General features: G+C 71.7%; 77 protein-coding genes and 5 pseudogenes. 36 read left to right on the top strand and 46 right to left on the bottom strand.

The genetic code is table 11. The features are described from left to right. Positions 1–85: 85 nt before the first annotated feature. From ABZV94_RS07685 to ABZV94_RS07675, 3 genes are read right to left on the bottom strand one after another with little or no spacing between them, the layout of a single operon-like run. Positions 86–1,327, bottom strand: coding sequence for a phosphatase PAP2 family protein (locus tag ABZV94_RS07685; protein ID WP_356338254.1), 1,242 nt, complete (start codon positions 1,325–1,327; stop codon positions 86–88). Positions 1,328–1,364: 37 nt separating this feature from the next. Further along, positions 1,365–2,810, bottom strand: a complete 1,446-nt coding sequence (locus tag ABZV94_RS07680; protein WP_356338252.1) for an MFS transporter — start codon at positions 2,808–2,810, stop codon at positions 1,365–1,367. 48 nt (positions 2,811–2,858) lie between these two features. Further along, the gene (locus ABZV94_RS07675) at positions 2,859–3,302 is read right to left on the bottom strand and encodes a hypothetical protein (RefSeq protein ID WP_356338250.1); all 444 of its coding nucleotides are present in this window, start codon (positions 3,300–3,302) and stop codon (positions 2,859–2,861) included. A gap of 558 nt (positions 3,303–3,860) precedes the next feature. Here ABZV94_RS07675 and ABZV94_RS07670 point away from each other — a divergent pair. The 4 genes from ABZV94_RS07670 (at position 3,861) to ABZV94_RS07655 (ending at position 8,260) form a co-directional block, all read left to right on the top strand. Beyond that, positions 3,861–4,967 (top strand): LLM class flavin-dependent oxidoreductase, encoded by a 1,107-nt coding sequence (locus ABZV94_RS07670; RefSeq protein ID WP_356338248.1) that lies wholly within the window; start codon positions 3,861–3,863, stop codon positions 4,965–4,967. After that, positions 4,964–6,391: an NtaA/DmoA family FMN-dependent monooxygenase gene (locus ABZV94_RS07665; protein WP_356338246.1), complete on the top strand. Its 1,428-nt coding sequence runs from the start codon at positions 4,964–4,966 to the stop codon at positions 6,389–6,391. Before ABZV94_RS07670 ends, ABZV94_RS07665 begins: the two co-directional genes overlap by 4 nt. A 63-nt stretch (positions 6,392–6,454) precedes the next feature. Then, positions 6,455–7,378, top strand: a complete 924-nt coding sequence (locus ABZV94_RS07660) for an LLM class F420-dependent oxidoreductase (RefSeq protein ID WP_356338244.1) — start codon at positions 6,455–6,457, stop codon at positions 7,376–7,378. Positions 7,379–7,435: 57 nt separating this feature from the next. Continuing rightward, positions 7,436–8,260, top strand: a complete 825-nt coding sequence (locus ABZV94_RS07655; protein WP_356338242.1) for a DUF1684 domain-containing protein — start codon at positions 7,436–7,438, stop codon at positions 8,258–8,260. A gap of 182 nt (positions 8,261–8,442) precedes the next feature. On the opposite strand, the pseudogene ABZV94_RS07650 reads toward ABZV94_RS07655, so the two are convergent. Beyond that, positions 8,443–8,571: pseudogene (locus ABZV94_RS07650) on the bottom strand (helix-turn-helix domain-containing protein); the annotation flags it as partial. Positions 8,572–8,712: 141 nt separating this feature from the next. Continuing rightward, positions 8,713–9,561: a helix-turn-helix domain-containing protein gene (locus ABZV94_RS07645; RefSeq protein ID WP_356338240.1), complete on the bottom strand. Its 849-nt coding sequence runs from the start codon at positions 9,559–9,561 to the stop codon at positions 8,713–8,715. Between the two features lie 147 nt (positions 9,562–9,708). On the opposite strand from ABZV94_RS07645, the gene ABZV94_RS07640 reads away from it, so the two are divergent. Further along, a complete protein-coding gene (locus tag ABZV94_RS07640; protein ID WP_356338238.1) occupies positions 9,709–10,314 on the top strand; it encodes an NAD(P)H-dependent oxidoreductase in 606 nt (201 codons plus the stop codon). Between the two features lie 169 nt (positions 10,315–10,483). Here ABZV94_RS07640 and ABZV94_RS07635 read toward each other — a convergent pair whose 3' ends face one another. Beyond that, entirely contained in the window at positions 10,484–10,942 is a 459-nt protein-coding gene (locus ABZV94_RS07635) for an SMI1/KNR4 family protein (protein ID WP_356338260.1), read from the bottom strand. 125 nt (positions 10,943–11,067) lie between these two features. Next, positions 11,068–11,200: pseudogene (locus ABZV94_RS07630) on the bottom strand (IS5/IS1182 family transposase); the annotation flags it as partial. A gap of 42 nt (positions 11,201–11,242) precedes the next feature. Between ABZV94_RS07630 and ABZV94_RS07625 the strand changes: the two are divergent. Beyond that, positions 11,243–11,788: a GNAT family N-acetyltransferase gene (locus ABZV94_RS07625; RefSeq protein WP_356338237.1), complete on the top strand. Its 546-nt coding sequence runs from the start codon at positions 11,243–11,245 to the stop codon at positions 11,786–11,788. A gap of 273 nt (positions 11,789–12,061) precedes the next feature. Here the strand turns inward: ABZV94_RS07625 and ABZV94_RS07620 are convergent, their stop codons facing one another. Next, complete coding sequence (locus tag ABZV94_RS07620) at positions 12,062–12,391, bottom strand: WhiB family transcriptional regulator (protein ID WP_356338235.1); 330 nt, start codon at positions 12,389–12,391, stop codon at positions 12,062–12,064. 278 nt (positions 12,392–12,669) lie between these two features. Further along, positions 12,670–13,572 carry a DMT family transporter gene (locus ABZV94_RS07615; RefSeq protein ID WP_356338233.1) on the bottom strand — a complete coding sequence of 301 codons (903 nt, stop codon included), beginning with the start codon at positions 13,570–13,572 and terminating at the stop codon, positions 12,670–12,672. An 82-nt stretch (positions 13,573–13,654) separates the two neighbouring features. Between ABZV94_RS07615 and ABZV94_RS07610 the strand changes: the two genes are divergently transcribed. Continuing rightward, positions 13,655–14,548: a LysR family transcriptional regulator gene (locus ABZV94_RS07610; RefSeq protein ID WP_356338231.1), complete on the top strand. Its 894-nt coding sequence runs from the start codon at positions 13,655–13,657 to the stop codon at positions 14,546–14,548. A 195-nt stretch (positions 14,549–14,743) separates the two neighbouring features. Here ABZV94_RS07610 and ABZV94_RS07605 read toward each other — a convergent pair whose 3' ends face one another. The 3 genes from ABZV94_RS07605 to ABZV94_RS07595 all read right to left on the bottom strand — a co-directional run bounded on the left by ABZV94_RS07605 (position 14,744) and on the right by ABZV94_RS07595 (position 17,707). Further along, the gene (locus tag ABZV94_RS07605) at positions 14,744–14,947 is read right to left on the bottom strand and encodes a cold-shock protein (protein WP_037864303.1); all 204 of its coding nucleotides are present in this window, start codon (positions 14,945–14,947) and stop codon (positions 14,744–14,746) included. Positions 14,948–15,442: 495 nt separating this feature from the next. Continuing rightward, entirely contained in the window at positions 15,443–16,342 is a 900-nt protein-coding gene (locus tag ABZV94_RS07600; protein WP_356338229.1) for an aminoglycoside phosphotransferase family protein, read from the bottom strand. Positions 16,343–16,480: 138 nt separating this feature from the next. Further along, positions 16,481–17,707 (bottom strand): PP2C family protein-serine/threonine phosphatase, encoded by a 1,227-nt coding sequence (locus ABZV94_RS07595; protein ID WP_356338227.1) that lies wholly within the window; start codon positions 17,705–17,707, stop codon positions 16,481–16,483. Positions 17,708–18,333: 626 nt separating this feature from the next. Here ABZV94_RS07595 and ABZV94_RS07590 point away from each other — a divergent pair. The 3 genes from ABZV94_RS07590 (at position 18,334) to ABZV94_RS07580 (ending at position 24,563) form a co-directional block, all read left to right on the top strand. Continuing rightward, on the top strand, positions 18,334–19,536 hold the full coding sequence (locus ABZV94_RS07590) for a cysteine desulfurase-like protein (RefSeq protein WP_356338225.1): 1,203 nt from the start codon (positions 18,334–18,336) through the stop codon (positions 19,534–19,536). A gap of 905 nt (positions 19,537–20,441) precedes the next feature. Beyond that, positions 20,442–23,195, top strand: coding sequence for a BREX system ATP-binding domain-containing protein (locus tag ABZV94_RS07585; protein WP_356338223.1), 2,754 nt, complete (start codon positions 20,442–20,444; stop codon positions 23,193–23,195). Between the two features lie 624 nt (positions 23,196–23,819). Further along, the gene (locus ABZV94_RS07580) at positions 23,820–24,563 is read left to right on the top strand and encodes an SOS response-associated peptidase (RefSeq protein ID WP_356338221.1); all 744 of its coding nucleotides are present in this window, start codon (positions 23,820–23,822) and stop codon (positions 24,561–24,563) included. 144 nt (positions 24,564–24,707) lie between these two features. On the opposite strand, the gene ABZV94_RS07575 is transcribed toward ABZV94_RS07580, so the two are convergent. Together ABZV94_RS07575 and ABZV94_RS07570 are read right to left on the bottom strand one after the other, a co-directional pair. Then, positions 24,708–25,820, bottom strand: a complete 1,113-nt coding sequence (locus tag ABZV94_RS07575) for an ABC transporter substrate-binding protein (RefSeq protein WP_356338219.1) — start codon at positions 25,818–25,820, stop codon at positions 24,708–24,710. Between the two features lie 331 nt (positions 25,821–26,151). Further along, positions 26,152–26,988 (bottom strand): DUF6461 domain-containing protein, encoded by an 837-nt coding sequence (locus ABZV94_RS07570; protein ID WP_356338218.1) that lies wholly within the window; start codon positions 26,986–26,988, stop codon positions 26,152–26,154. A gap of 957 nt (positions 26,989–27,945) precedes the next feature. Between ABZV94_RS07570 and ABZV94_RS07565 the strand changes: the two genes are divergently transcribed. From ABZV94_RS07565 to ABZV94_RS07555, 3 genes are all read left to right on the top strand, one after another. Then, positions 27,946–29,586 carry an alkaline phosphatase D family protein gene (locus tag ABZV94_RS07565; protein WP_356338216.1) on the top strand — a complete coding sequence of 547 codons (1,641 nt, stop codon included), beginning with the start codon at positions 27,946–27,948 and terminating at the stop codon, positions 29,584–29,586. A gap of 368 nt (positions 29,587–29,954) precedes the next feature. Then, a complete protein-coding gene (locus tag ABZV94_RS07560; protein ID WP_356338214.1) occupies positions 29,955–30,434 on the top strand; it encodes a hypothetical protein in 480 nt (159 codons plus the stop codon). A gap of 726 nt (positions 30,435–31,160) precedes the next feature. Beyond that, positions 31,161–31,736 carry a hypothetical protein gene (locus ABZV94_RS07555; protein WP_356338212.1) on the top strand — a complete coding sequence of 192 codons (576 nt, stop codon included), beginning with the start codon at positions 31,161–31,163 and terminating at the stop codon, positions 31,734–31,736. Between the two features lie 246 nt (positions 31,737–31,982). Here the strand turns inward: ABZV94_RS07555 and ABZV94_RS07550 are convergent, their stop codons facing one another. Then, entirely contained in the window at positions 31,983–33,347 is a 1,365-nt protein-coding gene (locus ABZV94_RS07550) for a N,N-dimethylformamidase beta subunit family domain-containing protein (protein ID WP_356338258.1), read from the bottom strand. A gap of 792 nt (positions 33,348–34,139) precedes the next feature. Here ABZV94_RS07550 and ABZV94_RS07545 point away from each other — a divergent pair. After that, positions 34,140–34,427: a DUF4190 domain-containing protein gene (locus ABZV94_RS07545; RefSeq protein WP_356338210.1), complete on the top strand. Its 288-nt coding sequence runs from the start codon at positions 34,140–34,142 to the stop codon at positions 34,425–34,427. Positions 34,428–34,695: 268 nt separating this feature from the next. Next, entirely contained in the window at positions 34,696–35,223 is a 528-nt protein-coding gene (locus ABZV94_RS07540; RefSeq protein ID WP_356338208.1) for a GNAT family protein, read from the top strand. 38 nt (positions 35,224–35,261) lie between these two features. On the opposite strand, the pseudogene ABZV94_RS07535 reads toward ABZV94_RS07540, so the two are convergent. From ABZV94_RS07535 to ABZV94_RS07525, 3 genes and pseudogenes are all read right to left on the bottom strand, one after another. Beyond that, positions 35,262–35,508, bottom strand: a pseudogene (locus ABZV94_RS07535) (transposase); the annotation flags it as partial. Positions 35,509–35,588: 80 nt separating this feature from the next. After that, a complete protein-coding gene (locus tag ABZV94_RS07530) occupies positions 35,589–35,834 on the bottom strand; it encodes a DUF5133 domain-containing protein (protein ID WP_356338207.1) in 246 nt (81 codons plus the stop codon). Positions 35,835–36,053: 219 nt separating this feature from the next. Beyond that, the gene (locus ABZV94_RS07525; RefSeq protein WP_356338205.1) at positions 36,054–36,344 is read right to left on the bottom strand and encodes a hypothetical protein; all 291 of its coding nucleotides are present in this window, start codon (positions 36,342–36,344) and stop codon (positions 36,054–36,056) included. Positions 36,345–37,198: 854 nt separating this feature from the next. Between ABZV94_RS07525 and ABZV94_RS07520 the strand changes: the two genes are divergently transcribed. The 5 genes from ABZV94_RS07520 (at position 37,199) to ABZV94_RS07500 (ending at position 43,409) form a co-directional block, all read left to right on the top strand. Continuing rightward, positions 37,199–37,474, top strand: a complete 276-nt coding sequence (locus ABZV94_RS07520) for a hypothetical protein (RefSeq protein WP_356338203.1) — start codon at positions 37,199–37,201, stop codon at positions 37,472–37,474. A 389-nt stretch (positions 37,475–37,863) separates the two neighbouring features. Continuing rightward, a complete protein-coding gene (locus ABZV94_RS07515) occupies positions 37,864–39,516 on the top strand; it encodes a serine/threonine-protein kinase (RefSeq protein ID WP_356338256.1) in 1,653 nt (550 codons plus the stop codon). A gap of 197 nt (positions 39,517–39,713) precedes the next feature. After that, on the top strand, positions 39,714–40,235 hold the full coding sequence (locus tag ABZV94_RS07510) for a DUF1707 domain-containing protein (RefSeq protein WP_356338201.1): 522 nt from the start codon (positions 39,714–39,716) through the stop codon (positions 40,233–40,235). Between the two features lie 166 nt (positions 40,236–40,401). After that, complete coding sequence (locus ABZV94_RS07505) at positions 40,402–41,967, top strand: oxidoreductase (RefSeq protein ID WP_356338200.1); 1,566 nt, start codon at positions 40,402–40,404, stop codon at positions 41,965–41,967. An 899-nt stretch (positions 41,968–42,866) separates the two neighbouring features. Continuing rightward, entirely contained in the window at positions 42,867–43,409 is a 543-nt protein-coding gene (locus ABZV94_RS07500; RefSeq protein ID WP_356338198.1) for a dihydrofolate reductase family protein, read from the top strand. Between the two features lie 66 nt (positions 43,410–43,475). Here ABZV94_RS07500 and ABZV94_RS07495 read toward each other — a convergent pair. Then, a pseudogene (locus ABZV94_RS07495) lies at positions 43,476–43,593 on the bottom strand (IS5/IS1182 family transposase); the annotation flags it as partial. Between the two features lie 509 nt (positions 43,594–44,102). Here ABZV94_RS07495 and ABZV94_RS07490 point away from each other — a divergent pair. Continuing rightward, positions 44,103–45,866, top strand: coding sequence for an MOSC and FAD-binding oxidoreductase domain-containing protein (locus tag ABZV94_RS07490; protein ID WP_356338196.1), 1,764 nt, complete (start codon positions 44,103–44,105; stop codon positions 45,864–45,866). 285 nt (positions 45,867–46,151) lie between these two features. Next, a pseudogene (locus tag ABZV94_RS07485) lies at positions 46,152–46,334 on the top strand (1,4-beta-xylanase); the annotation flags it as partial. A 165-nt stretch (positions 46,335–46,499) separates the two neighbouring features. Here the strand turns inward: ABZV94_RS07485 and ABZV94_RS07480 are convergent. After that, positions 46,500–47,270, bottom strand: coding sequence for a methyltransferase domain-containing protein (locus ABZV94_RS07480; RefSeq protein WP_356338194.1), 771 nt, complete (start codon positions 47,268–47,270; stop codon positions 46,500–46,502). A 28-nt stretch (positions 47,271–47,298) separates the two neighbouring features. Here ABZV94_RS07480 and ABZV94_RS07475 point away from each other — a divergent pair, with 28 nt between their 5' ends. After that, positions 47,299–47,784, top strand: a complete 486-nt coding sequence (locus ABZV94_RS07475) for a MerR family transcriptional regulator (RefSeq protein WP_356338192.1) — start codon at positions 47,299–47,301, stop codon at positions 47,782–47,784. Between the two features lie 102 nt (positions 47,785–47,886). Here ABZV94_RS07475 and ABZV94_RS07470 read toward each other — a convergent pair whose 3' ends face one another. After that, positions 47,887–48,960 (bottom strand): LacI family DNA-binding transcriptional regulator, encoded by a 1,074-nt coding sequence (locus ABZV94_RS07470; protein WP_356338190.1) that lies wholly within the window; start codon positions 48,958–48,960, stop codon positions 47,887–47,889. Positions 48,961–49,225: 265 nt separating this feature from the next. Between ABZV94_RS07470 and ABZV94_RS07465 the strand changes: the two genes are divergently transcribed. The 6 genes from ABZV94_RS07465 to ABZV94_RS07440 all read left to right on the top strand — a co-directional run bounded on the left by ABZV94_RS07465 (position 49,226) and on the right by ABZV94_RS07440 (position 55,548). Beyond that, positions 49,226–50,413: an ABC transporter ATP-binding protein gene (locus ABZV94_RS07465; RefSeq protein ID WP_356338188.1), complete on the top strand. Its 1,188-nt coding sequence runs from the start codon at positions 49,226–49,228 to the stop codon at positions 50,411–50,413. A 16-nt stretch (positions 50,414–50,429) separates the two neighbouring features. Next, the gene (locus ABZV94_RS07460; RefSeq protein ID WP_356338186.1) at positions 50,430–51,701 is read left to right on the top strand and encodes a spermidine/putrescine ABC transporter substrate-binding protein; all 1,272 of its coding nucleotides are present in this window, start codon (positions 50,430–50,432) and stop codon (positions 51,699–51,701) included. Positions 51,702–51,727: 26 nt separating this feature from the next. Beyond that, a complete protein-coding gene (locus tag ABZV94_RS07455; protein ID WP_356338184.1) occupies positions 51,728–52,573 on the top strand; it encodes an ABC transporter permease in 846 nt (281 codons plus the stop codon). Then, the gene (locus ABZV94_RS07450; protein WP_356338182.1) at positions 52,570–53,415 is read left to right on the top strand and encodes an ABC transporter permease; all 846 of its coding nucleotides are present in this window, start codon (positions 52,570–52,572) and stop codon (positions 53,413–53,415) included. Before ABZV94_RS07455 ends, ABZV94_RS07450 begins: the two co-directional genes overlap by 4 nt. A gap of 73 nt (positions 53,416–53,488) precedes the next feature. Further along, the gene (locus ABZV94_RS07445) at positions 53,489–54,490 is read left to right on the top strand and encodes an SIS domain-containing protein (protein WP_356338180.1); all 1,002 of its coding nucleotides are present in this window, start codon (positions 53,489–53,491) and stop codon (positions 54,488–54,490) included. Positions 54,491–54,603: 113 nt separating this feature from the next. Further along, the gene (locus ABZV94_RS07440; RefSeq protein WP_356338178.1) at positions 54,604–55,548 is read left to right on the top strand and encodes a PfkB family carbohydrate kinase; all 945 of its coding nucleotides are present in this window, start codon (positions 54,604–54,606) and stop codon (positions 55,546–55,548) included. 79 nt (positions 55,549–55,627) lie between these two features. Here ABZV94_RS07440 and ABZV94_RS07435 read toward each other — a convergent pair whose 3' ends face one another. The 5 genes from ABZV94_RS07435 to ABZV94_RS07415 form a co-directional block, all read right to left on the bottom strand. After that, the gene (locus ABZV94_RS07435; RefSeq protein ID WP_356338176.1) at positions 55,628–57,268 is read right to left on the bottom strand and encodes an SDR family oxidoreductase; all 1,641 of its coding nucleotides are present in this window, start codon (positions 57,266–57,268) and stop codon (positions 55,628–55,630) included. Between the two features lie 153 nt (positions 57,269–57,421). Beyond that, positions 57,422–58,432 (bottom strand): YhjD/YihY/BrkB family envelope integrity protein, encoded by a 1,011-nt coding sequence (locus ABZV94_RS07430; RefSeq protein ID WP_356338174.1) that lies wholly within the window; start codon positions 58,430–58,432, stop codon positions 57,422–57,424. Between the two features lie 3 nt (positions 58,433–58,435). Further along, positions 58,436–58,867 carry a hypothetical protein gene (locus ABZV94_RS07425; RefSeq protein ID WP_356338172.1) on the bottom strand — a complete coding sequence of 144 codons (432 nt, stop codon included), beginning with the start codon at positions 58,865–58,867 and terminating at the stop codon, positions 58,436–58,438. A 679-nt stretch (positions 58,868–59,546) separates the two neighbouring features. Then, complete coding sequence (locus ABZV94_RS07420) at positions 59,547–59,732, bottom strand: hypothetical protein (protein WP_356338170.1); 186 nt, start codon at positions 59,730–59,732, stop codon at positions 59,547–59,549. 109 nt (positions 59,733–59,841) lie between these two features. After that, complete coding sequence (locus ABZV94_RS07415) at positions 59,842–60,315, bottom strand: diadenosine tetraphosphate hydrolase (protein WP_356338168.1); 474 nt, start codon at positions 60,313–60,315, stop codon at positions 59,842–59,844. Positions 60,316–60,497: 182 nt separating this feature from the next. On the opposite strand from ABZV94_RS07415, the gene ABZV94_RS07410 reads away from it, so the two are divergent. Beyond that, a complete protein-coding gene (locus ABZV94_RS07410; protein ID WP_356338166.1) occupies positions 60,498–61,070 on the top strand; it encodes a MarR family transcriptional regulator in 573 nt (190 codons plus the stop codon). Between the two features lie 72 nt (positions 61,071–61,142). Here ABZV94_RS07410 and ABZV94_RS07405 read toward each other — a convergent pair whose 3' ends face one another. From ABZV94_RS07405 to ABZV94_RS07360, 10 genes are all read right to left on the bottom strand, one after another. Continuing rightward, positions 61,143–61,865 carry a gamma-glutamyl-gamma-aminobutyrate hydrolase family protein gene (locus ABZV94_RS07405; RefSeq protein WP_356338164.1) on the bottom strand — a complete coding sequence of 241 codons (723 nt, stop codon included), beginning with the start codon at positions 61,863–61,865 and terminating at the stop codon, positions 61,143–61,145. Beyond that, positions 61,862–63,352 carry an aldehyde dehydrogenase gene (locus ABZV94_RS07400; protein WP_356338162.1) on the bottom strand — a complete coding sequence of 497 codons (1,491 nt, stop codon included), beginning with the start codon at positions 63,350–63,352 and terminating at the stop codon, positions 61,862–61,864. Before ABZV94_RS07400 ends, ABZV94_RS07405 begins: the two co-directional genes overlap by 4 nt. 86 nt (positions 63,353–63,438) lie before the next feature. Continuing rightward, the gene (locus ABZV94_RS07395) at positions 63,439–64,899 is read right to left on the bottom strand and encodes an APC family permease (protein ID WP_356338160.1); all 1,461 of its coding nucleotides are present in this window, start codon (positions 64,897–64,899) and stop codon (positions 63,439–63,441) included. A gap of 229 nt (positions 64,900–65,128) precedes the next feature. Further along, a complete protein-coding gene (locus tag ABZV94_RS07390; RefSeq protein WP_356338158.1) occupies positions 65,129–65,743 on the bottom strand; it encodes a TetR family transcriptional regulator in 615 nt (204 codons plus the stop codon). A gap of 28 nt (positions 65,744–65,771) precedes the next feature. Continuing rightward, entirely contained in the window at positions 65,772–66,617 is an 846-nt protein-coding gene (locus ABZV94_RS07385) for a fumarylacetoacetate hydrolase family protein (RefSeq protein ID WP_356338156.1), read from the bottom strand. Positions 66,618–66,645: 28 nt separating this feature from the next. Beyond that, on the bottom strand, positions 66,646–67,572 hold the full coding sequence (locus ABZV94_RS07380) for a 3,4-dihydroxyphenylacetate 2,3-dioxygenase (RefSeq protein ID WP_356338155.1): 927 nt from the start codon (positions 67,570–67,572) through the stop codon (positions 66,646–66,648). Beyond that, positions 67,565–69,028, bottom strand: coding sequence for an aldehyde dehydrogenase (locus tag ABZV94_RS07375; protein WP_356338153.1), 1,464 nt, complete (start codon positions 69,026–69,028; stop codon positions 67,565–67,567). Before ABZV94_RS07375 ends, ABZV94_RS07380 begins: the two co-directional genes overlap by 8 nt. 47 nt (positions 69,029–69,075) lie before the next feature. After that, positions 69,076–69,882, bottom strand: coding sequence for an acetoacetate decarboxylase family protein (locus tag ABZV94_RS07370; RefSeq protein ID WP_356338151.1), 807 nt, complete (start codon positions 69,880–69,882; stop codon positions 69,076–69,078). A gap of 9 nt (positions 69,883–69,891) precedes the next feature. Continuing rightward, complete coding sequence (locus ABZV94_RS07365) at positions 69,892–71,100, bottom strand: FAD/NAD(P)-binding oxidoreductase (protein WP_356338149.1); 1,209 nt, start codon at positions 71,098–71,100, stop codon at positions 69,892–69,894. Between the two features lie 3 nt (positions 71,101–71,103). Next, positions 71,104–71,292 carry a ferredoxin gene (locus ABZV94_RS07360; RefSeq protein WP_356338147.1) on the bottom strand — a complete coding sequence of 63 codons (189 nt, stop codon included), beginning with the start codon at positions 71,290–71,292 and terminating at the stop codon, positions 71,104–71,106. A 338-nt stretch (positions 71,293–71,630) separates the two neighbouring features. Between ABZV94_RS07360 and ABZV94_RS07355 the strand changes: the two genes are divergently transcribed. Both ABZV94_RS07355 and ABZV94_RS07350 read left to right on the top strand, forming a co-directional pair. Then, a complete protein-coding gene (locus ABZV94_RS07355; RefSeq protein ID WP_356338145.1) occupies positions 71,631–73,013 on the top strand; it encodes a glutamine synthetase family protein in 1,383 nt (460 codons plus the stop codon). A 35-nt stretch (positions 73,014–73,048) separates the two neighbouring features. After that, the gene (locus ABZV94_RS07350; RefSeq protein WP_356338143.1) at positions 73,049–74,341 is read left to right on the top strand and encodes a cytochrome P450; all 1,293 of its coding nucleotides are present in this window, start codon (positions 73,049–73,051) and stop codon (positions 74,339–74,341) included. A 76-nt stretch (positions 74,342–74,417) separates the two neighbouring features. On the opposite strand, the gene ABZV94_RS07345 is transcribed toward ABZV94_RS07350, so the two are convergent. The 3 genes from ABZV94_RS07345 to ABZV94_RS07335 form a co-directional block, all read right to left on the bottom strand. Continuing rightward, the gene (locus ABZV94_RS07345; RefSeq protein ID WP_356338141.1) at positions 74,418–75,563 is read right to left on the bottom strand and encodes a homoserine O-acetyltransferase; all 1,146 of its coding nucleotides are present in this window, start codon (positions 75,561–75,563) and stop codon (positions 74,418–74,420) included. After that, positions 75,564–76,925, bottom strand: a complete 1,362-nt coding sequence (locus tag ABZV94_RS07340; protein ID WP_356338139.1) for a bifunctional o-acetylhomoserine/o-acetylserine sulfhydrylase — start codon at positions 76,923–76,925, stop codon at positions 75,564–75,566. A 300-nt stretch (positions 76,926–77,225) separates the two neighbouring features. Beyond that, positions 77,226–78,143 carry an alpha/beta hydrolase gene (locus ABZV94_RS07335; RefSeq protein ID WP_356338137.1) on the bottom strand — a complete coding sequence of 306 codons (918 nt, stop codon included), beginning with the start codon at positions 78,141–78,143 and terminating at the stop codon, positions 77,226–77,228. 142 nt (positions 78,144–78,285) lie between these two features. On the opposite strand from ABZV94_RS07335, the gene ABZV94_RS07330 reads away from it, so the two are divergent. The 3 genes from ABZV94_RS07330 (at position 78,286) to ABZV94_RS07320 (ending at position 82,501) form a co-directional block, all read left to right on the top strand. Beyond that, positions 78,286–78,984: a helix-turn-helix domain-containing protein gene (locus ABZV94_RS07330; protein ID WP_356338135.1), complete on the top strand. Its 699-nt coding sequence runs from the start codon at positions 78,286–78,288 to the stop codon at positions 78,982–78,984. A gap of 31 nt (positions 78,985–79,015) precedes the next feature. Beyond that, the gene (locus ABZV94_RS07325; RefSeq protein ID WP_356338134.1) at positions 79,016–79,570 is read left to right on the top strand and encodes a DUF3291 domain-containing protein; all 555 of its coding nucleotides are present in this window, start codon (positions 79,016–79,018) and stop codon (positions 79,568–79,570) included. 108 nt (positions 79,571–79,678) lie between these two features. Then, complete coding sequence (locus ABZV94_RS07320) at positions 79,679–82,501, top strand: SpoIIE family protein phosphatase (RefSeq protein ID WP_356338132.1); 2,823 nt, start codon at positions 79,679–79,681, stop codon at positions 82,499–82,501. 39 nt (positions 82,502–82,540) lie between these two features. Here the strand turns inward: ABZV94_RS07320 and ABZV94_RS07315 are convergent, their stop codons facing one another. The 7 genes from ABZV94_RS07315 to ABZV94_RS07285 form a co-directional block, all read right to left on the bottom strand. Next, on the bottom strand, positions 82,541–83,764 hold the full coding sequence (locus tag ABZV94_RS07315) for a PP2C family protein-serine/threonine phosphatase (RefSeq protein WP_356338130.1): 1,224 nt from the start codon (positions 83,762–83,764) through the stop codon (positions 82,541–82,543). Between the two features lie 239 nt (positions 83,765–84,003). Beyond that, the gene (locus ABZV94_RS07310; protein ID WP_356338128.1) at positions 84,004–84,666 is read right to left on the bottom strand and encodes a GntR family transcriptional regulator; all 663 of its coding nucleotides are present in this window, start codon (positions 84,664–84,666) and stop codon (positions 84,004–84,006) included. A gap of 235 nt (positions 84,667–84,901) precedes the next feature. Beyond that, positions 84,902–86,455 carry a sugar ABC transporter ATP-binding protein gene (locus tag ABZV94_RS07305; RefSeq protein ID WP_356338126.1) on the bottom strand — a complete coding sequence of 518 codons (1,554 nt, stop codon included), beginning with the start codon at positions 86,453–86,455 and terminating at the stop codon, positions 84,902–84,904. Then, entirely contained in the window at positions 86,452–87,528 is a 1,077-nt protein-coding gene (locus ABZV94_RS07300) for an ABC transporter permease (protein WP_356338124.1), read from the bottom strand. The genes ABZV94_RS07305 and ABZV94_RS07300 overlap by 4 nt, the downstream gene beginning before the upstream one ends. After that, the gene (locus ABZV94_RS07295; protein ID WP_356338122.1) at positions 87,525–88,601 is read right to left on the bottom strand and encodes an ABC transporter permease; all 1,077 of its coding nucleotides are present in this window, start codon (positions 88,599–88,601) and stop codon (positions 87,525–87,527) included. The genes ABZV94_RS07300 and ABZV94_RS07295 overlap by 4 nt, the downstream gene beginning before the upstream one ends. Next, positions 88,598–89,686 (bottom strand): mandelate racemase/muconate lactonizing enzyme family protein, encoded by a 1,089-nt coding sequence (locus ABZV94_RS07290; RefSeq protein WP_356338120.1) that lies wholly within the window; start codon positions 89,684–89,686, stop codon positions 88,598–88,600. Before ABZV94_RS07290 ends, ABZV94_RS07295 begins: the two co-directional genes overlap by 4 nt. Positions 89,687–89,721: 35 nt before the next feature. Beyond that, positions 89,722–90,813 (bottom strand): substrate-binding domain-containing protein, encoded by a 1,092-nt coding sequence (locus ABZV94_RS07285; protein ID WP_356338118.1) that lies wholly within the window; start codon positions 90,811–90,813, stop codon positions 89,722–89,724. A 433-nt stretch (positions 90,814–91,246) separates the two neighbouring features. Between ABZV94_RS07285 and ABZV94_RS07280 the strand changes: the two genes are divergently transcribed. Beyond that, the gene (locus ABZV94_RS07280) at positions 91,247–92,458 is read left to right on the top strand and encodes an ROK family transcriptional regulator (protein WP_356338116.1); all 1,212 of its coding nucleotides are present in this window, start codon (positions 91,247–91,249) and stop codon (positions 92,456–92,458) included. Positions 92,459–92,523: the final 65 nt, after the last annotated feature.

Below are 92,523 nucleotides of genomic sequence, written 5' to 3'. Positions count from 1 at the left end.
GGGCCGGGCTCGACGGCGGCCCGCAGGCCGCGGCTCTTCCGGCGCACGTCTCCCGGACGGCCGGGGCCGGTGCGCGCGCCGGGGGTCAGCGCGGAGCGAAGAGCCGTGCCTGGTGGTGCAGGACGTACCGTGCCACGTCCGTGCCGAGGGTGATCCCGGCCTCGTCGGCCGACCGGGTGTGGATGCCGGAGAAGACCCGGGCGTCGACGTTCTCGTCCGAGAGCTGCTTCCAGGTGGTGTAGATCCGGGTGACCCCGGGCGCGGTGGGGCTGGCCAGTTCGAACGGAGCGGTGCGCGGCCCGACGAGTGCCGACAGGACGGTCTGGGCGGCACCGGCGTAGGTGTTGTGGCCGCTCGGGTAGTCCGGATGGGCGGGGGTGGTGTGCAGGGGCGTCCAGTCGGGGTCGGGGTCGAGGGTGCCGGTGCGGATCGCGGTGACGGGACACCAGCGTTCGTAGGCGTACTTGCTGTCGGAGGTGGCGATCTGCGTGTCCACCAGTGCCACGTGGAACAGCGCGACCAGTCGCGCCTGGCCGGCGATCCCCTGCCGTGAGCGGGAGAGCGCCACACGCAGCGGCTCGGTGTAGAGGGTGAGGGAGGAGCCGAGCCAGAAGGTGGCGGTCTCCGTCTGGCGGGCGCTGCGCACCGTGCTGTCCGCGGCGCCGTACGCGCGCACCTCGGCCAGGTCGGCGGCATAGCGCGGCGAGTCGAGGGCGGGCGGCGGGGCGAGCCGGAACCGGCTCGGGGTCCCCAGCAGGAACGGCCTGGCGAGGCGGTTGCCGTACTGGGCCGCCGGTGCGTGATCGGGTGGCGTCGGCTGCCACACGCCCGGCGCCGGGGGTCTGACGGGATACGGGGCGTTGACCGAGGCGGGATCCAGGCCGTCGCCCTCCCTCCACTTCAGGACCAGGTCCGCCTGCCGCTCCCCCGCCGCGACGCCCCGCTCCTCGGCCGGACCGTCGGGGATCGCGTCGAGGGTCTTCCTGAACGTCGCGTCGAGCTGCTCCGCGCGGCTCGGGACCAGCGTCACCAGCGCACGGTGTACGGCCCCGGCGAGCGCCGCCTCCTGATACGCGCCGCGCTCGACACCCGGGGGCACGCTCCGGGTGGCTCGGGCTGCCGCGAGCCAGCTGATGGCCCAGGTGCGGCTGTTGGTGACCTGGGTGGGCGCTCCGGCCGTCGCGATGGTCTCGGCCGTGGCGTCGTACCAGGCGAGCGCCGTGGCCGTACGGCCGGCCGCCGAGGCCTGCGGGACCGCGACGGACGCGGTCAACAGCGCCGCCGCGCCCAGGACGACGAGGGCCTGCCGGTTTCTGGTCGAACTCATGTGTTCTCCTTCGGGGTTCGGTGCGGCTCGGTCGGGTTCAGGAAGGCTCGGTGGCGTTCGGCGGGGTCCGGTGGGCTTCGGTGGGGTGAGAAGCGGCGCGGCGCACCGGCACCGGTGCCGACGGGCGGGACGGCGGTGCGGCGCCTCGCCGCACGGAGAGCAGCAGGGCCACACCGAGCAGGGCCGAGCAGACACAGCAGGCCAGCGCGTACCCGGCCCGGTCGTGGCCGCCTCCCGGCGCACCGGAGGCGATGTGCAGGTAGACGGCGGGGACGGCGGTGAGGCAGACGGCCGCCGCGATGCGCTGGGCCATTTGCAGGATGCCGCCGCCCACCCCCGCGGCCTGGGGCGGAGCGTGTTCGAGCACCTGGGCCTGATTGGGTGAGACGGTGACCCCGCCGGCGACGCCGGACAGCAGCTGTGTTCCGGCCAGCGCCATCGGCAGGACCGCCGTCGGCACCCAGAGCGCGACCGCCGCGCCCGTCAGGGACGCACCGATGCCCAGGGCCAGGCCGACGGTCACCGTGCGTGGCCCGATCCGTCGTACCAGCCGCCACGCGAGGGCCGAGGAGACGCCCATGCCCACCGCTCCGGGAAGGGTGATCACCGCGGTGAGCAGAGCGGACAGCCCGAGCCCGTCCTGGAGGAAGACGGTGAGCACGAGGAACGCGGCCAGTGACGACCCGAACTGGGCCATCGCGACGGCCGTGCCCAGCATGTACGGCTTCGACGAGGTCAGCGCCGGGTGCACCAGCGGCTGACGGCCCCGTCGCACCCGCCGGCGCTGCTGCACGGCCAGGGCGGATGCCAGTGCGCACACCAGGGTGCCCCACAGGAGTGCCTGTCCCCCGCTGTCCGGGGTGCGGATGAAGGGCACCATCAGCGTCAGTGCGCACCCGCAGAGCAGGCTGAGGCCGAGGACGTCCAGGCGGGCGTTCCGGGCGGTGCGCCGAGGAGGGGGCAGCCGGCGGCCTGCGAGGACGAGGGTGAGCACCGCACCCGGTGCGCTCAGCAACAGGCAGCACCGCCAGCCCTGTTCAGCGCCGAGTCCGGCGACCAGTGCACCGCCGAGGGGCGGTCCGAGGGCCGTGGCCACGCCGCCCGTGACCGCGTAGCGGCCCAGGGCACGACCGCGGGACTGGCCGTGGAAGACGTCCTGGATGGTGCCGATCACCTGCGCGTTGACGAGCCCGGCCGCGGCGCCCTGGGCCAGCCGGGCACCGATCACGGTGCCCGGCCCCGCCGCCGTCGCGGCCGTCAGCCCGGCCAGGAGGAAGACCGCCATCCCGGTCATGAAGAGATGCTTGCGGCCGTACAGGTCACCGAGGCTGCCACCGGGTACGAGGGCCAGGCCGAAGGCCAGCGAGTACCCGGCCACGATCCACTGGACGTCCGCCCCGGTGGCTCCGAGCGACTGGCGCATGCTCGGGACCGCGATGGTGAGCACGGCCTGGTCGAGCAGGGTCGTGGCGCCCGCGGCCATGCACACGGGCAGGGCCCCTGGTGCGGCGCGGTCCTCTCCCGGCACCGTCTACGCCCGCCGGGACGGCCGGGGCAGGGCGCAGCCGGCGCGCAGGGTGCGGCCGTGGAACCGCTGCTCCCTGTGGTCGGCGGTCTCCCCCGGCGCGCCGGTGAGGGTGCGGTCGTCGATCGCGACGCGCCGGCCGAGGTCGCGGTTGGTGGGGTTGTCGCGTCGGGCGTCCTCGCAGGGCTGCCGTTGATCGGAGACGGGATGCCGGTGCGCGTGCGGCCCGGCTGGGGCGCGGCAGACGCCGTGCGGCCGGCCGAGGGCCGCCCGATCCGGGCCGGTGCCGGTCCGGTCGCGCCGATGGGCGCTGCCCGCCGAGTATGCGGTGCGCCCGGCGGCGTAACAAGAGCCCAACTCGTGGGCGGCTACGCGGAGTTCGGCGAGGACGACGTCACGAGGGCGGTAGCGGCGGACGCCGTCGACAGGCCGGGATGTGGACTGAGCCATGGGAAGGGTTCCTTCACGGCAGGGCCGCCGCGCGCGCCGTCCCACGACTACCCCGGACACAGGGTGGTGGGCGAGGGAAGGCCGCAGGGCAGGAAGCGGAGGGAGGGATCGCGAGCCGTCGAACGGCGATCAGCGACAGACCTCGTCGAACTGGTCGGCGCGACGGCTCACCCAGAACGGGTCGAGCAGCACCGTGTGCGCCGGGCCAGTGGTCTCCATGGCCCCGGATCAAAGCACACACGCACAGATGCGTCCACCATGCGTCCCAGCCGGTGAGACGCCCGTCCGCCCTGGCCAACCTTGACACCCGCGGGGGCCGACGACGTACGTTGAACGGGAAAGTTCCTGACAGGCGGAGGCTTCGATGCACGTACTGGGCGCGGCACCGCGCGGTGCGTGCACCGGTGCGCGGCTCGTCATCCGGCGGCATGTCGACTACTGCCGTACCTCCTCCGCCGTCTGTCCTTCCGTACGCGACTGACCCCTGCCGGCCGTCCCGCCGGCCGTCTCGTCGCGGCCCTGTGCCGCGAGTCATCGTGCTCCCCGGGAGGAACCCCCTTGTCCGGCCCTGCCCTGCACCTCGCCGTCGAGATCGACGGTGACGGCTCCCACCCCGCGGCCTGGCGCCGCGCCGCCCACTCCCCCGATCACCTGCTCTCCCCGCGCCGCGTGGCCCGGGTCGCCGCCATCGCCGAGAACGCCGGGTTCACCCTGATCACCCTGGACGACGGCGTGCTGCCGCCCGGCGCCGCACCGGATCCGGTCGGCCGTATCGGCGCCGTGGAGCGTGCGGCTTTCGTCGCGGCGTCCACGAGCACCCTCGGGATCGCGCCCACCGTTCCGCTCACGTACGCCGAACCGTTCCACGTCTCCAGCCAGTTGGCGTCCCTCGATCACATCTCCGCCGGTCGCGCCGGGTGGGTGGTGACGGAGGAGGAGCGTCCCGAGGCGGCCCGTGCCTGGGGGCGCCCGCTGGTCGCCGACGCCGACGCACGGGCCCGGGAGTCCGCGGACGGGGTCGAGGTGGTCCGTGCCCTGTGGGACTCCTGGGAGGACGACGCGGTCATCCGGTCCGTCGCCACCAGCCGCTACCTCGACCGCGAACGGCTCCACTACATCGACTTCACCGGTGAGACGTACAGCGTCAAGGGTCCGGCGATCGTGCCGCGCCCGCCCCAGGGGCAGCTCGTCGTGCTGGGCCGGCCGGACCGGGTCCCCGCCGCACGGCTCGACGTCGCCCTCGTCGAGGGCCGCGACCTCCCGTCGGTCGCCACGGCCGCTGCCGCCGCCGGTACGCCCCGCGTCTTCGCCGAGATCGAGGTGGCGCTGGACACCCCGGGGGCCACGGCCGCCGAGCGCGTCGCCGACCTGGAACGGCACGCGGCCTGGAGCGACCGGGGAAGGCTGCGGCACATCGGTTCCGCGGACCGGTTGGTGGCCCTCCTGACCGAGCTGAGCCGTCACGTCGACGGCGTACGGCTGCATCCGCTCGTGCTGGACGAGGACCTGCCCGTCCTCTCCCGCCTCGTCCTGCCCGCACTGTCCGAGGAGCGGCTCGTCGCCCGTCCGCTGCCCGGTACGTCCCTGCGCTCGACCCTGGGTCTGGAGCGCCCCGGCAACCGCTTCGCCGCCGCGGCCCCTGCCGCCCAGGAGGACGCCCGATGACCCGCACCGACCCCCTCGACGTCCCCCGCCCGCACGCCCAGCTCCACTTCGGCGTGTTCTTCCAGGGCGTCAACCACTGGACCATCTGGTCCGCCCCCGACAGCGGCTCCCAGATCGACCCCGCCTCCTTCCGCCGTGTCGCCCAGACCGCGGAACGGGGCCTGTTCGACGCGTTCTTCCTCGGCGAGGGACTCCGGCTGCGCGAGGTCGACGGCAAGATCCACGACCTGGACGTGGCGGGGCGGCCGGACGCCCTCACGCAGCTCTCCGCACTGGCCGCCGTCACCCGCCGCATCGGCCTGGTCTCGACGTCCAACTCCACCTTCAACGAGCCCGCCGATCTCGCCCGCCGCCTGTCCGGCCTCGACCTCCTCTCCGAGGGCCGCGCCGGGTGGAACGTGGTGACCACGGACAACGCCTGGACGGGCGCGAACTTCCGCCGCGGCGGCTACCTCGACCACGCCGACCGCTACCGGCGCGCCGAGGAGTTCCTCACCGTGGCCCGCGCCCTGTGGGACGGCTGGGAGGACGGCGCCGTCGCCGACTCCGCGGGTGCGCCCGCCTGGTCGGCTCCAGGCGCCGTACACCCGGTGCGCCACAAGGGACCGCAGTTCGACGTCGACCTCACTCCGACCCTGCCGCGCAGCGCCCAGGGCCACCCCGTGATCTTCCAGGCCGGTGACTCCGGCGAGGGACGCGACTTCGCGGCCCGCAACGCCGACGTCATCTTCTCCGCGCACGGCACCGACTTCGACGACGCGCTGGCCTTCGCCGACGACATCCGGCGCCGGCTGCGGGCGAGCGGGCGCCCCGAGGACGATCTGCGGATCCTGCCCGGCACCGAGATCATCATCGGCGCCACCGAGGAGGAGGCCCAGGAGAAGAAGCGCTGGGTCCGGCTCCAGCAGGTCACTCCCGCAACGGCCCTGGGGATCGCCGGGCTGCTGTGGGGCATCGACCTGTCCGACCGCGACGCGGACGGGCCGCTGCCCAAGGAGGATCCGGTCGTCAGCGACAACGACGGCTCCTTCGGTGCCCGGCGCATCGCCGACCCTCGCGCGGTCGTCGCCGAGTGGCGTGCGAAGGCGGAGGCGCACGGCTGGTCGCTGCGTGAGACCGTCATCGCGCTCGGCCCGCAGCGCGGGCACGTCGGCACTCCGTCCGGCCTGGCCGACACGTTCGCCCGCTTCGTGCGGCACGGCGCGGTCGACGGCTTCAACGTCACGCCCTACCTCGTCCCCGACGGCCTCGACGACATCGTCGACCTGCTCGTCCCGGAACTGCAGGAACGCGGGGTCTACCGCACCGAGTACACCGGCACCACACTCCGCGAACACCTCGGTCTGCGGGAACCACTCACCCGCCGGTCCGCGCCGGACCGGCGGCAGGCAAGCGGAGTCTCGGACGAGCCCTTGTACACATGACCGACAAGAAGCTGTCACACACGGGCCGGAATGCGGGTTCGGCCCGCGCCCGTTCTGACTGACATGACTGTTGGAGTAGCGCTCAACGCGTCCGACGCGCCGAACCAGGTCGACGCCACCGTCCAACTCGCCAGGGAGGCGGCGGAGTCCGGACTCACCTCTGCCTGGTTCGGCCAGACCTTCGGCGCCGACTCGCCCCAGCTGGCCGCGATCGTCGGCCGGGAGGTGCCCGGACTACAGGTCGGCACCTCCGCGATCCCCGTCTTCGGCCGCCACCCGCTGCTGGTCTCCAGCCAGGCCCAGACCGCGCAGGCCGCGACGCACGGCCGTTACCACCTCGGTCTGGCCCTGGGCACGAAACTCCTGACGGAGGCGGGCTTCGGCCTGCCCTTCGAACGCCCCATCGCCCGCCTGCGTGAATTCCTCACCGCGCTGCGTCAGTTGACCGAGAACGGCACGGCCGACTTCCACGGCGAACTGCTCACCGCGGCCACCCCGATCCCGGCACGCGTACCCGGAGCCGAGAAGGGCGTCCCCCTGCTCGTCGCCGCGATGGGTCCGCAGGCGCTGCGGGTCAGCGGCGAGCTGGCGGACGGGATCCTGCCCTACCTGGCCGGACCGCGCGCCCTGGCCGACCACATCGTCCCCGCCGTGACCGCCGCCGCCGAGGCCGCGGGCCGTCCCTCGCCCCGGATCGTGGCCCTCGTGCCCGGCGTGGTCACCGACGACGTCGACGCGGTGCGGGCCAGGGCCACGGAGAACCTCGCGTTCTACGAACAGATCCCGTCCTACGCCCGGGTCATCGAACTCTCCGGCGGCCGGCGGGCCGCCGACCTGGCCGTGATCGGCGACGAGAGGACCGTCGAGGCCGAGGTACGCCGTTACCGGGACGCCGGCGCCACCGAGGTCGTGTTCTCGAGCACCGAGATCGCCGGAGAAGCCGATCGCCGACGCACCTGGCGCCTCCTCGGCGAACTGGCCCGCTGAGCACGCGGGGCGGATCGACGTCCCGGCCCCCGGCACCCCCATGACGAAGGAGAAACCATGACCAGCGAGACCACCACGACGGACCGCGATGCCTTCACCGAGAACTGGCTGGACTGGTACCGCGCCCAAGAGGCCAGGCTCGCCGCCCCGCACGGATTCCTGGCGATCACCGGCCTGCACTGGCTGGACGACCGGCCGCAGCGCTTCCCGGACGCGCCCGGTACGTGGCGCACCGGCCCCGAGGGGGTCGTCGTGGACCTCGACGACGGCGAGGAACTGGTCGTCGACGGAACGCCGGTGCGCGGCGAACACCGCTTCGGTGTGCTTCCCGAACGCGGTGGCGTCGACGCCGTCTGGGGGGACGCCGTGATCGAGGTCGCCAAGCGCGGCGGCAACGACATCGTGCGCCCGCGGCACCCGGACGCGCCGCTGCGCACCGCCTTCGCCGGAACACCCGCCTACGACCCCGACCCGCGCTGGGTGGTGACGGGCCGCTACGTTCCCTTCGACACGCCACGGCCGACCACCGTGGGCGCCGCGGTCGAGGGCCTTGAGCACGTGTACGACGCCCCGGGCAGGATCGAGTTCGAGCTGGACGGGCGCTCGCTGTCGCTGACCGCGTTCCCCGGCCATGGTGCGGGCCGGCTGATGGTGCTGTTCACCGACGCGACCTCCGGGGTGACCACCTACGCCGCCAACCGTTCCCTGACCGTGGAGCCGCCCGCCGCCGACGGTACGGTCGTCCTGGACTTCAACCGCGCCGCGAACCTGCCGTGCGCGTACACGGACCTGGCCACCTGCCCGCTGCCTCCGGCCGAGAACCGGCTGCCGGTGGCGATCGAGGCCGGCCAGAAGATCCCCCGCGAGCGCGGCGGCGCCTGAGGTCCGGTCCGGCTGCCTGCACGGGGCGTCGCTCCACGGCCTTGCCGTACGACGCCCCGTGCGCTCCGGAACGGGACCGGACGTCAGGTGAGCGTGCCGTCATCGCACGCGAGGCGTGGGCGGCGAAGAGCGGGCTCCCCGCGGTCCCCCGGCGCGCTGGGCCGTACTCCGGGGCCGCCACGTCACACGGAGCAGCCGCTGCCCAGTTTGAAGCCCACGCCCCGGACCGTGATGATCCAGTCGCTGTCACCCAGCTTGGTGCGGAGGCTGCTGACGTGCGTGTCGACGGTGCGCCTGGACCAGGAATCCCCCACACCCGGCCGCGCCGGGTTGTTCACCGAGGTGGCGAACTCGAAACTCGAACCCGGGCAGCGCCCGCTCGCCGTACACCTCTCCGCCCCGGCAACGGGCAGCAGGAGAAGGGTCGTTGACGCGGCTGCCCGGGATACCGCTCAGACCGCCCGCAGGGCGCCCGGGCGGCGGCCGGTGAGACGGTCGAGGGCGGCGGCGCTCGCGTCGTCGGCCGGCAGGTGGACGACGAGTTGCTGGTCGTCGTCGGCGGGCAGCCCCAGCGTTTCGTACGCCAGCCGCACCTCCCCGACCTGCGGGTGGACCATGCGCACCACCCCGTTCGCCCGGGGCAGCCCCGGCAGCGTCCGCAGCCGTCGGGCGAACGGTTCCCCGGAGGACACCGTCAACTCGTCCATCAGGGCGCCGACATGGACGTCGGTCTGCCCCGGCCCCTCCTTCAGGGCCGCCACCTGCTGGTCGGCGACCGTGTCCCAGTCCGGGTACACCGAGCGCGCCCGCGGGTCGGTGAAGACGAAGCGGGCGAGGCTGGGCCGCGCGCCGTCCAGCAGCCCGAGCGGTTCGGCCAGCCGCCGGTACCCGTCCGTGCAGGCCAGGATCTCGCTCAGCCGGTTCACCAGCACGGCGGGCGCCGGCTCCAGCCGCTCCAGCAGCGCCCGCACCGTGGGCCTGACCGCCCTGTTCGGTCCCGCCCCGCCCCGGCAGCTGAAGCCGGGATCGGCACCCTTGGCGAGCCGATGCAGATGGACCCGCTCAGCGGGCGTGAGCAGCAGCGCGTCCGCCAGGGCCGCCAGCACCTGCACCGAGGGCCTGCGGTCCCGCCCCTGCTCCAGCCTGGTGACGTACTCGACACTCACCCCGGCGAGCGTCGCCAGTTCCGCGCGGCGCAGTCCGGGCGTACGGCGGCGCGGCCCGGCGGGCAGTCCCACGTCGGCCGGTGTGACGGCTTCCCGGCGCAGCCGCAGGAAGAGGCCGAGCTCGTTGTCGCTCATCCCGTGAACGTAACACCGGCCGCCCCGACGGATCGTGGCCCTGCCACTACCACCCTCGGCCCGGCCTCCCTCGTCCGCCACTCGTCCACCACCGTGGAGCGCACGCCCAGCCTGGGGCAGCGTCAACCCCGTAGGAGAAGCACACCCATGTCCAGCGCACGACTGAATCTCGCAGTGATCGTCGGCAGCGTCCGGGAGGGCCGCTTCGGCCCGGTGGTGGCCGACTGGTTCGTCGAACAGGCCAAGCGGCACGACGAGTTCACGATCAACCTGATCGACCTGGCGGACTTCGACCTCCCGCTCGCCCTGCCGGCCACCCCGCCGGCCCTGCAGCCCGACCTGCCGCGTCCCGAGGGCATGGCCGAACTGACCCGGCGGCTCGACGCCGCCGACGCAATCGTCATCGTGACGCCCGACTACAACCGCAGCTTCCCGGCGTCCCTCAAGGCCGCCATCGACTGGCACTACACCCAGTGGAAGGCCAAGCCGATCGGCTTCGTCGGGTACAGCGGCCTCAGCGGCGGTCTGCTGGCGATCGAGCAACTGCGGCAGGTGTTCAGCGAGTTGCACGCCCACACCGTGCGCGACTACGTCGCCTTCCCCAGCTACTACCTCCTCTTCTCCCCCGACGGCACGCTCCGTGACCCGCAGGGCCCCGAGGAGGCCGCCAAAGCCATGCTCGACCAGCTCCTCTGGTGGGGCTCGGTCCTCCACGACGCCCGCCGCGACCGCCCGCAGATCGGGAACCGCTAGCCCGCCCCGGGCCCGGCCCGGGCCGACGACCCTTGTCCCCGGCCCGGGCCGGTCGACCGGCTCGGTGTGACCCGAACAGCGATGCGAGCGGCCCAGGCTCGGATGCGCCCGCCAGTACGCGGCATTCATGGTGCCTATCAGCAGCTGCCGCAATGGGCCCCGTGGCTGACTACAGAGATCCCGGCTCACCGCCGGCGACAAACCGTGTCAGGCACCGCTCCAGCAGTTCCAGAAACTGCCGCAGGTCATCGGCCACCTTGTCCAGCTCCGGTTCGTCCAGCGACGCTGTCCGCGTCCGGTGAACCGTCCCATCGGGGCCCGTGACATAGGACAGGCCACCACCGTTCGAGCCGATGACCAGACCTGGGACCTCCTGATCCGCGCCGATGTGGACAACGCCGTACTCCTGGAGTCGCAGAAGGACGTCACTTGCCGCGTCGAGGAAGTATCCGTTGCCGACGTCCGCCCAGGTGACGTCGCCGACGCTGCCGTAGAAAGTGACCAGGCCAGCCGGGAGGGGCCTCACTTGGGCAAGCGTGCGAGCCGCGGCTTGACCGTCGCGGCTGGCCGGCCGGACCTCGTTGGTACCAGGGGGAAAGCCGTGCCGGCGCTCGAACTCGCCTGTCATTGCCGTGAGGCTTCCGGAGACTCTGTCGGTCCACGAGGCCAGCCAGGCGGGGGAAAGCGAACGGTCACTCATGAGGCCGGATCATGGCATGAGCCGCAGACACCCATGAGGTGACCAGCGGTTCCGTGCAACCAGGCAAAGCTCCTCTCCACGACCCAGCGGCAGATGGACGACCCGGTGCCATGCCGGGTGCCACGGGCGGGCGATCATCAGAACGATGCCGCGGGCGCGGACCTGGTCGCGGTAGATGTCGTGATCCGCGGATGGGACGGGACAGCTCGGGCGGGCGAGAGGGGCGACATGGCAAGGACGGATTCGCGATTCGCTGCTTACCTTCCGCACCCAGCCGAGCGCTACGCTCCGGTGACCGCCGTGGTGGCGGAGGCAACCGGGCACGACGTGCCGAAGCTGGCCTCGTTGCAGGCCCGAACGCGCGGTGGTTCGGCGAGCGAATGGGCAGACCGCATCCATCGGGCGCTTTGTGCTGAGCGCAGCCTGGTGATCACCGCGAAGGTGTCCGGTGAAGCTGTCGGGTACGCGAATGCGGCGTTCCTGCCTGAGCACGCTGAGGACGGTGCCCCGGCCGGCTACTACCTGACTGGTGTCACGGTGGATCCTGACTGGCGACGTCGTGGCATAGCGGAGCTGCTGACCCGGTGGCGCATGGATCGGGTCTGGGAACGGGATTCGGCCGTCTGGTGCTTCATCTCCGCTAGGAACCTCGCCTCGCTCGACCTGCACCGGAAACTCGGATTCGTCCAGGTGACGGTCGGTGCCTCCTTCCAGGGCATTGAGTTCGCCGGTGGTGAGGGGTTGCTTTTGCGAGCAGACTCACCGCGACCGTGACGGGGCGGGTGCTGGACCCCGGACGGCACTCGAACCCGCCGGGCCATTGGTCCGACAGCGGCAGTTGGTCGGCGCAGCCGGTGATGCCCCAGTCGGCGGGGACGTCCAGGCGATCGGGCGGCTGTGCTCACGCACCCGCTCACTGATCGCCCTCGGGCGCCCCCCGCTCCTTCGGTCGAGGCAGGCAGCTCCGACTCCAGCAGCATGGTGCACCTGGTCACCCCCGCCCCGCCCACGACCGGAGTGAACGCTGCCAGGACGGAGCAGGACTGTTCACGCGGTCCGCTGGTGCTTCGTGGCCTCGGTGGGAAGTGGTCGGCCCGGGCGTACGTGCTCGGCGCGGGCGGCCTCCAGCAGCAGGCGCCAGGAGGTCACCGTCGGACGGCGCCGCAGAAGAGCGCGGCGTTCCCGCTCGGTCATGCCTCCCCAGATGCCGTGTTCGATGCGGTGGTCGAGAGCGTGGGCGAGGCATTCGGTCCGGACCGGGCAGCCGCTGCACAGGGCCTTCGCCCGGTTCTGGGCCGCGCCTTCGACGAACAACTCCTCAGGGTCCGCGGTGCGGCACTTCGCCTGTATCTCCCACTCCCGATCGCCCGTTGCCATGGCCGGCTGCCCCTCCCCTACTGGTTGCCCCTCACCTGCCTGCGGGGCTTGGTGCAGACCGTATGCCCAGGACACGGGCATGGTGATCCTCTGTGCAGATCCCACCCTTACGAGGGACGCAACCGTTGACAGCACGGCCACCAGCCGAACACGGAACGGTTCGCGCCGAGGCCGCCGCCCGGAGGGAAGAGCAGAAGGCCGCCTACCTGCTCATGCCGGATCCGGCCGGCCTCGATGCACGACACCGGGCTTCAGCGTGCTGCCTCTCAACCGGTGACTCACCGCCGGCGGGAGACGGCGACACCGGTCAGGCAGAGCGCGCCGCCGACGAGTCCGAATGCCGTCGGGATCTCGGCGAGCAGCAGCCACGACAACAGCACCGACACGGCCGGAACGGCGTACGTCACCGCGGAGAGCCGACCGGCGTCCATGCGCCGCAGCGCGTAGGCCCACGCGGTGAAACCGATCGCTGTGGGGAACACGCCCAGATAGACGGCGCCGACCACCGCTCCGGTGCTCGCCACCTTCAGCTCGCCGACCAGCTGCGGCGCCCACGGCAGCAGGACCACGGTGGCGACGACGCAGCCGAGCCAAATCGCGGTCAGCCCGTCGACGTGGCGCAACGTGACCTTCTGGATCATGACGCCCGCGGCGTAGAGCGCGGCGGCCAGCAGGCACAGCAGAACGCCTGTCCAGTCGCGCTGGGCGGTGGCCCCGGCGGCGATGAGCGCGGTTCCGCCCAGTGCGACGAGCGAGCCGACGATGAGAGTTCGTGAGAAGCCTTCACCGAGAAATCTCCCGGCGGCGATGGCGACAAGCAGCGGCGCGAGGTTCACCAGCAATGCCGCGGTCCCGGCATCGACGTGCCGTTCCCCCGCGTTGAGGGCGACGGTGTAGCCGGCGAGCCACAGCACGGCGTACGCCGCGATCAGCAGGAACGCCGTGCGGGAGAGGCGGACACGGACCGCCCCCTTGGCCGCCGCGATCACTGTGAGCGTGACGGCCGCGACGCCCAGCCGGAGCAGCGCGAGCGGCGCGGGGGACAGTGCGTGCCCGATGCCGCGGATGGCGACGAAGGCCGAGGCCCACAGCACCACCGCGAGTCCGGCCGCAGCCGCGACCTTGCCGATGTCTGTCTTGCCGGCGCCGATGGGCCTGGCGGTCTCCACTAGATCGGTCACCCAGGCATCATCATCCCCGCTCTCTGTACAGCACAAGCGATGAGTTCTATACGTCTGTTAAGCGTGGCTGTACATTCACAGCATGCTGGACATCTCACGGCTCCGCGTCCTGCGGGCGGTCGTCGCGACGGGCTCGATCCGCGCGAGCGCCTCCGCGCTCGGCTACACACCCTCAGCGGTGAGCCAACAGCTCGCCACACTGCAGCGGGAGACCGGACTGCAGCTGTTCGAACGGTCCGGTCGCGGCATCGAGCCCACCGCGGCCGGCCAGGCCCTCGCCGCCGAGGCCGACACGTTGTTCGAGGCGTTCAGCCGGGTCGAGCGGGTGGTCGGCGATCTGCGGGCCGGCCGGGTCGGCAGCCTTTCGATCGGCTACTTCGGCTCGGCCGGCGCAGCGTGGCTGGCGCCGACCGTTGCCGCGCTGCGTGCCGAGTTCCCGGACCTCCGGCTGGACCTGTCGCTGACCGAGTTCGCTTCGGGCGACCCGGACGTCGACATCTTCGTGGAGGAGACGGGTGTCGACCGCCCCGGGTCCGTCGATGTGCACAGGCTCGCCGAGGACCCCTACCTCGCCGTCGTCCGCTTCGACGACCCACTGGCCGAGGTGCCCGAGGTGCCGTTGGCGGACCTCGCCGGGCGGCATTGGGTGGACAACGAACCCCGCGAAGGGGCGTGCCGCCAGGTGCTCCTCAACGCCTGCGCGCAAGCGGGGTTCTCCCCGAGTTTCGTGGTGGAGACACACGACTACCGGACCGCGATGTCCTTCGTGGCAACGGGAATCGGGCTGACTATGGTGCCGGCCCTCGGTATCGGCGAGTTGCCCGAGAACCTCACGACTGTCGCCCTGGTGTCCCCCACCCCGGTCCGGTACCTCAGTCTCGCGGTGAAGAAGTCGGTCGCGCGGCACCCCGCCGTCCGCCGCGCCGTCGAGCTGCTGGAAGGTTTGGTGTGCGCGGAGAAATCCCGCGCTGGCTGATGGGCCTGAGGTAGCGGTGCCGCGTGACCGTGGTTCGACCACGTCACGGAGCGTGCAAAGTCACACGGCGGGGCGCTCTCATGTTCGTCAGTTCAGAGAAGATCTCCGGGTCGTCAGCCCAGCGAGCTACCGAACTGCTCCACGCCACGTCGGTGGTGCCACTCCACACACCGCTCCCCAGGCCGGCGGAGGACCTCAGCCGCGGACGATGTTCTCCGCTTGGGGGCCCTTCTGCCCCTGGGTGACGTCGAACGTGACCTTCTCGCCCTCGACCAGCTCCCGGTAGCCGTTGCCGGAGATGTTCGAGTAGTGGGCGAAGACGTCCGGTCCGCCGCCGTCCTGGGCGATGAAACCGAAGCCCTTCTCGGAGTTGAACCATTTCACGGTGCCGCTGGCCATACTGCGTCCTTCGCTCTCGCCGGGGGTGCCGACCGGGGTGAGTAACGGCAGCTTCCCCTGTGGGAAGACGCCGGGATCCGTTCTACCCCGCCCGGGGCTCCTTCATTCGATCATCCGTCCTCGATTCGGGAACGGGCTGCTCCGGCCAGATGACGTCGGGCCCGGCCGGCGGCCGGGCATCACCGGTGAGCAGCCCGGCCCCGGCAGCGTTCCGGTCCCAGCGCCAGGTTCTGTCTCCTTGGTCGGCCGGACGAGCGGCCCAAGCCCCATTGCTTCGGCCAGGGGTCAAGGCTCCACAGCGATTCCCGACACCAGCGCGGCAGCGCGCACAAAGGGTGCCGGCAGCATCACGAAGAAGGCGGAACTGGAGAGCTGGGAGGATCATCAACCAGTACGGGCCACCGTGCCGAAACAGTCGTACAGCGCCAGTCGTCAGGCGGAGAGTCAGCCCCAGTTGAGGCGGCGGCATCCTCCGTCGGTCGATCGATGCCGACGTCAGAGGCCCTTCAGGACGCGCTCGAGCGCCGACCGGCCGGCGGGCCCCCAGTTCGGCTTGCCGCCCGGCAGGCCGCGGTCCCCGTTCTGGCCCATCAGCATCAGGAACAGGCTCTTCATCGCGGCCAGCCCACGCGCCCGTCGGACCGCCGCCTCGTCCGCCTGCGCATAGCTGTCGAAGAACCGCGAGGCGCCGCCCGCGGGGAGCAGCACCCAGGCGGCCGCGAGGTCCCAGGCCGGGTCGCCGGCGAAGACATCGCCGAAGTCGACGACGCCCGCCAGTGTCCCCTCCGCGACGACGACGTTCGCGGGATGCAGGTCACCGTGGACCCACACGCGCGGGCCCTCCCAGCCGGCAGCCGCGGCCGCGTCGTCCCACACGGCCCGGATGTCGTCCTCGGCGAAGTGGCCGAGGTCCACGGCCCGCAGGAAGTACTCGAAGCCCTCGGTGCACTCCTTGGGGTGACCGCCGCGGTCGGAGGCGTCCGGTGCTTCGGCGGGCGCCTCCACGTGCAGTGCCTTGAGGAAGGCCGCCAGACTGTCGGCCGCATGGTCGCTGCGGGTGATCGAGCCGTGGTCCAGCGGCGTTCCCTCGACCCATGTCATGACGGTCCAGATCTTGGGGAAGCGCTCGGACGGCGCACCGTCCCGCACGGGGACCGGGATCGGCAGCGGCAGGCGCGAGGCCAGGGCCGGCAGCCACCGGCGCTCCTTGAGCTGCAGAGCCGGGGTGGTGTCCATCCGCTGCATCCGGACCGCCAACTCGTCCCCGAGGCGCCACATCTGGTTGCCCCAGCCGCCCGCCACCTCGCGGATGGGCAGCCCGGCCAAGTCCGGGTGCTGGTCCCGCAACAGGTCGCGGACCAGGTCCTCGCTGATCTCCCTCTCGGCTTCGATCATGCGGAGTCACATTACCGGGCGCACGCGGAGGCGACCATGAGGCAGGCCTCCAGCCGAGCGGCGGCGCAGACGGCCGTACGAGGCCCCGGATCGAGTCGCCGTGGTGCTCGAAACCGAGAGGCTCGCCGCGGTGGCGCGTCACTTCGACCGCGGCCCCCATTCGAAGAGCAGGATGGTCGCGTCGTCCCGCAGTTGGTTGCGCTGGTAGTCGAGAACGGCGTGGATGAGCAGCCGCAGTACCTCGGCGGGGCGCTGACCGGCGGCGTTGGAGTGGATGATGAATTCGGTGAACCGGTCGAGGCCGAACTCCGCGCCGTGCGCGTCCCTGGCCTCCACGACACCGTCGGTGTAGAGCAGAACGCAGTCGCCTGGTTCCAGTTTCGTCACGTGGATCTGCCGGGCTGCCGGTGCAAGCGGGCCGACGAGGCCGAGCGGCGGCTGCGGGGCACTGTCCAGCGCCCCCGAGAGCACCCGTTCGTCGCGGATCAGCAGCGGTGGGGGGTGACCGCAGTTGACCCAGTGCAGCACCCCGGTCTCGGCGTCGAGCCGGCACAGCACACCGGTGGAGAAGTGGTCGGGCAGCCACTGGGCGAGCGCCTGGTCGACGGAGGCGACGATGTCGGCCAGGCCGCCACCGCACCGGCGGGTGTTGCGCGCCGCCGCCATGGCGACCGACGTGGTCAGGCCGGCGATCAGATCGTGGCCCATGCCGTCGAGGATCATGGTGTGCAACACGTTCTTGACCACCGAGTGGTCGAAGGCGTCGCCGGCGATGTCGTACGCCGGTTCCAGGACCGCGGTCGAGACGCACCTGCTGCTGCCGATGGTGCGCGGCGGCAGGAAGGCCCGCAGCATCTCGGCGGGCAACCCCATGGGTGCGGTGCGCGTGCGGGCTGCGAGCCAGTCGCTGTAGGCACGCTTGGAGGTGATGAGCATGGCGAACAGATGGGCCAGCATCCGGCTGCGGCGCATCAGCGGCCCGTCCAGCGAGGCGGCGCGCACCGCGAGCACGCCCAGCCGCTCCGCACCGTCGACCAGAGGCATCCAGACGATCAGGCCGTCCCCGGCGTCGTCCACTCGCGAGGAGACCGTACGGTACGCCCAGCCTGCCGACGAGTCGTCCACCGTCAGTGGCTCCAGGGCTTCGTCGAGGGGGACGAGCAGCCGTTGCTGCAGGTCGGCAAGGTAGATCAGCGCCGTGTCCAGGCCGAGTACCGAGGCGCACCGATCGGCCAGGGCGGGTAGTTCGACGGGCAGGGCCGTTTGCGCCTCGGTGATCAGCTGTTCGAGCAGGCTCTCGTCCACGGCAGGATCGTGAGCGGAGGGCTCGCGCGGTGGGCCCGACACGGGGATCACTCCTTCCATGCCCGTTCTCACACTGATCCTGTCCCGCACACCCAGCTGCCGCCACTGATCGACGTACTCCCCCGGTCCGCCGGGGGCGGCCGTCCCGTCGTGGGGCGGACTCGCGGTTCCTCGGTAGACAAAGGTTTCTGGGCGACCGGCGTGCGTGCGGAGTCTCCGTCTTCGGGGTGTGCCGGCGAGCGCGATGGGGTGGCGGCGCAGGCGGCCGCGTTCGAGGCGGTAGGCGCCCGTGCGGGCCAGGCCGCGGCGCCTTCGACGCCGCGGAACGGCTCCACCGCCGCGTCCCTGTGCATCCGGGCGACACACCGTGCCCGCAGGTCCGCACCGTCGCCCCTCCACCGTCCCCGGCGTCCGGATCGGTGCGGAAGCAGGGGAGCGCGCGGCAGGCGGTGCGATAACGGGCGCGCCGCGGGACCGGCGCGACAGGGAGCGCTGGCTCCCCGTGGACGCTTCGCCGGAACAGGGCGGCAACGCAGACCTCGGACAGGTTCACCGCTCACCTCACGCTGACCGGTACGACCGCGGCCGACCGGGCGCCGCCGCGAAGGACCCAGCCGGCGTTCCGGCAGGCCACGCGGCATGCAAGGCTGTCACCGGGCAGACACCCGACACCTCCAGGAGCACCCATGGCCCTCGATGTCGCCGCGATCCGCGCACAGGTACCCGCGCTGAAATCCGGTACGGCTCGGTTCGACGCGCCCGGCGGTACGCAGACACCGCAGCCGGTCATCGACGCGATGGTGGACGCGCTGACCCGTCCGCTGGCCAACCGGGGGCACGTCACGGAGGGCGAGCGCAACGCGGAGGCCATCGTGGCGGCGTCCCGCGCGGCTCTCGCCGACCTGCTCGGCGTACCACCGAACGGCATTGTCTTCGGCCGCAGTTCCACGCAACTCACGTACGACGTCTCCCGTACGCTCGCCAAGGACTGGGGACCCGGCGACGAGGTGGTCGTCACCCGCCTCGACCACGACTCCAACATCCGGCCGTGGGTCCAGGCGGCCCAGGCGGTCGGGGCGACGGTCCGCTGGGCGGACTTCGACCCGGCCACCGGCGAACTCAACCCCCAGCACATCGAGACCGTGCTGTCGCCGCGCACCCGGCTGGTCGCCGTGACCGCTGCCTCCAACCTCATCGGCACCCGCCCCGACGTCCCCGCCCTCGCCGCCCTCGCGCACGACGCCGGCGCGCTGCTGCACGTGGACGCCGTGCACTACGCCGCCCACGCACCGGTCGACCTGACCGCCCTCGGCGCGGACACCCTGGTCTGCTCGCCGTACAAGTTCCTCGGCCCGCACCTCGGTGTCCTGGCGGCCCGGCCGGAACTGCTCGAAACGCTGCACCCGGACAAGCTGCTGCCCTCGTCCGACGCCGTGCCCGAGCGTTTCGAACTGGGCACGTTGCCCTACGAGTTGCTGGCCGGGGCCCGCGCGGCGGTGGACTTCCTCGCCGATCTGGCACCGCGGCCGTCCGGCACCCGCCGCGAACGCCTGCTGGCCGCGTTCGCGGAACTGGAGACGCACGAGGACGCCCTGCGCGAGCGGATCGTGCGGGGGCTGACGGACCTCCCCGGCGTCACGGTGTACTCGCGCGCCGCGCACCGCACCCCGACCCTGCTGTTCTCGCTGGACGGCCACGACTCCGCGCAGGTCGCGGCGCACCTCGCGGCGCGGGGCGTCGACGCCCCGGCCGGCTCGTTCTACGCCCTGGAGGCCTCCCGCCGACTCGGCCTGGGCGACACGGGCGCCGTACGGGTCGGGCTCGCCCCCTACACCAACGAGGAGGACGTCGACCGGCTGCTGACGGCGCTGGCGAGCCTCGCGCCGTGAAGGCGGCCAGGGTCCGGGGTCCCGACCCGGGGTCCCGACCCGGGGTCCGCGCACCGGCGACGCCGCACGGCAGGAGCGTCTCGTCCGCCCGCTCGGTCTCTCCGTGAGGCGGGGAGGCGGAGCGGGCGGTCGACCCGACCCATGTGGGTCGCCGCGCACGTTCCCTTGGCCGGGAGGTCTCGTTGTACGGCCGACGAGCCGACACAGCCGCTGGTCTGAGCCCCGGGCTCGACCTCCCGCCGCGCCGTGCCGCTCCTGGGGTTGCGCGCTGCCACGGCGTGCCGGGAGCGGCACCGCAGCTCGAAGCGTGAGCGGTACGCAAGGGACGGCTGTTGCAGCGGCGGTGGTGCCGTACTCGCCGACAAGGACCCGCCATGATCTGCGCCTCGGCAGCGGCCCGCAGGTAGTCCGACTCCGGGCGGTGGTGTACGGCTCGCGCATGGCCCACCGCACCACACACCACTCTCTCGGGGAGAAGGAGCGGCTTCGGACTCCGTCGGTTGCGGACGCCGGCCAGCTCGCGGGGCGCGCGTTCCGCTCCACCTTGCGCGTATCGCGCGGCTGACATCTTGCGGAGAAAAACAGCGGCGGTTGGACGCCCCGGCAGCAGGCTCGATTCCAGGGCTCCGAGAATGCCTTGCGCGGCCACGATCGGGCGTCGGCTACTGTCGTCTGTCCGACCGGTTTCGCGCGTATGACGGACCCACCGGCGCCGAGCCTGGCAACGCCTCTCCCAGGTCGCAGAAAAACTCTTACAGCGGTTCTTCATTCAGTGGACGACGACTCCTGACTGTCTCAAGTAGCGAGAATGCCATCAAAGAAGGCATGCTAAATTTCTCTACTGCCCAGGGTGATTTTTCAGCCAAATCCAGCAGGGGCGAGGGAACTGGTACGGCGGTGTTCGGATGCCTGGCAACATACGTGGGGAACTGGTGGGCCGCGACGGTGAGGTCACCCGGTTGAGGAAGATGCTCGACGCGACGGTCGAGGGCGCCGGGGGCGCGCTGGTGATCCGCGGAGAGGCGGGCGTCGGGAAGACGGCCCTGCTGGATCTGGTACGCCGGGAGGCGGATGCCCGCGGCCTGCTGGTGCTCGGCGCGCGGGGAAGCGAGTCGGAGTCGGAGGCCGCCTTCGCCGGCCTCCACCAGGCGCTCCGGCCCGTGCTCGACGAGCACATCGGCAGCCTGTCCGCGTCCCTCCAGAAGGCTTTGCGGGTAGCCCTCTGGCACGAAGACGGTTTCGCCGACCTGCAGAGGGTGGCTCTTGCCACGCTGGAGCTGGTCGTCGAGGCCTCCGACCGCCGACCGGTGGTCATCCTGCTCGACGACCTGCATTGGTTCGACACGCCGTCGCTCACCGCCCTCGCCTTCCTGGCCCGGCGTGTAGAGGGAGAGAGCGTACTGGTGCTGGGCACGACCAGGACGCTGGAACTCAACGACCCGCTACGCCGCAACGGCTTCACGGAGATGTACGTCCAAGGGCTGGACGCCCGCTCCGCCGCGAGTCTCCTGGACGCCTGCACCCCGGGGCTCTCCACGCCGCTACGGCAGCGCGTTCTGCGAGAGGCCGCCGGAAACCCACTCGCGCTGATCGAGCTGCCGCGGTCGTGGGATCTCCTCGTCTCCCCCTCCATCGTCCCGGTCAACGCCAGGCTCCAGGTGGCCTTTGCCGCCCGCCTGGACACGGTGAGCGAAAGGACGCGCGTGCTGCTCGCCACGCTCGCGGCGGACAGCACCTGCAACCCGGGCCAGTACCTGGCAGCGGCATCCGAGGCATGCGGACAGCCGGTCGGGGCGCGTGAAGTCCAGGAGGCCATCGACGCCGGCCTCATCGACCTGGTCGACGAGGAACTGAGGTTCCGGCATCCGCTGATGCGCTCCGCGGTGTACTCCTGCGTCCCCGTGACCACGCGTCTGGCTGCTCACGCCGCGCTCGCGAACCAGTTCGCCGCACTGCCCGACCGCCGGCTGTGGCATCAGTCGCAAGCCGTCCTCGGCACCGACGAGGCACTGGCGACGAGACTGGAGGAGCAGGCCACCAGCGCGCGACGGCGAGGCATGCTGACGGTCGCCATCGCCGCTCTGCGGCGCGCCGCGGCCCTGGTCGAGGCTCCGGCGCGCCGGACGTCCCTGTTCCTCTACGCCGCCGAACTGGCCTGCGAGGTCGGACATCGCAGTGCCGCCGTGGAGCTGGCCGACCGAGCCGATCCCGCGCTCATGGGGCCGGCGGAACGAGGACGCCTGACTCTCGTCCACGAGATCACCGCACCCAGGGACTTCCGTGACGAGACGCGCGTTGAGGAACTGATCAGCCATGCGTGCGCGGCGCAGGAGACGGGAGCGACCATCCTGGCCGTGAACCTGCTGTGGCGGGCCGCTTCCCGCTGCAACTGGGCCCGGTTGTCGACCCGCGTCCGCCAGAAGGTCGCGGCCACCGCCGACAGGATGCGCCTGGAGCCCGGGGATCCCCGCCGGCTGGCGACTCTCGCGCTGGTGATGCCGGAGGTGTACGGCCGTAAAGCCCTCGCCGCGATGCGGCGGCTCCCGGCCGCCGACGGCGGGCTGGAGACGTCCCGGTACCTGTGCAGCGCCGCCATCGCTGTCGGCGACTACCACAGCGCCTCCTCGTATGCCCGTGCCGCCGCCAAGGTCTCCCGCGAATCGGGGCAGCACGCGGTGATGTCCCGGACGCTGGGCACTGCGAGCTGGTGCCGGATCTGGACCGGCGAATGGGACCTCGTCCGCACGGGAGCGGCGGAGGCGGGCGAGCTGGCCGAGGACATGGGCAACGCCTTCTGGGGGCTGTCCGCGAAGATCAATTTCGCCATGCTGGCCGCGCAGCGCGGCGACTCCGCCACCGCGGAGGAGCTGGCGCTGGAGGCCCAGTCCAGCCCCCTGATCCGCGGTGCGGCGTTCATGCAGTGTGCCGCGCTCACCACGCTGGGGGTGGCCGCTGCGGTGGCGGGGCACCCCGAGAAGGCACTCGGCCGCTTGCGGAGGGTGTTCGACCCGGCTGATCCCGCCTTTCACGAGCTGCGGTGGCGGGCGGCGCCCCACCTGGCGGACGCGGCACGTGTGCTCGGACGTCAGGAGGAGGCCCGTTCCTTGCTCGCGGGGCTGGAGGAAGCGGCCGATCGGCTGCCGTCCCCGATGCTGCGCATGTGCCGTGCCTATGTGAGGGCCGTCCTCGCGGATGACGGTACCTGTGAGGAGCTGTTCGACCAGGCCCTGTCCGGGGAAATCGCCCGCTGGCCGCTCGACCGGGGCCGGCTGCTGCTGACCCAGGGATCGTGGCTCAGACGCAGTCACCGCGTCGCCCAGTCACGCGAGCCGCTGCGCGAGGCCCGTGACACCTTCGACGCCCTGGGGGCGCGTTACTGGAGCGAGCGGGCCCGGCAGGAGTTGCGTGCCGCCGGAGAGGACAGCGAGCGGCCGGCCGACCCGGTGGGGGACATTCTCAGCCCCCAGGAACTGCAGATCGCTTCCCTGGCCGCGGAGGGGCTGACCAACCGGGAGATCGCGGTACGCCTGTTCATGTCGCACCGCACGGTCGGAACCCACCTCTACCGGATCTTCCCCAAGCTCGGGATCACCAAGCGGGGGCAGTTGGGTGCCACCTTGCGGTCGGTCTCAGCGAACGGCTGGGAGCCGAATCAGTGACTCGGCGCGTGGCGAAGCCCTCGCAAGCCCGCCATCGACCCTCGGCTGCCCCGCGGTCGGACGCGGGCCTCCGATCACCTGGCAGGCTCAGTGCGCCGGTGCTCCGCCGGTGCCGCCAGGAGGTACGCCACCCGACAGCGGTGAACCGAGCCCCGTACAGCCCCGGTAAGCCTGCGAGCGACGTGCGCTGCTCCCCCTCGGCCTGCGGCCCAACGGCCCATCGGAAGCAGCTGAGCCCGCGCCTCGGCTGTTCCCGCTGGGCAAGCTCACGCAAGGGGCCGCCACCGGGACGGCCGGAACGGCGTCCTCGGCTGTCCAGTCCCCTCGGACAGGGCAGGGACCGGGCGCGCGTCCCTCCGGGGAGCCGGCCGGAGCGGTGCCGTCTGCGAGCTTCGCCTGCCAGGCGCCGGTTGAAGGAGCCGCCCTCCACACGGGCCGTGTGCTGCTGACCGACCTGACTCGCGCCCCTCGGCCGAAAGCTGGACGCCGGTCCTCACCGCCCCCCCCGGCCTCGGCGGACTCCTGCTCCCGACGCCCGACCAGCCCCTGCCGTCGCTGCCTGGGCACCCCTCGGTCACCGTGACGGACGCATCGTCGTCGGCCGGGCGGTGAGAGAGTGGTCGCATGTGCGGTCGATACGTCTCCACTCGGAGCCCGCAGGACCTGGCCCGGCTGTTCCGCGTCACCGAGTGGCCCACCACGGAGGCGCTCGCACCGAGCTGGAACGTCGCGCCGACCGACGACGTGTGGGCGGTCCTGGAACGCCCTCCGCACAACGTTGGCGATGCCGCAGCACCCGTCCGGGAGCTGCGGCCCCTGCGCTGGGGCCTGGTGCCGTCCTGGGCGAAGGAGCCGAAGATCGGCGCGCGGATGATCAACGCCCGGGTGGAGACGGTGCACGAGAAACCGGCCTTCCGCCGTGCGTTCGTCAAGCGCCGCTGCCTGCTCCCGGCGGACGGCTTCTACGAATGGCAGCCGCTCAAGGACCCGGGCACCGGCAGGACCCGCAAGCAGCCGTACTTCGTCCACCCCGAGGACGACCAGGTGATGGCGCTCGCCGGGCTGTACGAGTACTGGCGCGACCCGGCCGTCCCCCAGGACGACGACCCGGCCGCCTGGCTGACGACCTGCACCATCATCACCACCGAGGCCACCGACGCAGCCGGCCGGGTGCATCCGCGCATGCCCCTGGCCCTCACCAAGGACCACTACGACGCCTGGCTCGACCCCACCCACCAAGACCCCGACACCCTGCGCGCTCTCCTCGGCCAACCCGCCGACGGGCACCTCGACGCGCGCCCGGTCTCCACGGCCGTCAACGACGTCCGCACCAACGGCCCCCAGCTCCTCGACCCGATCAGCCTGTAGCCGCACCGGTCCCGCCGAGGCGAGCTGCGGCGTGCCACCGCCCTCGCCGGACACGGCGTCGAGCCCCTCACTGGGCGACGGTGCGCACGCCCTCCTCATGGGCGCAGGGTCCGGGCAGGCGTCGGACCTTCTCCCCGTGCTCTCTCAGCCGGCGTGAAGGATCCGAAAGCGATCGGGTTCCGCCGGATCCCGATCAACGACTTGAACCGGCGTCCAAGCCCATTGCCACACGCTGATGCCCGGCGTGCGGGAGAACCGGATCTCCCCGCGGGTGCCCTCGACAGCGACGCTCGGCCAGGATGCGGCCATGCGCGCCCGGTCCACGCCGTGAGAGCGCAGCACGTCGGCGAGGACGACGACCGTGTCGTAGCCCTCGAACGCGACGAAGGAGGGCGCAGCGGCCAACCGCTCGCGCAGGGCCGCCTCGACTCGTGCACCGAGCGGGCTGAGGCGCTCGGGCAGATAGCGCAGGAACGGGATCGCGGCGCCGTCGTCGCCCAGCAGCCTCGCCCATTCAGGGAACTCGGGTTGCCCGGCCGGAGCACCCATCATGATCTCGGCGAGGCGCTGATCACGGCGGACGGACTTGACGATCGACACCGCCGGTTCCGGGTGGCCGACCAGAAGAAGGAGGGCTGTCGCGCGATGGTCGACGAGTTCGTCGCACACGTCCGAAGGGGCGAGCGCACGCATGTCGAGCTCGATGACGCTGCCGCCGTGCGGAGCAAGGTGGTCCCGCAGGATGCGGGCCCCGGATGCCCAGTAGACACTCGGCTCGGATGCTACGGCGACGCGACTGCGGCCCGTGCTGAGGAGGAAGTCCGCGTAGATCCGCCAGCCGTGGGACTGCGCCGGGGCCAGGCGCGCGACCCGTTCCGTCGGCTGTTCGGTGAGCGCGTCGAGAACAGCCGACGAGCAGAGGAACGGCAGGCCGAGGGCGTCGGCCCGGGCGGCAGCGGCGCGAGCGACGACGCTGTGATACTCCCCCGCCAAGGCGGTCACGCCCAGGCGAGCCAGTTCGTCTACGGCCGCGGCAGCCCGTTGTGGATCAGCCGCGGTGTCTCGGACGACCAGCTCGAGTGGCCTTCCGCCGATCCCGCCGGCTTCATTGACTTCATGGACGGCCAGCTCCAGTCCTGCGAGCAGGTGCCGGCCTGCCTCGACCCAGCCGGGCCGAGTCAGCGGAACGAGAGCGCCGATCTTCACTGATGACTCGCCGGTCCACTCAGCTTCGGATGACGAATGTGACGTACTCATACGTTGGCGTCTCCCGCGTGACGATACGGTCGCAGGTTCCCCGGATCGCCGAATGACAAGGCCCGGTGGTATGCGTCCCTCTCATCTCGCCACGGCGAGCGCACCTGCGTGATCATGCCGGCCATTGCATCCACCGCCATCGCCGACGGGCAACCGATTATGCGTTCGGCGCTGACGTCCGCAGAGGCACTGTTCGCGCCCGCGGCGGGGTACCACCGCTGGTCCCGGGCCGGACTCAGGGCTGCCGCTCCATGTTCGAAGAAGCTCTCGTGACGGCAATGTCCATCGGAGAGGGCGGCTGGTGCGCTGGGGACCCCTACGCGCCCGTTCGCTACTCACCCGTCTCGTGTTCCGAACGATCCTTGGCGGAAGGCTCGTTGTAGGTGATCACGACCGGCGCGTCCGCCTCCGCCCGTGCGCGGTCGGAAGCCGCTGCGATCCCCTCGTAGGTCCATTCCTTGTGCAGGCGCTCTCCGTGGGCATCGGTGATGTCGACGACCAGGCCGGTCCACTCCTCGGCGGGCTGTTCGGGGACGAGTCCCAGATCGTACGTGGCGTCCTGGAGCAGGGATTCGGTGACACGTACGCCGGTGAGTCTCTCGGCCAGAGCGAGAACCGCCGCCTTCCCGTCGACGACCGGGGCGCTCTCGTCGTGCTCTCCCTCGGGAGTCAGCGGGAAGCCGACTTCCCGCAACAAGGGAACCAGTTCATCGGGGCTGCTGCCGTCGCGCGCCGACGGGCCCTCGAACGCCGTACGGAGCTCACCGTCCTCGAACCAGTGGAAGAGGTGGATGGGCTTGCCGCCGTTGCTCGAGTGCGCCACGACCCGGCCGCCCTCCGACAGCGTCTCCGCGCACGGCATCCCAAGGCCACCGTCAAAACCGAGGACAACTGTCCAGTCGCCTTTCTCGCCCGGGGTCTTGAAGGCGCCCGCGATGTAGGACTCGTCCCAGTAGTCGTAATCCACCTCGGCACGGTGAGCGTCGTTCGCCTCGATCAGCCCGGCCGTGCCCTGTCCAGTGCCGCGCGGTTCCGCCTCCAGCGCGCGCAGCACCTCCTGCGGGCTCCGCCCCCGAATCAGTGTCACGGTGTACCCGCTCTCCATCATGTGGCGGAAAAGCGGCGAGGTGCGGATCCAGGCGTAGTCGTGTGCGGTCACCAAGTTCATACGGCGCAGTGTGCATGATGCCTCTGACAATGGCCGATGAGCCGGTTCTCACAGCTGGAGCTGACGCTCCGGCCGCGCCCAGTCCGTGTCAGCAACATGTTCGTGTCACGAGCTCTACGTACATGTCTGCTTCTCCGAGCACGTGCAACTCCCGGCGGAGAAGGCTGCTCCTGGCGCGACAACCCAACTACCAGGCCGTGTATCGAGAGTGGATCCCGGGCTGTGAATGATCATGGTTCATGGGTCAGGGAGATCTCACGGATGAACAGTGGGCGGTACGGGAGCCGTTGTTCCGAAGAGGGCGAGGGTGGCGCGGCCGCCTGATCTCCGGTAAAGGCGCGCCCCGGGCATCAAGGGCGGGCAAGCTCCATCTCATCGGGCAGCAGATATTTCCCTCCCGCATCGCCTCCGGCGCCTCGCCGTCCGCTGGGGAGCGAAGCCACGGACTGCACGATGCCCCGGTGACCCTCGCCTGCAGCCTCGTCTGCTGGACCGACCTCCTCGAAGAGCCGTGGCAGGTTGGACGCGGATCCGTAGGCGTGCTGGAGACGGGGCCTGTCCGATGCCATGCCCGTAGTCTTCCCTCCCCCGCCGCGTCCGATCGGCGTACCTCACCCATCTCGCCCCGGGAGCGTCCCACCACTTCTCAGGCCGCCCTGTGCTGTCCCCTCGAACAGTGCCGAGACTTCGGTGCTTTGACGCCTCGGTACGGCGGCGCCCGGCCCAGGGTCACCGATCCAACCCGCGTTCAGCGGTTCGGCGTGGAGCGGCAGGCCTGTGCCAGAGCCGGAGCCCAAGGCGGCTCCGGAGTCGGCGCCGGAGCGGGACGGTTGGCTCGATGCCGGAACTCATCATTCCGCCATGTAAGCGTCATGATCCTGCCAAGCCCCGGCCCCGTCGAGGTAGTGACGGCCCTGTCAACTGCTGCTGGATTCACCGCGACAGGGGAGAGACCGGATGACACCCGCAGCACACCCGTCCCAGCACGCCCCCGAACTGCGCGCCGCCGCCAGACACCTAGGCCGGCGCCGCTTCCTCACCGTCACCGGCGCCGCCGCCGCGCTCGCCTTCGCCGTGAACCTGCCCGCCGCCGGCACGGCCGCCGCCGCCGAGTTCGACGCCCGGAGAATCACCGAGGACCCCTTCACGCTGGGCGTGGCCTCGGGCGACCCGCTGCCCGGCTCGGTCCTGCTGTGGACCCGGCTGGCCCCGCAGCCGTACCAGCCTGACGGCGGACTGCCCGCACAACGCGTCGCGGTGCACTGGGAGTTGGCCCACGACGCCAACTTCCGCCGGATCGTCAGGCGCGGCACCGCCACCGCCCACCCCGAGTTCAGCCACACCGTCCACGTCGAGGTGCCCCACCTGCCGGCCGACCGCGTCTTCTTCTACCGCTTCCGGGCCGGCGCCTGGCTGAGCCCCACCGGCCGCACCCGCACCGCCCCGCTGCCCGGCACCCGTCCCACCGCGCTCACCCTGGGCGCCGTCTCCTGCCAGGCCTACGCCGACGGCTACTACACCGCCTACCGCCACCTCGCCGAGGACGACGTGGACGTCGTCTTCCACCTGGGCGACTACCTGTACGAGTACGCCGTCAACGCCACCGGCAACGACCGCAAGTACACCGACCGCACCCTCCCGGCCCACTACAACCGCGAGACGGTGACGCTGGAGGACTACCGGCTGCGCTACGCCCTGTTCAAGTCCGACCCTGACCTGATGGCCGCGCACGCCGCGCACCCCTTCGTGGTCACCTGGGACGACCACGAGACGGAGAACAACTACGCCGACGACATCCCGGAGGACGGCGGCTCCTCCGAGGAGTTCCTGCTGCGGCGCGCCTCCGCCTACCGCGCCTACTGGGAGAACCAGCCCCTGCGCCGTCCCCAGTTGCCCACCGGCTCCGACATGCGGCTCTACCGCCGCCTGCACTGGGGCAGGCTCGCCCAGTTCGACGTCCTGGACACCCGCCAGTACCGCTCGGACCAGGCCTACGGCGACGGCTGGCAGTACCCCGGCCCCGAGTCCGAGGACCCGGCGCGCACGCTCACCGGCGCCACGCAGGAGCGGTGGCTGATCGACGGCTGGCGCGCCTCGCGGGCGCTGTGGAACGTCGTACCGCAGCAGGTCACCTTCTCCCAGCGGTACAACACCACCGCCACGCCGTCCAAGGTCTCCATGGACTCCTGGGACGGCTATCCGGCCTCCCGCGAGCGGATCCTGGCGGGGGCCGAGGCCGCCGGCGTGGAGAACCTCATGGTCCTCACCGGCGACGTGCACGTGCACTACGCGTTCGACATCAAGCGCGACTTCGACGACCCCGGTTCCCGGACCGTGGGCACGGAAATCGTCACCACGTCGATCACCAGCGGGCGCGACGGGGCGGACCGGCCCAGCAACTGGGCCACCTACCTCGCGGCCAACCCGCACATGAAGTTCTACAACGGACGGCGCGGCTACGTGACCGTCACCCTCGGACAGGAGGCGGCCCGCGCCGACTTCAAGACCGTCCCCTACGTCACCCGGCCAGGCGCACCCGTCACGACCGCGGCGTCCTTCGTCACGGAAGCCGGCGCGCCAGGACTCAAGCCGGCCTGACCCCCCGTGCGGCGGACCCCGACGCGCTCACCAAGAGGCTCGCTCGCGCGGTGCGTCGGGGCGTGCACGTCACGTCGGCTCACGGTGCCGCCCCGGCTGAGCAACGGTCGCGGGTGAACTTGCGCCCGCACTCCGGACACACCCAGTGGCCACGCCTCGCGCTGTGCGGCTTCCCGGCGGAGGGGGCGTACTCGGACGGTCTCCGAGGCCGAGCGGGGCGCGATGATCGGGTCGCGGCTGCCGTCCCACGCGTGCCGGAACGGGCCCCCGGACCAGGTGCGGGCCGGGCTTCGCGCGGATCAGCGTGATGACCGGTCCGAGATCGCAGTCGCGACACGGAACGATTGCGCTCATCCTGGCAGGGAGGCGTGGCCGGCTTCGCGCGTCCGTCGTGCGTCGCCGACCACGTCAGGGAGGTGATGTGCATGACAGCGATACGCGACAAGACACAGCGAGGCCAGAGCAGCACGCCGCTCAGTGGCGCCTCGTTGGCCGCCGGGGGCACGATGCTGCTCAGCGGGGCGTTCAGCATCATCATGGGCGTATCCGGCGTCGCACGGGACCGCCTGTTCGCCACCTCGTCCCCCTACACCTACTGGTTCGACCTGACCGCGTGGGGCGTGATCCATCTCGTCGTGGGTGTGGTGCTCCTCATCGCAGGTCTTGGGGTCCTCGCGGAGAAGAGCTGGGGACGCGGGGCCGGCGCGGCCGTGACAGCGATCAGCCTGATCACTCAGTTCATGTTCGTGCCGCACTATCCCGCATGGGCCATTCCCATGATGACACTCGACCTCCTGATCCTGTTCGCGCTCACGAGGTTCCATATCGAAACCAGCGGCGGCCGGTAAGCCTGCGACACTCTCCGCTCTGGAACGAGACCGCGCTTGTTTCGCGTCGCGGCCTGCCGAGGCCGGGCGTGCCGACGGTTGCCGGCCGTGCCTTGGGCGAAGCCGCCCTGCGCCGATCACCCGGCCGGAAGGCGGAGTCCACTCACTGAGTGACGAGGCGGAATGGGTGATGCGGTTCGCGGGGGCAGACGGCGATGGTCAGTCGGCCACGGCCCGGTGAGACGCCTGTCGGCACGTTGGCGCCCATGATCCCGATGTTCCGCCGGTCCTCGTAGGGGACCCAGCTGATGGTGGCGGGGTCCCCTTCACGCGGGGTGAGCTCTGCGTCGCAGAGCGGGCAGGGCAGGCGGCCGGGTCCGTCGTGCGCGCCCCGGCGGCACGTCGTCGAGCCAGCCAGTCAGTAGGCTCCACGGTTGCCGTACACGGCCTACTCGGGACGTCGGCGAGCATCACTCCGCCCCTGTCTTCCGGCACGCCACCGTCATCGGCGCGAATGGTACGGCCGACTCGCCGCCCGCGATCGGCATCCCGTGCGGCGACGCCCGCCGCTGCGGACGGCGACCTCCGCCTGCGTGAGTGGCCGGTGCCAGGGTCGTAGACGGTGCCGGGCTGCGGCGTCCAGAGCAAGATTCCCTATTTGCCCCTGTCTGGCGTACAACCTTCCGGTACGGCGGACGGTCTCACCCGGCATCAGAGTGCGCGACCAGTTCGACCAAGGGGGACAGGATGCGACGTATCAAAGCGGCAGTGGCAGTGCTCGTGCTCGCGGGGGCCACGCTGACAACGGCGGCGAGCACCGCGGGCGCGGCCCCGGCGGAGGGACCGCGCGCCGCGGCGGCCTGCCCGACAGGCTGGGGCAGCGGCGCCAAGGGTGGTACCGCCAAGGGCGCCGATCACCTGGAGGACGTCAGGACCGGACGGCACGAGTGCTACGACCGCATCGTGTTCGACGTGCCCGGCGGCGGTGACCGGATCGGCTACCACGTCCAGTACGTGGATCGGTTCTACGCGGACCCCTCGGGCGAGTACATACCGGTTGCCGGCGGGGCGATCCTCGACATCCGCGTCGGCGCGTGGAGCTACGACCTGGAGGCCGGCATGCCGACCTACCCGGGGAAGGTGGGCGAGCCCCTGCCCGGCGTGAACATCACCGGGTACCGCACCTTCCGGGACACCCGGTTCGGCGGCACCTTCGAGGGGCAGACGCAGGTCGGTCTCGGCGTACGCGCCCGACTGCCCTTCCGTGTGACCCAGTTGGACGACCGGGTCGTGGTCGACGTGGCCCACAGCTGGACGAGTTAGCCGACGCCTGGCCCGGCATGGACGCGCAGTCCGTGTCCCTCGGCGGCCGCCGTCCTGGCGCCGCCGGTGGCCGCCGCTTCTGCCGGCCGGGCCTTGGCTCGAATCGGGGATCCGCTCCTTCCCGGGCAGTCTTCCGTGCCGGCCGCACTCGCCCGACGAGGTGTCGAGCACGGCCGCGGCCAGTGGTGCAGGCTCTTGGACCGCTCTGGGCCGCTGACACAGGGGCACCATGCCGCGGACGCCGTTTCATGTCCGCGTCCTGTACAACTCGCTGACGTTCGGGCGGGCTGCCGGGCGGTGACGGGCGGCGGGGCCCTGCGCGAAGGCTCGCAGGACGTTCTCCGTCGTCCGGGTCACGAAGGTGCGGGTACGGGCGTCCATTCCGTGGTCACGGCCGCCGTCGGGAGTGCCGGCCATGAGGGCCTCCACCCAGCGCATGGTGCCCGTGGCGAACACACCGGCGCCGTTGGCGGCCGTGTAGTAGGCCGAGTCGCTGTGGCTGCGGCGGCCCCCGCACACCAGGGGCGAATGGGCCGTGATCTCCAGCGGCTCGGGGACGGGAGCTGCGGGTGTGACCCGGTCGTATTCGACGCCGACCAGGTGGTCGAAGCCGTCGCCGGGGCGTACGCCCGTCCCTTCGTAGAGCCAGTGGTCCGCCGCGTGGACGACGTACGGCGCGTCCGTCGGGTAGCCCTCGTAGAGCACCCCGGTGAGCGAGGACTCGGGGTCCGGTGCCGGGGCCTGGCGGAAGTCGGTGGTCACCAGGGAGGGCTGGGTGGTGTAGAGGGGGTCGGACCGGGCGGAGGTCTTGTAGCAGACCACCGTGCGGTCCGGCTGCGTCTGCCCCGGTTCGAGGCGGACCCGGCGGAAACAGGTGTTGGCGCCCAGGAACAGCACGTTGGTGCCGGCGTCTCGGGCCTTGGTGACGTTACGGCGCTGCTCCTGGGTCCAGTACTCGTCGTGCCCCAGACAGACAACCGCGGCCGCGCCGTGCAGGACCTGCGGGTCGCGGGCCACATCGATGCCGGTGGTGTAGGCGAGGGATATCCCCAGCCGCTCCGCCAGCACCACCGCCGCCCGCTCGTACACCATGAACTTCTCCGCGCCGTCGGCGTCATAAGGCCGGTCGAAGCTGACGGCCAGGGAGCGGGTGGCGTACGCGCCGGAGGCACCGGCGTAGAGGCTGTGGCCGCCCCACCGGTTGTAGGCCTGCCAGGTGGCCGGGGCGTGGATCAGGACCGTACGGTGGGTGCCCTGCGTGGAGCGCACGATCAGCGGGATGTAGCGCTGGTGGCCGCTGTCCGCGTCCAGCCGCAGCAGATACGCGCCCTCCGGCCAGCCGGCCGTGCTGAAGGTGAGCGTGCGCGGCCAGTCCGCGCGCACGGTACGGGTGTCGGGCAGGAAGCGCGGTTCGGGCTGGACGCGGCCGCGTATGCTCCCGGAGGACCACACCTGCCGGGCCTGGGTGCCGCCGTACCAGCCGACCCGGAACGCCGAGACCCGGAAGGACGAGGCGGTCGTCGAGACGTACAGGCCGCATTCCTCGCCCGGTGTCACGCTCACCCGGTCGGCGTAGCCGGCGACGGCCGGGGCAGGGCCCCGGGAGGTGATACGCCATTCGGGTGTTCCGGGCCGGTCCCGTTCCCCTTCGGGCCGGTGAGAGAGGGTGGACCGGTTGCTCCCGCGCGCGGGACCGGTCGCGTCACAGGCCACGGCAGCCACCGACGCGAACCCCAGCCCCGTACACCCGCTGAGGAAACGCCTACGCCCCACCCCCCGCGTACGAGCCGTCCCCTCACCACCGAGACCCCCTTGCCCGGCATCGCCAACGCTCACCACGCCTCCCGCAGTCCCGGCTCCCCCCTCACCCCTCCCTCCCAGCCAAGATGACACAGCCACACGGAGCGCGCGCCCTGCCCCCGACCGTGGCCGCCGTGCTGGGGGCGCGGGCTGCCGTGCCCGTGAGACCACAATTCAGCGCCGCCGTCGTCGGGGGCGGCGACACCTGTGTACGACACCCCTCACCTGCGGAGCTGGTGCCAGTGGCGAGGACGACGGAGCGGCCCTCCGGGACGATGGCACGCCTCGACGGGCGGCGCCTCGCCACCCCACCGGGAGAGAGCCCACCAGTCGGTCGCCGGGCGGCAAGCCGGATGGCTCACTGGCGCAGGTGGCCCCGGCCAGGGTTCTCGGAGGTCGGCACCGGCGCCACGAAAGCAAGGCGAGCCACTGCATGGGGTTAGAGCAGCGCTCGATGGTACTGCCTCGCGGCATCCTGCCCCTTCGGCTGCTTTCCCTGGGCACGACATAGAACGGTTCACGCCGGGCACACGGGGGGTCAAGAGACAACCAAAGAGGGCTAAAGGTCGTTGAGCCCCGACTGTCATCAACGCGGGAGCAATTATGACAAGTTACGGCGGGTCTTCCACTGCACCCACTCGTTCTCGTACCAACGGCCTGGCGATCGCTGGTCTGTGCTGCGGCATCGTCGGACTGTTCGTACTGAACATCATTCTGGGCCCGCTGGCCGTCGTGTTCGGCGCCGTCGGACTGCGGCAGTCGGCCGCCAAGGGTGGGGCAGGCATGGCGAAGGCCGGCATCGTTCTCGGCATAGTCGACGTCGTCCTGTGGCTCGTGCTTCTCGCCGTCGCCGCCAACAACGGCGGCTTCAGTTGGCACGTGGGTGGCTGACCGGCCTGAGACGCCCTGCGTGTGCGGCCCGCTGCACCGGCGGGCCGCACACGTGTGCGCACAACGATGTCTGAGAACAGCGAGTTCGCCGAACATGGGAGTGCGGGCACGGTGCGCCCGGCAGTCCACCTCGGCCTCGGCACCACCGGCTCGGCCGTCCGAGCCTGACTGATCGTTTCAGAATGAAGCGCTTGGCCAGAAGCGTCGGATCGTGCGGCTCACATAGGCTGTCCGGTCTCATCCGATGCATCGCCATGAGGATCAGCCCATGCACAACAGCACCAGGATCCGCCTGATAGAGCCCAGCGACGCCGCCCCGATCGCCGCGCACAGGGTGCGAGACTTCGAGGCCTTCCGGCCATGGGAACCTGCCCAGCCAACCGACTTCTTCACCCCGGAGGGCCAGGCGGAGCGGATCGACAGGCTGCTGGCCGGATACCGGGCCGGCACGGTCTGGCCGGGCGTGGTGCTCGCCGACGACCAGGTGATCGGGCAGGTCACCGTCGGAGGCATCCTGCCGCAGCCGCACCTTCGCCGCGGTTCCGTCGGTTACTGGATCGCCAGCGTCGCCCAGAATCAAGGGCACGCCGGACGCGCCGTCGGGCTTGTACTCCAGGTGATGACGGACGAACTCGGGTTGCACCGCGCTGAGGCGTCCACCCGTCCGGAGAATCTGCCGTCGCAACGGGTACTGCGCCGCAACGGGTTCAGCCCGTACGGCGTCGCGCACTCCTCGATCTTTCTCGACGGGAGCTGGCGGGACGGGCTGCTGTGGGAGCGGGTCCTGGGCGACTGACTGATCATGCTTGGAGCCGGGACGGGCTCGGTCGACCGGTCCCGCAGCCGGCGCCAGGCCGTCGCACCGGAGCAGCCCACACTCTCTGCGGGAACGTCACGCCAGGCGACACCGGTCCGCAGCACATACATGACGCCGGCAAGCGCCGTTCGGTCGGGAACACGCGACCGCCCCGGATGGCGACGGCGCCGGCTCAGGAGCAGGCGGCAACAGTCGAGCCACCCGCTCCCCCAGGTCGTCAGGAACAAGATCAACACGCACCCGAACACGCGGCGCGGGGACCACTGGACCGGACTCGCCCTTCGGGGCAGTCCCTCGTGTATTGCAGGGCCGGTGGGGCGCCGAGGCTGTGCGGGCGCTTGGCGTCAGGCGGCCAGGGTCTGCGTCGCCTTGGCGGACGAGGTGCGGTCCGCTCGAAGCCGTTCCAGCATGGCGTCGGCGGCGACGAGGGCCTCCTCCACCGAGTGGGTGCCGGTCATGACGCACAGCGTGTAGGAAGTGTCCTCCAGCTCTCGGCTGGAATGACCGGTGGGGTGCAGGTCATGGCGGAAGCGGGCGTCGGCGAATCGGGCCAGTACCGCGCGTAGTTCCTTCTCGGCAGGCAGCAACACAGCGACAACTTTCTCGAAGGGCGGGCCGTTCCGCAGGGCCCGCGACGTCCGTGAGCGCGCACCCGCCGGTGGCCGGACGCCTGGGAGCGGTGGATGCGTACTCCAGGGAGTCGTTTGCCCCGCTCTGATCACCGTATGCACCTGTCCTGCCGCACTCTGCTGAGGACAGCCCCGTCACGGCGAAGGCTTGGATCCCGGTTCCGTCTGTGCCGCGATGGGTCACTCGTCCGGGTTGAGCTCGTCGTACACCAGCTCTACGAGCCTGTCGGCCTCGGGCGTACGGGGGTCGGGGGAGACCTCGTAGTACCCGCCCAGAGTCATGATCACATCCTTGTGCGAGCCGTCGTACTCGTGCCGGCCGTCTTCCCGTTCCCCGGAACTCCTGGGGTCGGCGACCTGCCACCACCAGATCCTGCTCCGGATCTCGTCCTTCGTCAGGGGGCCGTCCAACGTGATGTCCCTGCCCTGTACCTTCGCCGTGATCCTCGCCGAGTCCGCGCCGGTGGCCATGCGCCCTCTCTCCTTCCCTCGCAGCGGACGCCGTCAGCGCCTTGCACCTCGCGCCTCGCGTCTTGTGTCGATCACAGCAGCGGCTACCCCGTCCAAGGCCATGTGCCACGCTGTGAACCGAACAACCGCCGAAAGGGGCGGAGGAGCCAGCAGGGTCTGCGCACCCCGTCCTGGGAGCGGCAGTGCCGGAGCCCCCAGCCGGCGGGGAGGCCAGTGCGGGGCGGGCCCGCGGCCGAGCAGAGCGGCGGATGTGATCGCGGTCCGCGCCGTCGTCTTCCTGGGCAGCCAAGATCAGCCTGCGACGGCGCGGGGCTCGCACCCGAGCGGCGGCTCGCTGCCCGGCAGGCTGACCAGCCCGTCGCTGCCGGGGCGGGTGTGCCACGTACTCCCCGATCGTGTGCGCACCGGCCCAGACACGCGACCGGCTCGGCGTGCTCCCGCCGGGCGGCCACACCCACTGCCGGCTCGGCACTGATCTCCCGCCGCTTGCCGCAGGTCGAGGCGCTGCTCGCGGTCGCCTCGCTTCGGAGCCACCAGAGCCGTGCACGCGGCGCGGCTGCCTCCTTTCAGACCTTTGTCTGTTCCAGCCTGCCGCGTCCTTCAGTCGCTCGGGGTCGGGCCAATCCAAAAAGGCGCCGCTGACGTATGCAAAGTAGGGGCGGAGCCCGGGGCACGCCCCTGGTCGACTGGTCGGCTGGTTCCGGTGCAACTGAGTCCTGGATGCGTCAGGTGCTTGCACGGGCGACGCCTATAGACGTGTCTCCGTCCGCGAGGCGGTAGCCATCCATCTCGCGCCCCTGGAAGTCGCGCGAGGCGATGAGGGAAAGGACGTATCCATCATGCGAGCACCATCCGTGAGGCGTCTCGCCGCGGCGTCCGCCGCCGGCGTTCTGATGGCAGGCGGCGCCGCAATCGGTGCAGCAGGCACGGCCGCAGCAGCGGTCCCCACCGCGCACAACGATGTGATCACCAACCGGTGCTTCGGTCACGACGACTGGCGCTGTTTCGACCACGGCGGATTCCGCTTCGACCATCGCGGGTTCTGTTTCAACCACCCACGAGCCTGCTTCGACCACCGCTTCGACCACCGCTTCGACAACCGCGTTGTGGTGATCGTCGTGCTGCGGTAGCGGTGCGGCATCGGGTGCCTGGCCGTGGGCCTGTCCTGCATGAGCGACGGGTCTGCACGAGCGACGGGCGGGGGGCGCGGGCGAGGAGGCCCTGTGCGCTCCCGCCCACGCCCCCACGTCCCTGTGTCCGGGCCTCCAGGACGTCACCGACGTACCGCGGTAACCGCGGTACGCATCGGCTGGTGATCACCCACAGCTTCACGGTTCGCAAGGACCAGGAGGCCGGCGGTCGACGGCTCCCATGCCCGTCGCGCCACACCCCGGCTAGGATGCCGTACGCGGTCGCCCGGCGCGGAGAGGGCCCGAGGTTCGCGACCGTGGTCCGGCGCGCGCGGATTCTGGGTGCCCATCGCCGCGCCCAGCAGTCAGGGAGCACGGCCGCGCCGTCGATGACCAGGGGGAGATACGTGTCCAGCCGTGTTCAGCCGGTGCAGCAGGCCGACCCGCGCCGCGTAGGTCCGTACCGCATCGTAGGGCGGCTTGGATCCGGCGGTATGGGCACGGTGTACGCCGCGCTCGATGTCGCGGGAGAGCGGATGGCTGTCAAGGTCGTCCATCCGGCACAGGCCGCGGACGATGAGTTCCGTGCCCGCTTCCGGCGGGAAGTGCAGCTCTCCCAGCGGGTCACGGGGCCGTGTCTGGTGCCGATCCGCGACGCCGACACCGAAGCTGAGGTTCCCTGGCTCGCCACCCCCTACGTTCCCGGCCCCACCCTCGACCGGCATGTGACGGCCAACGGTTGTCTGACCGGAGCACACCTGTACGCGCTGGCGGCCGGTACCGCTGCCGCACTCGCCACCGTGCACGCCGCCGGCGTCGTCCATCGGGACGTGAAACCGCAGAACGTGATCCTCGCCCCGTCGGGGCCGCAGGTGCTGGACTTCGGCATCGCGCACGCGCTGGACGGCACTTCCGTCACGCGCACCGGCGTGCTGACCGGCACGCCGGGCTGGATCAGCCCCGAGCACTACCGCACCGGCGCCGTCGGCCCGGAAGGGGACGTGTTCGCTTGGGGAGCTCTCGTCGCCTACGCCGCGACCGGCCGTCTCCCCTTCGGCGGTGGTGCCGCGGAAGCGGTGGCCTTCCGCGTCATGTCGGCTGAGCCGGACCTGGACGGTGTGCCGTCCGACCTGCGGCGCCGGGTCGAGCAGGCTCTCGCCAAGGAGCCGTCCGAGCGGCCGGCCGCTGCCGAACTCGCACGTGAGTGCACCGAGTTGCTCGCTGCCCAGGCAACTGCCGTCGTCTCCCCCGGCGGCCGGCAGCCCACGCTGATATCCGACCTGGTCAGCCTGCACTGGGACCTGGCGGTCGAAGACGAGCCCGTCTGGTCCGTCCCGTCCCATCGCGACAGCCGCGCCCGGCTGTTTCTGGCGGTTGCCGCCGCAGCTGCCGTCCTCGGCAGCGTCGGCGGCGCCCTGGCCGCCTCCCAGTCGTCCGACGCGGCCCAAGGCAAGGGCCCTGCCCCGAGGAACCAGGGGCGCGCCACTACCACCGCTACTGCCGCTGCCGCTGCCGCTGCCGCGCAGGAGACCGCCGCGCGACCGAGCGGCTCTGCTCCGTCTCGGTCCGAAGCGCCGACCGCGTCGCAAACCCCGCAACGCACAGCCGCCCCCTCCCCCGCGTACACCCGCCGCGACGACGCGCAGCCCACCATCGACGAATGGGCGGACGCCCGGGTGCCGGCCACGCCGTCCGAGAAGACCGCCGCCCAGCGCCTGGTCAGCGATGCTGCCCCCGTACTCCAGGGGCAGCCGTACACGGGGGACAGCGTGACGGTGACCTTCAACCCCGAGGCGCAGACCATGTTCGTCACCTTCGGCCCCGGGACGTACCCCGAGGGACAGGACTACCACGACGACACCAACTGGACGGACGTCGTCCGCGGCCTCATGTTCGACAGCTGCTCCGAAGCGCAGCAGGACTTCCACGACGACACCGCCTGGCCGTACGGCCGCGCCGTCGTCGTCTACCGCGAATCGATGGCCAGCCCCGTCATCGCCGACTTCCGCGACGTCACCCACATCGACAGCTGTCGCGTATGACCCCTCTGACCACGGTGGTCACCTCAAGGACTGCGCTGACACCTAAGGGACTGCACCGACGGCTTCGACCGCTTCTGTCAAGCGTTGCCCTCGGCCGACGTCCATGCCAAGCTGCGCTGTTTCGAGCCGTGGCCGGAGCGGGGGCCACCGGTCCCGCTCGCCCGCTCGTGATGTGAACTGCCGCTCCGCGTGCAGAGATGCCACCCATCGAGAAGCGCTCCGACCCCGGCGCATCCCCCGGACTGCGAGCCTCTCATGCCGACCGGGACCGGGTGGTGGACGTGCTGCGCGTCGCGGCGGGAGACGGCCTGCTGACCGCGGACGAGCTCGACGAGCGCCTCGAAGCTACCCTGTCGGCGCGGACACTCAGCGAATTGGCCGTGCTCACCACCGACCTTCCCGCTGTGTCGATCGCTCCGGACGGTACCGCGGCGGAGATCGCCGAGGTGAAGGACGTCGTCCGGATCGAGCAGGTCTTCAGCGGCGCGGTCGAACGGACGGGCCGCTGGGTGCTGCCGCGGCGGCTGGAACTCGCGGTGACCTGGTGCGACGTGACGCTTGACTTCACCGAGGCCGTGATCACGCAGGACACCCTGCGGAACGACGTGGCCATTGGCAACGTGGTGGTGCGGCCCCCGCGCCGAACCCTCGGGCAGTGGCTGCTGCGCAGGCCCCTCTTCCCCTCCGCCGGTCCCCTGTTCCCTTCCGCCGGCGCTTGATTCCATCGCCCAGGAACGCCAGTGGCCCGGTAACCGGCGCCCCTGTCGTCGTGGCCGACATCAGCGAAGAGGCGGCGTCCCTAGAACTCCTAGCGGAAAGAGACTTCGTTCGATCCGGGTGCGATGAGGTCAGGCGAGCACGAAGGAAGATCACTACTCTGCATGAGTGCTTTCCTATGACGAGTTGACTTCACCGGAGCGTGAGCTGTGGGACGCGTTCCCCGAGGGCCGGCGAGTGGACCTGCGTACCGGGACTCCGGAGGAGGACAGGGTCGCCGACGGCGGACAGTGGGGGCCCGAGCGGACGGTGCGGGCAGCGGTGGTCGCCGCGCTGTTGCTGGGCGCGAACACCGGGCAATCGGGTGCGGTAGCGCGTCTGCGCCTCACCGGAGCACGGATCTCCGGACGCCTGGACCTGGCCGGCGCGCAGATCGCCCATGCCCTCTGGCTGGAGGCGTGCTGGTTCGAGGAGGCGGTGAATCTCCTCGGCGCTTCGACGCAGACCCTTGTGTTCACGGGCAGCCGGATACCCGGCATCGAGGCCGATTCGGCCCGCATCGAGGGCAACTTCTCCCTGCGGCGCTGCGTGGTGGAGGGCGGAGCCCCCACACCCTTCAACCGCGTGAGCACCGCCCTGTCGCTCACCGACGCCCGGGTGAACGGCGGACTGCTCCTCAACGAGGCCGAGTTGGTCGCACCGGACGGGTGGGCCCTGTCGGCCGGTGGCTTGGCCATGGAAGGCGGCATCTTCTGCAAGAACGGGTTCGTCGCATACGGGGAGGTCCGGCTGATGGGGGCGCGGTTGCCGGGCACTCTGGTCATGCAGGGTGCCCGCCTGGAAGGACCCGGCCCACGTGGCGTGGCCCTCACCCTCGACAACGCCACGGCCTCGTCGCTCAAGTTCTCCGAGGGATTCACCGCGAACGGCACGGTACGGCTGCGCGGCACCCAGGTCAGGGACAGCGTGACCTTCGACGGAGCCGTCCTGAACGGCCCGCCCACCGACGACGGAAACGCCCCGGCGCTGATCGCCGTGCACCTGCAAGCCGTCGACCTCGATCTCACCCTCGCCCGACCCCCGTCCGGCACCCTCGACCTGCGGGGCGCCCAGGTGTCGTACCTCCACGAGAACGAGCACAGCTGGCCGGACAGGGTGGAGCTGGACGGCTTCGTCTACGGCTCCATCAAGACGGCGGACGCGAACGACGAGCGCCGCGAGGCCGTGGGCGACCGGGAGTCGGTGGCCCGACGCGTGGCATGGATACGCAGCAGCCCGGGCTACAACCCACAACCGTATGAGCAGTTGGCGGCCTGGTACCGCAAGGCGGGGCACGACGACGACGCCCGCCGCGTCCTCCTCGCCAAGCAACGCCACCGGCGCCGCACACTGTCCCCTGCGTCCCGCGCATGGGGCCATCTCCTTGACATGACCGTCGGCTACGGCTACCGGCCCTGGCTGGCCGGCGTCTGGCTCCTCGCCCTGATCCTGCTGGGAACACTGTCCTTCTCCACGGACTCACCCCAGCCGGTCAAACAAGGCGAAGGTGTCCCGTTCCAGCCCCTCGTCTACACACTCGACCTCTTGATCCCCATCGGGGCCCTGGGACAGCGCACGGCCTGGTATTGGTCGAACGACAGCCTCCAGTGGCTGGCCTACCTGCTCATCGCCCTCGGCTGGGTGCTGACAACCGCCGTCATCGCGGGTGTCACCCGCATCCTGCAGAAGAACTAGCGGGCAAGAGCTGAGCGTAGGCGTCGCCAGCATAGGAGTGCGCATCCAAGGATGAGGAAGGCTTCGTGGACATCGTCGCGTATATCCGAGCCCAACTGGGGCCGGAGTTACTCAGCCGGCGGCCATTAACGGGTGCCCCCCTACTCAGCGTTCCTGGCATGATGGCGTCCATGACCGCATACCGAAAGGCCGATGCCGCGTAGACGGCCCGGCAGGCTCCGCGCCGACCAAAGACATCGCCCGCGTACCTGGAGCGATCCGCCGCCAAGCCGGATCCACTGGCTTTCGGCCCGCGCCAGCGTAGCGATACATCGAGTTGAGAGGCTCTCGACCGACTACTACCTGTACCCGGGCGCCACAGACCGAGCGTTGAGACGGTACCGAGCCTTTGCGCTGTCGCCAGGACGCCGCTCCCTGTACCCGCAGGACGCGGAGTGCTCGTGTCGCGGGTGTTCCTTCGACGATGTGCGGCACGCGCGGGACGTCCTTGATGAGGTCCTGCAGCAACTGCCGGCCTGTGCTCGCGAGGAACTCAGGCGTCGGGTGGCTTCCCTGGACGTCGCATACCTCCAGCGCACTCTGCCGGATCCGTTCGCTGATCAACGTCAGCGGCGCTCCGACCCCTGGTGGCGTCGCCGTCTCGCCGGCGGCAGGGAGGGCCCGTGGACCTGACCACCTTCCGCAGCCAGGGTGGAATGGTCATGGCTGCTGTGATCACGGCATCAGGACCTTGCTCACCCAGCTTCGCCGCGAGGGCGCGGCGCGCCACCTGGGCCACTCCCCTGCCCGCGCGGCAGCAATCGGGGTCGCCACCCCGCATACGCAGGCAACTCCACCGTCACCCTCCCACGGCCGACCTATGCTGCAACCCTGGGCTCCGAAATCCGTGGAGAAGACGCATGAGCGATGTGGGCACCGGCGCCGGCAAAGTGGTCGTGAACAGGGCGATGTCTCTGGACGGGTTCATCGCCGGGCCTGGCCACGCCATGGACTGGATCTTCGAGTACCTGACTGCGGACACGTTCCCGGAGGTCATGGCGGCCACGGGCGCCATGCTCGTCGGCCGGGGCACGTACGAGGTCGCGCAACGTATGGCCGGCCAGGGCTCCGCCTACGACGGGGGAGCACAGTTCGTGCTCACCCACCGGCCTCCCGACGAGCCGGACCCCACGGTCACGTTCCTCACATGTGACATCGAGGAAGCCGTTGCCACGGCACGCAGCGCCGCGGGCGGCAAGAACCTGGAGATCCTCGGTACGGATGTGGCCGCTCAGTGCCTGCAGCGCGGGCTCGTCGACGAGATCCTGGTGTACGTCCTACCGCTGCTGCTCGGCGACGGCGTCCGCTTCTCGCCCTCAAGCCTGGGCAGGATCGACCTGGAACCTTTCGGCAACACCCAGTCGGGCGCCGTCACGATGCTCCGCTTCCGCGTACGGAAATAGGCGATCCCGCATGGCCCAGTGGACGCGGGAGGCGGACGAGGCCGGGTGGTACTCGTGGGCGCAGACCAGACGCCGGTGCAGTACCAGGATCCCGTAGGTCTGCTCGACCCTCCACCGCTTCGCCTGCGGAACGAACCCCCCTTTCCCGCGGGCTACGCGCGACGGTCTCGGCGCCGATGCCCAGTCCGACTCCATGCGCTACGACCTGGTTCTTGAATCATCGCCGCAGCCCTCATCTGCTACCGCCGGAGTGAGTGACAGAGCCGGCCCGAAAGCGAGATCAGCGCCACCCCGACGGAATGGTGGACAGCTGCTCCGCCAGCTCCCAGTGCACTGGCCTGGCCCCGGGCTCGAACCAAGGGGCTCCGGCACCAGTCCAGGCTCCGCGATGTCGGCGGCGGACCGCAGCCGAGGTGCCGTCCTCGTTCCCGGCCTGCCCCTCATGGCAACACTCATAAAGACTCACTGAATGCGGTCAGTCCAGTACAAAGAGACACTGCGCCGCCGCCCCGTAGCCAGCGGAATACGAGTGATCAGCAGAGAAAGAGAATGAACGGCCCCTTCCATAGCCAGTTCCCGCGTCATCACAGAATCGCGGCTCCATCGCCGGACGAACTACCATCAAACCGAGAGTGCGTACATCACAGCGCCATGACGGGCTGCCCCGGCCGACCACCCCACAGGAGGTCCGCGATGGCGACGCTGTTGTCCGTCAATGTTGGAATGCCCGAAGACGTCTCCTGGCAGGGAAGGACCGTTCACACCGGCGCCTGGAAGTCCCCCGTTCGCGGTCCCCGCATGGCGCGGCGGCTGAACATCGACGGAGACGGCCAAGGGGACCTGGCCGGGCACGGCGGCGAGATGCGGGCCGTCCTCGTCTACCAGCTGCAGTCCTACCAGTACTGGCGGCAGCAGCTCGGCCGCGACGACCTGGCCTTCGGGATGTTCGGGGAGAACCTCACCGTCGACGGCCTGCCCGATGACGAAGTGTGCATCGGCGACCGGTACCGCATCGGCGAAGCGGAGTTCGAAGTCAGCCAACCGCGCGTCACCTGCTACCGCGTCGGCATGCGCCTGGGCGAACCCGCCATGGCCTCCCTGCTGGTGGCTCACCACCGGCCGGGCTTCTATCTACGCGTGATCACCGAAGGGCGGGTCCAGGCCGGCGACGAGATCGTCCTCACCCGCAAGGGCCCGGAAGCACTCAGCGTCGCCGACACCGACGCACTGCTCTACCTCCCTCATCGGGACCCCGCGACGCTGCGCAAAGCACTGAACATCCCTGCTCTCAGCCCCGGATGGCAGCAGTCCTTCCGTGAGCTCGCCGCCGCCCAGCCACCCACACAGGAACGCGGAGGGCCGAGTGAACGCGCCGACACCCCGACGCCCGGAGCAGAACCGGCGTGGCCGGGCTTCAAGAGCATGCGCGTCGCCCGCATCGTTCCCGAGACCCCCGCCGTCTCCTCGATCTACCTCGCCACCACCGACGGCACTCCCCTCCCAGCGGCCCGACCAGGCCAGTACCTCTCGCTCCGCCTCCCCGTCGGCGACGCGGCACCCGCGGTACGCAGCTACTCCCTGTCGTCCACGCCCACAGCCGACACGTACCGCATCAGCGTGAAGCACGAGCCCCGCGGGAAAGTCAGCAGCTACATCCATGCCACGCTCCACCCAGGGGATCTCGTGGACGTCGCCAGCCCCCGCGGAACGTTCGTGCTCCGGTCGGGTACCCGCCCGGTCCTCCTCATCTCCGCGGGGATCGGTGCCACTCCCGTACTGGCCATGCTCCACCAACTCGCCGCCGCACAGGACCCACGTCCCCTCTGGTGGATCCACACCGCCCACGACCGTGCCCACCACGCCTTCGCGGACGAGGCCCACGCCCTGCTGGCACGACTCCCCCACTCCCACGAGCACATCTACTACACCCACGACACCGCCCCGCACCTCGACGAGCCCCGCTTCACCCGGGGGCGCCCGACGGCCCCGTCGCTCGCGGCCATGGGCATTCCCACCGAGGCCGACGCCTACCTGTGCGGACCGCCCGCCTTCATGGACGACATCGCCGGCCACCTGCGCGAGCACGGTCTGCGTCCCGAGCGGATCCACACGGAACAGTTCAGTGCCCTGCCCGCCATCAACCCAGGCGTCACCCCTGGTGCCGCGGTGCGTCCCCACCAGCCCCCCGGTCCACCGGGTACCGGCCCCCTCATCACCTTCGCGCGCAGTGGCATCGCCACCCCATGGTCGCCCACCCGCGCTTCGCTCCTGGATCTCGCCGAGGCCTGCGACATCCCCACCCGCTGGTCGTGTCGTACCGGCGTCTGCCACACCTGCGTCACCCACCTCGTGGCAGGCGACACCGCCTATACCACCCCACCCCTCGAACTCCCCGAGCCCGGGACCATCCTGGTCTGCTGCAGCCGGCCCACCAGCGAAGTCGTTCTCGACCTGTAGTCGGGCGAATCGCGGTGACACCAGCCGCCACCAGTTCACCCACGGCTGTCAAGCCGGTACGACGCCGAAGTCCCCAACGCCCCGTAGTCCCCAGCATTTTCACCGTTCGAGGACGTGCGCTCACCGTGTGAGGACGTGCCCTGCGCGTAGATGTCCCGAGACACCGCGTCGACCGCTTCGACAAAACAGCGGCGGAGTTGGCCGAACCGCGCCGGTCAACAGGATCCGGCCCCCGATCGCCCGGTGGAACCCACCGGATGAGATGGCCGTAACGGCTTCTCCCCGCCGCAGAAGACCATCGCGACCTGGAACGGCTCGCCCAGCTGGGACAGCAGCGGCAACGTCATGACCATGCGGCCCAACGGCAACGGCAGCCTCGCCGCGGGCACGTCGACGCGCTTCGGCTTCACGGTGATGAAGAACGGCAACTCTGCCGCCCCCGTGATCGGGGCGTGCACGGCGTCCTGACCCCGACGCGGAACATCGTCCTCTCGGCCGTACGACCCCAGCCGGGTCGTACGGCCGAGTCGTGAGGTCGACCGTCGTGGGCCCGGAGCGCGGACGGGAGACGGGATACCGGATGCCGTCGTGGGGTACGGCTTGAGACCAGGTCGTGTGTGAGGAGACGGCTTGTCAGGCGGCGGCGGACGCCACGAAGAACGGAATGGCGACGAGGAAGCGGCCCGCCTCGGCGCGTCGGCGCTGTTCGGCGAGCCACGCGTCCGCCTGGTCGCGGTCGACGGCGCCGCCGGCGCAGGCCGGCTCGGCCAGCCTCGCGAGCAGCGACAGCATCGCGGGTTCGGTGAACACGCTGGTGTGCGCCTCGACGGTGACCTCGTCGAAGCCGCCGGCCAGGAGCAGGCCGCGGTACTGCCGGCCGGCGCGGGGTGTGGCCAGGAGGTCGGCGCGGGCGTGCACGATCGTGCGGGTGAGCACCGGATCATCCGAGTCGATCATGATGGCGTCCCAGTCCTGACCGACCAGGACGATCCTGCCGCCCGGGCAGAGGACCCGTCGTGCCTCCGCCACCGCGCGCTCCGGCTCCGGAAGCAGGTGGAAGACCTTGTCGGCACGGTAGCCGCGCACGCTGCCGTCGGCGAACGGCAGATTCTCCGCACCGGCTTCATGGAACTCGCCCTCCGGCCACCGCTTGCGGGCCGCAGCCAGCATCGACGGGCTGGTGTCCACGCCCACCGCGTGGACGCCGCGTTCGGCCAACTCGGCGACGGCTCGTCCGGCGCCGCAGCCGACGTCCACGACGGTCGATCCCGGGACGGGGCAAAGCAGTTCGTAGGAGCGCGCCCGCAGCCGCGTGGCGCTCGGCATCCGGTCCGCGGCGTCGAGGACGGCCAGCAGGGCTTCGGTGTCGCGGTGCTCTCGCGCCGCTTCGTGATGCGTGGACATGGACGTCATGCTGCGACTTAATGTCGGCATGAAGTCAAGCGAAGACGGCGGCGCAGACGGGTTCGGCATCGGCGCCCTCGCGGCCCGCTTCGGCCTGGCCACGCACGTGCTGCGGCATTGGGAGGCGATGGGCCTGCTGCACCCCGGACGGGACGCCGGCGGGCGCCGCCGCTACGGTCCGGACGACCTCACCCGCGTGGCGACGATCCTCCTCCTGAAAGAGGCCGGCCTCGCCCTGAACACCATCAGGAGCCTGTCCGCAACCACCGACCGCGCCACCCGGCAGGAGATCCTGCGTCCCGCGGCCGAGGAACTCCGGTCGACGATCGCGGCTGCCCAGGCCTCCCTGGAGCTCATCGAGGGCGGGCTGAGCTGCGAGTACGAGGACGTCACCCAGTGCCCGAACTACCGGCGGCACCTCGCCGAGCGTACCGGCGTACGGAGTTCGGCCGGCGAGCCGGTGACCGACGCCGTGGCACCGCAAGTGACCGACGCCGTGGCACCGCAGTCGTGAGGTGCGTCGGGAGAGCGGAGCGCTGTCCGTAGGGCGGGACCGTCGCTCCTGCCAGGACACAGCCACCCGGCCCCTCGGACGGCTCGGCGCCGTACGGGTGGATCAGGCGCCGTCCGCCGGCGCCCGGAGGCGTCGTATCCGGGCGGGGACCGGGCCGGTCGACTCGCGGGCGATGTACGTCGTGTTCAGAGTGTGCCGGCGGGGGCGGGCAGCGGTTCCGTTGATGCGGCGGATCAGGATGTCCGCGGCCAGGCCGCCCAGTTCCTGCACGGGCTGGCTGACCACGCTCAGCCGCGGCCGGATGAGTGTGGTCCATTCCGCGTCGTCGAAGCCGATGACCGAGACGTCGTCGGGGATGCGGGCGTCGAGGTCGAGGAGGGCGTCGAGGGTGCCGAGCGTCGCCACGTTGTCGGTGGTGAACAGGGCGGTGGGGCGGTCGGGGGAGGTCATCAGCTCCAGTACGGCGGACCGCGCCCAGGCCCGCTCGTACCCGGTGTGCCGGATCAGCTCCGCGGACCGCGGGATGCCGGCCGCGCGCAGGGCCTGGCGGTAGCCGGCGACACGTTCCGTGGTCGTCCAGATGTCCGCGCCCGGCGCCAGACGGACGCCGTCGTCGCCCGGCATGGCGGAGGTGATCACCGCGATACGGGTGTGCCCCGCCCCGGTGAACCGGGTCACCGCCGCCTTCACCGCCCCCCGGTTGTCGACGACCACCGTGTCCAGCGCGGCGCCCGCCAGCACACGGTCGAGCAGCACCACCGGGATGCCGGCGGAGACGGCCCGGGCGAGGTGCTCGTCGTCGGTGGCGGCCGGCGCCACCACGAGCCCGTCCACGCGCCGCTCGATGAACAGCTGGACCGCGGCCTTCTCCTTCTCGCTGTCCTCGTCGCTGTTGGCGAGGATGGCCTGGAGCCCCGCCTTGCCCGCCACGTCGGCGATGCCGCGCACCGCGCGGGCGAAGTAGGCGTTCTCCACGTCGGCGACGACCACGCCGAGGGTGTCGGTCCGGCCGCTGATCATGCTGCGGGCCACGGCGTTGGTGCTGTAGCCCAGCTCGGCGGCGGCGGCCAGCACCCGCTCCCGGGTGGCCGCGCTCGCCGATCCGTACCCGCCGAGGACGCGTGCGGCCGTCGCCTGTCCCACACCGGCGTGCCGGGCGACGTCCGGGATGGTCACGCGACGCCGAGGCTGCGATTCAGGGGGCATGTGCGGATCTCTTCGTGTCGGTCCGGCGAACGCCGGGGAACGGGACGGTGGGATTCAGAGCCATTCAACCATTGACGCCGGGCCGCGGGCCGTGGGTAAGGTACGACCGCATTGGTAACGTTATCAATCCTGTCCGGCCAGAAACGCGTCCGCCTGCCGTCTCCCGCACGGCCGTCCGCGCGTTCCGCCCGGCCGGCGCCGCTCTCGCCCTGTCCGAACACCGGAGGTCTCCGCGATGGCAACCGACACCCTTTCGCCGCCACCGGCCGGCCCAGAACCGGCCATCACCCTCGTCGACGTGGTCAAGGACTTCGGCGGCGTCCGCAGCGGAGCGGCGGTACGAGGGGTGAACCTCACCATCGCCGAGGGGGAGTTCTTCTCCCTGCTGGGGCCGTCCGGCTGCGGCAAGACCACCACCTTGCGGATGATCGCCGGATTCGAGGAGCCGAGCGGCGGCCGGATCCTGCTGCACGGCCGGGACATGGTCGGCGTACCGGCCAACAAGCGGGACATCAACATGGTGTTCCAGTCGTACGCCCTCTTCCCGCACCTGAGCGTCGCGGACAACGTGGCCTTCGGGCTGCGCCGCCGGCGGGTTCCCCAGGGCGAGATCCACGACCGGGTCGACCGCATCCTGCGCACCGTCGAACTCACCGAGAAGGCCGACCACCGCCCCCGGCAGCTGTCCGGTGGCCAGCAGCAGCGCGTCGCCCTGGCGCGGGCCCTGGTCAACCGCCCGCGCGCCCTGCTCCTCGACGAACCGCTGGGCGCCCTCGACCTGAAGCTGCGGCAGTCCATGCAGCTGGAACTCAAGCGCATCCAGCGCGAGGTGGGCATCACCTTCGTCTACGTCACGCACGACCAGGCCGAGGCGCTGACCATGTCGGACCGGATCGCGGTGATGAACGGCGGCCTGATCGAGCAGGTCGCCTGCCCGCGGGAGGTGTACGAGCGCCCCGCCTCCGCGTTCGTCGCCGGTTTCATCGGCACCTCCAACCTGATCAGCGGCCGCCTGACCGCCACCGGACCGGAGGGCGGGGTGATCGACCTCGGCGACGGGCAGCGCATCACCGTCCCGGCGTCCGCCGCGCCCGCCGCCGGATCGGACGTCCAGCTCACCGTGCGGCCCGAGAAGATCACCCTGACCACCGGTCCGGCCGGGGACGCGAGCCGCATCCGCGGCACCGTCGGCGAGGTGGTCTACCTGGGCACCTCCACCAGTTACACGGTGGCCACGAGCACCGGCGCGGAGATGACCGTCTTCCAGCCGAACGACGGCACCGCGTCCGTCGTACCGGCCCGCGGCGACACCGTCTGGCTGTCCTGGGCCACCGCCCACTCCTACCCGCTCGGCACCACGCCCACCGCACCCGCCACCGCCGGGCGGGCGGTCCCCGACTCCGGTTCCCTCACCCCGAGCTGACGACAGGTCGACCACGATGCCCCTGCAGCCCACACCTGACGCGCCCTGGCTGCGCGGACTGACCGAGCGCCGCTGTTCCCGGCGCGGTCTGCTCCGTGCCGCCCTCGGCGCCGCCGCGCTGGCCCCGCTCGCCGCGTGCAGCGTGCCCGGCGCCCGCAAGCCCGTCCCCGGCACGGCCGCCGAGATCGCCGCCGCCGTCAGCGACTTCTGGACCGGCCGGAAGAAGAAGGGCCGGCTCAGCTTCGCCAACTACACCCAGTACATCGACACCGACCCCGGCGACCAGAGCCGGCACCCCACCCTGGAGGCGTTCACCCGCGAGACGGGCATCAAGGTCTCCTACGAGGAGGTGATCGACGACAGCGCCTCCTGGTTCGGCAAGATCCAGCCGGAGTTCGCCTCCGGTCAGGGCATCGGCTACGACCTGATGGTGCTGGGCGGCGACAGCTACCTGCCCAAGTACATCGAACTCGGCTACCTCGCCCCGCTCGACCACGCCCGGCTCCCCCACTTCGCCCGGTACGGCGGCGCCGCGTTCAAGAACTCCTCCTTCGACCGCGGCAACGTCTACACCGTGCCCTGGCAGTCCGGCATGACCGGCATCGGCTACGACCCGGCCAAGGTCGGCCGGAAGATCACCAGTTGGCAGGACCTGCTCGACCCGAAGCTGCGCGGCAAGGTCGGCATGTGGAACGACGCGGTGCAGCTGGGCAACGTCGCGCTGCTCGCCATCGGCGTCGACCCGGAGACCTCCACCCCCGCCGACTGGCGCAGGGCCGCCGCCTGGTTGCGCAGGCAGCGCGACGCCGGCCTGGTCCGCTCCTACAGCACCACGACCTACCAGTCCTCGCTCCAACGCGGCGACCTGTACGCGTCGTTGGTGTACTCCGGCGACGTGTTCCAGGCCAACCGCAACGGCTCACGGCTGGAGTTCGTCATCCCCGAGGAGGGCGGACTGCTGTGGACCGACAACCTGTGCATCCCCTCGACGGCCGCCCACCCCGTCGACGCCCTCGCGTACATGGACTACGCCTACCGGCCCGAGGTCGCCGCGAAGATCAGCGAGACGGTGCAGTTCGTCTGCCCCGTCCCGGACGCCCAGCCGCTGATCGCGCGCGACGCGGCCGCCGCCACCGGCAAGCGCCGGTCCCTGCTGGGCTCCCTGAGCACCAGTCCCCTGGTCTTCCCGACCAAGGCCGACGAAGCCAGGCTGCGCCACCTGCGGGTGCTCGACGAAACGGAGGAGAAGCAGTGGAACGCGCTGTTCGAACCGATCTACCAGTCCTGACGCGCCGCCGACGGCGCCCCGGCGCGGTGCTGGCTCCGTATCTGATGGTGCTGCCGGGCTGGCTGTGGCTGGCCGCCTTCTTCGTGACACCGGTGATCGTCATGGTGTCGCTGTCCCTGCAGACCGGCGACTTCATCGACGGCTTCCGCCAGACGTTCCACTTCGGCACCTACGCCCACGTGGTGGAGACCTACCACGTGCAACTGGTCCGCTCCCTCCTCTACGGCGCCGCGGCCACGGTCGGCTGCGCCCTGGTGGGCTACCCGGTGGCCTACTGGATCGCCTTCCGGGCCGGCCGGCACAAGTCGGTCTTCCTCTTCCTGCTCCTGCTGCCGTTCTTCGTCTCCTTCGTCATCCGCACCCAGTCCTGGAACGTGGTGCTCGCCGACAACGGCGTCCTGCTCGGCCCGCTCAAGCACCTGGGACTGCTGCCCGAAGGCTTCCACGTCCTGGCCACCCCGTACGCGGTGATCGGCGGACTGACCTACAACTTCCTGCCGTTCATGGTGCTGCCCGTGTACGTGGCGCTGGAGCGGGTGGACGCCAAGGTGATCGAGGCCTCCACCGACCTGTACGCCTCCCGGGCGCAGACCTTCTGGCGCGTGGTGCTGCCGCTGTCCCTGCCGGGAGTGTTCGCGGGCGTCCTGCTGACCTTCGTGCCCGCCTCCGCCGACTACGTCAACGCCGGCATCCTCGGCGGCCCCTCGACGACCATGATCGGGAACATCATCCAGACCGAGTACTTCACCAACCTCGACTACCCGGCCGCCGCAGCCCTGTCCTTCGTCCTCATGGGCGCCCTGCTGCTGGCCGTGTTCGCCTACGCCCGCGCCCTGGGCACCGACGACGTGCTGGAGGTGGCCGCGCGATGACCACCGGCACCGTCACCCCCGCCGAGGACACCGTCGCGGCGTCCCGGCCGCGCACCGGCCGCGGCCCGCGCCGCCGCCCCACACTCACCCTGTACACCTGGCTGGTGCTGGCCTGGCTGCTGCTGCCGATCGCCGTCATGGTCCTGTTCGGCTTCAACGACACCCACAGCAAGGTGAACTTCACCTGGCAGGGCTTCACCCTCACCTGGTACCGGCACCTGTTCGCCATCCCCAACCTGACCGCGGCGCTGGTGAACAGCCTCACCGTCGCACTGGTCGTCACGGCGGTCGCCACCCTGCTCGGCACCCCGATCGGCCTGGCCCTGGGCCGCCACCGCTTCCGCGGGCGAGGCTCCGTGGACCTGCTGCTGTTCGCCGCCATCGCGGCCCCCGAGATCGCCCTGGGCGCCGCCCTGCTGTCGCTGTTCATCGTCCTCGGCGTGCCGCGCGGCTACGGGACGATCGTCATCGCCCACGTGGCCTTCTGCATCCCCTACGTCGCCATCACCGTGCGGGCCCGCATGGCGGGTCACGACCCGACGCTGGAGGAGGCCGCCCGGGACCTCGGGGCCGGCCCGTGGACGGCGTTCCGGCTGGTCACCCTTCCGGCGCTGCTGCCCGGTGTGGCCTCCGGCGCCCTGCTGTGCTTCGCGCTGTCCGTCGACGACTACGTCGTCACCAGCTTCAACGCCGGCCGGACGGTCACCTTCCCGCTGTGGGTGTACAGCGCCAGCCGTACCGGAGTGCCCCCACAGGTCAACGTCATGGGGACGCTGATCTTCGTCGGCGGCCTCGTCATCGCCGGAGCGAACGTGCTGTTCTCCCGGCGCCGCGCGGCCTGACACCTCTCCCGCGCCCCAGAACACCGGCCCGTCGCGGCCGGTCGGACACAACCCCTCGAAGGAAACCATCACCGTGCTCTCTTTCAACGAAGCCGAGTTCGTCGCCCAGACGGAAAGCCTCGTGGCGCTGCGCCCCCGGATCGAGGAGGTCGTCGACCGTCTCGTGGACGAGGGGTACGACCACGTCCTCCTGGTGGGCGCCGGCGGCACCTACGCGCAGATGTGGCCCTACGAGCACCTGGCCCGGCGCACCTCGGTGCTGCCGGTGCGGGCGGCCATCGCGGCGGAACTGGTCGTCTCCGGTGACGCCCGCCTGGGCGAGCGGACCGCCGCCGTCTTCACCTCCGTCTCCGGCACCACCGAGGACAGCCTCAGGGCCATCGACCACTGCAAGGAGCGGGGCGCGTACACGATCGGCTTCACCGGCCACCCCGACTCCCCCGTCGCCCAGCGGGTGGACACCGCGCTGGTGTCGGCGCCCAAGGCCTGGCCGTTCGACGTCCAGTTGCTGCTGTTCATGGGCCGGCTGCTGTCCCGGCGGGGCGAGTTCACCGGCTACGAGCGTCTGGCGGACGAACTCGCCGGCCTTCCGCGCATCCTGGTGGAGGTCGCCCGGCAGGCCGAGCCGGTGGCGTCCGACTTCGCCGAGGCCCACAAGGACACCGACTACCACTTCCTCATCGGGGGCGGGAACCTGTGGGGGTTCACCTACCTGTACTCCATGTGCATCCTCGAGGAGATGCAGTGGCTGCGCACCACCCGGGTCCACAGCGCCGAGTTCTTCCACGGTTCTCTGGAACTGCTGGAGGAGGACACCAGCGTGATCGTCTTCCAGGGCGAGGACGAGACCCGCGCGCTCACCGACCGGGCCGAGGCGTTCGCCCGGCGCGTCTCCAAGGACGTCACCGTCTTCGACACCCGCGACTACCCCCTGGCCGGGATCAGCCCCGAGTTCCGGGGGCTGCTGGCGCCGCTGGTGCTGGACACCGTGATGGACCGGGTCAGCAAGCACCTGGAGCGGGTGCGCGACCACTCCCTGGACCTGCGCCGCTACTACCGCGTCATGGACTACTGACCGCGCTGCGTCCCACCCCGCCTCCATCCGCCCCGGCGTGCCGGTACGCCCGCACCGGCACGCCCCGAGCGGGCGCCGCGCACCGACGCGGCGCCCGCGCCCCTGGAGAACTGATGAACATCCTCGGTTTCGGGGACAACGTCGTGGACCGTTTCGTGGACCGCGGCATCGACTACCCGGGCGGCAACTGCGTCAACGTCGCCGTGTACGCCCGCCGTCTCGGTCTCGACGCCGCCTACCTGGGCGTGTTCGGCGACGACGACCTCGGTGCCTTCCTCCGTGCGGCCGTGGCGGCCCAGGGCGTCGCGGTGGAGCGCAGCGTGGTGCGCCACGGCGAGTCCGGCGTCTCCACCCTCCATGTGCGGGACGGCGACCGGGTGTTCCTCGACTACAACGGCGGCGGTGTCACCGTGCGCGAACCGCTCGTCCTGGACGACGCCCTGCTGGCGTACGCGGCGTCGTTCTCGCTGGTGCACTCCAGCGTCTACTCGCGCACCGAGAGCGAGCTGCCCAAGCTCGCCGCGGCCGGCCCCCTGGTCAGCTTCGACCTCTCCGACGACGACGAGTTCCGCTCCCCCGCCTACCTCGACCGGGTCTGCCCCCACCTGGACCTGGCCCTGCTGTCCTGCTCGGACCTGGACGAGGCGGCCACACGGCGGTTGGCCGAGGCCGTGGTGGCCCGGGGAGCGCGCATGGTCCTGGCGACCCGGGGCCTCGCGGGGGCCACCGTGTACGACGGCCGGACCCTGGTGACGGCACCGGCACACGCGGCGGACGCACGGACCATGGCCGACACCATGGGATGCGGGGACGCTTTCCTCGCCGGTTTCGCGGTGTCCCTGCTCCACGACGGCTGGTCGCGCCGCAACCCGCCGTCCCGCCCCTGTCTGGAGCGCGCCCTGCGGCACGGCGCGCGGTCGGCCCATGACCAGTGCTTCGTCGAGGCCGCCTTCGGCCACGGCAGGCCTGTCACGGCACTCGGCGCCACTGCCCCGAAGACACCGGTCCCGGTGCCGCCCGACCGGGCCGGCGCGAACCCGGCGGACTCCCAGCCGTGACCCGCCGCGGCCGCCCCTCGACGTGCCGGTCGCCCAGCCGGTACGTGCGCCTCGCGGCCCATCCGGGATGTGCGGTGGGTCAGTCTCCCTCCCCGGGACGGCGGCGGTGGGCGGGTCCGGCACGGTCTTCCGCGGCGGGGGCGGGCTCGGACGCGGGGCCGGGTCCGCGCGCCTCGCCCGGCCGGGCCGCGCCGGCGCGTGTCCGCGCGCGTTCGGCGGCACGCACGATGTTGCGGGCCATCCCGCCGAAGACGACCGCGTGGAAGGGGGACACGCTCCACCAGTACAGCTGGCCGAGCAGCCCGTGCGGGTGGAACAGGGCCCGCTGCCGGTAGCGGGCGCCGCCGGCGGTGTCCTCGTCGACGTGCATCTCCAGCCAGGCCAGGCCGGGCAGCCGCATCTCCGCGCGCAGCCGCAGCAGCCGCCCGCGCTCGACCTCCTCCACCCGCCAGAAGTCCAGCGAGTCGCCCACCCGCAACCGCCGGGCGTCACGGCGTCCCCGGCGCAGGCCCACCCCGCCGACGAGGCGGTCGAGCCGGCCGCGCACCGCCCAGGCCAGCGGGAAGGAGTACCAGCCGTTCTCGCCGCCGATGCCCTCGACGACGTCCCAGAGCGCCTCGGGGGCCGCATCGGCGTGGCGTTCGCGTACGTCGGTGTAGAGGCTGCCGCCCGCCCAGTCCGGGTCGGTGGGCAGCGGATCGCTGGGCGCGCCCGGCACGGAGGCGGAGGACCAGCGGGTGGCGACCTGCGCGTCCCGCACCCGCTCCAGGGCGAGAGCGACGGCGCGGTCGAAACCGATCGGGTGGCCGGGCGGGCTGGGCACGTACCGCTCGATGTCCCGCTCCCGGCACACCACCTCGTGGCGCAGCGACTCCGTCAGCGGACGGGCGAGGGCGGCCGGTACCGGCGTCACCAGGCCGACCCATTGGCTGGACAGGCCGGGCGTGAGCACCGGCACCGGGACGATGAGCCGCCGGGGCAGCCGGGCCACGGCGGCGTACCGCCGCATCATCTCCACGTACGTCAGCACTTCGCCGCCACCGACGTCGAAGGCCCGGCTGACGTCGGCCGGCAGGGTCGCGCAGCCCACCAGGAGGCGCAGTACGTCCCGTACGGCGATCGGCTGGATGCGGGTGCGCACCCAGCGCGGGGTCACCATGACCGGCAGCCGCTCGGTGAGGTAGCGCAGCATCTCGAAGCTCGCGGACCCGGAGCCGATGATCACGGCGGCCCTCAGTACGGCCGTCGGCACTCCGGAGCCGAGGAGGATGTGCCCCACCTCGGCGCGGGAGCGCAGGTGCGGGGACAGCTCCCGCTCGGGCACGCCGGCCGGGGTCAGCCCGCCCAGGTAGACCAGGCGGCCGACGCCGGCCCGGCGGGCCTGGTCGCCGAACACGCGGGCCGCTTCCCGGTCGGTTCGCTCGAAGTCGCGGCCGGTGCCGAGGGCGTGCACCAGGTAGTAGGCGACGTCGACGCCCTCCATCGCCGCCGCGACCGGGCCGGCGTCGGTGACGTCGCCCCGCGCGATCTCCACCTGCCCCGCCCACGGCTGGTCGCGCAGCTTGCGGGGCGTGCGCACCAGGCAGCGCACCCGGTACCCGGCGTTCAGCAGTTCCGGCACCAGCCGCCCTCCGATGTAGCCGCCGGCGCCGGTCACGAGGCAGAGCCTCGCCCTCGGGGCCGCAGAGCCGCTCGTGTGTGTCCCAGGCGTCTCGTCCACCACGCAAACCGCCGCCTCAGTAGTCGTCCGGGTGCCGTCGCGTCCCGCTCGCCGTACCTCCAGGGTGCCGCCCGCCCCCGGTTGCGACACGCCTACCCTCGACGTCGATTGGAACGCCAATGAGGCGTACGTCCCGTTGAGCACCCGATCGTCTCACCGGGCGTCGTCGGGGGGCTGGTCGTGCGGGTCGGGCGGCGGTTCGAAGTGCACGCGGATCTTCTGGAAGCCCTTGAACGCCTCGGTCGCCGCGTACGACTGGTAGGCACGGCGGTCCGCCGGGCTCAGGCACACGCGGTCCGTGAACGGGGTCAGCAGACTGCGCGGCCACAGCCGCATGACCCGCACGGCTCCCACCTCGGCGGCCGCGACGAAGATCAGCGCCCCGGCGTAGAGCCAGGCGAGCAGCCCCAGGACGATCCCGAACAGGCCGTAGGTGGCTGTGGCCCCGCGCAGGACGTGGCTCACGTAGTAGGAGCCCACCCACTGGAGCGCTTGCCATCCGACCGCCGCGCCCAGGGCCACTCCCAGGAGCCGGCGCAGCGGCAGTGGCCGGTGGGTCAGCAGCCGGTAGCTGAGCAGCAGGAGCACGGTGCTCAGACACACGGAGCCGGCGGCGGCGGCCAGCCAGGTCCAGCCCCGCAGGCGTGCACCGAGGACGGATGTCGCCGAGTCCGCCACGGACAGCAGAGTGAAGGCGCACAGTCCGAGTGCCAGGATCAACAGGAAGACGAGACCCTTCAGCCGCGACCGCAGCGGGTCGGGGCGGGCGTGCCTGGGGACGGCCCAGATCTTGTTGAGCGCGTACTGCGCGGCCTGGGCGACGCCCAGCGAACCGTAGAGGCTGCCGACGATGCCGACGGCCAGCGCCGCACCGTTTCCGTGGAAGGAGCGGATGTTCTCCCCGATCTGGTCACCGATGACCGGGAACTCGCTCAGGGCGGAGTCCAGGACACGTTGTTGCAGGGCGGGATCGTCGCTGAGGAAGGTGCTCAGGACGACGACGAGGATCAGCAGCAGCGGGAACAGCGACAGGAAACCGTAGTAGGTCAGGAGGGCCGCGAGGTACAACGCCTGGTCGTCGTAGAACTTGTACAGGACGGCGAGCGGCAGGCCCACCCAGCGGTGCCGTCTCTGGTAGGCGTCCAGGCGCGGGACGACTCTCATGATTCACTCCCGGTGAACTGCCGTGGCGGATGCCGTGGGGGATGCGATCGCCCTGCGGGAGGGACGGTCCGGTCCCGTGGTCACGGTGCCGCCCCCCCGTCCCCGGCGGATGTTGTGCCAGGCGATGGCGCGCCTGATCTCCGGCTCGTGCAGGCCGGTGCGGCACTGGAGTTCCACGATCGAGAGGGTGGGCGGTCCCTCGGTGAGGGCGCGGGTGATCTTGGCTGCCCAGAGTTCCTCCTCCGTGTACGGACGGCGCCGGTACGTCTCCCGCAGGACGTCGAAGTGGTCCGTTCCGCACGCGGTGACGAGCCTGAGGCCGTCGAACCAGTCGTTGTGGCGGCTCACCGAGGAGGAGTCGGGCACGTATCCGCGCACCGCGTCGTCCTCGGGGAAGGTGACTCCGCACTGGTCGCATAGCTCCAGAGGGATCACTGCCGCCTCTTGCTGCTTCCTTTTCCTCTTCCGCATCGCTTCTCGCCACCGCTGTCGTCGAGGAGGGAACCGTCGGCGCCGCCGGCGACTCGGCACCGCATGCCATCAGAAGTCTCCGCCCACACGGTTCCGAAACCGGCGGGCCGGGTTCTCCACCTGGGTGGAGTCCGGTGTCGGCAGGCGTTCCGGGGGAAGCGGGCGTTTCCGCTGCTCCCCGTCGGTCCGGCGACGGTCCGGTGCTCCCTGCGCGAGTGGAGCGCGCACCGGTCCGGACGGCCGCCGCAGGGCGCTGCACATCGGACGGCCGTCGCCCGTGCCCCCTCCTCCCCGACGATCTGACGCCACCGGCCGCGTCGGCGGACCGGCGGGGCGGAGTGCGCCGGCCCCGGACCGTCAGGGCACCGGGTCCCAGCGGCGCGGCCACCAGCGCCCGCTTCAGCCCGCGGGGCGCCGGCACCGGCCGCACCGACGTGTCCGACCGGGATCCGCTGATCAACGACCTGGTCCACCGCAGCTGGCCCCAGGGCCGGCACACCGGCGACATCGCCCTGCTCCCGCTGCGGACCACGGGCAGAACCGGCAGCACGTCCGGCACCGCCGCCGCACGCCCCGCGCCGCCGCCGGACTCCCGCGATCCGTCGATGCCGGGAGCGGGCCGGCGTTCGTTGTGCGCGGCGCGCTACATACCGCTGGAGAAGTCGGTGGGGACCGGCGGTGGCGTCGGGACGTAGTGGCGGGCCAGGTGGGCGTCGCGGTTGCGGGGGCCGTGGCGACGGGCCTCCGGGTCGCCGTACTCCTCGACATCCCGGCGCCCCGACACGACGTCCCGCACGCGCGTCACGACGCGGCCGAGCAAGGTCTTCATCGGTGTTCCCCCTGTGTGTACGTGGTCGTGCCGAGGAGGATGCACCGGCGGCCGGGGCGGATTCCAGCGAGTTGAGCCGATCTTGAGCCTTGGCCGGTCCAGGGCGCCGTCAGGCCGTCAACCGGTCCAGTTCGCCGCCGATCGCTTCCCGCAGCGCGTCGTGCTGCGGGCCGAGCCTGAACCGCTCGTCACTCCACCGCTCAGGCGGATACAGCCACACCGGCTTGCCCGCCAACTCGGGCGGCTCCCACGCGAACCGCGGCCAGACATGGGCATGCAAGAACGGGTCCGTGTTGCCGAGGATTTCCAGGTTGACCCGGCGGAAAGCGGGGTCCTGCCGCCGGCAGGCCCGCTCCACCGCTTCTCCGAGTCGGTCCATGTCCGCCAGAAACGACAGCCGCTTGGCCCTGGGCAGGTCGGACAGCCGTTGAACACCCGGCTCGTCCGCGAGGAGAACCGAGTACCCGGGCAGGAACTGGACGTCGCCGATCACCGCGAACCCGGACTCCAGCCGCCGCAGGACAGTCGGATTCTCGCCCCGCGCAGCAGAGCCGATCCGGTCCATCCGCCAGTCACCGATCATGCCCTGAGCCTATCCAGGGTGATCAAGACCTGCCGATCAGGCGGGGAGAGCGGCGGGGCGCGTCAGTGCGGGCGCCGGTCTCCGGGCGGCCCGGGTGTGGATCTCCTCCCCGTACAATTTGGTGCCGAACGATCGCCGGCCCCGCGGGGTGCGCGATCCAGGGACGACGTGAGGGAGCCACGGTGCCCAGCCAGCGGTCCATCAGCGAGGCGGAGAAGCTCGCCGCGCAGAAGCTCGGCGACATCCCCCTGCGCCGGGAGCAGATGGCCGCGGTGGCCAACATCTACCGGGCCGCGTCCGCCGTGCGCCAGCACCTGGAGAACTCCGTGCTGCGCGGCTCGGACCTGACCTGGACCGCCTTCGTGGTGCTGTGGGTGGTGTGGGTGTGGGGCGAGTCCGAGACCCGGCACGTGGCCGAGGAGGCGGGCATCTCCAAGGGCACGCTGACCGGGGTCTCCCGCACGCTGGAGTCGCGGGGGCTGCTGCGGCGCGCCGGTCATCCCACCGACGGGCGGCTCGTCCTGCTGTCCCTCACCGAGGAGGGCGAGGACTTCATGCGCCGGGTGTTCCCCGCGTTCAACGAGGAGGAGGCCTTCGTCACCGCCCGGCTGAGCGACGCGGAGTGCCGCGGTCTCGCCGACGGGCTGCGCCGTGTCGTACTCCAGATCGAGGAGGAGGGCGAGGACCGCCGCAGGTCGCTCCTGAACGGTGAGTCCCCGACGCCGCGCCGCAGCGGACGGCGCCCCAAGGGCTGACCCCGGGGCGAGGGCGTCCCGGCCCGGCACCGCGGCCAGGTGCAGACGGCCGCTCGTCCCCTGCGGCCGCCGTCAGACCGCCCCCCGAGCGGCGCGCACCAGCGCGTCGAAGAGAGCCTGTTGCACCGGGTCCTCGTGGGCGGTGTCCTCGGGATGCCACTGCACGGCCAACAGCGGTCCCCCGTCGGCGAGTTCGACGGCCTCGACGGTTCCGTCGGCGGCGCGGGCGGTGACGGTCAGCCCCTCCCCCAGCCGGTCCACGTGCTGGTGGTGGTAGCAGGACGCCTCCGCCTTGTCGACGCCGGTGACCTCGGCCAGGGCCGAGCCGGGGGCGAGGGACACGGGGTGGCGGACGTGGCGGTGCTCGCGCCCGGGGCCGCCCATGTCCTGGTGGAGGGTTCCTCCCAGTGCCGTGTTGACCACCTGGAGGCCGCGGCAGACGGCCAGGAGCGGTGTCCGGTGTGCGAGCGCCTGACGGGCGAGTTCCAGGTCGAAGGCGTCCTGTTCGTCGTCGACGTCGTAGACGGCTTCGTGTGCGTCGACCACTCCGTAGCGGTGGGGGGCGATGTCGCCCCCGCCCGGAAGCAGCAGGCCGTCGAAGCGGGCGAGGCGTGCGGCGACCTGGGCGGGGTCGGCCGTGCCGCCCGGGGCGTGCGGGTGCAGGGTGACGGGCTCGCCGCCGGCCCGCCACACGGCCTCGATCAGGGCACGCGCGTTCACCTCGGCGGCGTGGCGCAGCGCCGAGGCGGTGGCGGCGAAGCGGGCGGGTACGGCGATCAGCGGGCGGTGGGTCACAACTGGATCCAGGTGGTCTTCAGTTCGGTGTACTTCTCCAGGGCGTGGACGGACTTGTCCCGGCCGTTGCCGGACTGCTTCATGCCGCCGAAGGGCACGGTGAGGTCGCCCTCCTCGTAGCAGTTGACCCACACGGTGCCGGCCTTGAGGGCGCGGGAGACCCGGTGGGCGGTGGACAGGTCGGAGGTCCACAGGCCGGCGGCGAGGCCGTACTCGGTGGCGTTCGCCAGGCTGACGGCCTGGTCGAGGTCGTCGAAGGTGAGCACGGAGAGCACGGGCCCGAAGACCTCCTCCCGCGCCAGTCGGCTGTCCGGTGCGACCTGGTCGAAGACGGTCGGTTGGAGGTGGACGCCGCCGGTCTCGGTGAGGATCCGGGTGCCGCCGGTGCGCAGGCGGGCGCCGTCGTGCCGTGCGGCGTCGATGTGGTCGAGCACGCGGGTGAGGTGCTGCTCGCCGACCAGGGCGCCCATCTCGGTGTCCGGGTCGAGGGGGTCGCCCACGCGCAGCTCGCGGGCGCGTCGTACGACGGCTTCGGTGACTTCTTCGGCGATGGAGGAGTGGACCAGCAGCCGGGAGGGCGCGGTGCACATCTCCCCCTGGTTGAAGAAGATGCCCCAGGCGGCGGTGGCCGCGGCCTTGTCGAGGTCGGGGGCGTCCGGCAGGACGATGTTGGGGGATTTGCCGCCCAGTTCCAGCCAGACGCGCTTGAGGTTGGAGTCGGCGGAGTAGCGCAGGAAGTGGCGGCCGACGGCGGTGGAGCCGGTGAAGGCGAGGACGTCGACGTCGGGGTGGAGGCCGAGGGCGCGGCCGGCGGCCGGGCCGTCGCCGGCCACGACGTTGAGCACGCCGGGGGGCAGGCCGGCCTCCAGGGCGAGCCGGCCGAGCAGGAGCGCGGACAGGGGCGAGTGCTCCGAGGGCTTGAGGACGACGGTGCAGCCGGCGGCCAGGGCGGGGGCGACCTTCCAGCCCGCGAGCGTGAGGGGGAAGTTCCAGGGCACGACCGCGCCGACGACGCCGGCCGGCTCGCGGGTGACCAGGGCGAGGGCGTCGGGAGCGGTGTGCGGGGACTCGTCGGTGAGCTTGTCGGCGAGCTGGCCGTACCAGCGGAAGGTGGTGATGACGGCCCGCAGTTCGATGTCGTGGGCGTCGGTGATGGGCTTGCCCATCTCCAGGCTGACGGTGAGCGCCAGCTCGGACCGGTGTTCCTCCAGGAGGTCGGCGACGCGCAGCAGGATCCGGCCGCGGTCGGCGGGGGCGAGCCGCGGCCAGGGGCCGTGGTCGAAGGCGCGGCGGGCGGCGGTCACGGCGGCGTCGACCTCGGCGGTGCCGCCGTCGGCGACCTCCGTCAGCGGCTGTCCGTCGCGGGGCGAGATCACGGGGAACGTGCTGCCGCCCCCGGCTTCCTCGGCGCCGTCGATGAGGTGGGTGCGGGGCAGGTCGAGGGTCTTCGACCGGCGGAGCCACTCGTCGTGGGTGGCAACGGTCATGCGGTCCTCCAGACCGGGTGGTCGGCGGTGGGAAGGGCGGACGGCCGCCCGTCGCGGGCTCGTGCCGGACGGGCGGCCACGCGGTGTCAGGGGGCCTCGGCGGTGGTGCGCCGGCGCCTCGCGCGTTCGTTGGCGACTCCGAGCGCCAGCACCACGGGCACGGACAGCACGAGCCAGAACGCCGTGCTCGCCTCGCCGCCGATGAGGGTGGTGAAGTTGGCCAGAACGAGCCAGATCGCGCCCGCGAGGCCGAGCGCGCCGAGCACGGGCGCGATCAGCGTGTTCCACATCCGGCCGTCCACCCGCCGGCGGCGGAAGAACACCACCACGGACACCGAGGTCAGCAGGTAGAGCAGCATCATGGCGAGGACGGCGAGCCCGCTGAACCAGGAGAAGAGGGTGAGCACCGGGTCCTTGCCGGCCAGCGCGAACGGCACGACGAGGAGGACGGCGATCGCGGTCTGCACACAGCCGGCGGCCCACGGGGCGAGCCGGCTGTTGAGACGGCAGAGGGAGACGGGCAGCTGGCGGTCGCGGCCGAGGGAGAACAGGTAGCGGTTGGCGGAGTTGTGGAAGGTCAGGATTCCGGCGAACAGGGAGGTGGCCAGGAGGATCGGCAGGACGTCGTTGATCCAGCCGCCGAACTGGGCGGCCATGGGCGCGAAGACGAACCCCGCGGAGTCGCCGCTCGCCAGCGCCGCGCCAGCCGCCGCAGGCGCCTTGGACGCGCCGTAGGCCGAGATCAGCATCCAGGAGGTGAGGGCGAAGAACGCGGTGACCACGAGCACCGACAGATAGGTGGCCCGCGGCACCGTCTTCCTCGGCTCCTTGGCCTCCTCGCCGTAGATCGCGGTGGCCTCGAAGCCGAACATCGACGCCACGGCGAACATCACGGCGACGCCGGGGGCGCCCTGGAGCGCCGCCGACGGGGAGAAGCTGTCGGCCACGCCCAGTCCCTCGGGGCCGCCGCCCCGGAACAGGGTGACCAGGCCGAAGACCAGCAGGATGCTGAACTCGGCGAGCACGAAGACGGCCAGGACCCGGGCGCCCATCTCGATCCCCGCGGAGCCCAGCGCCTGGATCACGGCCATGGTGACCAGCGTGCACACCCACCAGGGGAGGTGGAGCGGGGTGTGGTCGGCCACGAGGCCGCTGACGATCGAGCCGTACAGGCCGTACATCGCCGCCTGGATGACGCAGTACGCGAAGAGGGCGACGCTCGCGCTGCCCGCCCCCGCGGTCCGGCCGAGGCCGGTGCCGATGTAGGTGTAGAAGGCGCCGGCGTCCACGACGTGCCGCCCCATGGCGACGAAGCCGACGGAGAAGAGCAGGATGACGGCTCCGGCCAGCAGGTAGGCCGCCGGGGTCCCCGATCCGTTGCCGAGGGCGACGGAGATCGGAGCCGCGCCGGCGATTCCCGTGAGCGGGGCCTGACCGGACAGGACGAAGAAGAGGATGCCCAGGACACCCAGGGCGTTGGGCTTGAGCGTGGCTTTAGTGGGGGCGTCCCGTACGGTCCGCTCGGCGGAGGCCGTCTGACTGTCCACTCGGATCACCTGCCAGAGAAGGGGAGGATCGTTTCAGGCCAAACGAGTTGCCTCATCGTGGGGCGGAACTATCCGTTTGACAAGGGGTTGGGCGCTGGGAATCCCGGGAAGGACGCATTCTCACCTCGGCGTGACACGGGACGGTCCCACCGCCCGCCGCCTGCGCGAACGAGCCGGTGAGCATGCGGGGCCACGCCAGGGACACGGCGGGCCGCAGCGCCCGAGCCGGTCAGCTCCCGGCGGGGCCCTCGGCCAGTCCGCGCAGCAGGGCCCTGAGCTCGCCGAGCGCCTCCTCGGTGACCTCGCGCTCGCCGAAGACGAGCTGGTGCAGGACCAGGCCCTCCAGGGCCGCGAAGACGAGCCGGGAGGTGCCGCGGCTCACCGGGGCGGGAAGCATGCGGGACAGCTCCCGGCGTGTGGCCTCGAAGTACTCCTCGTACAGGCTGCGCAGGTGCGGCAGCAGCTCCGGCCTGCGCCGGGCCTCCAGGAGCAGCTCGTACTGGAACGCCTGGAGTTCGGGGCCGCTGTCCACCATCTCGGTCAGCCCGCCGGCGAAGTCGGCCGGATCACCGGTGCCGATGTCGAGTGTGCTGCTGGTCAGCGACGTGCGGACGGCGTGGGTGACGGCTTCCTCGATCAGCGCGTCACGCGAACCGAAGTGGTGCACGACCAGCCCGTGGGTGACGCCGGCCTCCTCCGCGACCGCCCGGTAGGTGAGCTTGCGCAGCCCGCCGCGGGCCACCACGCGGACGGCGGCGTCCAGCAGGGCGGCCCGGCCCGTCCCGTAGTGGTTGACGCGCTTGCGGGAGCGTCGCCCGCCGGCGGGCTCGACGGAGTCGGTCATGACGCCGACCCTACCGGCGGCTGTCCGGTCAACGCCTGGGTGGCCTGATGCCACGGAACTCCCAGTCGCCGCCGAGCGCGGTGGACAGCACCTCCTCGGACTCGGTGGGCTGCGCCCCCACGTCGGTGCGGATCGCGGTGGGGCCGGTGACGATGTGGTTGGTGAGCCGGCCGAGGCCCTCCACCTCCACCTCCACGACGTCACCGGGCTCGACGGGCCGGGAGTTGGCGGGGGTGCCGGACAGCAGTACGTCGCCGGGGTACAGGGTGATGGTGCGGGCGATGTCGGCGACGAGGTAGTGCATGTCCCAGGTCATCTCGTCGGTGGTGCCGTCCTGGACGACCTCGCCGTTGACGTAGGTGCGCAGCCGCTTGCCGCGGAAGTCCCAGTCGGTGACCAGGCCGGGGCCGAGCGGGCAGAGGGTGTCGGAGCCCTTGACCCGGAGCATGGAGCCGGCGTCGGTGTCGCGGAAGTCGTGCAGGCCGTAGTCGTTGGCGACGGTGTACCCGGCGATGTACCGCCCCGCCTCGGCCGGGGCGATGTTGCGTGCCGTCCTGCCGATGACGATGGCGACCTCGCCCTCGTAGTTGAGCCACTTGCAGCCCTCGGGCCGGACGACGGCGCCCTGGTGGGAGTTGAGGGCCGAGGTCGGCTTGTGGAAGTAGGTCGGTGTGCCGGGCAGGCCGATGCCGAACTCATCGACCCGGCTGCGGTGGTTGAGGTGGACGGCGATCACCTTCGAGGGGACGACCGGGGGGAGGTGCAGCGCCTCGTCGGCCTTGACGCGGCGGCCGTCCCCGGCGACCAGTTCGTCACCGTCCCGGACGGTTTCCACGGCGGCGCCGTCGAGGAGGATGCGGCGGTGTTCGGGCATGTCGGAGCTCCTGGAGGACTGGGGTCGGTCAGACGCGGCTGTGCGGGGTGCGCGGGGCGGCCAGGCCGGTGCCGGTCCAGCCGGCGGCCGGGCGGTCGAACCAGAGGTGGACCTGGCCGGTGCCGATCGAGTTCTCGTACTCGCCGTACTGGCGGGCCCGGGCGACGCACCGCTGCTCGCCGAGGGCGCCGGCCATCATCAGGTAGTGGAAGAACTTCGCCTCGGGCCGGTACTTCCAGAACGCGTCCATGGTGTCGAGGACCTTGTCGTGGCGGCCCTCCTTGAACCAGGCGATGCGTTCGAGGTCGGCCTCGCGTGCCTCGGGTGTGAAGATGTGCGCCGGGTCGCTGGACTCGTGGTCGCGCAGTTCGCGCAGCGGCCAGAAGGTGTGGGAGAGCGCTCCGGAGGCGATCAGCAGCACCCGGCGGCCCGGTGTCGCGGCGATGCCGTCCGCCAGGGCGCGGCCCAGGCGCAGGTGGTCCTCCATGTCGCCGGTCTGGCAGACGCCGATGGTCACCCACCGTTTGTCCGGCAGGCCCTCGCCGAGGAACTTCCAGAGGTTGATCGTGGCGTAGTAGACCGGCAGGTGGTCGTCGTCGATCGGGGTGATCCACGTGCCGTGCCTGTCGGCGAACCGTGCGATGTTCCCGGCCAGTTCGGGATCACCGGGGAAGTCGTACGGCATCCGGCACATGCCGCGCGGCAGCTCCTCGGAGGTGAACAGCCCGGCGCGGCGGGCCTGCGCGGTGACGACGAACTCGACGGTGGTGGCCCAGTGCGAGTCCAGGACGACGACGGTGTCGTAGTCGTCGCGCTCGAAGACGTCCCTGCGAAGCTGCTCCAGGCCGGTGACGAGGGTGATCTCCTTGCCCTCGTTCAGCTCCAGCCTCGTCTCCCGGGGGAGCACGATGGTGGGGACGTGGGCGAGCAGTCCCGCCCCGACGATCTCACCCATGGTCCCTGAATCCCTTCGGCGCGGTGACGGTGTTCTTCACGTCGCAGTAGAAGTCGAAGCTCCAGGTGCCGCCCTCCCGGCCGACACCGGACTGGCGGGACCCGCCGAAGGGGGCCTGGAGGTCGCGGACGAAGAAGCAGTTGACCCAGACGGTGCCCGCCACCAGCTGCGCGGTGACGCGCTCGGCACGCTCGCGGTCGCCGGTGGCCACGGTGGCGGCGAGGCCGAACCGGGTGCCGTTGGCGAGCCGGACCGCCTCCTCCTCGGTGGTGAAGGTCTGCAGCGTCAGGACGGGGCCGAAGACCTCCTCCTGGACGATCTCCGCGTCCTGCGCCACGTCCGTGAGCAGGGTCGGCGCGTAGTACAGCCCGTCCCCGCGCTGGCCGCCGACGACCGCGCGGGCGCCCGCCGCGAGGGCGCGCCGCACGAAGCCGTCGATCTTCTCGACCTGGCGGGGGTGGATGTTGGGGCCGATGTCGGTGGCCTCGTCACGCGGGTCGCCCTGCTTGAGCCGGGCGGCCTTCTCGGCGAAGCGGGCGGTGAACTCCTCGGCGACGGCGTCCTCGACCAGGATGCGGGTGGCGGCGAGGCAGACCTGGCCCGCGTTGTCGTACTGCTCCACCGCGAGGTCGACGGCGAGGTCGAGGTCGGCGTCGGCGAAGACCAGCAGCGGGGACTTGCCGCCGAGTTCGAGGCTGAGGGGTGTCAGGTTGGCGGCGGCCGAGGCGGCGATGCGCTGGGCGGTCGGGACCGAGCCGGTGAAGCTGATGCGCCGTACGTCCGGGTGGGAGGTGAGCGTGTCACCGATCTCGGAGCCGTAGCCCTGCACGACGTTGAGGACGCCGTCCGGCAGGCCGGCCTCGGCCGCGATGTCCGCGAGGAGGGAGGCCGTCAGAGGGGTCCATTCGGCGGGCTTGAGGACGACGGTGTCGCCGGCGGCGAGCGCCGGGGCGATCTTCCATGTCGCCAGCATCAGCGGCGCGTTCCACGGGGTGATCAGGACACACGGGCCGGCGGGGTCCCAGCTGACGTGGTTGGTGTGCCCGCGTGTCTGGAAGTCCTCGTGGTCCAGTCGCAGCAGCCAGTCGGCGAAGAAGCGGAAGTTGTGGGCGACGCGGGGCATCACACCGCGCCGGTGGGAGCGCAGGAGGGCGCCGTTGTCGCACGTCTCGACGATGGCCAGGTCCTCCAGGCGCTTGTCGACCCCGTCGGCGACGGCGTGCAGGATGCGGGCGCGCTCGGCGCGCGGGGTGGCGGCCCAGCCGGGGAAGGCCGCCTTGGCGGCGGCCACGGCGGCGGCGGCCTCCGCCGCGGTGCCGCGGGCGATCTCGCCCAGGGTGCTGCCGTCGATGGGTGAGACGTCGGTGAACGTGCCGGAGGAGGCGATGCGTTCACCGCCGATCCAGTGCCGGGTGTCGACGGCGACCCCGGCGACGGTGGTGAGGTGTGCGCTCATGGTGCTGGGCTCCTGGGGGTGGGCTCCTGGGTGGGTGCGGTGCGGGATCACTGGGCGCCGGAGGTGTTCGACTCCAGCAGGCGGCCGCCGTCCCAGACCACGCCGACCTGCCGGTAGTAGGCCGCGATCGGCTCGCGGATCTCCAGCCGGGCCAGTTCCTCGGTGGGCGAGTCGAACAGTTCCAGGTCGGCGTCGCCGATCCAGGCCTGCCCGCCCTCGAAGGAGGCGGCGCCGGACTCGATCAGCTCGTCCAGGGCGAGGCCCTTGCCCTTTTCGATGGCGGGCAGCCAGCGGTGGTGCGCCATCGGGTGGCCGTTGACGAAGCCGTTGGTCTCCGACGGCTCGCGCAGCGTGACGACGGCCTGGGCGAGGCGCCGGTCGGCCGCGGCCAGGGTGGCGCCGAAGCGGGCCCCGGCCTCGATGCGGGGGGCCGGCCCGTAGGGGTGCGGGCGGGTCTGGTGGATGGAGCCGAGCTTCTTCGGGTACCCCTGGTGCAGTCCGCGGGCGAGGGCGAAGTCCTTGTCCACCCAGATGTGGACGCAGCGGCTGTAGGTCTGCCCCCTGTACTGGCAGCGGACGACCGCGAAGGCCTCCTTGTACTGGGAGCGCACCGGGTCCAGCAGTTCCTCGCCGGACGCGGCGCAGGACTGCCAGTCGGCCCAGATCAGCGCGACCGCACCCGGGTCGTCGTCGGCGAGTTCGAGGGGCTCGGGGAGCAGTTCCCGCACCCGCGCGGGGTCCGTGCGGTACTCGACGGTGAGCAGGTCACCGGAGTAGTGCCAGGGCGGGGAGGGGATGAGCGAGGAGGCACCCGTCGCCGTCTTGGGGTGGAAGTATCCGCGAACGCTGGTCACTTGGGTTCCTTACGCGGTGAGGGCGGGCTGCTGGAGCAGGTCGGTGCGGTAGCGGGCGGCGGCTGCCGCGGCGCCCGGGCCGCCGAGGGCGACGACACCGACGAGACGGCCGCCGGCGTGGTAGCCGGCCACGACGTCCCCGTCCGGGTCGCCTTCCAGGACGCGGACGTCGTCCTTGCCGAGGGCGGGGGCGCCGAAGGACTGGAGGCGGAAGTCGTGCTGGTCGCTCCAGAAGGTCGGCAGCGGCGCGAACGGCGGGAGTGCGGCGTCGGTGCCGGTGAGGTGGGCGGCGAGGACGCGGGCGGCGTGTTTGGCGGTGTCCGTGGGGATCGACCAGTGCTCGACGCGGCGGGGTACGCCGTCGTAGCGGGCGTTGGGGAAGCGGGCGACGTCGCCGACGGCGACCGCGTCGGGGCGTCCGCCGGCCCGCAGGTGTCCGTCGGTGAGCACGCCGTCGGTCAGGTCGAGGCCGTTGCCGTCGAGCCACTCGGTGTTGGCGAGGGAGCCGACGCATTCGACCACGACGTCCGCGGCGAGGACCGTGCCGTCGGCCAGGACGACTCCGGTGACCCGGTCGTCGCCCGCGAACGCGGTCACCCCGGTGCCGAGGGCGAAGCGGACGCCCCGCTCCTCGTGCCGCCTGAGCAGCGCCTTGGCGAGCAGGTCGCCGAGGGGGCCGACCATGGGCAGGGGCTGCGGGTCGACCACGGTGACCTCGGCGGCGCCCAGGGCCACGGCGGTCGCGGCGACCTCGCAGCCGATGAACCCGGCGCCGACGATCACCACCCGTGCCGCCGGCCGGGTCAGCGCCTCGCGCAGTCCCCGGGCGTCGGCCAGTGTGCGGACCGTGTGCCGCCCGGTGACGGGGCCGGGGCAGCGCAGCCGCCTCGGGCGCATGCCCGTGGCCACGACGAGTCCCCGGTAGGCGAGGGACTCGCCGTCGTCGAGCGTGACGATCCGCCGGTCCAGGTCGGCCGCGACGACCTTGGTGGCCAGCCGCCACCGGACGTCCGCGACGCTGGCCCGGGTCCGGAAGGCGAGTGACTCGAACGGGGCCTTGCCGGCCAGGACCTCCTTGGACAGCGGCGGCCGGTTGTAGGGCATGTGGGGCTCGTCCCCGATGAGGGTGATCGGCCCGTCCCAGCCGGCGGCGCGCAGCTGCTCGGCCGCGCGCAGGCCGGCCATGGACGCGCCGGCCACGACGACGGTCGCGCTCATGGCTCAGTCCTCGATCCGGATGGCCTGGAGGGGGCAGACGTCGGCGGCCTCCTCGACCGCGTCGCGCAGCGCGTCGTCGGGGTCGGGGACGTAGGCCAGGCGGCCGGCGTCGTCGAAGCGGAAGACGTCGGGTGCGGCGAAGACGCACTGGCCGTGGTCCTGGCACTTGTTCATGTCGACGACGACCTTCATGGCCGGTCCTCCTGGTGCTGAGGGGGGCGTCGGGGAGAGGGGGAGAGGGGGCCCGGACCGTGCGGGCCGGGCCCCGGCCAAAGGGGTGCGGATCGCCGCACCCTCAACTCGTTTGGCTTCAAACAACATAGGAACGCGCCGGGCCCTGGTCAATAGCTATCCACATGGATAAATTTCTGCGACAGGACCCTTGCGGGAAGGTGACACCGCTCCCTACCGTTTGGCCTCAAACAACCAGGCGGCCCGCTGCTTCTCCCCACGGGTCCGCGGCCGCCGCCCCCTCCCCTCCCCCAGCGCGCTGAGCTACGGGAGGCGCCCCCTTCCCCAGAGGAGACACGGTGAGCGCATCCGACACCTCACCCGTCCGCCGCCACATGGAGCGGCTGGCCGCCGAGGGCATCGACGTGGTCCGGGTGACCTATCCCGACCTCATCGGCACCGAACGCGCCCGGGACGTCCTGCTCGACCACCTGCCCGCGGCCTGCGACCACGGGCTCGCCTTCTGCCGCGCCGTCTACCACACCAGCCCCCAGGGCGACGTGGTACCGGTCTCCGGGGGCCTGGACGCCGGCCTGCCCGACATCTGCGTCCGCCCCGACCTCGACACCCTCTCCGCCCTGCCGTGGGAGCCCGGAGTCGCCACCTGCCTGGGCGACGTCACCGACCCGGCCACCGGACTCGCCGCCCCGGAGTCCCCCCGCGACCTGCTGCGCACCGTCGTCGACCGGTGCCGCGAACACGGGCTGCGCCCGGTGGTGGGCCCGGAACTGGAGTACTTCCTCTGCGACGCCGCCCCCGGCACCCCCGCCGGCTGGCGCCGCTACGACCAGGCCGCCGGCGTCGTCTACACGGCGGGCCTGCGCGCCGACGAGGACAACCACCTGCTGCGCACCCTGCGCCTGCTGCGCGACATGGGCCTCGGCGTCAGCAGCGGCAACCACGAGTTCGACGGCTCGCAGTTCGAGATCAACCTCACCCACTGCGACGCCGTGACCGCCGCCGACCGCGCCTTCCGCTTCAAGGCGGCGATCAAGGAACTGGCCCGCAGGGAGGGCCGCCTCGCCACCTTCATGGCCAAGCCCTTCAACGGCGTCGGAGGATCGGGCTTCCACCTCCACGTGTCCTGCGTGGACGACCGGGACGACGGGGACGACCGGGACGACGGGGACGCCAACGTGTTCGACGACCCTTCCGCCCCCTACGGCCTCTCCGACACCGCCCGGCACGCCGTGGCCGGCATCCTCACCCACGCCCCGGCGCTGGCCGCGCTGGCCAACCCGACGGTCAACTCCTACAAGCGCTTCGGCCCCGACACCCTCGCGCCCTGGCTGATCGACTGGGGCCTGGACAACCGCAGCGCCATGATCCGCATCCCACCCGAGCGCGGCTCGGGCTCCCGCCTCGAACTGCGCCTCGGCGACGCGAGCGCCAACCCCTACCTGCTGATCGCGGGAACCCTCGCGGCGGCCCTGCTGGGTGTGCTGGCCGGAGAGGAACCACCCGCACCGCTGGAGGGCTACGGCTACGACACCGCGAAGTCCGCCCTGCTGCCCACGGGCCTGCCCGCGGCCCTCGACGCCCTGGAGGCCGACACGGCGCTGGCCGAGGTGCTCGGCAAGGACTTCACCACCTCCTACCTCGCGTACAAGCGCGACGAGGTCGCGCGCTTCCAACGGCACGTCACCGACTGGGAGTTCACCGAGTACGCCTACCACCTGTGACGCCGGCCCACCCGGGACACCGAGGAGCACACCCCATGACCACCACCGCCCGCCCCCTGACCGACGCCGTGCGCGAGCCGCTGCCGCTGGCCGACGTCGACCTGGCGAACCTCGACAACTTCACCGACGGCGTCACCCCCTGGCGCATGTTCCACACCCTGCGCCACGAGGACCCCGTCCACTGGCAGCCCGAGGAGGCGCCCAACTCCGGCTTCTGGGCCGTGACACGGCACGCCGACATCGCCCGCGTCGACCGCGACGCGGAGACCTTCACCTCGACCAGGTTCGTCAACCTCGAAGAGGTCGACGACGACCAGATCAAGAAGCGCGCCTCGATCCTGGAGCTGGACGGGGTCCGCCACCGTGCCCTGCGCAGCCTGCTCCAGCGGCAGTTCGGCGCGAGCGTCATCAACAGCTACGCCGACTTCCTGCGCGGCCTGACAGCGACCACCCTGGACGCCGCCCTGGCCAAGGGCACCTTCGACTTCGTCGAGGAGGTCTCCGCCGACTTCCCCATCAACGTCCTCGCCCGTCTGCTGGACGTGCCCCCGGAGGACAACCAGCAGCTCATCGACTGGGGCAACCGCATCATCGGCAACACCGACCCCGACTACGCGGACGTCCTGCTGCACAGCGAGGAGAGCGAGAAGTACCGCGACCTGCCCTTCCGCTCCCCCGCCTCCCTGGAGGTCTTCGCCTACGGCCGCGAGCTGGCCCGGCAGCGACGCGGCGGCACCGGCACCGACCTGATCTCCAGGCTGGTCAACGAGACGCCGCGCGACGGCGTTCCCCTCTCCGCGCAGGACTTCGACAACTACTTCCTGCTCCTGGTCGTCGCCGGCAACGAGACCACCCGCCACACCATCAGCCACTCCATGCTGGCCCTCATCCAGCACCCCGAACAGCTCGCCCGGCTCCAGGAGGACCCCTCCCTGATCCCGACGGCGGTGGAGGAGTTCCTGCGCTGGGCCTCGCCGGTCTACCACTTCCGCCGCACCGCCACGCGCGATACCGAACTGGGCGGCAAGCGGATCAAGGAGGGCGACAAGGTCGTCATGTGGTTCGCCTCCGGCAACCGCGACGAGGAGGTCTTCGGCAACCCCTACGACTTCGACGTCACCCGGCGGAACAACGACCACATCACGTTCGGCAAGGGAAGCCCCCACCTGTGCCTGGGCAACCTGCTGGCGCGCACGGAGATCCGCATCATGTTCGAGGAACTGATCCCTCGCCTGGCGGACATCAAGCTCGCCGGGGACGTCCCGCGGGTCCGCTCCAACTTCGTCAACGGCATCAAGCAGCTGCCGGTCGAGGTCACCGTGGCCTGAGCCGCGGCGGGCAGGGGGCCGGCCGGCCGCGGTCCCCCGGCCGGTGACCACCCGCCACCGCGGACTCCCCCCCGCCTCACCCCAGCAGCTCGCGGACGAGCGCCGCCACCTGCTCCGCCTCGATGAGGAATCCGTCGTGTCCGTACGGCGACTCCACCACCCTGAGCCCCTCGGCACCCGGGATCAGCGCGGCCAGCTCCGCCTGCTGACGCGGAGGATAGAGACGATCGGAGTCCACGGCGGCAACCAGCGCCGGTGCGGTCACTCGCCGAAGGGCCGAGCGCACGCCACCGCGGCCCCGGCCCACGTCGTGGGCGTTCATCGCCTCGGTCAGCACGACGTAACTCGCCGCGTCGAAACGACGTACCAGCTTGGCCGCGTGGTGGTCGAGATAGGACTCCACCTGGTAGCGGCCACCGCGGTACGGGTCCTCGGTGTCCTGCGGCAGGCGGCCGAAGCGGGCCTGGAGTTCCGGCTCGCTGCGGTAGGTGACATGGGCCAGCCGGCGGGCCAGTCCGAGGCCGGCGTGCGGCCCGCGGCCGGTGTCGTGGTAGTCGCCGCCCTGCCAGTGCGGGTCCGTGCGGATGGCCCGGAGCTGGACGTGGGCCCACGCGATCTGCTCCGCGCTCGCCGCCGCGGTCGTGGCGAGCAGGAGCAGGGCGCCCGTACGCGCCGGACGGGACACCGCCCACTCCAGCGCCCGCATGCCGCCCATCGAGCCTCCGACGACCAGTGCCCACCGGTCGATGCCCAGCGCGTCCGCGAGACCGGCCTCCGCCGCCACCTGGTCGCGCGGGGTCAGGAACGGGAACGCGCCGCCCCAGGACCCACCGCCGTCGGGGCGCCGGGAGGCCGGTCCCGTACTGCCCTGGCAGCCGCCGAGGACGTTCGGCGCCACCACGAACCAGCGGTCGGTGTCCAGCGCCCGGCCCGGACCGACCAGGGCGTCCCACCAGCCGGGCGTCGGATGCCCGGGCCCGGCCGGGCCGGTCACATGGCTGTCACCGGTGAGCGCGTGCAGCACCAGGACGGCGTTCGAGCGGTCCGGCGCGAGTTCCCCCCAGGTCTCGAACGCGAGCCGCACCCCCGGGAGTTCACCGCCCGTCTCCAGCGGCAGCGGCTTCTCGGCGACGTACCACCGGCGCCGGCCGGGCGGGTCCCCTTCCCGCCAGGCCCCGGTCGCCGGCGGTGCCGCCCCCTCGGCAGCGGCGACCGCGTACACCTACGCGCCCTTGGCCGCGCGGAAACCGGCCTCCAGGTCCGCCTTCAGGTCGGCGAGGGACTCGATGCCCACCGACAGCCGCACCAGACCCGGCGCGGTACCCGTCGCCGACTGCTGCGCCTCGTCCAGCTGGCTGTGCGTGGTGGACGCCGGGTGGATGATCAGGCTGCGCACGTCCCCGATGTTGGCGAGGTGGCTGAACAGTTCCACAGCGTCCACGAACCGCTTGCCCGCCTCGACACCCCCGCGCAGTTCGAAGGAGACGATGGCACCGGCGCCGCGCGGCAGGTACCTCTGCCCGGCCTCGTACCACTCGCTGGACGGCAGGCCCGCGTAATGGACCACGGCCACCTCGTCGCGCTGCTCCAGCCACTCCGCGAGCGCCTGGGCGTTGGCCGTGTGCCGCTCGATGCGCAGGCTCAGCGTCTCCACCCCTTGCAGCAGCAGGAACGCGGAGTGCGGGGACAGCGCCGGTCCGAGGTCGCGCAGCAACTGCACCCGCAGCTTGACGGCGTACGCGCCGGGGCCGAGCGCGGGCCAGTACCGCAGACCGTGGTAACTGGGGTCCGGCTCGGTGAAGTCCGGGAACCTGTCGACGTGCGCGCCGAAGTCGAACGTACCGCCGTCGACGACCACGCCCGCGATGGCCGTACCGTGGCCGCCGAGGAACTTGGTCGCGGAGTGCACGACGATGTCCGCGCCGTGCTCCAGCGGCCGCAGCAGGTACGGGGTCGGCACCGTGTTGTCGACGATGAGCGGAACGCCGGCCGCGTGCGCCACGTCGGCCACCGCCCGCACGTCCAGGACATTGCCGCGCGGGTTGCCCAGCGACTCCGCGAACAGCGCCTTGGTGTTCGTCCGGATCGCCGCCCGCCAGGCCTCGGGGTCGTCCGGGTCGTCCACGAACGACACCTCGATGCCGAGCCGGGGCAGCGTGTGGCGGAACAGGTTGTACGTGCCGCCGTACAGGGACGTACTGGAGACGATGTGGTCGCCCGCGCCCGCCAGGGTGAGGATGGCCAGCGTCTCGGCCGCCTGCCCGGAGGACAGCGCCACGGCCGCGACACCGCCCTCCAGCGCGGCGATGCGCTGCTCGAAGACGTCCTGGGTGGGGTTGTGGATCCGGGTGTAGATGTTGCCGGGCTCGGCGAGCGAGAACAGGTCGGCGGCGTGCCGGGTGTCCCGGAACACGAACGACGTGGTCTGGTAGATCGGCGTAGCGCGGGCGCCGGTGGCCGGGTCGGGGACGGCACCGGCATGGACCTGCTTGGTCTCGAAGGACCAGGCCGAGGTGTCGGAGCCGGTCGACGGCTCGTCGGGGGTGTGTCCGGCGGTGACGGAGTCGATGGGCTGGCTGCTCATGGTGCTCCTCGTGCGGGGAGAGCGGCGGGACGTGCCACGAGGTAAGCACGGCCGGACCTGCGGGAACATGGCAGTCCGCCACGCGCAACGAGGACTTCACATACGACATACGCCCGCAAGGCTGCGGTGCCTCGCGCCCTGCCGATCAGGGGACCGGGGAGGCGGGTCCGGTCGCTGTGGCTCGTCGACTCCCGCTCCGCGATCGCCGTCGCGCACGGCTCCGCCCGCCGCTTCGGTCGGCCCTGACGCCTTGTCAACCACCTGGCGGCCGGGCCGGCTCGGCATCTCCCCGAGCCGCCGTCACCTTCCTCCCTCTTCTTCCACTGGAGGGATCTGTGCGCCGTGCCCTTCGCCGCCGCCCCAGAAGGCGAGCAGTGCGGTGACGAGTGCCTCGGGAGCCTCTTCGGCCATGTGGTGTCCGGAGTCGATCGGGGAGCCGTCCAGCCGGCCGGCCGCCCACGGGCGCCAGACGCTCACCACGTCGCCGTAGAGCTCCGCCATGTCGTCGCGCGTCGCCCACAGCACCTGCACCGGGCAGCCGATGCGCCGACCGGCCCACCGGTCGTGGTCGTCGTGCTCCCGGTCGATGCCGAGGCCGGCACGGTAGTCCTCGCACATGGCGTGCACGGTGGCCGGGTCGTGAACGGCCCGGCGGTAGTCGTCGTAGGCTTCGGCCCCCATGTGCTCGGCGGTCGCCTTGTACCAGGCGTCCGGGTCGGCGTTGATGACGCGTTCGGCGGGCTTGTCGGTCTGCCCGAGGAAGAACCAGTGCCACCAGCGGGCGGCGAAGGTCGCGTCACAGCGCCGCAGCGCTTCCCCGAGGGGAACGGCGTCCAGGACGCTGACGGCGGACACGGCTTCCGGGTGGTCGAGGACAAGGCGCGTGGCCACGTACGCACCCCGGTCGTGCCCGACGACGGCGAACCGGTCGTGTCCGAGGCCGCGCATGACCGCCAGGCAGTCGTCCGCCATGGCACGTTTGGAGTACGGGCTGTGCCGCGGGTCGGTCGGGGGCTTGTCGGACTCCCCGTAGCCGCGCAGGTCGGGGCAGACCACCGTGTGACCCGCCGCGGCCAGTAAGGGGGCCACGCGGTGCCAGGTGGCGTGCGTACGCGGGTGCCCGTGCAGCAGCAGGACCGCGGGTCCTCTGCCGCCGTGACGCACCCGCAGCCGGACCCCGTTTCCCTCACGGCGCGTCAAGGTGAAACCGTCGAACATGAAGCCTCCTGTGGCCGGGACCTCACGGCTCCCCCGCCCGGAACGCTTCATGCACCCGCTCCGAGGGCGCCGAGGGCGGGGCACGCGGAGAGGTGTCCTACGAGTTTCTATCTCCAATCTGGATTGTTCCTAGAATGGCCGGGTGAAGGACATCGACTCGATCGCGGTGTTGCAGGATCCGGTGCGGCGCCGCCTGTACGACTACGTGGCGGCGCAGGGTCGCGAGGTCGGCCGCAACGAGGCCGCCGAGGCGGTCGGGGTGGCGCGCACGCTCGCCGCGCACCATCTGGACAAGCTGACCGAGGCCGGGCTGCTGGACTGCGGCAGCCGCCGCCTGACGGGCCGCTCGGGGCCGGGGGCGGGCCGTCCCGCCAAGGTGTACACGCGGGCGCGGGTCGAGCGGTCGGTGTCGCTGCCCGCCCGCGACTACCGCACCGCCGCCGAACTGCTCGCGGAGGCCGCCGAACAGGCGGGACTGGACGCCGGGCTCTGTACGGCCGCCCGTCGCCGGGGTGAGGCCCTGCGCGGCTCGGCGGCGCCCTGCGGCGGCCTGGAAGAGGCCGTGGAGGTGCTGGCCGCCCGCGGCTACGAACCGTACCTGGAGGGCACCGGGAGCGCCGAGGGCGGCGAGGGGACGACCGGGGCTGCCGCACGCGTCGTCCGTATGCACAACTGCCCCTTCCACGCCGTCGCCGAGCGCTTCCCGCCACTCGTCTGCGGCATGAATCTCGCGCTGCTGGAGGGGTTGCTCGGCACGGACGGTCCCGTCCGCGCGCGGATGGACGCCCGGCCGGGTGAGTGCTGCGTCGTGGTCGAGAATTCTAAAAACAACGAAGATTGACATAGAAATGGGGGCGTGCTGGGATGAGGCCATGACCGCATCCGCGCATGCCGCCCACCTCGCCGAGCTCAACATCGCCACGCTCCGACACCCCCTCGACGACCCCCGCATGACGCCGTTCGTCGAGATGCTCGACCCGGTCAACGCCGCCGCCGACCACGCGCCCGGCTTCGTCTGGCGCCTCATGGAGGACGGCGCGTCCGACGCGACGGGCCTGCGCCCGGCGGGCGAGAACGTCATCGTCAACCTGTCCGTGTGGGAGAGCCAGGGGGCGCTGTGGGACTTCACCTACCGCAGCGGGCACCTGGAGGCGATGCGGCGGCGCCGTGAATGGTTCGACCGGCACGTCGAGGCCCACCTGGTGCTCTGGTGGGTCCCCGCCGGTCACCTCCCGACCGTCACCGAGGCCCTGGAGCGGCTGGCGCACCTGCGGGCACACGGCCCGTCCCCGCGGGCGTTCACCTTCACCTCCCCCTACACCGCGGCCGAGGCCGCCCAGCACGTCCGGACGGCGTCGCCGGTGCGGCCCGAGCCGGCGGCCCGGAGCGCCCGGCCGACGCCGGCCGGGGACTCGGCGGCGGTTTAGGTCACCCGAACACGACGACCACCGCAGGGGGTACGCCCTCGGTCCGAAGGCTCACACCGGGCAGCCACACCGAAGCAAACGTCCCATTTGCCCGATTATCCTGAAGTCGTGGAGTCGTACCCCACTCCGTCGAACAGTGATCACGGTGACCGGCGGCCGCCGGTCACCGGAGTGCGCCCGGAGATCCTCGCCTCCTGGCAGCGCTCGCAGTCCCTCGGCATCGACCAGGAGCGGGCGGCCCTGCCGATCGAGAGCGACCTGGATCCCGACTCCCGGCTGATCAGGGCTGCCGAGCCGGTGCTGACCCGCCTGTACGAGCGGTTCTCGGGCGTACCGGTGACCGTGGCGCTGGCCGACTCACGGGCGCACATCGTGGACCGGTGGGGCGACCCGGCGGGCCTGGAACTGATGGACGCCGCCTCCCTCGTGCCCGGCGCCAACGTCGACGAACGGTTCATGGGAACCAGCAGCGTGAGCATGGTGCTGAGCACCAGGGCGCCGTTCGTGGTCGTGGGCCACGAGCACTTCCTGCACGACCTCAAGGAGCTCACCTGCATGGCCGCGCCGGTGCGCGACCCGGTGGGCGGCACCGTGCGCGGCGCGGTCAACCTCTCCGTGCCCCGGGAGCTGGCCGAGCCCGGCATGGCACTGGTCCTCCAGGACGCCACCGAACGCATCTCCGAACGCCTGCTGGAGCTGAGCACGGCCCGCGAGGTGGAGCTCACGCACTCCTTCCGCCGGGCCATGGAGCGCGGCGGGCATGCCGAGCTGGACCTCGCGTCCGGAGAGCTGACCCGGCGCGGCGGACCGCCGCCCCGGCTGGCCCCGCAGGAGCGGATGCTCCTGCTGGAGCGCGCCGTCGAGCTGATCTCCTCGACCGGTGAGGCGTTCGCCCAGGTGCCGCTCGCGGGCAGGCGCGTGGCAGTCCTGCGCCGACGGGAGCTGCACCACGGCGACGCGGAGGGAGCGGCGGTCGAGGTCAGTTTCGCGGACGACGGCGGCACGGGCGCACCGGGTCCGGCCCCCGCGACCGCCTCCGGTGGTCCCGTGCCGCTCCCGGACGGCCCCGCCGGGGCGGCGGGAGCGATCGTTCCCGGCGCGGCGGCGGAACCGCACGCCACCGGGGCGACCGATGCGTGGCTGCTGCTCGTGGGCGAGCCGGGCGTCGGCCGGCTCGCCGCCGAGGCGCGCGGACGGCTGGCCCTGCTGAACGAGGCGGGTGTGCGCCTCGGCACCACCCTGGACCTGTGGCGTACCGCCGAGCAACTGGCGGAGATCGCCGTGCCGCGCTTCGCCGACCTGGTCGTCGTCGACGTGGTCGAGGGCGTCCTCGCGGGCGAGGAGCCACCCCCGGGACCGCTGCGCCCCGGCGTACCGCTGCGCCGGGTGGCCGCCTGGGCCGGCGAGGACTCCCGCGACCTCCCGGACGGCGGGGTGAACGAGCCCGTCGGCTACCCCGCCGGTACGCCCCAGGCCCGGTGCCTTCGGACCGGGCAGCCGGTCACGGACTCGGTGGTGACCGCCGCCCTGGCCGGGCACCCGGCCGGCCGGCTGCACCCCGTCGGCTTTCTCGGCGAGGGCGTGCACTCCTACCTCGGCGCTCCGCTGTCCGCGCGGGGCTCCGTCCTCGGCCTGGCGGGGTTCTACCGCCGCGGCAGGACGAGGCCGTACGAGCAGGACGACCTGACGCTGGCGGGCGAGCTGGCGGCCCGTGCCGCGATCAGCATGGACAACGCCCGCCGCTACCGCCGGGAGCATCACGCCTCCCTCACCCTGCAACGCAGCCTGCTGCCGCATGCCCTCCCCCGGCTGAGCACCGTAGACCTCGCCTCCCGCTATCTGCCCGCGGACGCCAGGTCCGGTGTGGGCGGGGACTGGTTCGACGCGATCCCACTGTCCGGCATGCGCGTGGCGCTGGTCGTGGGTGACGTGCCCGGAAACGGGCTCCAGGCTGCCGCGACCATGGGCCGGCTGCGTACGGCGGTACGGACACTGGCGGGTCTGGACCTCCTGCCCGAGGAGGTGCTGGCCCACCTGGACGACCTGGTCAGCCGTACCCCCGACGAAGGCGCCGGCGAACAGGACCCGGCGACGGGGACGACCTGCCTGTACGCGATCTACGACCCGGTGTCGTGCCGGTGCACGGCCGCGACGGCAGGTCATCCGCCGCCCGCTCTGCTGACGCCGGACGGCGAGGCACGGCTGATCGGCCTCCCGACCGGTCCGCCCCTCGGACTCGGCGGGATCCAGCCGTACGAGTCCGCCACCGTCGGCCTGCCCGCGGGCAGCCTGCTGACGATGTACACCGACGGCCTGCTGAAGGAGAGCCGCGGCTACGAGGACACCGAGGCGCGCACCGCGCAACTGCTGGCCTCGCTGAACCTCGCCGATGGGGAACTGGAGGACACCTGCGACCGGGTCACCGGCGCCCTGCTGCCCAGCGGTCCGTACGACGACGTGGCCCTGCTGCTGGCCCGTGTGCACGCGCTGCCCGAGGACCGGATGGCGTCCTGGGAGCTTCCGTCCGACCCCGCGGCCGTGGCCCGCGCCAGGGCGCTGACCCGTGCTCAGCTCGCCGCCTGGGGCATGTCGGAGCTGGACTTCAACACCGGGCTCGTGGTCAGCGAACTGGTCACCAACGCCGTGCGGTACGGCGGTCAGGGGCCGGTGGGCCTGCGGCTGCTGCGCGACGACTCGCTGATCTGCGAGGTCTCCGACAGCAGCAACACCTCGCCGCGCATCAGACGCGCGGCCACGACCGAGGAGGGCGGGCGCGGCCTGTTCCTCGTCGCGCAGTACACCAAGAGCTGGGGTGCCCGCTACATGCCGCAGGGCAAGACGGTGTGGGCCGAGCAGGTTCCGCAGCCGGAGCAGCCCGCGCCCGAGACGGACGAGCAGGCGCTGCTGGCCATGTTCGACGACCCCGGCTGACCCGCCGGCCTGCACCCGGCCGTGCCGCTGCCGGGCTGTTCACGGGGTGAGTTCCTGCTGGTGGCCGCCGCGCCACTCGGTGAGCAGGACGGTGGCGTCGTCCTCGAATCCGCCGTGGTGGTGTTCCATGAGGGCGGCCATCAGGCGGCGCAGCGTCTCGTGGAGGGTGTGCCGGCCGGAGTGGTGGAGGCGGATGAAGTCGACGAACCGGTCCCGGCCGAACTCCGTCCCGAACCTGTCGCGTGCCTCCACGACGCCGTCGGTGTACAGCAGCAGGCGGTCGCCGGGTTCCAGTTGCTCGGTGGCCATGGTGACCGGCAGGCCGAGACCGGCGCCCATGGGACCGGCCGGCGGGCAGGCCAGTTCGGTGGTCCAGCGGTTGCCGCGGATCAGGAGGGGCAGGTGGTGACCGCGGTTGATCCAGGTGAGCCGACCGCTGTCCATGTCCAGGTCGGCCAGGATGCCGGTGACGAAGCGGCTGGTGCCGAACTGCTCGATCAGGGTCTCGTCCACCAGCCGCGTGGTCTCGGTCAGCGACGCACCCTGACGGCGGGCGTTGCGGCAGGCGGCCACCGCCACGTTCGCGGTGATGCCGGCGGTGGTGTCGTGCCCCATGGCGTCGAAGACGCCCAGGTGGAGGGTGCTGCCGGCCACCGCGTAGTCGAAGGCGTCGCCGCCCACCTGGTAGGCCGGCTCCATCACCGCGCCGACGGTGGCGTCACGGCCCGCGTAGGCGGGCGGCGGGGTGAGGTTCCACTGCATCTCCGCGGCCACGTTCATCGGCTCCGTCCGCACCAGCCGCGCGTAGGAGTCGCTGAAGGACCGCTTGCTCAGCAACAGCAGGGCAGTCATCGACGCCAGATCGCGCAGGGCCCCGCGGACGGACTCCCCGTCGGTGTCGGTGTCGGCCCGCAGCACGCCCAGGCGCTCCACACCGTCGGTGATGGCCACCCACCACCGCCGCCCGCCCGGACGCTCGGACGCCCCTTCCCCTCCGGGCTCGGGAAGCAGTTCCACACGCCGGTAGGCCTGGCCGGGCAGACTGCCCGACACGGTGTACTCCTGACCGCTGCCTCCGGCATCCGGCCCCTGCCCGGTGAGTCGGCGCAGCACCGTCTCCCGGATGTCCACCACGAAGAGGGCCACGTCGTGCATGCCGGCCACGGCGGCGTACTCGGCGATCATTGTCGGAAGCTGTTCGAGCGTAGCCGTGTGACTGGCCTGCATCAGCCGCACCAGCGACGCCGCGCTGCTGTCAGTCACGACCTGTACCCCCTCGCGGGGCAGGCTCGGCCGCACACGCCATCGGCGGACGTGCCGCTTCGCGTCCATCTCGTGGCCCCTCAGGTGTCCTCGCTGACACCCGGGTACCCGCTCCCGGGCGGCACGCGCGGGCCGGCGGAGACAATCCCTCGGAGTTCCGGCGGCTGCCGGCCGCGACGGGCCGCTTGATCGGGGGCGGCGGGCGACCGCAGGCGCCCGGCGACGGCGTGCGACGCCGGTCAGGACGTCCGGGCCTGGCCGAGCTGGCGCTGGAGGCTCCTCGTGAGGTGCTCCGTCATGGCGTCCGCGGCGCGGTCGGGCTTGTGGCGCAGTATCGCGCGTACGACGCGTTCGTGTTCCGCGAGCGTCGGGGCGTCGGCGTTGCCCGCGCTTCTGATGCGGAAGACATGCAGGTGGGAATGGAGCCGCTCCACCGCATCGGCGAGCAGCGGACGTTGTGAGGCCGCCGCGATCGTGTCGTGGAAGCGCTGGTCCAGGGCGGCGAAGCCGCGGTAGTCCGCGTACCGCCCCGCCGGCCCCGGGTGGGTCTGCATCTCCTCCACGAGCCGCTCAAGGGCGTCGAGTTGCTCCTCGGTGGCGTGGGCGGCGGCGAGGGCCGCCGCTCTCGGTTCCAGCAGGAGCCGCATCTCGAAGAGCTGCTCCAGGCCCTCGCGCGTCAGCAGTTCTGTCGCCCGGTACCCGGACAGCGACCTCTTGGTCACGAGCCCGTCGGACTCCAGCCGGGCCAGCGCCTCGCGGACGGGCGTGGGCGAGACGCCCAGAGCGCGCGACAGCGCTTCGATCCCCACGCGGGCACCCGGAGCGATCTCATGGTCCATGACCATGGCTTTGATCTGCTCGTAGACGCTGTCCGAGAGAACCTGGCGCCCGTGCTGTGGCATCCGTTCTCCTGCTCCTGATGCTCCAGGTGGTCGGGACGAACGCAGTTTACCGAGGTGAGGGCGCTGCCCGTCCCCGGGTCGGCCGGGATGCGGGACCGCGGTGCCGGCCTGGCGGCGGGCCCGGCCCACAGGGCCGCCGACGAGGCGCCGCGGTCCCGGTGGCCGCTCACCGCACCCCGTCGGCAGCCGTCGGCGGACGACTCCAACCGCTCCGGGCGAACCCTGACCGCTCGCGTCACGCACGCCGTTCCGCCTCCCCTTCCGCGGTCACCGCCGAACGCGCACGGTCGTGGATGACGCGGATGATCCGGCCGCTCATCCGTTCGTAGTCGCCGTCGTTGTCGACCTCACCGCGGATGCGGTGGCCGGCCATGACGAGGACGCGGTCCGCCAGCGTGATCATCTCGGTGAGGTCGCTGCTGATGAGCAGGATCGGCAGACCTTCACGGGCCAGCTCCCACAGGAGCCGGTGGAAACCGTGCTTGGTGCGCACGTCGACGCCCACGGTCGGTTCGTCGACGATCAGCAGGCGGGTGTCGGCCGCGAGCCACTTCGCCAGGCTCACCTTCTGCTGATTGCCGCCGGACAGCTCACCGGCGTTCTGCTCAAGGCCCGAGAGGCGAATGCCCAGGCGGTCGACCAGGTCCTGTGCCACTGTCCGCTCCTCGGCGGCGGAGACGAACCCCAAGGCCCTGGCCAGCTTCCTCCACACGGTGACCGTGATGTTGCGGTGGATGGGCTGTTCGAGGAAGAGGCCCTCCTCCTTGCGGTTCTCGGTCAGGTAGCCGATGCCGAACTCGTGCAGCGCCTGGCGGGGCGAGGCGATCCGGGCCGGCTTCCCGTGCATCCTGATCTCACCGGCGGTGATCCGGTCCAGGCCCAGTACGGCCTTGACCAGTTCGCTGCGCCCGGCGCCGACGAGGCCGTAGAGGCCGACGATCTCGCCGGGCCGCACCTCCAGGGAGATGTCGCGGTGGCCGCCGGCGGTGCAGACGCCGTCGAGCGCGAGGACCGGGGCGGCCGTACGGTCCGGGGTGCGTGGCCGCATCCCGGTCGCCGTGTGCGCGCGTCCCACCATCAGGTTCACGATGTCGTCGTGGGTGTGACCGGCGAGCGGAGCGGACTCCAGCACGGATCTGCCGTCGCGCAGCACGGTGACGGTGTCGCAGAGCGCGAAGACCTCTTCCAGCTTGTGGCTCACGAAGACGACGCACGTGCCGCGGGCCGTCAGCCGCCGGACGACGCCGAAGAGGCGGTCGGCCTCCTGCGGGGACAGCGAGGCGGTCGGCTCGTCGAGCAACAGCACCCGGCTGTCGGTGTGGAGCGCCTTCGCGATCTCCACCAACTGCTGCTGGGCCACCGACAGTTCCCGCACCGGCCGGAGCGGGTCGAGGTCCAGACCCAGCTCGGCCAGGCAGCGCACGGCGGGCGCGCTCATCGCCCCGCGGTCGACGAACCCGCGACGCGCAGGAGGGCTCTGCAGCGTGATGTTCTCCGCCACCGAGAAGTCGGGGATGAGGTTGCGTTCCTGGTGGACGACGCCGATGCCGGTCCGGGCGGCCTCCAGCGGCGAGCGCAGGCGGACCTGTGCGCCACGCCAGGTGAGCCGGCCGCCGTCGGGTGCGTGCACGCCGGTCAGGACCTTGATGAGGGTGGACTTCCCCGCACCGTTCTCGCCCAGCAGCGCGTGCACGGATCCGGCCGTCAGGCGCAGTCCGACGCCGTCCAGGGCCCGTACTCCGGGGAAGACCTTGACGATCTCCTGGCCTTCGAGAAGGACGTCGCTCATCGCCCGCCTCCCGCGTTCGGCAGGACGGTGCCGGCCGTCGGTCCCCGGCCGGCCGGTGCCGGCGGGGTACGCCCGGGCGCCTTCGCCTTCTTCTCCAGATGCGACTGCCGGACCCGGCCGCCGACCACCGTGCCGAGCACGACCAGCCCGATGAGGAAGTTCACCCAGCTCGGGTCGAGCGAGAACTGGGCGCGGGCGGCGTCGATGAGCCGCATCACGAACGCCGCCAGCACTGTGCCGGAGACCGCGACGGTGCCGCCGCCGAGCCCGACGCCTCCGATGATCGGGGCGGCGAAGCTCGGCAGCAGCCAGTCTCCGCCCACGCTGCGGTTGACGCCGGGCAGTGACGCCGTCGCGGTCACGGCGGCGACGCCGACCAGGAGGCCGGACAGGGTGTGCGCGAGCACGATCTGCCGGTCGGTGGAGATGCCGGACAGCCTCGCCGCCGACGGGTTGCCGCCTGCCGCGAGGAGTCGCCGGCCGGCGGTGGCGCGGTACAGGAACACGGCCAGGAGGGCCGCCGCGGCGAGTGCGGTGAGGAACACCAGCGGGAGGTTCAGCGGAGCGGCCCGGCCGAGGTCCTTCAGGGCCGGCGAATAGCCGTCGACGGTGCGTGTGCCGGCCAGCCGGTACTGCACGCCCAGCAGGATGGTCATCACACCGAGCGTGACGATGAAGCCGTTGATCCGTGTGGTCACGATGAACACACCGGTCACCAGACCGGCCAGCGTCGCCGCGAGGAGTCCGGCCGCCACCGCGACGGGTGCCGGGACACCGCCGTCGGCCATCAGGACGCCCATCAGACAGGCCGTGCAGCCCCCCAGGGCACCGACGGCGAGGTTGAGCTGTCCGACGCACAGGGCGACCATCTGGGCCAGCCCGATCAGGACCGGCGTGGCCAGGTACTGGAGGAAGGTGCGTACCGACGGTCCGTGGAAGAACTCGCCCGACGAGGCGATGCCCAGGGCCAGGTATCCGCCGAGGGTGACGCAGGCCAGCGTCATGGTCGTGGAGCGGGAGAAGCGGCGCAGGGCCGCGCCGGTCCGGGTTCCGTACTCATGGCTCGTGATCATGTGGAGCGCACCACCTTGCGGTAGGACACGACGGCGTGCACCCGGTCGGCCGACAGGGCCAGCAGGAGGACGCAGCCGAGGTAGATGTTCAGGCTCTCCAGGCCGACGCCGAGCAGGTCGAGGCCCTTGCGGATGACCGCGACGAGGGAGGTGCCGAGCAGCGCGCCGAGGACGGAGACGACCCCGCCGGTGAGGAGGGTGCCGCCGAGGACCGCGCCGAGGAACGAGGGGAGCATGAAGTCGTCTCCGATGGACGCGCGGAACGTGCCGGTGCTGACGGCGGCCATGAATCCGGCGAGCGCGGCGAGCAGTCCGGACAGGGTGTGCGCGAGGATCACCCGGCGGCCCGTGGGGATGCCCGACAACTCGGCCGCCGCCGGGTTGGCCCCTGTCAGCAGCAGCTCCCGGCCCAGGCGGGTGCTGGTGTACAGGAATCCCAGGCCGACCAGTGCCAGCACCGTGAACTGCGCCAGCTGCGGCACGGCCGGGGATCCGCAGACGCGGCCGACGCAGATGTCGGCGAGTGAGGTGGAGCGCAGGTCCAGCAGTCCGTTCGGCCGCGTGGTGAAGGCCGCGTTCTCGGTCAGCGCCGAGTAGAGCAGGGAGACCAGTCCCATCAGCGCGAAGTCCATGGCCAGGGTGACCACGAACGAGCTGACTCCGGTGCGGGCGATGATCCAGCCCGTCAGGCAGCCGATGGCGGCCCCGGCGAACAGGCAGACCAGCAGGCCGAGTTGCAGCGGAAGATGCAGCCGGTCGTAGCCAAGGCCGGCGAAGAGGGCGCCGAAGGCCGCCATCCGGCCGACGGCGAGGTTCATGTGCCCGACGGAGAGGACGGCCGTCTGGGCGAGCGCCACCACGGTCAGCGTGGAGATGTCCCGCAGCAGGGGGAACAGCACGAGCCGCTGGTCGAGGAATGCCGGCCGCAGGACGCCGAACAGTGCGGCGAGGGCGACGGTGAGCACCAGGAGACCGAGCCGCTGGTCCACCCAGAACGGCAGCCGCTGCCGGGGGCGCCGTGCGCCGCCCGTTCCGTCGGCCTCGTGCTCCGGTGCCGTGACGGGTGTGTTCATGCCACCCTCCTGTCGTCGACGGCGTCCATGTCCCAGTCGATCCCGATACCCGGCACGTCCGGTGCCACCGCCATTCCGTCACGGACCGTCAGCTCGGTGCGGGTCACCGCCCGCAGCTGCGGGATGTACTCGACGAACGTGCCGTTGGGCACCGCGGCGGCCAGGCTGACGTGCAGTTCCATCAGGAAGTGCGGGCAGACCATGGCGTTGTGGCTCTCCGCCGTGTGGGCCACCTTCAGCCACGGCGTGATGCCGCCGACGCGCGCGGCGTCGACCTGCACGACAGAGGCGGCGCCCGACTCCAGGTACGTGCGGAACTGCATGGCGGAGTACAGGGATTCACCGACAGCGACGGGGATTCTCGTCGCGGCCGCCAGGCGGGCGTGTCCGCTGACGTCGTCGGCCGGAAGAGGCTCCTCCAGCCAATATGGCCCGTAGGGTTCGAGGGCAGCGGCCAGGTGGAGGGCCGAGGACACGGTCTGCGACTGGTTGGCGTCGGTCATGATGTGCATCGACGGGCCGACCGCCTCGCGGACGGCGCGCAGCCGCTCGGCGTCCTCGGCCGCGTGCGGCTTGCCCACCTTGATCTTGACGCCCGCCCATCCGGCCCGCTGGGCCTCGCGCGCCGATCGGACCAGGTCGTCGGTGCTCAGGTGGAGCCAGCCGCCCTCGGTGTCGTAGAGGGGGACCTCCTGGCGGTGACCGCCGGCCAGCCGCCACAGCGGTTCACCGGCGCGCTTGCACCGCAGGTCCCACAGGGCGGTGTCCACGGCCGCGAGGGCCAGGGAGGTGATGGCCCCGGTGGTGGTGGCCCGGGTCGCGGCGAACAGCCGCTGCCACAACGCCTCGACGTTACGGGCGTCCGCTCCGGCGAGGAGGGGCAGCAGGTGGTCCCGGAGCAGGGCGAGGACGGACGATCCGCCGGTGCCGATCGTGTAGGCGTAGCCGGTTCCCCGCAGTCCGTCCGCGGTGGTGATCTCGACGAGGATGGTCTCCTGCTTGACGAAGGCCTGCACGGCGTCCGTGCGGTCCTTCTCCACCGCGATGTCGGCGAGCAGCGCGGTGGCGGTCGTGATGGTGGTCATCGGGCGAGGTCCGCTTTCCGTAGGGCCGTCGGTGGTCACTCGCAGACGAGGAACGTGTCCGCGAACTCCTTCTTGAGCTGCTCGGTCTTCGCCTTCCTGGCCGAGTCGTAGGTGTCCGCGTTCGCCTTCGTGACGACGAACGAACCGGAGTCGATGGTCTGGCCCGGGTGGCGCATGGTGCACTGCCTGGTCTGCAGCAGTGCCAGCGCCCAGGTCCCTACCTCGGCCTGTCCCACGGGGTTCTGGACGACGGTCGCGGCGACGGAGCCGTCCTTGATCGCGCCGAGGATCCTGGCGTCGTCGTCGATGGCGACGACCTTGGCCGCGGACCCGGAGCTCCTGACCGCGTCGGCGGCGGCGACGGCGGGGTTGTAGGCGGTGGTGACGATGCCCTGGATCCGGTTGCCCTTGGCCGCGAGAAGGTCGGAGACCGCCTTCTGCGCGGTCTGCAGGTCCTTGTCGACGTCCGTGATGGTCTGCAGCAGCCTGACCTTGCCTCCGGACTCCTTCACCGCCTTGGCCACGCCTTTGATGCGCAGTTGGGTGTTGGCGTCCACGTTGTTGCCGGTGAGGTGGACGAGCGTGCCCTTGCCGCCCATCGCGTCGATCGCGGCCTCGGCCGCCTTGTACGCGGCGACCTCCACGTCCGTGGACAGGCAGAAGTCGGCCTTGTCGGTGGGGCCGGCCGGGCAGGAGGCGAGCGAGGCCACGGCGAAGCCCTGGGATCTGAGGTCCGCGAAGGTGGTGTTGATGTCGGTGGGCGAGACGCCGAAGATGCCGAACGCGTTGTATCCGCGGGCCGCCAGGGTGGAGACCAGGTTGTCCTGCTTCTGCTGGTCCCACTCGGAGGTCTCGTCGAAGGTCACGTCCCCGAGGCCGTACTCCTTCTTCGCGGCGGCGCCCGCCTCCTTCCACGGCTGGAAGTAGGGGTGGGCGCCGCCGGGCACGAGGGCCACCTTGACGCCCGACCCGTCGGCCAACTCGGCCGTTCCCGTGCCGGCCTTGCCGGATGCGACGGCCTGGGTGCCGGACTCGGCACCGGAGTTCTTGATGGTGCAGGCCGCCGGGGCCGCCATGAGCACGGCGGCGGCAAGCCCTGAGAGGACGGAACGGGTCGGGGGACGCATCTCCACCACTCCCCAGAATCAAATAGGAAATCGGTAGGGGCGATGCTTGGTCACCCGGAGCTGCCCGTCAACCCCCCGGACGGCACGATCGATGCGAGCCGCCCGGCACTGCCTGCTCTTCCCCCTTCTCAGCTGGGAGTTAGGCATGACGAGGGGAGGTGGTGGATCGGACTTGCGGTGGCCGACCGATTGACTGTCGTCACATCAGACGGATCAAAACCCTATAGGAACGAGGACGTTCGGTGCTGGCCCTCGACCGTGCCGGGAACGGCCGAGATACCGCCGGTATCGCAAGAGCACAACCTTGAATCCACTGTCAACATCCGTACACGGCTTACCGTTTCACAGGCGTGAGGCACCCTCAGTAAGCACTTCCGAAGAAGTATGGTTTTTTCATTGACAGCGGAAAAGAGTGACGCCTAGGTTTCCGGCCATGCGCCCGACCTCTCCCCGTGAGTCGGTCCCCACCATGACTCCGGCCGCTTCCCTGGTCTTCACCACGCTGCTCTCCCACGGCCCGCTCACCCGGGCCGAGGTCGCGCGGCGGACCAGCCTCTCCGCAGCCGCCGTCACCAAGGCGGTCCGTCCGCTGATGGAACTCGGCTACCTGGTCGAGGGCGTGGACGAAGCGGCGCCGCCCGCGCTGGGACGCCCGGCCAGCCTCGTGTGGGTGGACGGCGGGAGGGCGCTGTTCATCGGGATCAAGGTGACGGGCGACGAGATCATCGCCGTACTGGCCGACCTGTGCTGCCGTATCCGCATGTCCCGGCACGTCCCGCTCACGGGCCGCGAGCCGGAGGCGGTGCTCCCCGCCGTCACCGCGCTGGTACAGGAGTTGCTCACCGAGGCCGTCGGATTCGGCGTGCGGGTGCGGGGGCTGGGCATCGCGATCTCGGGGGACGTGGACCGGGCCGAGGGTGTGGTCCGCTACTCGCCCTTCCTTGAGTGGCGAGACGTACCGCTCGCCGAACTCGCCGCCGCCGCGACCGGGTTGCCGGTCACGGTCGACAACGACGTGCGGGCGCTCACGGTCGCCGAGCACTGGTTCGGGGCCGGAGTCGGACTCTCCCACTTCGCCCTGGTGACCGTGGGCGCCGGCATCGGCTGCGGCCTGGTGGTGCACGGACGGGTGGTGTCGGGCGCGCACGGCGTGGCCGGCGAGATCGGGCATCTCTCCCTCGACCCCCTCGGCCCGCCGTGCCACTGCGGCAACCGGGGATGCGTGGAGGCGATCGCTGCGGACCCCGCGATACTCCGCGCGGTGCGCGCTGCGACCGGCAGGCAGGTCGCCGACATCGCCGCGGCACTGGATCTGGCCCACCGCGAGGACCCCGGGGCCCGAGCGGTGTACGCACGGGCCGGGGAAGCCATCGGAAAGGCGATCGGCTCCCTGGCGAACATCCTGGGCCCCGAGCGGGTGATCATCTCCGGGGAGGGCCTGGCCGCGTACGACCTCTTCGCCGAGGGCATCCGGGACGCGTTCGCCGCGTCCGCTTTCGGTGCCGCTGCGCGGTGCGACGTGGTGACGCGCCCTCTCCCCTTCGAGGAGTGGGCACGCGGGGCCGCGGCCACCGCGATCCAGTCCTTCATGGGATCGGACACGTATGAGGAGCAGCCCATGACACTGCAGAGCCGCAGCCCGTAGAGCCCCGACGCGTCCGGCCGCCGAACGGCCCCGGGCGCCGGCCTGTTCCGGGGCCCGGCCCCGCC

Source organism: Streptomyces sp. NPDC004658 (assembly GCF_040609555.1).
GTDB lineage: Bacteria > Actinomycetota > Actinomycetes > Streptomycetales > Streptomycetaceae > Streptomyces.
The sequence above is the reverse complement of the archived record's forward strand: the minus strand, read 5'-3'. Positions and strand labels throughout refer to the sequence as shown.

Excerpts from the sequence above, each read along its gene's own strand:
- ABZV94_RS07585 (WP_356338223.1), top strand. The coding sequence starts at position 20,442 with ATGCCTGGCAACATACGTGGGGAACTGGTGGGCCGCGACGGTGAGGTC.
- ABZV94_RS07450 (WP_356338182.1), top strand. The coding sequence starts at position 52,570 with ATGACCACCGGCACCGTCACCCCCGCCGAGGACACCGTCGCGGCGTCC.
- ABZV94_RS07480 (WP_356338194.1), bottom strand. The coding sequence starts at position 47,270 with ATGTCCACGCATCACGAAGCGGCGCGAGAGCACCGCGACACCGAAGCC.
- ABZV94_RS07420 (WP_356338170.1), bottom strand. The coding sequence starts at position 59,732 with ATGAAGACCTTGCTCGGCCGCGTCGTGACGCGCGTGCGGGACGTCGTG.
- ABZV94_RS07575 (WP_356338219.1), bottom strand. The coding sequence starts at position 25,820 with ATGAGTACGTCACATTCGTCATCCGAAGCTGAGTGGACCGGCGAGTCA.
- ABZV94_RS07475 (WP_356338192.1), top strand. The coding sequence starts at position 47,299 with ATGAAGTCAAGCGAAGACGGCGGCGCAGACGGGTTCGGCATCGGCGCC.
- ABZV94_RS07280 (WP_356338116.1), top strand. The coding sequence starts at position 91,247 with ATGCGCCCGACCTCTCCCCGTGAGTCGGTCCCCACCATGACTCCGGCC.
- ABZV94_RS07510 (WP_356338201.1), top strand. The coding sequence starts at position 39,714 with ATGCCACCCATCGAGAAGCGCTCCGACCCCGGCGCATCCCCCGGACTG.
- ABZV94_RS07655 (WP_356338242.1), top strand. The coding sequence starts at position 7,436 with ATGACCAGCGAGACCACCACGACGGACCGCGATGCCTTCACCGAGAAC.
- ABZV94_RS07440 (WP_356338178.1), top strand. The coding sequence starts at position 54,604 with ATGAACATCCTCGGTTTCGGGGACAACGTCGTGGACCGTTTCGTGGAC.
- ABZV94_RS07290 (WP_356338120.1), bottom strand. The coding sequence starts at position 89,686 with ATGACCACCATCACGACCGCCACCGCGCTGCTCGCCGACATCGCGGTG.
- ABZV94_RS07350 (WP_356338143.1), top strand. The coding sequence starts at position 73,049 with ATGACCACCACCGCCCGCCCCCTGACCGACGCCGTGCGCGAGCCGCTG.
- ABZV94_RS07635 (WP_356338260.1), bottom strand. The coding sequence starts at position 10,942 with ATGACAGGCGAGTTCGAGCGCCGGCACGGCTTTCCCCCTGGTACCAAC.
- ABZV94_RS07490 (WP_356338196.1), top strand. The coding sequence starts at position 44,103 with ATGGCGACGCTGTTGTCCGTCAATGTTGGAATGCCCGAAGACGTCTCC.
- ABZV94_RS07460 (WP_356338186.1), top strand. The coding sequence starts at position 50,430 with ATGCCCCTGCAGCCCACACCTGACGCGCCCTGGCTGCGCGGACTGACC.
- ABZV94_RS07385 (WP_356338156.1), bottom strand. The coding sequence starts at position 66,617 with ATGCCCGAACACCGCCGCATCCTCCTCGACGGCGCCGCCGTGGAAACC.
- ABZV94_RS07610 (WP_356338231.1), top strand. The coding sequence starts at position 13,655 with ATGCTGGACATCTCACGGCTCCGCGTCCTGCGGGCGGTCGTCGCGACG.
- ABZV94_RS07590 (WP_356338225.1), top strand. The coding sequence starts at position 18,334 with ATGGCCCTCGATGTCGCCGCGATCCGCGCACAGGTACCCGCGCTGAAA.
- ABZV94_RS07625 (WP_356338237.1), top strand. The coding sequence starts at position 11,243 with ATGGCAAGGACGGATTCGCGATTCGCTGCTTACCTTCCGCACCCAGCC.
- ABZV94_RS07310 (WP_356338128.1), bottom strand. The coding sequence starts at position 84,666 with ATGCCACAGCACGGGCGCCAGGTTCTCTCGGACAGCGTCTACGAGCAG.
- ABZV94_RS07365 (WP_356338149.1), bottom strand. The coding sequence starts at position 71,100 with ATGAGCGCGACCGTCGTCGTGGCCGGCGCGTCCATGGCCGGCCTGCGC.
- ABZV94_RS07545 (WP_356338210.1), top strand. The coding sequence starts at position 34,140 with ATGACAAGTTACGGCGGGTCTTCCACTGCACCCACTCGTTCTCGTACC.
- ABZV94_RS07465 (WP_356338188.1), top strand. The coding sequence starts at position 49,226 with ATGGCAACCGACACCCTTTCGCCGCCACCGGCCGGCCCAGAACCGGCC.
- ABZV94_RS07400 (WP_356338162.1), bottom strand. The coding sequence starts at position 63,352 with ATGACCGTTGCCACCCACGACGAGTGGCTCCGCCGGTCGAAGACCCTC.
- ABZV94_RS07415 (WP_356338168.1), bottom strand. The coding sequence starts at position 60,315 with ATGATCGGTGACTGGCGGATGGACCGGATCGGCTCTGCTGCGCGGGGC.
- ABZV94_RS07555 (WP_356338212.1), top strand. The coding sequence starts at position 31,161 with ATGCGACGTATCAAAGCGGCAGTGGCAGTGCTCGTGCTCGCGGGGGCC.
- ABZV94_RS07565 (WP_356338216.1), top strand. The coding sequence starts at position 27,946 with ATGACACCCGCAGCACACCCGTCCCAGCACGCCCCCGAACTGCGCGCC.
- ABZV94_RS07640 (WP_356338238.1), top strand. The coding sequence starts at position 9,709 with ATGTCCAGCGCACGACTGAATCTCGCAGTGATCGTCGGCAGCGTCCGG.
- ABZV94_RS07300 (WP_356338124.1), bottom strand. The coding sequence starts at position 87,528 with ATGATCACGAGCCATGAGTACGGAACCCGGACCGGCGCGGCCCTGCGC.
- ABZV94_RS07430 (WP_356338174.1), bottom strand. The coding sequence starts at position 58,432 with ATGAGAGTCGTCCCGCGCCTGGACGCCTACCAGAGACGGCACCGCTGG.
- ABZV94_RS07335 (WP_356338137.1), bottom strand. The coding sequence starts at position 78,143 with ATGTTCGACGGTTTCACCTTGACGCGCCGTGAGGGAAACGGGGTCCGG.
- ABZV94_RS07515 (WP_356338256.1), top strand. The coding sequence starts at position 37,864 with ATGACCAGGGGGAGATACGTGTCCAGCCGTGTTCAGCCGGTGCAGCAG.
- ABZV94_RS07295 (WP_356338122.1), bottom strand. The coding sequence starts at position 88,601 with ATGAACACACCCGTCACGGCACCGGAGCACGAGGCCGACGGAACGGGC.
- ABZV94_RS07375 (WP_356338153.1), bottom strand. The coding sequence starts at position 69,028 with ATGAGCGCACACCTCACCACCGTCGCCGGGGTCGCCGTCGACACCCGG.
- ABZV94_RS07380 (WP_356338155.1), bottom strand. The coding sequence starts at position 67,572 with ATGGGTGAGATCGTCGGGGCGGGACTGCTCGCCCACGTCCCCACCATC.
- ABZV94_RS07285 (WP_356338118.1), bottom strand. The coding sequence starts at position 90,813 with ATGCGTCCCCCGACCCGTTCCGTCCTCTCAGGGCTTGCCGCCGCCGTG.
- ABZV94_RS07645 (WP_356338240.1), bottom strand. The coding sequence starts at position 9,561 with ATGAGCGACAACGAGCTCGGCCTCTTCCTGCGGCTGCGCCGGGAAGCC.
- ABZV94_RS07340 (WP_356338139.1), bottom strand. The coding sequence starts at position 76,925 with ATGAGCAGCCAGCCCATCGACTCCGTCACCGCCGGACACACCCCCGAC.
- ABZV94_RS07660 (WP_356338244.1), top strand. The coding sequence starts at position 6,455 with ATGACTGTTGGAGTAGCGCTCAACGCGTCCGACGCGCCGAACCAGGTC.
- ABZV94_RS07305 (WP_356338126.1), bottom strand. The coding sequence starts at position 86,455 with ATGAGCGACGTCCTTCTCGAAGGCCAGGAGATCGTCAAGGTCTTCCCC.
- ABZV94_RS07600 (WP_356338229.1), bottom strand. The coding sequence starts at position 16,342 with ATGATCGAAGCCGAGAGGGAGATCAGCGAGGACCTGGTCCGCGACCTG.
- ABZV94_RS07540 (WP_356338208.1), top strand. The coding sequence starts at position 34,696 with ATGCACAACAGCACCAGGATCCGCCTGATAGAGCCCAGCGACGCCGCC.
- ABZV94_RS07325 (WP_356338134.1), top strand. The coding sequence starts at position 79,016 with ATGACCGCATCCGCGCATGCCGCCCACCTCGCCGAGCTCAACATCGCC.
- ABZV94_RS07675 (WP_356338250.1), bottom strand. The coding sequence starts at position 3,302 with ATGGCTCAGTCCACATCCCGGCCTGTCGACGGCGTCCGCCGCTACCGC.
- ABZV94_RS07685 (WP_356338254.1), bottom strand. The coding sequence starts at position 1,327 with ATGAGTTCGACCAGAAACCGGCAGGCCCTCGTCGTCCTGGGCGCGGCG.
- ABZV94_RS07390 (WP_356338158.1), bottom strand. The coding sequence starts at position 65,743 with ATGACCGACTCCGTCGAGCCCGCCGGCGGGCGACGCTCCCGCAAGCGC.
- ABZV94_RS07595 (WP_356338227.1), bottom strand. The coding sequence starts at position 17,707 with ATGGAAGGAGTGATCCCCGTGTCGGGCCCACCGCGCGAGCCCTCCGCT.
- ABZV94_RS07580 (WP_356338221.1), top strand. The coding sequence starts at position 23,820 with ATGTGCGGTCGATACGTCTCCACTCGGAGCCCGCAGGACCTGGCCCGG.
- ABZV94_RS07605 (WP_037864303.1), bottom strand. The coding sequence starts at position 14,947 with ATGGCCAGCGGCACCGTGAAATGGTTCAACTCCGAGAAGGGCTTCGGT.
- ABZV94_RS07360 (WP_356338147.1), bottom strand. The coding sequence starts at position 71,292 with ATGAAGGTCGTCGTCGACATGAACAAGTGCCAGGACCACGGCCAGTGC.
- ABZV94_RS07525 (WP_356338205.1), bottom strand. The coding sequence starts at position 36,344 with ATGGCCACCGGCGCGGACTCGGCGAGGATCACGGCGAAGGTACAGGGC.
- ABZV94_RS07665 (WP_356338246.1), top strand. The coding sequence starts at position 4,964 with ATGACCCGCACCGACCCCCTCGACGTCCCCCGCCCGCACGCCCAGCTC.
- ABZV94_RS07500 (WP_356338198.1), top strand. The coding sequence starts at position 42,867 with ATGAGCGATGTGGGCACCGGCGCCGGCAAAGTGGTCGTGAACAGGGCG.
- ABZV94_RS07680 (WP_356338252.1), bottom strand. The coding sequence starts at position 2,810 with ATGGCCGCGGGCGCCACGACCCTGCTCGACCAGGCCGTGCTCACCATC.
- ABZV94_RS07620 (WP_356338235.1), bottom strand. The coding sequence starts at position 12,391 with ATGGCAACGGGCGATCGGGAGTGGGAGATACAGGCGAAGTGCCGCACC.
- ABZV94_RS07570 (WP_356338218.1), bottom strand. The coding sequence starts at position 26,988 with ATGAACTTGGTGACCGCACACGACTACGCCTGGATCCGCACCTCGCCG.